General features: G+C 68.9%; 90 protein-coding genes, 5 pseudogenes and 1 riboswitch. Of the genes and pseudogenes, 45 read left to right on the top strand and 50 right to left on the bottom strand.

Translation table 11 applies throughout. The features are described from left to right. Positions 1–557: 557 nt before the first annotated feature. Together IEZ17_RS27905 and IEZ17_RS27910 are read left to right on the top strand one after the other, a co-directional pair. Positions 558–1,403: a class I SAM-dependent methyltransferase gene (locus IEZ17_RS27905; RefSeq protein WP_229852716.1), complete on the top strand. Its 846-nt coding sequence runs from the start codon at positions 558–560 to the stop codon at positions 1,401–1,403. A gap of 468 nt (positions 1,404–1,871) precedes the next feature. Continuing rightward, positions 1,872–3,164 (top strand): glycosyltransferase, encoded by a 1,293-nt coding sequence (locus IEZ17_RS27910; protein ID WP_189304839.1) that lies wholly within the window; start codon positions 1,872–1,874, stop codon positions 3,162–3,164. Positions 3,165–3,399: 235 nt separating this feature from the next. On the opposite strand, the gene IEZ17_RS27915 is transcribed toward IEZ17_RS27910, so the two are convergent. The 8 genes from IEZ17_RS27915 to IEZ17_RS27950 form a co-directional block, all read right to left on the bottom strand. Continuing rightward, entirely contained in the window at positions 3,400–3,624 is a 225-nt protein-coding gene (locus IEZ17_RS27915; RefSeq protein ID WP_189304841.1) for a helix-turn-helix domain-containing protein, read from the bottom strand. After that, a complete protein-coding gene (locus IEZ17_RS27920; RefSeq protein WP_189304843.1) occupies positions 3,624–3,881 on the bottom strand; it encodes a hypothetical protein in 258 nt (85 codons plus the stop codon). Before IEZ17_RS27920 ends, IEZ17_RS27915 begins: the two co-directional genes overlap by 1 nt. Further along, complete coding sequence (locus IEZ17_RS27925; RefSeq protein ID WP_189304845.1) at positions 3,878–4,630, bottom strand: (2Fe-2S)-binding protein; 753 nt, start codon at positions 4,628–4,630, stop codon at positions 3,878–3,880. Before IEZ17_RS27925 ends, IEZ17_RS27920 begins: the two co-directional genes overlap by 4 nt. Beyond that, complete coding sequence (locus IEZ17_RS27930; protein WP_189304847.1) at positions 4,627–5,499, bottom strand: CbtA family protein; 873 nt, start codon at positions 5,497–5,499, stop codon at positions 4,627–4,629. The genes IEZ17_RS27925 and IEZ17_RS27930 overlap by 4 nt, the downstream gene beginning before the upstream one ends. 25 nt (positions 5,500–5,524) lie before the next feature. Continuing rightward, positions 5,525–5,740, bottom strand: a complete 216-nt coding sequence (locus IEZ17_RS27935) for a CbtB domain-containing protein (RefSeq protein WP_229852717.1) — start codon at positions 5,738–5,740, stop codon at positions 5,525–5,527. Positions 5,741–5,781: 41 nt separating this feature from the next. Continuing rightward, positions 5,782–5,929, bottom strand: a riboswitch (cobalamin riboswitch). Positions 5,930–5,992: 63 nt separating this feature from the next. Beyond that, positions 5,993–6,304, bottom strand: coding sequence for a hypothetical protein (locus IEZ17_RS27940; RefSeq protein WP_189304849.1), 312 nt, complete (start codon positions 6,302–6,304; stop codon positions 5,993–5,995). Between the two features lie 362 nt (positions 6,305–6,666). After that, positions 6,667–7,710, bottom strand: coding sequence for a YncE family protein (locus IEZ17_RS27945; RefSeq protein ID WP_229852718.1), 1,044 nt, complete (start codon positions 7,708–7,710; stop codon positions 6,667–6,669). A 194-nt stretch (positions 7,711–7,904) separates the two neighbouring features. After that, positions 7,905–8,909, bottom strand: coding sequence for a DUF1259 domain-containing protein (locus IEZ17_RS27950; RefSeq protein WP_189304851.1), 1,005 nt, complete (start codon positions 8,907–8,909; stop codon positions 7,905–7,907). 181 nt (positions 8,910–9,090) lie between these two features. On the opposite strand from IEZ17_RS27950, the gene IEZ17_RS27955 reads away from it, so the two are divergent. Both IEZ17_RS27955 and IEZ17_RS44245 read left to right on the top strand, forming a co-directional pair. Beyond that, complete coding sequence (locus IEZ17_RS27955; protein ID WP_189304853.1) at positions 9,091–9,789, top strand: response regulator transcription factor; 699 nt, start codon at positions 9,091–9,093, stop codon at positions 9,787–9,789. Next, positions 9,786–10,898 carry a sensor histidine kinase gene (locus IEZ17_RS44245; protein WP_189304855.1) on the top strand — a complete coding sequence of 371 codons (1,113 nt, stop codon included), beginning with the start codon at positions 9,786–9,788 and terminating at the stop codon, positions 10,896–10,898. The genes IEZ17_RS27955 and IEZ17_RS44245 overlap by 4 nt, the downstream gene beginning before the upstream one ends. Positions 10,899–11,201: 303 nt before the next feature. Here the strand turns inward: IEZ17_RS44245 and IEZ17_RS27965 are convergent, their stop codons facing one another. Further along, on the bottom strand, positions 11,202–12,539 hold the full coding sequence (locus IEZ17_RS27965) for an FAD-dependent oxidoreductase (protein WP_189304857.1): 1,338 nt from the start codon (positions 12,537–12,539) through the stop codon (positions 11,202–11,204). 323 nt (positions 12,540–12,862) lie between these two features. On the opposite strand from IEZ17_RS27965, the gene IEZ17_RS27970 reads away from it, so the two are divergent. The 5 genes from IEZ17_RS27970 (at position 12,863) to IEZ17_RS27990 (ending at position 19,300) form a co-directional block, all read left to right on the top strand. Further along, the gene (locus IEZ17_RS27970) at positions 12,863–13,519 is read left to right on the top strand and encodes a class I SAM-dependent methyltransferase (protein WP_189304859.1); all 657 of its coding nucleotides are present in this window, start codon (positions 12,863–12,865) and stop codon (positions 13,517–13,519) included. A gap of 535 nt (positions 13,520–14,054) precedes the next feature. Beyond that, positions 14,055–14,660 carry a GNAT family N-acetyltransferase gene (locus tag IEZ17_RS27975; RefSeq protein ID WP_229852719.1) on the top strand — a complete coding sequence of 202 codons (606 nt, stop codon included), beginning with the start codon at positions 14,055–14,057 and terminating at the stop codon, positions 14,658–14,660. 881 nt (positions 14,661–15,541) lie between these two features. Further along, on the top strand, positions 15,542–15,850 hold the full coding sequence (ureA, locus tag IEZ17_RS27980) for an urease subunit gamma (RefSeq protein WP_189304861.1): 309 nt from the start codon (positions 15,542–15,544) through the stop codon (positions 15,848–15,850). Positions 15,851–16,543: 693 nt separating this feature from the next. After that, a complete protein-coding gene (locus tag IEZ17_RS27985) occupies positions 16,544–17,914 on the top strand; it encodes an ammonium transporter (RefSeq protein WP_189304863.1) in 1,371 nt (456 codons plus the stop codon). 39 nt (positions 17,915–17,953) lie between these two features. Further along, positions 17,954–19,300, top strand: coding sequence for an ammonium transporter (locus tag IEZ17_RS27990; RefSeq protein WP_189304864.1), 1,347 nt, complete (start codon positions 17,954–17,956; stop codon positions 19,298–19,300). Positions 19,301–19,603: 303 nt separating this feature from the next. On the opposite strand, the gene IEZ17_RS27995 is transcribed toward IEZ17_RS27990, so the two are convergent. Both IEZ17_RS27995 and IEZ17_RS28000 read right to left on the bottom strand, forming a co-directional pair. Then, the gene (locus IEZ17_RS27995) at positions 19,604–20,293 is read right to left on the bottom strand and encodes an SDR family oxidoreductase (protein ID WP_189304866.1); all 690 of its coding nucleotides are present in this window, start codon (positions 20,291–20,293) and stop codon (positions 19,604–19,606) included. Then, the gene (locus tag IEZ17_RS28000) at positions 20,290–21,186 is read right to left on the bottom strand and encodes an NAD(P)H-binding protein (RefSeq protein WP_189304868.1); all 897 of its coding nucleotides are present in this window, start codon (positions 21,184–21,186) and stop codon (positions 20,290–20,292) included. Before IEZ17_RS28000 ends, IEZ17_RS27995 begins: the two co-directional genes overlap by 4 nt. Positions 21,187–21,253: 67 nt before the next feature. Here IEZ17_RS28000 and IEZ17_RS28005 point away from each other — a divergent pair, with 67 nt between their 5' ends. The 3 genes from IEZ17_RS28005 (at position 21,254) to IEZ17_RS28015 (ending at position 23,969) form a co-directional block, all read left to right on the top strand. After that, positions 21,254–22,063, top strand: a complete 810-nt coding sequence (locus IEZ17_RS28005) for a LysR family transcriptional regulator (RefSeq protein ID WP_189304870.1) — start codon at positions 21,254–21,256, stop codon at positions 22,061–22,063. Positions 22,064–22,220: 157 nt separating this feature from the next. Beyond that, positions 22,221–23,396: an NAD(P)/FAD-dependent oxidoreductase gene (locus IEZ17_RS28010; protein ID WP_189304872.1), complete on the top strand. Its 1,176-nt coding sequence runs from the start codon at positions 22,221–22,223 to the stop codon at positions 23,394–23,396. A gap of 99 nt (positions 23,397–23,495) precedes the next feature. After that, on the top strand, positions 23,496–23,969 hold the full coding sequence (locus IEZ17_RS28015) for a flavodoxin family protein (RefSeq protein WP_189304874.1): 474 nt from the start codon (positions 23,496–23,498) through the stop codon (positions 23,967–23,969). A 147-nt stretch (positions 23,970–24,116) separates the two neighbouring features. Here IEZ17_RS28015 and IEZ17_RS28020 read toward each other — a convergent pair whose 3' ends face one another. Then, complete coding sequence (locus IEZ17_RS28020; RefSeq protein ID WP_189304875.1) at positions 24,117–24,521, bottom strand: nuclear transport factor 2 family protein; 405 nt, start codon at positions 24,519–24,521, stop codon at positions 24,117–24,119. Positions 24,522–24,659: 138 nt separating this feature from the next. On the opposite strand from IEZ17_RS28020, the gene IEZ17_RS28025 reads away from it, so the two are divergent. From IEZ17_RS28025 to IEZ17_RS28040, 3 genes are all read left to right on the top strand, one after another. Next, the gene (locus IEZ17_RS28025; RefSeq protein ID WP_189304877.1) at positions 24,660–25,523 is read left to right on the top strand and encodes a MerR family transcriptional regulator; all 864 of its coding nucleotides are present in this window, start codon (positions 24,660–24,662) and stop codon (positions 25,521–25,523) included. A 357-nt stretch (positions 25,524–25,880) separates the two neighbouring features. Further along, positions 25,881–27,029: a L,D-transpeptidase gene (locus IEZ17_RS28030; RefSeq protein WP_373299960.1), complete on the top strand. Its 1,149-nt coding sequence runs from the start codon at positions 25,881–25,883 to the stop codon at positions 27,027–27,029. 776 nt (positions 27,030–27,805) lie between these two features. Then, positions 27,806–29,503, top strand: a complete 1,698-nt coding sequence (locus IEZ17_RS28040) for an IS1182 family transposase (protein WP_229852720.1) — start codon at positions 27,806–27,808, stop codon at positions 29,501–29,503. A 156-nt stretch (positions 29,504–29,659) separates the two neighbouring features. Here IEZ17_RS28040 and IEZ17_RS28045 read toward each other — a convergent pair whose 3' ends face one another. Further along, positions 29,660–30,190: a GNAT family N-acetyltransferase gene (locus tag IEZ17_RS28045; protein ID WP_189304883.1), complete on the bottom strand. Its 531-nt coding sequence runs from the start codon at positions 30,188–30,190 to the stop codon at positions 29,660–29,662. Between the two features lie 817 nt (positions 30,191–31,007). Between IEZ17_RS28045 and IEZ17_RS28050 the strand changes: the two genes are divergently transcribed. After that, positions 31,008–32,210 (top strand): polysaccharide deacetylase family protein, encoded by a 1,203-nt coding sequence (locus tag IEZ17_RS28050; protein ID WP_189304885.1) that lies wholly within the window; start codon positions 31,008–31,010, stop codon positions 32,208–32,210. Between the two features lie 437 nt (positions 32,211–32,647). On the opposite strand, the gene IEZ17_RS28055 is transcribed toward IEZ17_RS28050, so the two are convergent. After that, complete coding sequence (locus tag IEZ17_RS28055) at positions 32,648–33,868, bottom strand: metal-dependent hydrolase family protein (RefSeq protein ID WP_189304887.1); 1,221 nt, start codon at positions 33,866–33,868, stop codon at positions 32,648–32,650. Between the two features lie 68 nt (positions 33,869–33,936). On the opposite strand from IEZ17_RS28055, the gene IEZ17_RS28060 reads away from it, so the two are divergent. The 5 genes from IEZ17_RS28060 to IEZ17_RS28080 all read left to right on the top strand — a co-directional run bounded on the left by IEZ17_RS28060 (position 33,937) and on the right by IEZ17_RS28080 (position 38,161). Continuing rightward, positions 33,937–34,557 (top strand): TetR/AcrR family transcriptional regulator, encoded by a 621-nt coding sequence (locus IEZ17_RS28060; RefSeq protein ID WP_189304889.1) that lies wholly within the window; start codon positions 33,937–33,939, stop codon positions 34,555–34,557. A gap of 220 nt (positions 34,558–34,777) precedes the next feature. Then, complete coding sequence (locus IEZ17_RS42945) at positions 34,778–35,128, top strand: hypothetical protein (protein ID WP_229852722.1); 351 nt, start codon at positions 34,778–34,780, stop codon at positions 35,126–35,128. Positions 35,129–35,629: 501 nt separating this feature from the next. After that, positions 35,630–35,935, top strand: coding sequence for a DUF6204 family protein (locus IEZ17_RS28070; protein WP_189304891.1), 306 nt, complete (start codon positions 35,630–35,632; stop codon positions 35,933–35,935). Positions 35,936–36,358: 423 nt separating this feature from the next. Beyond that, the gene (locus IEZ17_RS28075; protein WP_189304892.1) at positions 36,359–36,634 is read left to right on the top strand and encodes a hypothetical protein; all 276 of its coding nucleotides are present in this window, start codon (positions 36,359–36,361) and stop codon (positions 36,632–36,634) included. A gap of 381 nt (positions 36,635–37,015) precedes the next feature. Further along, positions 37,016–38,161, top strand: coding sequence for a DUF4185 domain-containing protein (locus tag IEZ17_RS28080; protein ID WP_189304894.1), 1,146 nt, complete (start codon positions 37,016–37,018; stop codon positions 38,159–38,161). A gap of 551 nt (positions 38,162–38,712) precedes the next feature. Here the strand turns inward: IEZ17_RS28080 and IEZ17_RS28085 are convergent. From IEZ17_RS28085 to IEZ17_RS28105, 5 genes and pseudogenes are all read right to left on the bottom strand, one after another. Next, positions 38,713–40,032, bottom strand: a complete 1,320-nt coding sequence (locus IEZ17_RS28085) for a C2 family cysteine protease (protein ID WP_189304896.1) — start codon at positions 40,030–40,032, stop codon at positions 38,713–38,715. 339 nt (positions 40,033–40,371) lie between these two features. Further along, complete coding sequence (locus IEZ17_RS28090) at positions 40,372–40,878, bottom strand: DUF3995 domain-containing protein (protein WP_229852723.1); 507 nt, start codon at positions 40,876–40,878, stop codon at positions 40,372–40,374. Between the two features lie 149 nt (positions 40,879–41,027). Continuing rightward, positions 41,028–41,323: pseudogene (locus tag IEZ17_RS42950) on the bottom strand (transposase); the annotation flags it as partial. A 450-nt stretch (positions 41,324–41,773) separates the two neighbouring features. Beyond that, positions 41,774–42,076, bottom strand: a complete 303-nt coding sequence (locus IEZ17_RS28100; protein WP_189304897.1) for a hypothetical protein — start codon at positions 42,074–42,076, stop codon at positions 41,774–41,776. Positions 42,077–42,576: 500 nt separating this feature from the next. Further along, positions 42,577–43,008: a hypothetical protein gene (locus IEZ17_RS28105; protein ID WP_189304900.1), complete on the bottom strand. Its 432-nt coding sequence runs from the start codon at positions 43,006–43,008 to the stop codon at positions 42,577–42,579. Positions 43,009–43,087: 79 nt separating this feature from the next. On the opposite strand from IEZ17_RS28105, the gene IEZ17_RS44250 reads away from it, so the two are divergent. Continuing rightward, on the top strand, positions 43,088–43,981 hold the full coding sequence (locus IEZ17_RS44250; protein ID WP_308427718.1) for an FAD-dependent monooxygenase: 894 nt from the start codon (positions 43,088–43,090) through the stop codon (positions 43,979–43,981). 553 nt (positions 43,982–44,534) lie between these two features. Here the strand turns inward: IEZ17_RS44250 and IEZ17_RS28115 are convergent. Then, on the bottom strand, positions 44,535–45,098 hold the full coding sequence (locus IEZ17_RS28115) for a rhomboid family intramembrane serine protease (RefSeq protein WP_189304902.1): 564 nt from the start codon (positions 45,096–45,098) through the stop codon (positions 44,535–44,537). Positions 45,099–45,632: 534 nt separating this feature from the next. On the opposite strand from IEZ17_RS28115, the gene IEZ17_RS28120 reads away from it, so the two are divergent. Continuing rightward, the gene (locus IEZ17_RS28120) at positions 45,633–45,848 is read left to right on the top strand and encodes a hypothetical protein (protein WP_189304905.1); all 216 of its coding nucleotides are present in this window, start codon (positions 45,633–45,635) and stop codon (positions 45,846–45,848) included. Between the two features lie 78 nt (positions 45,849–45,926). On the opposite strand, the gene IEZ17_RS28125 is transcribed toward IEZ17_RS28120, so the two are convergent. Further along, entirely contained in the window at positions 45,927–46,676 is a 750-nt protein-coding gene (locus IEZ17_RS28125; RefSeq protein ID WP_189304907.1) for a PIG-L deacetylase family protein, read from the bottom strand. Positions 46,677–47,270: 594 nt separating this feature from the next. Here IEZ17_RS28125 and IEZ17_RS28130 point away from each other — a divergent pair. Next, positions 47,271–47,975 (top strand): CatB-related O-acetyltransferase, encoded by a 705-nt coding sequence (locus IEZ17_RS28130; protein ID WP_373299963.1) that lies wholly within the window; start codon positions 47,271–47,273, stop codon positions 47,973–47,975. 367 nt (positions 47,976–48,342) lie between these two features. Beyond that, positions 48,343–49,905 carry a carboxylesterase/lipase family protein gene (locus IEZ17_RS28135; protein WP_229852725.1) on the top strand — a complete coding sequence of 521 codons (1,563 nt, stop codon included), beginning with the start codon at positions 48,343–48,345 and terminating at the stop codon, positions 49,903–49,905. Between the two features lie 141 nt (positions 49,906–50,046). Here IEZ17_RS28135 and IEZ17_RS28140 read toward each other — a convergent pair whose 3' ends face one another. The 6 genes and pseudogenes from IEZ17_RS28140 to IEZ17_RS28165 form a co-directional block, all read right to left on the bottom strand. Next, positions 50,047–52,611 carry an ABC transporter permease gene (locus IEZ17_RS28140; protein WP_189304909.1) on the bottom strand — a complete coding sequence of 855 codons (2,565 nt, stop codon included), beginning with the start codon at positions 52,609–52,611 and terminating at the stop codon, positions 50,047–50,049. Between the two features lie 119 nt (positions 52,612–52,730). Then, entirely contained in the window at positions 52,731–53,507 is a 777-nt protein-coding gene (locus IEZ17_RS28145) for an ABC transporter ATP-binding protein (protein WP_189304911.1), read from the bottom strand. Positions 53,508–53,890: 383 nt separating this feature from the next. Further along, complete coding sequence (locus tag IEZ17_RS28150) at positions 53,891–54,559, bottom strand: response regulator (RefSeq protein WP_189304913.1); 669 nt, start codon at positions 54,557–54,559, stop codon at positions 53,891–53,893. Then, positions 54,556–56,217 (bottom strand): sensor histidine kinase, encoded by a 1,662-nt coding sequence (locus IEZ17_RS28155; protein WP_189304984.1) that lies wholly within the window; start codon positions 56,215–56,217, stop codon positions 54,556–54,558. Before IEZ17_RS28155 ends, IEZ17_RS28150 begins: the two co-directional genes overlap by 4 nt. A gap of 476 nt (positions 56,218–56,693) precedes the next feature. Beyond that, positions 56,694–57,068 (bottom strand): annotated as a pseudogene (locus IEZ17_RS28160) (SDR family oxidoreductase); the annotation flags it as partial. Further along, positions 57,026–57,592, bottom strand: coding sequence for a histidine phosphatase family protein (locus IEZ17_RS28165; protein ID WP_229852727.1), 567 nt, complete (start codon positions 57,590–57,592; stop codon positions 57,026–57,028). The pseudogene IEZ17_RS28160 and the gene IEZ17_RS28165, both read right to left, overlap by 43 nt. A gap of 134 nt (positions 57,593–57,726) precedes the next feature. Between IEZ17_RS28165 and IEZ17_RS28170 the strand changes: the two genes are divergently transcribed. After that, a complete protein-coding gene (locus IEZ17_RS28170; RefSeq protein WP_229852729.1) occupies positions 57,727–58,107 on the top strand; it encodes a hypothetical protein in 381 nt (126 codons plus the stop codon). A 208-nt stretch (positions 58,108–58,315) separates the two neighbouring features. On the opposite strand, the gene IEZ17_RS28175 is transcribed toward IEZ17_RS28170, so the two are convergent. From IEZ17_RS28175 to IEZ17_RS28185, 3 genes are all read right to left on the bottom strand, one after another. Continuing rightward, a complete protein-coding gene (locus IEZ17_RS28175) occupies positions 58,316–58,564 on the bottom strand; it encodes a hypothetical protein (RefSeq protein ID WP_189304916.1) in 249 nt (82 codons plus the stop codon). A gap of 421 nt (positions 58,565–58,985) precedes the next feature. Then, the gene (locus tag IEZ17_RS28180) at positions 58,986–60,374 is read right to left on the bottom strand and encodes a (2,3-dihydroxybenzoyl)adenylate synthase (protein ID WP_229852730.1); all 1,389 of its coding nucleotides are present in this window, start codon (positions 60,372–60,374) and stop codon (positions 58,986–58,988) included. A gap of 364 nt (positions 60,375–60,738) precedes the next feature. Then, positions 60,739–61,335: a GNAT family N-acetyltransferase gene (locus tag IEZ17_RS28185; RefSeq protein WP_189304918.1), complete on the bottom strand. Its 597-nt coding sequence runs from the start codon at positions 61,333–61,335 to the stop codon at positions 60,739–60,741. 117 nt (positions 61,336–61,452) lie between these two features. Between IEZ17_RS28185 and IEZ17_RS28190 the strand changes: the two genes are divergently transcribed. Together IEZ17_RS28190 and IEZ17_RS28195 are read left to right on the top strand one after the other, a co-directional pair. Further along, on the top strand, positions 61,453–62,091 hold the full coding sequence (locus IEZ17_RS28190) for a helix-turn-helix transcriptional regulator (protein ID WP_189304920.1): 639 nt from the start codon (positions 61,453–61,455) through the stop codon (positions 62,089–62,091). 32 nt (positions 62,092–62,123) lie between these two features. Further along, on the top strand, positions 62,124–62,594 hold the full coding sequence (locus IEZ17_RS28195; protein WP_189304922.1) for a DUF3291 domain-containing protein: 471 nt from the start codon (positions 62,124–62,126) through the stop codon (positions 62,592–62,594). Between the two features lie 300 nt (positions 62,595–62,894). Here IEZ17_RS28195 and IEZ17_RS45240 read toward each other — a convergent pair whose 3' ends face one another. The 4 genes and pseudogenes from IEZ17_RS45240 to IEZ17_RS44255 all read right to left on the bottom strand — a co-directional run bounded on the left by IEZ17_RS45240 (position 62,895) and on the right by IEZ17_RS44255 (position 65,166). After that, positions 62,895–63,203 (bottom strand): Clp protease N-terminal domain-containing protein, encoded by a 309-nt coding sequence (locus IEZ17_RS45240; RefSeq protein WP_229852738.1) that lies wholly within the window; start codon positions 63,201–63,203, stop codon positions 62,895–62,897. Positions 63,204–63,296: 93 nt separating this feature from the next. Continuing rightward, positions 63,297–63,440, bottom strand: a pseudogene (locus IEZ17_RS45245) (Clp protease N-terminal domain-containing protein); the annotation flags it as partial. 2 nt (positions 63,441–63,442) lie between these two features. Continuing rightward, complete coding sequence (locus tag IEZ17_RS28205) at positions 63,443–63,685, bottom strand: hypothetical protein (protein ID WP_189304925.1); 243 nt, start codon at positions 63,683–63,685, stop codon at positions 63,443–63,445. A 1,088-nt stretch (positions 63,686–64,773) separates the two neighbouring features. Continuing rightward, on the bottom strand, positions 64,774–65,166 hold the full coding sequence (locus IEZ17_RS44255) for a hypothetical protein (RefSeq protein WP_308427715.1): 393 nt from the start codon (positions 65,164–65,166) through the stop codon (positions 64,774–64,776). 79 nt (positions 65,167–65,245) lie between these two features. Between IEZ17_RS44255 and IEZ17_RS44260 the strand changes: the two genes are divergently transcribed. Beyond that, on the top strand, positions 65,246–65,605 hold the full coding sequence (locus tag IEZ17_RS44260; RefSeq protein ID WP_308427716.1) for a CAP domain-containing protein: 360 nt from the start codon (positions 65,246–65,248) through the stop codon (positions 65,603–65,605). Between the two features lie 411 nt (positions 65,606–66,016). Here the strand turns inward: IEZ17_RS44260 and IEZ17_RS28215 are convergent, their stop codons facing one another. From IEZ17_RS28215 to IEZ17_RS28225, 3 genes are all read right to left on the bottom strand, one after another. Beyond that, positions 66,017–67,615, bottom strand: coding sequence for a phosphodiester glycosidase family protein (locus IEZ17_RS28215; RefSeq protein ID WP_229852731.1), 1,599 nt, complete (start codon positions 67,613–67,615; stop codon positions 66,017–66,019). 601 nt (positions 67,616–68,216) lie between these two features. Further along, a complete protein-coding gene (locus IEZ17_RS28220) occupies positions 68,217–69,083 on the bottom strand; it encodes a hypothetical protein (protein WP_189304928.1) in 867 nt (288 codons plus the stop codon). Beyond that, positions 69,080–69,400: a PadR family transcriptional regulator gene (locus tag IEZ17_RS28225; RefSeq protein WP_189304930.1), complete on the bottom strand. Its 321-nt coding sequence runs from the start codon at positions 69,398–69,400 to the stop codon at positions 69,080–69,082. Before IEZ17_RS28225 ends, IEZ17_RS28220 begins: the two co-directional genes overlap by 4 nt. A 124-nt stretch (positions 69,401–69,524) precedes the next feature. Between IEZ17_RS28225 and IEZ17_RS28230 the strand changes: the two genes are divergently transcribed. Next, complete coding sequence (locus tag IEZ17_RS28230; RefSeq protein ID WP_189304932.1) at positions 69,525–69,683, top strand: hypothetical protein; 159 nt, start codon at positions 69,525–69,527, stop codon at positions 69,681–69,683. A gap of 17 nt (positions 69,684–69,700) precedes the next feature. Here the strand turns inward: IEZ17_RS28230 and IEZ17_RS28235 are convergent, their stop codons facing one another. Next, the gene (locus IEZ17_RS28235) at positions 69,701–70,408 is read right to left on the bottom strand and encodes a helix-turn-helix transcriptional regulator (protein WP_189304934.1); all 708 of its coding nucleotides are present in this window, start codon (positions 70,406–70,408) and stop codon (positions 69,701–69,703) included. 10 nt (positions 70,409–70,418) lie between these two features. Then, entirely contained in the window at positions 70,419–71,357 is a 939-nt protein-coding gene (locus IEZ17_RS28240; RefSeq protein WP_189304936.1) for an alpha/beta hydrolase, read from the bottom strand. Positions 71,358–71,544: 187 nt separating this feature from the next. Between IEZ17_RS28240 and IEZ17_RS28245 the strand changes: the two genes are divergently transcribed. The 5 genes from IEZ17_RS28245 (at position 71,545) to IEZ17_RS28270 (ending at position 75,749) form a co-directional block, all read left to right on the top strand. Next, positions 71,545–72,315 (top strand): MBL fold metallo-hydrolase, encoded by a 771-nt coding sequence (locus IEZ17_RS28245; RefSeq protein ID WP_189304938.1) that lies wholly within the window; start codon positions 71,545–71,547, stop codon positions 72,313–72,315. A 458-nt stretch (positions 72,316–72,773) separates the two neighbouring features. After that, positions 72,774–73,016 (top strand): hypothetical protein, encoded by a 243-nt coding sequence (locus tag IEZ17_RS28255; RefSeq protein WP_189304996.1) that lies wholly within the window; start codon positions 72,774–72,776, stop codon positions 73,014–73,016. Positions 73,017–73,165: 149 nt separating this feature from the next. Next, on the top strand, positions 73,166–73,453 hold the full coding sequence (locus IEZ17_RS28260; protein WP_229852739.1) for an L-tyrosine/L-tryptophan isonitrile synthase family protein: 288 nt from the start codon (positions 73,166–73,168) through the stop codon (positions 73,451–73,453). Between the two features lie 261 nt (positions 73,454–73,714). Next, entirely contained in the window at positions 73,715–74,140 is a 426-nt protein-coding gene (locus IEZ17_RS28265; RefSeq protein ID WP_189304942.1) for a cupin domain-containing protein, read from the top strand. Positions 74,141–74,834: 694 nt separating this feature from the next. Then, a complete protein-coding gene (locus IEZ17_RS28270) occupies positions 74,835–75,749 on the top strand; it encodes a ferritin-like domain-containing protein (RefSeq protein ID WP_268249855.1) in 915 nt (304 codons plus the stop codon). A gap of 316 nt (positions 75,750–76,065) precedes the next feature. Here IEZ17_RS28270 and IEZ17_RS28275 read toward each other — a convergent pair whose 3' ends face one another. Both IEZ17_RS28275 and IEZ17_RS28280 read right to left on the bottom strand, forming a co-directional pair. Beyond that, complete coding sequence (locus IEZ17_RS28275; RefSeq protein WP_189304944.1) at positions 76,066–76,938, bottom strand: IS3 family transposase; 873 nt, start codon at positions 76,936–76,938, stop codon at positions 76,066–76,068. Further along, entirely contained in the window at positions 76,935–77,243 is a 309-nt protein-coding gene (locus IEZ17_RS28280; RefSeq protein WP_189304946.1) for a transposase, read from the bottom strand. The genes IEZ17_RS28275 and IEZ17_RS28280 overlap by 4 nt, the downstream gene beginning before the upstream one ends. Positions 77,244–77,749: 506 nt before the next feature. Between IEZ17_RS28280 and IEZ17_RS28285 the strand changes: the two genes are divergently transcribed. Both IEZ17_RS28285 and IEZ17_RS28290 read left to right on the top strand, forming a co-directional pair. Beyond that, a complete protein-coding gene (locus tag IEZ17_RS28285) occupies positions 77,750–77,947 on the top strand; it encodes a hypothetical protein (protein ID WP_189304948.1) in 198 nt (65 codons plus the stop codon). Between the two features lie 11 nt (positions 77,948–77,958). After that, the gene (locus IEZ17_RS28290) at positions 77,959–78,102 is read left to right on the top strand and encodes a hypothetical protein (protein WP_189304950.1); all 144 of its coding nucleotides are present in this window, start codon (positions 77,959–77,961) and stop codon (positions 78,100–78,102) included. 143 nt (positions 78,103–78,245) lie between these two features. Here IEZ17_RS28290 and IEZ17_RS42975 read toward each other — a convergent pair whose 3' ends face one another. Then, a complete protein-coding gene (locus IEZ17_RS42975) occupies positions 78,246–78,497 on the bottom strand; it encodes a DoxX family protein (RefSeq protein WP_229852732.1) in 252 nt (83 codons plus the stop codon). A 205-nt stretch (positions 78,498–78,702) separates the two neighbouring features. On the opposite strand from IEZ17_RS42975, the gene IEZ17_RS28300 reads away from it, so the two are divergent. The 3 genes from IEZ17_RS28300 to IEZ17_RS42980 all read left to right on the top strand — a co-directional run bounded on the left by IEZ17_RS28300 (position 78,703) and on the right by IEZ17_RS42980 (position 81,736). Further along, the gene (locus tag IEZ17_RS28300) at positions 78,703–79,341 is read left to right on the top strand and encodes a hypothetical protein (RefSeq protein ID WP_189304952.1); all 639 of its coding nucleotides are present in this window, start codon (positions 78,703–78,705) and stop codon (positions 79,339–79,341) included. A 113-nt stretch (positions 79,342–79,454) separates the two neighbouring features. Continuing rightward, positions 79,455–80,198, top strand: coding sequence for a YcnI family copper-binding membrane protein (locus tag IEZ17_RS28305; protein WP_189304954.1), 744 nt, complete (start codon positions 79,455–79,457; stop codon positions 80,196–80,198). Positions 80,199–81,013: 815 nt separating this feature from the next. After that, positions 81,014–81,736, top strand: coding sequence for a hypothetical protein (locus IEZ17_RS42980; RefSeq protein ID WP_229852733.1), 723 nt, complete (start codon positions 81,014–81,016; stop codon positions 81,734–81,736). A 248-nt stretch (positions 81,737–81,984) separates the two neighbouring features. Here IEZ17_RS42980 and IEZ17_RS28315 read toward each other — a convergent pair whose 3' ends face one another. The 3 genes from IEZ17_RS28315 to IEZ17_RS28325 are packed head-to-tail and all read right to left on the bottom strand — an operon-like array spanning position 81,985 to position 82,807. Next, positions 81,985–82,359, bottom strand: a complete 375-nt coding sequence (locus IEZ17_RS28315) for a hypothetical protein (RefSeq protein WP_189304956.1) — start codon at positions 82,357–82,359, stop codon at positions 81,985–81,987. Continuing rightward, a complete protein-coding gene (locus IEZ17_RS28320) occupies positions 82,356–82,619 on the bottom strand; it encodes an NUDIX domain-containing protein (RefSeq protein WP_308427717.1) in 264 nt (87 codons plus the stop codon). The genes IEZ17_RS28315 and IEZ17_RS28320 overlap by 4 nt, the downstream gene beginning before the upstream one ends. Then, a complete protein-coding gene (locus IEZ17_RS28325) occupies positions 82,574–82,807 on the bottom strand; it encodes a hypothetical protein (RefSeq protein ID WP_189304998.1) in 234 nt (77 codons plus the stop codon). Before IEZ17_RS28325 ends, IEZ17_RS28320 begins: the two co-directional genes overlap by 46 nt. Before the next feature lie 788 nt (positions 82,808–83,595). Between IEZ17_RS28325 and IEZ17_RS28330 the strand changes: the two genes are divergently transcribed. After that, positions 83,596–84,102 carry a DUF1269 domain-containing protein gene (locus IEZ17_RS28330; protein WP_189304958.1) on the top strand — a complete coding sequence of 169 codons (507 nt, stop codon included), beginning with the start codon at positions 83,596–83,598 and terminating at the stop codon, positions 84,100–84,102. A gap of 267 nt (positions 84,103–84,369) precedes the next feature. Continuing rightward, positions 84,370–84,570, top strand: coding sequence for a hypothetical protein (locus tag IEZ17_RS42985; protein WP_229852734.1), 201 nt, complete (start codon positions 84,370–84,372; stop codon positions 84,568–84,570). Positions 84,571–84,805: 235 nt separating this feature from the next. Here IEZ17_RS42985 and IEZ17_RS28340 read toward each other — a convergent pair whose 3' ends face one another. Together IEZ17_RS28340 and IEZ17_RS28345 are read right to left on the bottom strand one after the other, a co-directional pair. Continuing rightward, positions 84,806–85,618 (bottom strand): SGNH/GDSL hydrolase family protein, encoded by an 813-nt coding sequence (locus IEZ17_RS28340; RefSeq protein WP_189304962.1) that lies wholly within the window; start codon positions 85,616–85,618, stop codon positions 84,806–84,808. Then, the gene (locus IEZ17_RS28345) at positions 85,605–86,174 is read right to left on the bottom strand and encodes a PadR family transcriptional regulator (RefSeq protein WP_189304964.1); all 570 of its coding nucleotides are present in this window, start codon (positions 86,172–86,174) and stop codon (positions 85,605–85,607) included. The genes IEZ17_RS28340 and IEZ17_RS28345 overlap by 14 nt, the downstream gene beginning before the upstream one ends. A gap of 104 nt (positions 86,175–86,278) precedes the next feature. On the opposite strand from IEZ17_RS28345, the gene IEZ17_RS28350 reads away from it, so the two are divergent. Further along, the gene (locus IEZ17_RS28350; RefSeq protein ID WP_189304966.1) at positions 86,279–86,713 is read left to right on the top strand and encodes a nuclear transport factor 2 family protein; all 435 of its coding nucleotides are present in this window, start codon (positions 86,279–86,281) and stop codon (positions 86,711–86,713) included. A 505-nt stretch (positions 86,714–87,218) separates the two neighbouring features. On the opposite strand, the gene IEZ17_RS28355 is transcribed toward IEZ17_RS28350, so the two are convergent. Beyond that, positions 87,219–88,466 (bottom strand): sensor histidine kinase, encoded by a 1,248-nt coding sequence (locus tag IEZ17_RS28355; RefSeq protein ID WP_189304968.1) that lies wholly within the window; start codon positions 88,464–88,466, stop codon positions 87,219–87,221. Between the two features lie 224 nt (positions 88,467–88,690). On the opposite strand from IEZ17_RS28355, the pseudogene IEZ17_RS42990 reads away from it, so the two are divergent. Then, positions 88,691–88,901 (top strand): annotated as a pseudogene (locus tag IEZ17_RS42990) (IS5/IS1182 family transposase); the annotation flags it as partial. A gap of 104 nt (positions 88,902–89,005) precedes the next feature. Next, positions 89,006–89,233, top strand: coding sequence for a hypothetical protein (locus IEZ17_RS28360; RefSeq protein ID WP_189304970.1), 228 nt, complete (start codon positions 89,006–89,008; stop codon positions 89,231–89,233). A 266-nt stretch (positions 89,234–89,499) separates the two neighbouring features. On the opposite strand, the gene IEZ17_RS28365 is transcribed toward IEZ17_RS28360, so the two are convergent. Both IEZ17_RS28365 and IEZ17_RS28370 read right to left on the bottom strand, forming a co-directional pair. Further along, complete coding sequence (locus tag IEZ17_RS28365; RefSeq protein WP_189304972.1) at positions 89,500–90,327, bottom strand: urease accessory protein UreD; 828 nt, start codon at positions 90,325–90,327, stop codon at positions 89,500–89,502. Beyond that, a pseudogene (locus tag IEZ17_RS28370) lies at positions 90,324–90,463 on the bottom strand (urease accessory protein UreG); the annotation flags it as partial. The gene IEZ17_RS28365 and the pseudogene IEZ17_RS28370, both read right to left, overlap by 4 nt.

Below are 90,463 nucleotides of genomic sequence, written 5' to 3' on the forward strand. Positions count from 1 at the left end.
AGCAGCAGAAAAAGAAGTCACACAACAACTAACGATCAACTACTGGCGCAGGACACTAGCGGACCCTGTTCTCGTCAAGCGACGGCGAACGGGCACGGAGTGCTGAGGTGCAGATCTCGACCAAGCGTTTGAGGCAGCCCATCCCTCCGGTCGGAACCAGCTCCCGCAGTGGGAGTTGGCGACGCACCCCCTCGGTGTCGCCGGCCGGACGGGCATGGAGATCACGGCGTTACGGCGGAGCGGTGAAGCACTCGACTGCCCATCCGTCCGCAGCGGCCTCCTCAACTCGCCCTCCCCCGCAACCACCGGCAGCCCGGCAAGTGGACCTCGGCACCGGCGTGGATACGCCCTTCGTCCACGCCCTTCGTCATCGGCTACGTCGCCTCGCGGACCGCGCAGGCGTGTTCTTCACGTTCCGTAGGTCTGATGAGACATACGTTAAGGGCCCTGGCGTGTGCTGAACACCGGCGAGTCGCCCACGCGACTTCGAGGGACGACCCGCCCCGAACCGCTCCATCCATTACGGGGAGCTGTCGAGCCGACGGAGGACTGACTAGATGGACCGCGGCAACGGTGCCATGCACACCGTCACCCTGAGCGGTGTCCCCGAAATGCTGATGTGGAATCTGTATCAGCGGGCATGGGAGGCACGCCGACCCCGGCCGGTGCTCCACGACCCCAAAGCCACGGAACTGGTCGACACACTCGACTACCCCTTCGAAAAGCACTTCGGGCGCCCCATCGGTCTCGTCGCCCAAGGCCACGCCCTGCGCGTCCGTACCTTCGACACCGCAGTACGGGACTTCCTCACCACCCACCCCGACGGCACCATCGTTCACCTGGCCGAGGGGTTGGAAACCCAATTCTGGCGCTGCGACAACGGCCGAGCCCGATGGCTCGGCGTCGAACTGCCCGAAACCGCCGCGCTGCGCCGGTCCTTGCTGCCGGATGGCGACCGCCGGCGCACCCTCGCGTGTTCGGCACTCGACCTGTCCTGGCGCGACGAGGTCGACAGCTCGCGTGGTGTGCTCATCACTGCGCAGGGTCTGCTGATGTACCTGCGCCCCCACCAGGTACGTGACCTGATCGCCGGCTGCGCCGAAGCCTTTCCCGGCGGCTCCCTCGTCTTCGACACCGTGCCACGCTGGTTCAGCGCCCGTTCGCTGACCGGCGCCGTGCGTACCTCACGAGGATTTCCGTCACCGCCCATGCCATGGGGACTCAACCGCAGCGAACTGCCACGCGTCCGCACCGCCCATCCGGCCATTACGTCGGTCCGTCAACTCCTGCCGCCCTCAGGGCGAGGCCTGTACCACGGCACGGTGGCTCCCCTCCTCACGCATATCGGTGTCCGTAACGCGCTGGTACTGGTCACGGCAGTAGCGCAATTCGCCCATCAATAGCCAGCGGCACATTCACACCGCTCGCCCCCCGAACCTGCACCCAGGCGCTCGGGAAATTTTCGCGACGAACGTCAGGCACCTTGGTCGGCCCATGTGGCATTCGCGAGAGTGCCCCCCCACAGCGTCAATGTGCAATTCACTGACGGCGTCGGCAGTGAAGCCGACGGCTGCGGCCCCGCCCGGAAGAGGAAAGGCCGTGTCGAGGTCCTGTGGATCGACCACGTTGATGGGGCCCAACAGGCCCACGGAAGAGGATACGGCCTGCTCCAAAGCGAGCAACGGGAGCGTCACATATTGAACGGGACGTCGTTGACCGATTGACACCCAGTCTCGGCTCGAAAGAGCTCGTACGGTCTTGCACAGCTCGTCGTGGTGCGGCGGTCGCGATGTCTCTTGCCGTCGAGTTGTAGGCGGTTGAACCGGTGGAGCTCATCGGCCGAGCGACCGGCTTCTGGAAGGAATGCTGTAGTGAACGTCTTGCTGGTGACCCATGGCTCGCGGGGTGATGTCCAGCCGTATCTGGCGCTGGCGTGCGGTGTGAAGGCAGCCGGGCACGAAGTGACACTGATCGGGCCGTCAGTCTTCGCGGAGTTGGCCGGCTCGGCTGGGGTGCCCTACGTTCCGATCGTCGATGGGCCCCTGGAGCTCCTGGCCGATCCTGTGGTTCGGAGAGCCAATGAGGATCGTCGCGGGCTACGAGGCATGGTGCGGGGAGTGCGGTGGTTCCATCGGAGCAGGCCGCACTACGTGAAGGTCCTCGAAGATCTGATTGCCAAGGTCAAAGGGCTGCCTCGCCCCGATGTCGTGGTGTTCGTGCCCTGGGTGCCGGCGCATCACCTTGCCGAGTGGCTGAAGGTGCCTGCTGTGCCGGTGTGCTTTCAGCCGGGTTGGGTGCCCACCCCCGACTTCGTCAATCCGTTGGTACCCAGGCGGCTGCCCACTTCACTGAGCCGGGCCTCCTATGCCTACGCCGAGTGGCCGGTTCGCCGTCTGTACGGCTCGGCAGTGGCGCGTCTGCGGCGCGAATCGCTGGGGCTGTCGGGGCGCGGGAGCAAGCTCAGTGTTCTGTCCCGGCCCGACGGAAAGCCGGCCACCGTGTTGCAGGCATTCGATCCCGGTGTGCTGCCCGGAACACCTCGGTATCCCCCCACCACGCACACCACGGGCTTTTGGCATCTGCCGGCGACCGGCGAGTGGCGCATGCCTGCGGACCTTCGCTCGTTTCTCGATGCGGGGAAACGGCCCGTGTACATCGGATTCGGCAGTATGGCCGGGAGCCGTTCTGCCGAGAAGAGCAGAGCCGTTCTCGCGGCCGTCCGTCAGGCCGGGGTGCGTGCTGTGATCGCCACCGGATGGGGTGGAGTGATGGCTCCCGACGACAAGCAGGGCCGAGGCGTCGACGACGTCTTCTTCGTGAACGAGATGCCGCATGAGCAGGTTTTTCCCCTCATGGCCGCGATCGTTCATCACGGTGGCGCCGGAACCACCGCATCGGCCCTGCGATCGGGCCGTCCGCAGGTCGTGTGCCCTTTCACTTTCGACCAGCCGTTCTGGGCTCGGCGGATGCACGCCCTCGGTCTGGCGCCGGCACCTCTGCCGCAGTACGACCTCACTGCGGGGCGTCTGGCCGAAGCACTGTCCCGCGTCGTGAGAGATCGCGAACTGGCCCAAGGCGCGGAGCAGTTCGGACTCCGCGCTGCCGCCCAGGACGGGGTGGGCAAGGCCGTCGAGGTGCTCGAAACCGTGGTGGAGTCCTATTAGTGCCGCATCAGACGACCGTTGACGTGCCGGGAACGTGATACGCCGCTCGGATGCTGGTCCGGGGACTCGTACCAACGGTTCGCTCACCCGGCGTCCCTCCGGTTCCCGAGCCGTGCGCGAGCGTCAGGAGGGGTCTTCGCCTTCCGGGCGTCGATCTTCGGTGGTTGTTCAGGTGCAGGCACGTCGAGGATCGGGCTGCTCACGGCGGCAGCACGGCTGCGGCTGTCACACCGCTTCAGTGGGGGCCGAACGTGAGGATGTCTCCGGGCTGGCAGTGGAGTTCGCGGCAGATCGCGCTCAGGGTGCTGAAGCGGATTGCCTTGGCACGGTCGTTCTTCAGGATCGACAGGTTCGCCACCGTCACGCCGACGCGTTCGGCGAGCTCGGCCAGGGTCATCTGGTGATCGGCCAGCAGCCGGTCGAGGTGGCAGTGGATCTCGTGTGGCTCCTCCGGCGGCATCAGACCAGGCCTTCCGTGTCCGCGCGCAGTCGTGCACCCTGGCGGAACGCTGCGGCGGCGGCTGCGCTCAGCACGGCCCCGAAGACTGCCGCGTTGTCGATGGCATAGGGCGTGTGGACGGCCTGCGCCACGGGCGTGCCATCGACCAGGAGGTTCGTCGTCAGGACGTCCAGGGCCGGAGGGAGCGTGCCGATCAGGAGGATGACCACGGCGATGACGAGCAGACGGCGCGCGTTCTTCAGTGCTTGGCCCGTCAACAACTCCTCGGTCCGAGCACGCAGTCACCGCACAGTGCTCCTGCCGCATCGGGTGCGGCGCGGTAGATCAAGCAACAACTGCGGCGCCGGAACGGTCCGTCGCCAGCCGTCCGGGTGTGGGTGTCACGGAGCGACTGGTGCTTGAGGAGCACTTCGGCGACCTCGTGTGCTCGTGGTCCCCAGGAGGGGGCGGAGGTGGTGATGGCCGTTGCTGCTCCGTTGATCGCGGAGGCGACGTTGCCCCACAGGATGCGGGGGGACACAGACAGCGGCTCAACTGCCCTGACAAGCTCCCGTATTGGTCCTTCGAGCAGATCGCCCGCCATCTGGCTGGTCGCTTCCAGGACCGTTCGACTGCCGGGTGTCAGTGCGTCTTGCGGAATCGACAGGGGGAACGCTCCGCCGAGCGAGGGCTGCCAGCGCACGCGAACAAGAGGGAGAGATGGCGGCAAGCTGTGCAGAGTTGCAGCCATGACTGGAGAGATGAGGCGCGCGACCAGTCCCAGGTGGGTCACGGAGGCTGCGACCCGTAGCTCGACCGCCTCGGGTGGCCGTCCACTGCCCGCGGCCAGGAACGCGCGGACGGACGTCACGCGGTCCAGCAGGACCTCGCGATCCTGCACCAGTTCGCTCATGGGCCGCCAGGGATCGGTGGCCGCCGATCCTTCGTCGTGGGTCTCGAAGGCGAAGAACGGGCCGAGGGCCGCGATCTGTTCCCGGATCGCGGCCCTCGGTTCTGTGTCTGTCATGCCACGCCGGCTGGTCGGGGCTGCGCGGACGCCGGATTCTTCGACGTCTGCCTGGCCGGGTTGAGCAGGCGCTCGGCCATGGGTCCGAAGACCAGGGCCAGGGTCGCCCACAGCAGGACCTGGGTGGCGACGGAGTAGAAGCGGAAGGAGAACAGCACGTCGGCCGGGAAGCCCGGGTAGACGATGGTGCCCTTGGGGTCGGTCAGGGGCAGTGGTGTCTCGGTGGCGTGGTGGCCGTACTCCTGCACGTTGACCGAGAGTTCGCCGAGTGAGGGCAGCAGGGCCATCACGATGCCGATCGCCACGACGTAGGCGGCACCGGCCAGCAGCGTGGCGTTCCAGTTCCCGAAGCGGGGCTGGAGCCGTTTGCCGAGCCAGACCGCCGCGATCAGGAAGACCACCGAGCAGACCACCATGGCCAGATACAGGTTGCCGCGGTCCTTGATGGTGTCGGGGTGGCCGATGGAGGGCGGGTTGGCCGGGTACTTCACGAACGGCACGAAGTAGATGCCGAGGAAGCCGCCGAGTGCCACCAGCAGGGCCAGGTTGCGGGCGCGCAGCTTGCCGACCCGGCCGAGGCAGACGGCGTAGGCGACGGCGAACAGGGCGCCCATGGCGATGCCGAAGAGGATCATGCCCACGCCGATGCCGACGTTGGCCTGGATGGTGCGGCTGAAGATGTCGGGGCCGGCCGCCTCGGGCGTTGTTCCGGCGGCCTTGTCCAGGGCTTCCTGGGCGGCGTCGCGCCCGCTTTCGTAGGTGATCGCCGCTGCGATCTGGGGCTCGGCGAAGATCCTCGCGAAGAGGAAGGCGAGCAGACCGGCGACTGCGCCGGCGATGCCGCCGCGCAGGATGAGTTTCTTCTCCATGTTCAGGTGTCCGGGCTCGCGACCATCAGTGGCAGGGGAAGCCGAGGAAGTGCCGGGCGTCGTGCACGAACTCGTGGACGTGCATGTCGTTGCCGAACACGGAGTAGGCGCCCTGGTCGACGCCGATGAAGTAGTAGACGGCCAGCGCGATCAACGCGGTGCCGACCAGCCAGAGCGCGGCCTTCGCGGCAGGCAGAACGACCGGGGTGGACAGGGAAGCGGGTGCGGACATGCTGCTCATGGGTGTGAGCCTCCTTCGGGGATCGTGCGTCCCTCAGCCAATGGGGCGTGTCATGACGGCCAAGTGTCTGACTTCAGGCCCCTGGAGAGGGGACTGTTCACAGTGGCGCGACCGTGCTGGACTCTCACCAGCTTCCTTATGCCGTCACTACACCAGGAGCGTACGGACACCCAACGTGGTCCGTCAATCACACAATTGCTCGATGTGGGCCAGCCCTCACCCCACCCCGACGTCGCCTGGCCGGCGAGTCCGTCAGGGGACGGGCCGTGTGTCGTCACGGATGGCGGCCAGCAGGCGACAGCCACGGCATGTGACGTCGGTGTGCGACACCGCCTGGTCCGCCTCGGGGCACGAATGCACCTCTGCCGAGGCCAGGACCAGCGCGGCATCGGCGAGGAGCACGTCCCGGCGGTCCAGTCGCTGACGCATCGCCCGCAGTCGTTTGTGCTGGGCGCCGACCTGCCTGCGGCTGGCTTCGAGCCGGTCGTACTCGTGCCGGGTGAGAACGACAACCTGCTCCCCGCCGGGGTCGATCCGCTGGAGCCGGCGGCTGTGGGACGACACCTGGTCCGGTCTTCCTCTGGCGCCCACCGGGAGAAGTCGGGTCGTCGCATGCGCACATCCGGCGGGGATGACAGACGGCTTACAGACTCTCTGTGGCGGCTCGTCCCCATGTCAACGCGCTTTCACGACAGTCGCAGTGGGGGGATCGGCTGCCGTGCTGCTCGTATCGGCGGCTCGATCCGGTACCCACGCCGCGTCCCCGCACTCCGAACAGAGACACGGCTGGAGACTGACGGAAACGCCGGCGGGCTGCGCGCCGGCAGTGACACATGGCGCCGCGGCCTCCGCCAGATCTGAGTCGCCCTGGGTCACTCGGTAGACATTTCGATCCCGCTCCACTGCGATGAGTGGCTTCGGAGGTGTCACGGTCCTGGCCGGTACGCGAGGAGTGCAGGGTGTCCGCCGGGGCCGTGCGGGACGGGGTAGTAGCTGAGGTGGGTGGTGGGGTCGACGGCGACCACATGAGCGTCGGCGGCGAGGTGGGCGCGGCCGGTGATGGTGAGGTGCCGGTCGTGGTTGTCGGCGGTGGTGACCCACCCGGACTCGGAGGCCACGAAGAGGTGCCCGGCGGCGGGGTCGTAGGCGAGTACGTCGGGATCGTCACCGACCTGGTCGGTTCCGGTGATGTGCCAGGTGGTCAGGTCGACGGTGAGCAGGCGGGCGTTGCCGTCGCAGGCGATGAAGGCCATCCGGTCGGTCGGGGCGAGGATCAGTCCGTGGTCGTGGTCGCAGCCGGGCAGGGGGAGGCGGCGGGTGATGCGGAGGGTGGTCGGGTCGATGACGGCGAGCTCGTTGCGGGTCTGGACGTCGACGAGCATCTGCCGGGTGGTGGGGTCGTAGGCGACGTTGCCGGCTTCGCCGCCCAGGGGGACGGTGCCGCGGGCCGCTCCGGTGGCGGCGTCGACGACGGTCTCCGAGCCGCCGGATTCGTTGGTGGTCCACACCGTGCCGTGCACGGGGTCGTAGGCCAGCCCGTCGGGGTAGTCGCCGGTGGGGCTGCGGTGCAGGACGGTGCCCGTGGCCTCGTCGATGGCGACCACCTGGTTGGCGTCGGTGGCGGTGGCGTACACCCGGTGCAGAGCGGGGACGACCAGCACGCCGTGGACGCCGGACAGGCCGTCGATGGTCCGTACGACGCGGCCCGCGTGCACGTCCACCTCGATGACCCGGCTCGCGCCGAGGTGGGCGATGAACAGCAGCCCGCGGTCGGGGTCGAGGCTCGCGTAGTCGAAGCGGGAGCTGTCCCCCGGCAGGGAGATCTCCTTCGCCGCATGGAGCGGCAGCGCCACCCTGGGCGGCCGGCTGCCGCCGCGGGTGAGCAGTACGCCGGCCACGACGGCAACGGCGGCGAGGACCAGGCCCACGATCAGGGCCAGCGGAGCGCGGAGGCTGAGACGACGGATCATGTGCGGGCTTTCCCGGGGGGGGAGGAGGAGAGGCGAGGGTGGCTTGCCGCTGCGTGTGGGGGCGGGCGGCGGGACGGCCGGGTCGTCGAGTACCGCGACGACGAGGGATACGGCGAGGGATACGCGGCCAGCAACGCCGACAGCGTCGCACCGCACGGCGACCGATCCGGCCTGTGCCGATCAGGGCGCGCCGGTCATGACGCGGGCGCCGGAGCGGTCGCGTCCAGGGCCGGGCGCAGTGCCTTGGCCAGGGTGACTCCGTCGGCGGTGGCCCAGAAGTGCAGGTAGAACAGGTGTGGGTGCTCGTCCAGGGAGTGGTTGTGGAGCTCGACGATGTCGATGTTGCCCTTGCGGAGCGCCTGGATGACCTTCTGTACCTCGGGGGCGGTCATGACGAAGTCGCCGTTGATGGCGGCCTTGTTGCCGCCGAGGGGCTGGAAGTTGATGCCGGTGGTCAGGCCGAGGGCGGGCGGGAGCACGTGCTCCCCGTCGTCGATGGTGTTCTTGCGGGCGACGGTGAACTTGTAGATGCCGCCGTCGGCAGTGCCCTTGCGGCCGAGTGCCTTGTCGATGCCGGCGGTGTCCAGGGCAATGGGCGGCTGGGTCGACGGGGGCGGCGAGGCGGGCGGGAGGGAGGTCGCGGCGAGGGCGGACTTGAGGCCCCTGGCGAGCTTCACCGGATCGCCCATGGCGTGGACGTGCGTCCACCAGATCGCCGGGGACTGCTGGAGCAGGTGCTTGTGCAGGGCGGTCTGCTCGATGCCGGCGGCCTGCAACGCATCGGTGGCCTTGGGCAGTTCGTCCTCGGTGACGACCAGATCGCCCATGAGCATGGTCGTGTGCCGGTACTTGGCGAACGTCGCGTAACCGCCCAGGGACAGGCCCGGCTTGACGGTGACGCCCTCGGTGGTGACCTTGAGGTCCTTGCGGGGCAGCGGGACGCGGTAGACGGTGCCCTTCATCAGCGTTCCGGTGCGGCCGAGGGCGTCGGCGACCGGCTTCCAGTCCGCCTCCTTGGTCTGCACTGGCTGCTGAGGGTGGGGGTTCCGGGAGGCGGCCTGCGCCGCGACCACGCTCGTACCGCCGGCGGCGTCGCTTCTCGTCTGGGTGCCGCAGCCGGTCAGCAGGCCGGCACCCGTCACCAGGAGGAGCGCGGCCGTGGTCCCTGCGGCCGGCTTGGTGAACGAACGGGGTGACATGACCGCTCCTCGTCGAGATCGTCGTCGAAGCCGAAGGTGTCTGTGTGGCCAGAGAAGCCGCCCCGGATGAAGCTGGCATGAAGATCGACCCGCTCGGGTGACGTCATGCCACCTTCATCAGCGGCGGGGATCCTGAAAGGCGCGACGATGTGCGCGGCAGCGGCGGACAAGGGATGGTGCGATGCGGATCCTGGTGGTCGAGGACGAGCCCAAGATGCGGGACCTGCTGCGCCGGGCCCTGACCGAGGAGGGCTATGCCGTCGATGTGGCCGCCGACGGCTCGCAGGCCCTCGCCCTCACCGATGTGGCCGGCTACGACGCGATGGTGCTGGACGTGATGCTGCCGGGCCTGGACGGCTTCGAGGTCTGCGCGACCCTCCGGCGACGCGGTATCTGGCTGCCCGTGCTGATGCTCACGGCGAAGGACGCGGTCGCCGACCGGGTGCACGGTCTGGACGGCGGTGCCGACGACTACCTCACCAAACCGTTCAGCCTGGACGAACTGATGGCCCGGCTGCGGGCCCTGATCCGCCGCGGCCCCGTCGAACGCCCCACCGTGCTGACGGCCGGCGACCTGTCACTGGACCCGGCCACCCGGACGGTGCGGCGCGGCAACGAGGAGATTCCGCTGACCGGCAAGGAGTACGCCCTCCTGGAGGCACTGATGCACCGGCCCGGCACGGTGCTGACCCGTGCCATGCTCGTCGAGCGCTGCTGGGACCTGGGCACCTGCCCCGGCTCCAACGTGGTCGACGCCCACATCAAGGCCCTGCGCGACAAGATCGACCGCCCCTACGGCACCCGGGCCGTCGAGACCGTACGCGGCGCCGGATACCGGATCCGCCGCGACGGCGGACGCACCCCCACCCGCACGTCATGAACCGCATCCCGCTCCGCATCCGCCTCACCGCGATCTTCGCCGCCGTGATGGCCCTGGTCCTGGCCGGCGCCGGCTACCTCACCCTCAGCCGCTTCCGCGAGTCCCAGAGCGAATACGGCCCTGTCACCGGCATCGCCCGCCAGGCCCAGCAGGAAGCCCTCGACGACCTGGTGCGCGAACTGCTCACCGCCCTGCCCCTCGTCTTCGTGCTCGCCACCATCGGCGCCTACCTGCTGGCCGCCGCGGCCCTCCGCCCCGTGGAACGCATGCGCACCCAAGCCGCCGCCGTCACCGAGGACACCCCCGGCTACCGCCTCGACGTACCGCCCAGCCGCGACGAGATCGCCCGCCTCGCCACCACCCTCAACGACATGCTCACCCGCCTCCAGACCGCCCTCGACCACGAACGGCTCTTCGTCGCCGACGCCAGCCACGAACTGCGCACCCCGCTCAGCCTGCTGCGCACCGAGATCGAACTCGCCCTACGCCACCCCCGCGACGCCGCCGAGCTGCGCGCCGCCCTCGTCTCCGCCCATGAGGAGACCGAACGGCTCGTCCAGCTCTCCGAGGACCTGCTGCTCCTGGCCCGCACCGATCGCTGCGACACCACGCCCGCCGGGTCGGCGGTGCCCGACCTGGCCCGGCTCCTGCACCGCGTGGCCGCCCGCCTGCGCAACGGCTCCCCCGCCACGGCCGTCACCGTCGGCTGCCCCGCCGAACTGACCGCCGCCGTCCCGCACGATCGCCTGGAACGAGCGGTGACGAACCTGATCCACAACGCGCAGCAGCACGGCCGCGGCCCCGTGGAAGTCACCGCTCGCCCCTACGAGAAGCCGGCCCACGAAATGGCGGCCCATGAGGGACAGGTCCGCGTCGAGGTCCGCGACCACGGCCCCGGCTTCCCGCCCGACTTCCTCCCGCACGCTTTCGACCGCTTCACCCAGGCCGACCGCTCCCGCGCCACCACCGGCACCGGCCTCGGACTGGCCATCACCGCCGCCATCGCCCGCGCCGCAGGCGGCGACTACGGCGCCTACAACCACCCCGACGGCGGCGCCGTCGTATGGATCACCCTCCCCGCCCTCCCTCATCCGCCCCGTGCCGCTTGATGCACCCCGCACTGGACGCAACCCTGGTTGCCTCCAGTGCGGGGTGACTGTGGGGAGGGCCGACACCCATCTGCCGTCGGTGTTCGACCTCGGCGGCCACTCCCTGTTCCGGACAAAGGCTCAGCAGACGACGGCAGCGACCATGTTCGCGTACCGGAGCAGCGATCGCCGCCCTCACCGCAGTCTCTCGTGGCGCACAGCCAGGTGGTCGGCCAGGCCGCCTGGCTGGCGCCTCGGGCCGGAGGTCGAGTGCGTTTGTTGCGCCACAACTCGTTCTCGCCTGCGCAGCCGGAATGCGGAAGGTTACGTCCGACGACGGCTGGCGCGTAGCGCGATCCGCGGCTTCAGCAGCGTTTCGGGACGGCGGTTGAGCGATAGCACGGCGAAAAACGCTTCGGATACCACTGGGTCGGTATTGGCCGCGGAGAGCACACGGGACATGTAGTCCTGCTGCATCTTGCCGAGCCGGCCCGGTTTCGGCCCGTCCGTGCCCGGATACCGCGAGTCCTCTCCCGTGGCGATCATCCAGGCGGCCTGTGGGCACTTCGCCACGGCTTTCTGCATCTCCCGCGCCCGAGCCGCGATTTCCACCGGCTCACGTGCCGAGATCTGGTCGGCGATCACCTGAGCTTGCAGCGACGCGACCGTCATGCCATGCCCATAGACCGGGTTGAACCGGCACAGCGCATCCCCGACCACGAGAAACCCGCGCGGCCACCGTTTCGCGCGCTCGAAGTGCGTCCACTCGTTCGCCGTCGCCCGGAAGGCGACCGCGTCCGACAGCGGCTCCGCGTCCGTGAGCGCCTCCGAGAGCTCGTCGGAACGCAAGGATGAGGCGAAGGCCAGCCAGTCCTTCTCCTCGATCGGCGGCTGATGTTCGCCTTGTCCAATGAGCGTGACCAACCATCGCCCGCCCTCGATCGGAACGATCACCCCGCCGCGCGGCAGGTCCGGGTTGCCCTGCACGTACATCGCCTTCCAGCCGCCCTCGGCGGCCGGGCGTCGGTAGTAGCGGGAGGAGTAGCCGAGATGCGCATCGAACCGGTCCGTGGTCGGCGTGGCATATCCGAGCCGGTGCAGCCAGTCCGCGGTGCGGGAACTGCGACCGGCGGCGACGACCACCAGCCCTGCATGCAGCGTGAACTCCTCTTCGTCCGTGCCTCGCTCACGCAGCCGTACGCCGGCCACCGCCCCCGCGTCCCGCGCCGGTACGAGTCCGGTCACCTCATGGCGGGCCATGATGGTGATCGTGGACCGGTCGGCGATCCTGCGTCGCAGAGTCGACTCCAGCAGCTCGCGTGAGGCGGACAGGTAGTGCGATCCCGGCACGCCGGTGAACCACTGCGCAGGAGAGAGCCAGCGCATCTGTTCAGGGGCCTCGATGACGACGGCACCGGCCGCTTCGAGGTCTGTGACGACACCTGGCAGCAGCGCATTCAGCGCCGCCACGCCGCGCGACCACAGCACGTGCACATGCCTCGACTGCGGTACCCCGGCCCGGAATGCGGCCTCCCCGTCGGTGAACTCGTCCCGCTCGATCACCGTTACGCGGTCGAAGCGCCTCGCCAGCGCATGAGCGGCGAGCAATCCGGAAACCCCGGCTCCCACCACCACCGCATTGCCCATTGCATCGGCCGTCAATGCACACCCCTCCTCTGTTGATCGCGTTCCGCATCCTCCCGCACACCGTGAGTGAGCGCCAGGGCGCACTCGCCAGCGCTCAATGCGCCTCGCCGCGCGTGGGATCCACGACGTCCCGCACTGACAGAACGCGACCGTTGCGAGCCGCATCACGGATCTCCACGTTCAGCGCGCATTCTCCGCTGACGCTGCGCAGGGAGTGGTGGAACTACCACGGCATCCGGGGCCGATCCGCCTCACTGCGTTGGCCGTTGCTGCCCAGCGGACCCAGTCGTCCGGCCCTTGAGGTGACGCAGGCACCAGGATCTTGATGGAGTGACGGCATGACGACCCTGCCGCACCGCGTCCTCCGGGCTCTCGACCGGTTCAATGCCGCGCACCCTTGGGACCACAACGCCCACTACCATCCCTGGCTCCTGCGACAGCTCCCCCGACGCTTCGACAGTGCCCTGGACGTCGGCTCCGGCAGTGGCGACCTGGCCAGGCTCCTGGCCGAGCGCGCCGGCACGGTGCACGGCATCGACTCCGACCCGAGGATCACCGCCCAGGCACAAGAACTGACCCCTCCGGCAACTCCCGTCACCTTCACGACCGCAGACGCGCTGACCGAGATCCCCTCGGACTCCTACGACGTCATCACGTGCGTCGCTGCGATCCATCATCTGCCGTTCACCGATGCGCTCAACGTCTTCCGCAAGCACCTGGCGCCCGGCGGAACCCTCGTGATTCTCGGGCTGTCGCGCCCGACGACGCCAGGCGACCATCTGCTTGGAGCCATGGCCAGTCCACTCAACGCCACCTTGGGCTGGCTCAAGAACAGGGGCCGCGCAGCACCCCGTCCGCTGTCGATGACGGCCATGACCCGACCAGCGGACATGGCCTTCCCCGACATCGTCCGAGAGACCCAGGCAGTCCTGCCCGGCGCACGACTGCGCCGTCGGCTGTTCTGGCGCTACACACTGGTATGGCATCGCCGTTGAGCGGCCTCTCCGTCTCACGTCATCCCGGCTTCACGGGCTCGTGCGCACGGGCACGGTTCTCACCACGTGCCGCCAACTCCGCCATTTCATGGGTATGGAGAGGGCGTTCGCGGGATCCGCCAGGGCTTGTTCCACTAGGGCGGTCACGACCGGGGCCGGCCACGGGTCGTGATGTCGTCTTTCAGTTGGAGTTGGCCGCCTCAGTCCTTGGTCGGCCCGCGGCTTCGCTCCCGTGGTCACGGCCTACGGACGGAGCTTGGTCGGGTGACGAGGCGCTCATGGCGCTCCCTGGAAAACGGCCAGCCGGCACTCGCTCGGGGCCCCCGAACCCGCTCGTCCTGATTCCGCACGCGGTGGTCAGCTCCGGCATCCCGCGTGAGGCGATGTCGGTGAGGCGGATGAGCGGGGAGCGGGCCCAGCGGCCCGGAAGGCCGCAGCGGATGACGCCCTCGCGCACCGCGCGGGCCATGAAGGCGTCGAGGCGGGTTTCTGAGCCGGGTCAGGGCTGAGCGCCGGGTAAATCCCTTGCGCCTGTGTGGTGGGCGAAGAGAATCGGCGCGTGCAGATCCTTTCGTTTCCTGAAGAAGCCACTCCGTCCGAGCTGCGTGTGCAGGTGCGGGAGATCCAGGAGCAGGCGTGGCCGTCCCCGCCTGGGTCGGTTGTTCCGCCCGACGCTCCGGCCCACGATCCTGTGCTGCGACCGCTGTCGATGCTGCTCGTCGACGACGGGACGGTGCTGGCTGCCCTGGACATCCTGACCAAGGAGATCGTCCACGCAGGTGGACGCTTTGCCGTCGGCGGGCTGAGCACGGTGGTGACGCGGCGGGAGACCCGTGGCCGCGGGCATGGCCGGCGCCTGGTGGCAGCGGCCCGGGAGACGATGATCGCGCGGAAGCTGGACCTGGGGTTGTACACCTGCGACGGCCCGCTCCAGGCGTTCTACGAGAGTGCGGGCTGGCGGCTTCTTCCCGGGGCCGTCCTGGTCGGCGGGACGCCGCAAAATCCGTTCCCCAGCGACCAGCCCGGCTTCGACAAGGTCACGATGGCCGACTTCTTCTCGTCCGTTGCCCGGCAGGCCGAGGCATCGTTCCGCGACAGCCGCATCGAGCTGTATCCCGGGGAGATCGACAAGTTGTGGTGAGCCGCCGGTTGTCCGGAATCCGAGACCCGGGCCCTGACCATGCCGTGGCCATACCCGCACTCCCCCGCCGGCCGCGCTGAACCCGCCGTCGACCGTCCGTTTCTTCCAGGAAACCGAGTAAGTAGCCAGCGAGGGAAGACAGTTACGTTCCGAGTGCGTGAACGCGTTGAAAATGCGTTCCGCGGCGCGGCACCGTTCCACGCAGAAGGGTCCGAGCCCAGCGACACCCGCCGAGGTCACGCCATCCGAGCACGTCTGCCAGACCATGAACTGCTCCGCCCGACCCGGCAGGAGCCGTCAGAAGAACGCTCCAGTGTGAGGCACCCGCCCCACGTCCATCCACGGGCCAGCAGCCGCAACGGATCCTCCTGGTGACGGTGCGGTTCATCTCGCCGTCGCCCTCAGGCTTGTTGGAGGTCTCGTCCGGGAGGCAACCGTTCATTTTCGGGTAGATCGGCTGTATGTCACGACGACGTCCGAACGGTGCGACAGGGCTCGACAACGTCAACGCCGTTGCCGTGCTCCGAAAACAGCGCGGGCGCTCGGGTTCCGGCAAGAGGTCCGGGGCGGGCGAATGCCCCCGGGGGCGGCATGCCCTCGCCGCCCCCGGCCCACGCAGGTAAACGACAAACCGACTCCGACCGTCACACACCATGCGGTAGTCACCGATTTCCCTTGATCGGTCGCTCGCCAGCTCACTTTCGCTCGCGGCCACAGATAAAGAAAAGCCCAAGCCCGTCGGCCATGCGTTGACGAACCCTCTGGGCACCCTTACGTTGCATCTCAAACGGAACTGGATTTCCACATTACGGAAAAAGTCCTCACGGGTGCCACGCGCCCCACCGCGCGGACGTCCCCGCACCCGCAGAAGGAGCGCCTCCATGAATCTCGCTCCACTGGAGATCGACAGGCTCTGCGACCACGTGGTCGCCGATCCGGCCCACCGGCGCCGTGCTCGCGGCGTGACGCGGAACTACAGCGAGGCCGTCGCACCGATCAGCGAAGGAATCCTCGAAGCGGTCAGGGACGGCAGGACCATCGCCGCCGAGTACAGGGAGCTCGGGAAGAAGATCGTCGCCGCTGAGGACGTCATGCCCGGCACCTGCGACAAGCGCCCGCCGCTCCAGATCGAGGCCGCCTTCATGGACGGCACCAAGCTCATCCTCTGTCATGTTCCGATCGGTGCCTGAGAGATGAGACCGGCTCCGCGATCCGGCCCGGGGCATCCAGAGCCCGCCGCTCTCGTCCTGTTCGAAGGGAACGAGAGTGCCAGGGCCCGCAGGCCGAGGCCACTGACCAGCGATGGGCCCGCGTTCCGCACCGTCGCCGTGGGCCGGGATCTCACGCACGCGGTCACCGACGCGCCCATGCTGTCGGATCTGCCGGTCTGCGCAGTGCCCATCCCCCTACCGCCGGGCCGGGGGCCACGAATTGCCGCCACCGCAGCACGGGCACTGCGCCGGCTGACCGGGCTGTCCGCTCAGAGCCGGATCGCCCTGGCCGAGTCCTTCGGTAACACGGGCCACCGCCGAGGACAGCCACGTCGAGTACCTCCCCGAGGCGACCATCCCCTACCGCGCAACTCACGGTGCTCCCGGCGCACCGCGGTCGACGCCGCTCCCTCGGTCAACGTCCTGTCCGGGGAGACCGTGCTGTCCCAGGACTCCGGGACCTGGTCCCGTGTCCTGGCACCGACTCCCCCACGGTTACCCCGGCCGTCCACCGGCGCCTGATGCCGTACGCCGGCGCCTGATGCCGTACGCCGGCTCCTGATCGACGTAACGGCCCTGGTGATGCGCACGTCCTGACCCGCACGCCCATCCCCCCTTGCCCGACCGCCACCGTGCCGATCAAGCACGGCGACCCTACCCGGAAAGACTCGGATGCCTACCACTCTCGATACGGGCAACACCGCATGGCTCATGGCGAGTACCGCCATGGTGCTGCTGATGACGCCCGGCCTTGCCTTCTTCTACGGCGGCATGGTCAAGACCAAGCATGTGCTGGTCATGCTCAAGATGAGCTTCGTCTGTCTGGCCCTGGTCACCCTGCTGTGGCTGGCCATCGGTTACAGCCTGGCCTTCGGCAAGGACGTCGGCGGCTGGGGCCTGATCGGCTCCCCTGCGCACTGGATGATGCACGACATCGGGATGACCAGCCTGAACGGCTCCATCCCCACCGTCATCTTCTCCGCCTTCCAGATGGCCTTCGCCATCATCACCGTGGCCCTGATCAGCGGCTCCATCGCCGGTCGCGCGACCATGCGCGGCTGGCTGTGGTTCGTCGTGGCGTGGACCCTCTTCGTCTATGTGCCGATGGCGCACTGGGTGTTCGCGCCCGACGGCTGGGTCACCGCCCACCTCGGCGCTCTGGACTTCGCCGGTGGTATGCCGGTGGAGATCAACTCCGGTGCGGCCGGCCTCGCGGTGGCGATCGTGGTCCGCAAGCGCAAGGACTTCGAACGCGAGACCATCCGGCCGCACAACCTGCCGCTGGTCGTGGTCGGTCTCGCACTGCTGTGGTTCGGCTGGTTCGGCTTCAACGCCGGCTCCGCGCTGCAATCCGGTGGCAGTGCGCCGATGGCCTTCCTCAACACCCAGCTCGCAGCGTGCGGCGCGATGGTCGGCTGGCCGCTGATCGAGAAGTGGCGGCTCGGACACGTCGAGATGCTCGGTGTGGCTTCGGCGGCCGTGGCGGGCATGGTCGCCATCACCCCGGCCTGTGGTGAGGTCTCCCCGATCGGTGCCCTGGTGATCGGGTTTGTCGCGGGCGTGGTCTGCGCCTTCGCGATCAACCTCAAGTACAAGCTGCGCTACGACGACACCCTGGACGTGGTGGGCGTGCACGGCTGGGGCGGCATCGTCGGTGTCCTGGGTATCGGCCTGTTCGCCACCTTCCAGATGAGCGGCAAGAAGGGCCTGTTCTACGGCGGCGGCATCGACCTGCTGTGGCGCCAGGCCGTCGGCGTGGTGGTGTGCGCGGCCTTCTCCTTCGGCGTGACCTGGCTCATCGCCCAGGCCGTCGAGAGAACGGTGGGCTTCCGGGCTGCCGAGGACTACGAGCATGTCCCCGGCGCGGAGGAGGAGCAGGCGTACGACGACGAGACCATCGCCGAGATCCGCCGGCGGCTGGTGCAGGCACGGGTCCCCGTCGCCGTGGGCACGGGTGGCGCGAAGGCCGGTTCCGGCAGCGCCGACACCGAGCTGCTGGCCGAGCTCCGGGAGGTCCTCCAGCGACGGGAGCAGGAGAAGTGACGACTGCTCACCCCCAGTCCGTCGAATCGAGGAACTGACATGTCCCACATCTTCGACACGGGCAACGCCTCCTGGCTGATCATGGCCGCGGCCATGGTGCTGCTGATGGCCCCGGGACTGGCCTTCTTCTACGGCGGCATGGTGAAGACCGGTCAGGTCATCACCATGCTCAAGATGTGCTTCGGCTGTGTGGTGCTGGTCAGCATCGTCTGGTTCGCGCTCGGCTACACCCTCGCCTTCGGCAAGGACGCGGGCGGGCTCGGGCTGATCGGCGGGCTCGACCATGTCTTCATGTCCGGCATGGGCTTGGAAAGCCGTACCGGCGACATACCCACCGTGACCTTCTCGGTCTTCCACATGTCCTTCGCCATCGTGACGGTCGCGCTGATCAGCGGCTCGGTGGCGGGACGGGCCAAGATGAACGGCTGGCTGGTCTTCGTCTGCGCCTGGACCCTGCTCGTCTACGTCCCGATGGCGCACTGGGTTTTCGCGCCGGACGGATGGGTGTCCAGGCAGCTCGGCGCCGTCGACTTCTCCGGCGGTACGGTGGTCGAACTCGCCTCCGGCGCGGCCGGCCTGGCACTGGCCGCGGTCGCCGGGCGGCGTGCGGACTTCGAGCGCCAGCCGATCCGCCCGCACAACCTTCCGCTGGTGGTCATCGGCCTGTCCCTGCTGTGGTTCGGCTGGTTCGGGTTCAACACCGGCTCCTCCCTCGGCGTGCCGGGCGCGGCGGCGATGGGCTTCGTCAACACCCAGTTCGCCGCCGGTGCCGCCATGGCGGGCTGGGCGGTGACCAGCTACTGGCGCACCCGACAGGTCGGTCTGCTCGACATCAGCATGGGTGCCGTCACCGGCATGGTCGCGATGACCCCGGCTGCCGGCGACGTCACCCCGTTCTGGGCTGTCGCGATCGGTTTCCTGGCCGGTCTGACCTGTGCCTTCGCGATCAGCTGGAAGTACCGCTTCGGAGTCGACGACACCTTGGACGTGGTCGGCATCCACGGCTGGGGCGGGCTGTTCGGCATGGTGATGGTCGGCCTCGCGGCGACCGGAACGATGACCGGCAAGAAGGGCCTGTTCTACGGCGGCGGCTGGGACCTGCTCGGCAAGCAGCTGGTAGCCGTGCTGGTCATCGGGCTGTTCTCGTTCGCCATGACCGCCCTGATCGGGAAGGTGGTTGACCTCACCATCGGCCTCCGCCAGTCGCACGGGGCCGAGGAACACGAGCAGGTCTACCAGAACGACTGGGACGTCCAGTTCAAGGAGATCGCCGACGCCCTCCGCGGCAGCGGTGTCGACGAGGGCGCGTCCGAGCCGGATGCGAGCGCACTGCTCGACCAGGTCCGCCGCATCCTGGCGGCCGACCCGGAGCAGCTGCGGGACTGATCGCCTGAAGGTCAGCCCCCACCATGGGCTGCCGCCTGAGCCACGGCTCTTGCGGCAGCCCATTGCTGTTGCGCCTGATCGTTCGTGCGGCCTCTCGTCCGGTGCGATCGTCGGTGCCGCTACAGCATGAGAGGGTTTCCGGCTCGGAGTGACGGCGCTCTGTGTGGTGAGTGTGTTCCTGTTCCCGCGTATCCGGATGGGGGCGGTCTGACGGCGAAGTAGTCGGCTTGGAGGTAGCAAGTACGGTTCACGGATGTCGAGTTACTGGTCGTCACCTGGCCGGGGAGGTCACTCCGACGACTCCTACCAGGGCACGGGCTGATCCTGGTAGTTCAGGAATTTCAGGCCCGGTTCGCCGCCGTGGCGGTCGATCGTGTCCGCCACGCCGGGGATGGACTGCTCGATGGTCAACGGCGCGTCGGGTCCGCCGAGTTCGGTGCGGACATGGCCGGGGCACATGAGCAGCAGCGTGTGTGCGGCGTCGGCGTACCGGGCGGCGTAGCTGCGCATCAGCTGGTTCAGGGCGGACTTGCTGGCGCGGTAGACGTCCTGACCGCCGTTGGTGTTCAGGCTGAGGCTGCCTTGGCGCGAGGACATGACGCCGATGGTCCCGGTCGGCGCGACCAGCGAACGGAAGGACTCGATCACGCGCATCGGGCTGAGCGCATTGGTGACCATGACCTCGATGAACATCTCCGTCGGGACCTCGCCGACGGGGATGTCGCCCCGTGTGATGGCGGCGTTGACGAACAGCAGGTCGAGGGTGCGCTCCGCCAGGCGTTCGCGTAACGCATCGATCTCCTCCGGCTTCGTCATGTCCAGCGACTCGACGGTGACTCGACCACCGGATGCCTCGGCCAGGTCGTGGAGGCCGGTGTGCCGATCGCCCCGGACGGTCCCGATGACGTCCCAACCTCGGCGCGCGTACTCGGCGGCCAGGCCGAGCCCGAGGGCCCGGGACGCCCCGACGATGAGAGCGGTCCCGGCGCTCATGCCTGGACCGCCGGCTTGAGGACCTGCTCACACCACTCGCGGAAGGTCGTCGGGCTCGCGGTCTGCGGGGTGCGCCGCACCCCGTCATCGAGGCCGTCGTCCTTGGCGCGCATCATGTCGAGGTAACCCTGCACGAGCGCGTCCCCGATGCCGTGTCCGGCGAATGCGGTGCGGAATTCGTCGAGCGTCTGCCGTTCGTAGCGGATCGGGCGGCCGAGTGCGTCGGACATGATGCGCGCCAGGTCGTTCGGCGAAAGGTCCTCCGGGCCCAGCACCGGGACCTCGCCCGTCCCCGTCCACGAGCGGTCGAGCAGCAGGCCGGCCGCGGCCACGGCGATGTCCCGGGTGGCGGCTGTCGGTGCCTTGCGGTCGGCGGCGACGGTGCCGGTGAACACGCCATCGTCGCGGATCGAAGCCACCTGCCACAGCAGGTTGTCGATGAATGTCGGGTTGGCGAGCGCGCGGTAGGCCACGCCCGTACCCGCGATGAGGTCGTCCATGGCCAGCGACGCGGTCACGTGCCCGGCGCGGCCGGCGACGGGGGTTCCGCGGCCGAGCGCCGAGACGCCGACGACGTGTCCGACCCCATGGGTCGTGAACGCCTTCGCGGCGGCGCGAGTGAACCCGGAGTACATGGCGTCCAGGCTCGGCGCCTGTGGGTTTGACGGAACCAGCCAGAAGACGGCGTCCGCGCCGGCGAAGGCCCGGTCGACGACCTCGGCGTCGCCGTGCGATCCGGTGACGACGTCGACATGGGCGCGGACCGCGTCGGGGAGTTTCCCGGGGTCACGCACGATGACGCGCAGCTCTTCGCCGCGCGTGCGGGTCTCGTCGAGGAGGATCTCCAGGAGCCGGCTGCCGATCTGGCCGGTGGGAGTGGTAATGACGATCATGCGTCGAGTCTCGGGGCGGCCGTCCGCGGCGTCCAATACCCTTCCCGACAATTGATACCTTCAGGGCATGGATCTCGATCTGCGCAAGCTTCGCTACTTCGCCACGGTGGCCGAGCACCGGCACTTCGGCCGGGCGGCGGAGCAGCTCTATATCGCCCAGCCGGTGCTCAGCCGTCAGATCAGGTCCTTCGAGGAGGAGTTGGGGTGCACGCTGCTCGTGCGGACCACCCGCAGCGTGGAGCTGACCGCCGCCGGAAAACAGCTCTACGACGAAGCGCAGCAGATCCTCCCGTCGGTCGCCGCGGCGGTCCAGCGCGTCCGCGACGTCGACCAGGGCGCCCAACGGCTCGTGGTCGCCTTCTCCCCCGGGCTGCACGTGTCGGATGCGATCCGGGCGTTCACGTCGCGCCACCCGGGCGTCGAGACCGACGTCGTCCCGGCACGCTGGTGGGAGCCGGACCGGCCGCTTCGCGACGGTCGCGCCCAAGTCGGTTACCTGCGGCGGTCGTTCGACGAGTCGGGCTTGCGCATCGTTCCCATCGGCCACGAGCCCAAGGTCGCCTGCATGCCCGCGGCACACCCCCTGGCGTGCCGTCAGGAGCTCACCTCCGCAGACCTCGACGGCGAGCGGATGCTCGACGTACCGAAGCGGCGGACGTCGTCGCTTGAAGAGAAGTTCGAGCTCATCGCCTCCGGACACGGCATCGCGCTCGTCCCGCTGAGCGTCGCGCGGTCCTACTCCCGCCCCGACCTCGCCCACCTCCCCGTCACAGACGCCCCAGGGATCGAGACCTGCCTGGCCGTTGCCGCGGACCGGCGCGAGAAGCTACTGCGCGACTTCGTGGACATCGCCACCGCGACACTGCGGAACACCTGAGCGGTTACGGCAGACCTTCCTGACCCGGGGGTTCATTCGCAGCCTCGGCCAGCTACCGCTCGAAGTCACCGCCCCGCTCCACCGCAACCCCCCTTGTGACCGTCGCCACACTCCTCCGATGTCACAATCGTCGCGCCTCCGGTGTCCTGAAGGTGTGATGTCGATCGGATCGGAGGTGGTTGTGTTGGCGCGGGTGGTAGTGGTCGGCGCAGGCTACGCAGGTGTGATGGCCGCGAATCGGCTGGCGGCCGTAAACCGGTCGGACGTGAGGGTGACGGTGGTCAATCCTCGGCCGGAGTTCGTGGAACGTGTCCGGTTGCACGAGCACGCAGCGGGTGTGGCGAACGCGGTGCGACCCCTGAGCGGTCTGCTGCACCGGGATGTGCGACTGCGGGTGGCGACGGTGGATGCGATTGCGGAGCGATCGGTGCTCCTCGATGACGGTGGCGCACTCGACTTCGACCATCTGCTGTACGCGGTGGGCAGCACGGCTGCCAGCGGCCTGGCCGGGTCCGAGAACGCGTGGAGTATCGCCGACCTCGATGGCGCCGCGTCATTGCGCACACGACTGCGGCAACTGCCCGCCAGGGCGCATGTCGTGGTGATCGGTGGTGGTCTGACAGGGATCGAGAGTGCGGCTGAAATCGCGTACCGGTACCCCTCTTTGAGGGTCGAGTTGGTCTCGCAGTCGGTCGCCTCAGGGCTCCCCGAGTCGAGCCGGACGATCATTGAACGCAAGCTCGCGAACGCTGGGGTTGTCCTGCGCACCGGACTGCGGGTCACCGCAGTCCGCGCGGATGGCGTCGAGACCGACGCCGGCCGGCTGCCCAGCGATTGCACGGTCTGGGCAGGCTCGTTCGACGTGCCGGACCTGGCACTGCGCAGTGGTCTGCCGGTGGCTCCCGACGGCCGCCTGCGCACCGACGATGCCTTGGTGTGCGCGGGACATCCGCGGATCGTCGGTGCCGGTGACGCTGTCGCACCGCCCGGGCATGTCGGGGATCAGCTGCGGATGAGTTGTCAGGCAGCGATTCCCATGGGTGCCCACGGCGCCGACACGGTGCTCGCGTTGATACGGGGTGAACGACCGGCACCGGTGTCGATCGGCATGACCGGACAGGCCATGAGCCTCGGTCGGCGTGACGGGTTCATCCAGGCCACACACCGCGATGACACCCCTCGAGAGTTCGTACTGTCCGGACGGGTGGCGGCCGTGGTCAAAGAACGCGTCTGCCGCTACACCATCACCTTGATGCGGTTCCCGCGCGCCTACCGGTGGCTTCCCGGCCCGACCCCGACGGCGCCCGCGCCGCCCCCGGTCGCAGCCCGATGAGCGAGGTGCGTTTCGATGGGAAGGCGAGCCCGTCGCCCGAACCGACCAGCACCACACCGAAATCGTGGAAGTGAAAGTGGAAGGGAGAGGAGCAACATCATGAAGGCCATCATCGTGTGCACCTCCGTGTCGCACGGCAACACGCAGCGGATCGCCGACGTCATGGGCCAGGTCCTGGAGGCCCCTGTCGTCGCCCCTGAACAGGTCGATACCGCAGAGCTCTCCACGTACGACCTCGTGGGTTTCGGCTCGGGGATCTACCTCCAGAACTTCCACCCACGACTGCGCCGGTTCGTCCGGTCACTCCCGAAGGGGGAACGGCGCAGGGCGTTCGTGTTCGCCACCAGTGGCCTGCCCGCACCGCGGATCCGGCCCTTCACCCGCCCCGTTGTGCGGACTCTCGAACAGAAGGGCTTCGAGGTGGCCGACACCTTCTCGTGCCGCGGGTTCGACACCTGGCTTGCGTTCAAGCTCGTCGGCGGCATCAACAAGGAACGGCCGAACGCCACCGATCTGGAGGCGGCCCGCGCGTATGCCGAAAACCTACGGCCTCGGATCGGTTCGGTGTCCTGACCGGTCTGGCAGTACACCGCGTGATCGAGGGGCGTCGTACGCCTGGACGCTGCCTTGCCGTTTCGGTTGCGGTGCGGACGGTCGCACCGTGCCAGGCGATGCGCCGGATCAGGCCGGGCTGATCCGGCGCATCGCCTGGAACAGTCCCTACGCCTCGGGCAGCGGCTGGACGGTCAGGTGGTAGTCCTGGAGGATCCGGCCGTCGTCGTCCAGCACGAGGAAGACCCGGGCGGCCCAGGCCAACTCGTCGGCGTGCGGGCCGTTGGCGTACGTCAGTTGGATGGTGAACACGACGACGTCGTCATGAACGGTGACGTGGTTGTCGCCCGTGATGTGGTACTCGCCGGAGGCGACGAACAGCCCGTACGCCTCCGCGACCCGGTCCGCCAGCCCGTCGTGGCCGCGGAACCGGGTGCCTTCGACGAACTCGACGCCGTCCGGGGCCCACAGCTCGGCGACGGCACGCCTGCGTTCGGTGGTGTCCGGCTCGCTCCAGACGGCGACATAGCGCTGCACGATCTGGTCGACATCCGTGACGATGGTCTGCGGCATGGTTGGTCAACTCCCTTGCTCGATAGGTGATCTGCCGGGTTCCGGCCGTGCCCATCAGGCTCCGGGCGGCCGTCGCGGGAGGGTCAAGGGGGACGGCGCCGTCGGACTCTCCCCCTGGGGGAGGGGCACAATCGACGGGTGACCAGCTATCTGTCGATCGGCGACTTCTCGCGCGCCACCCACATGACCATCAAGACCCTGCGCCACTACCACGAGATCGGCCTGCTGGAACCGGTCGAGGTCGATCCGCAGACCGGCTACCGGCGCTACACAGCCGAGCAGATCCCCACAGCCCAGGTGGTGCGCCGCTTCCGGGACCTCGGGATGCCCCTGGAGGAGATCAGGACCGTCCTGGCCGCGGCGGATGTGGAGACCCGCAACCGGCACATCGGCGCGCACCTGCGCCGTCTGGAGGAAGAACTGGGCCGCACCCAGCGCGCGGTCGCGGCGTTGCACGATCTGCTGACGCCACCGGCATCCGGGGACGCGCCCAGGATCGAACTGCGCAGCGTCGGCGCGGTAGAGGCCGCGGCGGTCACGGCGACGGTCGAGGCCCAGGACGTCGCGGCCTGGTTCCAGGGCGCCCTCGGCGAACTGTACGCAACCGTGGCGAGCCAGGGGCTGCGGGAGACCGGCCATGCCGGTGGGGTGTACGCGGACGAGTTGTTCACCCTGCACCGGGGACAGGCCACCGTCTTCGTGCCCTGCAACGGCCCCATCCGGCCGCTCGGCCGGGTCGAACCGCTACACGTGCCGCCGGCGGAGCTCGCCGTGATCGAACACAGCGGCCCGCCTTCCGAGGTCGATCGCGCCTACGGCGCACTGGCCGCGTACGTCTCGCGCCACGCGCTCGCCGTCGACGGCCCGATCCGCGAGTACTACCTGGTCGGCCGGCGCCAGACCCCGGATAGCGAGCTCTGGCGGACCGAAGTCTGCTGGCCGGTCTTCCGCACCGGCGTCACCGACCACGGCACCGCAGCCCAGTCGTCCGCAACGGTGTAGGGCACATCACGCCTGTTGCCACACCAGTGCTGCCCACTCTCGCAGGAACACTGAGCCTTTCCACCCTTTGCTGAGCTGTCTTCCATCGCAACGGAGGACGTAGCCAGGCACTGGACGAGGAGCCATAAGAGACGGGTTTAGAAGTGGTCCCTACCGTCGGTCACCGACGTCGCATAGCCCTGGCCGACCACACCGCCCCGTATGGAGCTGCTCGTGAGAACGTCCGATACCCCCGTGCCTGCTCGGTTGCGCACGCTGCGCCCTCGGCTGCGTCTGCCCATGGAGCGGCCGTCGCCTGGTACGCCACGCCGCCCCCGGCAGAGGCGAGGCGTGCTCGCCGCCTCGGCGCTGATCGCAATGAGTGCGATGGCCCTGTCCGCGTGTGGCGGGGGCGGCGCGGCAGGCAGCGACGAAGGGGCCAAGGGCGCGTCCGGCATCAGGATCAAGGTCTCGGCACAGGACGGCGCCACCGATGCCGGCCTCAGCACCGGTGTCAGGGTCAGTGGGGGCAAGCTGACCGAAGTGCGGCTGATCCGGGTGGACAACGGCGCCTCGGTCAAGGGCGCGATAGCCGCCGACGGCTCCTCCTGGAAACCCTCGGTCCAGCTGGAGCGCGGCACCACATACAAGCTGGTCGCCAACGCCAAGGCCGACAACGGCCGGACGGCCACCGAGAACGCCACTTTCACCACGGTCTCCTCGAAGAACAGCTTCCTCGCCTCCTACACCCCTGACGGCGGCAAGACCGTCGGCGTCGGCATGCCGGTGTCCTTCACCTTCGACAAGTCGATCGCCAACAAGAAGGACGTCCAGTCCCACATCACGGTGACCTCCAGCAGCGGCCAGCAGGTCGTCGGCCACTGGTTCGGCTCCCAGCGCCTGGACTTCCGGCCGCAGGAGTACTGGAAGGCCGGCTCCAAGGTCACGTTGAAAATCGACCTGGACGGCGTGAAGGGCGGAGGCGGCATCACCGGCGTGCAGTCCAAGACGCTGGCCTTCACCATCGGCCGGTCCCAGGTCTCCACCGTCGACATGAACACCCAGACCATGACGGTGGTCCGGGACGGCAAGACCATCAAGTCCGTGCCGATCTCCGGCGGCAGCCCGAAGAACCCGACCTACAACGGCCAGATGGTGATCTCGGAAAAGCTGGTGCAGACCCGGATGGACGGCTCGACCGTCGGCTTCAGCAACCCCACGGAGACCTACGACATTCCTGACGTGCCGCACGCGATGCGGCTGTCGGCCTCGGGCACCTTCGTCCACGGCAACTACTGGGGCAGTCCATCGGTCTTCGGCCGCAGCGGCACCAGCCACGGTTGCATCGGCCTACAGGACAACAAGGGCGGCGGAGGCGAAACCCCGGGCAAGTGGTTCTTCGACCAGTCACTCCTCGGCGACGTCGTGGTCGTCAAGAACTCGCACGAGCAGACCGTCAAACCGGACAACGGCCTCAACGGCTGGAACCTGTCCTGGTCCGACTGGCAGGCGGGCAGCGCGCTGTGACCGGCCTCCACCCTCTTCGGGACGTCGGCGGTGCAGCCCCGCCCAAGGCCGAACCGACGACAACCGGCCCTCCGCCCCGAGGGTTTGAGGCTCGCTGCGCGTACGGCAGCGAAGCGCGTTCTCCGCACAGGGGTGGACAACGGGTTGGGCAACCCGGGGTTCGCCGTGCCGTACCCCGGTGAGGCGCGAAGGTTCCCTGGTCGTACGGGTGACTCCTCCACCCCGTAGACGAGGTGGCTTCCCGCCAAGCCGGTTGGGCTTCGCGACGGACCAGCCCGACCTGTAGAACGTTCAGGGCGCCCACCGTGTCCGCGTGCGCCTGGTGGCCACGGCCAACGCAGTGGAAGGTCTCCTGTGTGGGCCGGTTCTCCTTGGCGGTGTGCCCGCATGCGGGCACACCGCCGGGAGGTGTTGCGGGGGTCCACCGCCATCACCTCCCGTCCGGCACCTTCCGCCCTGGCGGCCAGGATCGCGAGGAACGCCCCCCGTCCGGCATCAGCTATCGAGCGGTTCAGACCGGGCTCCACCAGCGGGAAGTCCATGTCACCCTCCGGGAGGGAGAGCTCCCCGCCCTGCTCGCCGCGCTCCGCTCCCGGAGGTTGCACCTCGCCCTGGTCTTCTCCAGCCTGCTGACCGCCTCGACCTGGAGGAGGACTTCATCGTCCCCCCTGCTAGCTTGACTCTGTCGGGGATCTTGGAGTTTCCCGGTCCGCCAGCTTGATCAACAGGCATGCTCGGGGCTGTTTCGAAGACCGATGCAGTTGTCGAGGTGCCTGTTGTCGCTCCGTCCCCGTTCCGGTGAGCAAGTCCCGTCTCTGACCGCGCAGATCGCATGGGCGAGCAACCCGGGCGGTACGACGGCGATGTGGGTGAGAGACCGGCTGGACGGGCTGTGGTGCGACGAGGACTTCGCGGGCTGGTACCCGCGCGACGGACGCCCCGGCATCTCGCCCGCCCAATTGGCCACCGTCTGCGTGCTGCAGTTCCTGCTCGGCCTGTCGGACCGGCAGGCAGCGGAAGCGGTCCGCTGCCGCATCGATTTCAAGTACGCCATGGCCCTGGAGCTGGACGATCCCGGCTTCCACCACAGCGTGCTGGCAGACTTCCGCGAGCGCCTCGCCCAGGACGACCGCGCAGACCGTCTTCTCGATCTGGCGCTCGCGCGCCTGAAGGAGGCCGGACTCGTGCGCGAGCGCACCACGCAGCGCACCGACTCCACCCACGTCCTGGCCGCGGTGCGCGACTTGACCCGGCTGGAACTTGTCACGGAGGCGGTCCGTGCCGTGCTGGAAGAAGTGGCCCGCACGGCCGGGCATCTGCTGGTCGGCCTGGTCGACGAGGACTGGGGGCGCCGCTACGGCCGTCCGGTCCGTCTGGGCAAGAACCCCACCCGGCCCAAGACCAGGATCCTCGCCGCCGGCGAGGACGCCTGCCGGCTGTTGGAACGCCTCCACCGGCAGGGGGCGTGTTACCGGCCCGGTCCGCAGGCCGAGGCGTTGCGGCAGATCGTCGTGCAGAACTACTACCGCGACGAGGCGGGCCGCCTGCGCTGGCGCACCGCCGACGACGGCGGCCTGCCGCCCTCCTCCTCGGCAATCGTCTCGCCCTACGACACCACGGCGCGTTACGTCCGTCATGGGCACATCATCAGCTGGAAGGGGTTCGCCGCGCATGTCACCGAGACGTGCGCCTCCGGCAGCGTCAACGTGATCACGGATGTGGCTACCACCTCGGCCGCTACGAACGACGGCCAGGCCCTGCCCGGCATCCACACCCGCCTGGCGCGTCGCGGGCTACTGCCCGCAGAGCACCTGGTCGACGGCGGCTACACCTCCCTGGTCCACCTGGAACGAGCCGAGCGCGAACATCAGGTCACCGTCAGCGGGCCGCTGCCGGGCAACCCCACCCGCCAGCACCGCCAGAACGAAGGCTTCGACCGGGACGACTTCCACATCGACTTCGACCGCCGACAAGTCACCTGTCCCCAGGGCCAGGTCAGCAAGGGCTGGCACGGTCCCTACCCGACCTCCTCGCCCACCGCGGCACCCCTGATCGTGGCGCGGTTCACCAAGAGCCAGTGCCAGCCGTGTCCAGACCGCCCCCGGCGCACCAACTCCCGCGAGAGCGCCCGGAATGTGGGCTTCCCTCCACGAGAACTCCGCGACCTGCAAGTCCGTGTCCGCAGCGAGCAGCAGACACCCGACTGGAAGGCCCGCTACGCGGTCCGCTCCGGAGTGGAGGGCACCATCAACGAGTTCGCCCACGGACACGGCATGCGCCACTGCCGCTACCGAGGACAGCCGAAAGCCCACCTGCAACACGTACTCACGGCCATCGCCGTGAACATCGAACGCCTCAGCAGCCGGTCAGTGACCGAGGAAACCTCTTCACCGAGACCGCCGACCGCCTTCCAGACCTTCCTGGACCAGCGGGAGATTCCCCGGCCGAAGTCCTGGCGAACCCTCGGCAGCTGAGCCCGACCATCCAAGATCCCCGACAGAGTCAAGCTAGCCCCGATCCCTGGCCCTGGCCCTGGCCCTGGCCCTGGCCCTGGCCCTGGCCCTGGCCCTGGCCCTGGCCCTGGCCCTGGCCCGCCGGATGATCCCACGGCAGGCGCCCTACCCGTGCCGTCAGCCGACCCGGCGAGCCAGCACCTGCCCGGGCCAAGTCCCGGACAGGAAACGGTCGGTGGGAGTGAAACCGTTGCGCTCGTAGAACGCAACCAGCTCGCCCCCGCCACCCGCCCAACAGTCGACCCGCAGCAGCGCCACGCCGGCCCGTCGGGTCTCCTCGACGGCATGGGCCAGCAGCGACGCCCCGATGCCCAGACCGGCGTGGCGTCGGTCGGATACCAGCAGTCGGACGTACCGCTCGGGCTCCCCGGCCGACGCAATCGGCATCTGCGGGCTGGGCCCGGAATCCAACACCAGGGCACCAACAGGCGTTCCGTTCAACTCGGCAATGTACGGGGCGTTCTCGGTCGTGTACCGCTCGACCCGCGCCACCCCGCCAGGCTTCTGCGAATACGGTGTCGTGCCCCACTGCTCGGTGTTGCCACGCTCGTTCATCCAGGCCACCGCGGAGTCGAGCATGTCCAAAATGGCCGGTGCGTCGGCCGGGCTGCCTGGTCTGATGCGTATGCCATAACTGGTGTCGTTCACGGCAGCAGCGTAGACACTGTCGGGCGGATCACGGGCGCGAAGCCAGTATCTGAGCGCAACCGGCAGCATCGGCGGACTCCGCATGGGGCGGAGCCAGAGGGACCGCCCCAGGACGTTCCCGCCGTGACCAACGGCGGGCGTCTGAGCCGTCCGGGACGGTGACGCGGGCCTGGGGGGACGTCTCGCCCGGGACGGAGTGGGGTCGGCGGGGCCGGCGCTAACGTCCGGCCCGGCTCTCGCCGGCATCTCAGCGGGCTGCCATTAGTGAGGCGTTACCGGTGCGCTAGCGATCTCCATCAGAGTCGTACCCGTCCAGGGCGTTGATGGAGGCCGTTGCGGCCCTCAGCTACCTGCCCACTCATCGAACGGGGGAGCACGACATGCAGAACATGGACAACAATGGCTGCGCCGAGAAGGCCGCGAAGAAGGGGCAGGGGCGGGGGCTGCAGGGTCCGCTCCTGAAGGGTGGGGTGCCGCGCGCCGTCATGCCGTAGCCGTCCTCGACGTCGGGCTCGGCCGCAGGCAGGCATGGCAGACCATGCCGCGGCATGCTCTCGACGTCTGCGGTTCGGAGCACTCGGTGATCTTGACAAAGGACACGCTCAGCCGCGCTGGGGAGGCGCGAGGGTCTGCCAAGAGCTCCCGGAGACCATTTCAAGGGGCTTCAGAGCGCAATCCTCCATCGACCCTCCGCTGAGGATCCTCCTTCGCGGGAACGCAGCGGCAACTCAGCACCCGCCTCCCCATCCTTCCGGGCGTCCCACTTCTCCGGGTGCCCCACACACCAGAACTACGAACGAATGCGATGGGGACCGCTATGCGTGAATACAGCCGCCGGGGCGTACTCGGACTCGGGATAGGAGCGGCGGCCTCACTCTCCGTGGCAGGCTGCTCATCCTCCGGGTCGACGGCCTCCGACAGGGTCGGAACCCAGCCCGGGAACGCGGCGCAGGGCAAGCCGATAGGCGACGGCTCAACCGCGTACACCGGAAGGCAGCCCAACCAACCGCCCGCACCGGAGAAGCTGGAGCCTGGCCAGAAGCCGCCGCAGTTCGTCGTCTTCTCCTGGGACGGGGCGGGCGAGGTGGGCAACGGCCTCTTCCCGCGGTTCCGCAAGCTCGCCCGCGACCACAACGCCTCGATGACCTTCTTCCTCTCCGGGCTGTATCTGCTGCCCGAGTCGAAGAAGCGCATGTACCGGCCGCCGAACAACCGCGTCGGCGCATCCGACATCGGATACCTCAGCGATGACCACATCAAGGATACGCTGAAGAACGTGCGCGCCGCCTGGCTGGAGGGCCACGAGATAGGCACGCACTTCAACGGCCACTTCTGCGGCACCAGTTCGGGGTCGGTCGCGCACTGGACCCCCGCCCAGTGGGACGACGAGATCAAGCAGGCCATGGACTTCGTCACCAAGTGGCGGACCAACACCGGCTTCACCGACCTCGAACCGCTGCCCTTCGACTACAGCAAGGAACTGGTCGGCGGCCGTACACCATGCCTGCTCGGCCAGGACAACCTGCTTCCCACGGCACGCAAGCGCGGCTGGCGATACGACGCCAGCTCACCAGGCGGCCTCCAGGTCTGGCCCGTCAAGAAGCAGGGCGTGTGGAACTTCCCGCTCCAGCAGATGCCGTTCCCAGGCCACTCCTTCGAGGTTCTCTCGATGGACTACAACATCCTCGCCAACCAGTCGAAGAACTCCACCAAGGCCCCGCCGGCCAACTACCCCGGCTGGCGCAAGCAGGCCACGGAGGCGTACATCGCCGGTTTCCAGCGGGCCTACGAGACCAACCGTGCGCCGTTCTTCATCGGCAACCACTTCGAGCAGTGGAACGGCGGCATCTACATGGACGCCGTCGAAGAGGCCTTCAAGCACATCGCCGACGACAAGCGCAAGGACGTCCGGCTGGTCTCCTTCCGCCAGCTCTGCGACTGGCTGGACGCCCAAGACCCGCAGGTCCTCGCCGGCCTACACCGGCTCGGAGTGGGTCAGCAGCTCACCGGACGCGGCTGACGGCCCCGGGAGGGGACGCCACCGCGACCGTCACCCTCGCCAACGTCCATGCGGCCCCGCTCCCACGGTTGCCAGGCTGTCCCCATCCGCTGCGACCCGTAGAGTCAACGTAGGCGGACTGCGAGCGGTCGTCAACGGCTTCGGCGGCGAGATGTGCGGCAGTCGACCACGCCTCACCGCGGCGAGTTCACCACCGGTGGTTGCCGGCAGGTCCGGCGCATTGCCGAACCTGTGCGCAAGGCAATCGCACGGCGACGCACGGGAGTTGGATGTGACGGGCGTGGACACGCAAGACTGTGACAACGGGGCCCCTGGCGCTCGGGGGCGTCGTCACCCCGAGCCACCGAGGGGCCCTGCCTTCATGCGCCGACGCCATCGCTGATCAGCCGATCCAGAACCGACCGATCAGGCCCACTGGGAGGTGAGCGGAAGTCTTCTCAGAGGACGGCACCGGCTTTGACCACGTGCCGCAGGTGCCGCTCGGGGCGGGTGAGGACAGCCAGGTCCGCCAGCGGGTCGCCGTCCACGACGAGCAGGTCGGCGTGCGCGCCCGGCGCGAGGGTGCCGATCTCGCCCTCCATCCGCAGCAGGCGGGCCGCCGTGCTCGTGGCGGAACGGATCACATCCGCAGCGGGCTGGACCTCGGCGCGCAGGGTGAACTCCTCCAACTGGGCTGGGTGCAGCGGCCCGAGCAGGTCACTGCCGTAGACGAGGTTGACGCCCGCGCGATGGGCCTTCTCCAGAGCGGCAAGCCCATGGTCGCGGACCTCGGTGAGCTTGCGGTAGGACGACTCCGGAAGGCCGGACTGCCGGCTGAGCTTCGCTGTCTGCTCGTAGGCAATCAGGGTGGGTACCAGGAAGGCGTCCCGCTCCAGCAGCAGGTTGATGGTCGTGTCGTCGATCAGGTTGCCGTGTTCGACGCAGCGTACGCCGGCCCGCAGGGCCCGATCGATGGCGCGCGGGTGGTAGGCGTGCGCGGTGACGTACCGGTTGTGGTTCTCCGCCTCCTGCACGGCGGCGCGTATCTCGTCCTCGCTGTACTGGACGGCCGCGATCTCGTCGTGCGGCGAGGCCACCCCGCCGGAGAGCAGCACCTTCAGATGGGCGGCGCCCTTGCGGAACTCGTCCCGGGCCGCCGCGCGGACGGCGTCGACGCCGTCCGCGATCCGGGCGAAGTGGGGACGGCTCTCGCAGCAGGGCACCGAGTCGTCCCCGAGCGGGCGCAGGTCGCCGTGGCCGCCGGTCTGGGAGAGTGCCTTGCCGCCGTGGATGAGCCGCGGGCCGAGTGCCAGCCCTTCGGCCAGGGCCCGGGCCATGCCGTGGTCGGCGCCGCCGACGTCGCGGACGGTGGTGAAGCCGCGGCGCAGCATCCGTTCGGCCTCCGCGAGAGCCCGGACGGTCAGGTATCCGGGGGTCCAGGAGGCGACGGCGGACAGGTCGAGGGAGGTGACCAGCAGGTGGACGTGGGCGTCGATCAGGCCGGGCAGCACGGTGGCGCCGGCCGCGTTGAGCACCCGCACGTCCTGCCCGGCGCCGGGCGGGCGGCCGGTGCCGGTGGCGGCGATCCGGCCGTCGGCGACCTCGATCCAGGCCGGGTCGGTACGGGTGCCTGTCTCGGGGTGGAGCAGGCGGGCGTCGGTGATCAGCAGTCGGCTCATGGCGGTGGTCCTCTCGCAAACTCGTTTCAATACGACCCGTATTGAATACACCATGTATCGTGATTGCCGTGAATCCCTCCCCGGCCGAACCCCTCACGCCCCGGCCCCCGCGGCGCCGCGTCCACACCAGAGCCCGCATCCTGTCGGCGGCGGGCGAGCTGTTCCTGTCCGCGGGATACGCGCGCACGAGCATCGAGGACATCTGCGCCGCCGCCGGCTACACCCGCGGGGCCTTCTACTCGAACTTCGCCACCAAGGAGGACCTGCTGCTGGCGCTTTTCGACGAACAGGCAGCGGAACGGATGACCGAGCTGGAGCACCTCGCCGCCGCGGCCGAACAGTTGGGGCCCGAGGAACGGGCGCAGCGGCTGGTCGAGGCGCTGTTGCGGGTCGAAGCCGCCGAAACCGGGTGGATTCTGCTCTTCCTGGAGTTCCGCCTACTGGCTGCCCGTACACCCGAACTCGCCGAGCGGGTCGCCGTGCACGACCGCGCGGTGACGGCGGCGCTGGCCGCCGTGCTGGAGCGGGTCCTGCCGGAGCTGGTACCCCCCGGGGCCTCCGCCGAGCAGACCGCCGAGGTGATCCTGGCTGCACGCGAGGGCCTGCTCGCCCGCACCGCCGCGGGCGGCCCGACCGCCGAGCCGCTGCTGAACGCGACGACGGCAGTGCTGGCCGGGCTGCTGGGCTGACACAGCGAAAGGGGGCGCTGCCGTCCATCCAGGCGGACCTCGGCTTCTGCCCATCGGGCCTGGCCTGAGTGGTCAATGCCCATCCGGTCCCTTTCGGTGGCCTACCGCTGCTCTCCGGACAGTTCGGTGACCTGATCGGGGGGGCAAGCGTGTCTTCGACACCGGCCTGATCGTCTTCACCGCCGCCTCCCTCCTGTGCGGCGTATCCCAGAACCCGGAGATGCTCCTCGCCTCCCGGTTCGTCCAGGACGTCGGCGGCGCGGTGACCTCCGCTGTCACTCCCGGCATGGCCGAGACCATCAACTACGGCTGGGCTTCCTCACACACGCCGGGCTTCGGCACCGGAGCGCTCGTTCCGCTCCTCGCCTTCGTCGTCCGCCAGGCGAAGGCGGCCAACCCGCTCCTGCCACTACGCGTGTTCCGCTCGCGCAATGCCTCAGGGGCGACGGGTGTCCAGGCCCTCATGACGGCCGGGACGTTCAGCTTCCCATCCCTGTGCGTGCTCCACTGGCAAAAGGTGCTCGGCTTCGGCGAGTTCCACACGCCCGGGTCTGGCCCCAGGCCCGGATGACGGTTGAGGACCTGCCGGCGACGCAAGCGCGGCGGAGTAGAAATTTGAAATGGACTGAAAGTTTGCCATGCAGTTAGACTTTCGCTCATGACGCAGCCCCGGCCAGTCCACCGCCCAGGCCCGGACGGCACACCTGCGCGACGAAGTCCGCAGCCGCAACCGCCGACTCGGCCTGACCGAAGGGTCCGGCTCCGCCCACGCCATGACGCGAACCGCCCCCACGTTGACTGCACGACGAACTCGGCCGGTTGATGCCCGAAGTCCTCGAAGCCGCGCTGATCGAGGAAACCGGCGCCGAGCCGGACGCCCCACTGCCCCGCGCGCTCGCAGCCCAACTCAGCTCCGTCCAGGCCCTGGTCTTCACAGAGATGGCAGGCGCAAGCGCACCACGGCGGGCCAGAGCGCGGGAACGATCGCCAGGGCGAACCTCGACCTGCTCGACACCGCTGAACGACTGCCCGGCGATCGCCTCCTCACCTACGCCACACGAGAGGACCAACCATGTTCAGGGTGACCATCCGCGGAACGTTCGACGCACTGAGCGACACCGACCGCGCGGGCCTCCTCGCCGAAGTCGACGCCTTTCGGACCGCCTTCACCGAAACTGGCACCTTCACCTACGACCACAGCCTGTCCGCGTTCACCTTCCGCTGCCAGCTTCCCGCCGCCCCTGACGACGGCGAACCCGAAGCCACCCAGCGCGCCATCGCGGCACTGCGGGCACACGGATACCCGCACCGGATCCTCCGCATCGCGGTGACCGACATGCGCGACATCAAGATCCGCCGCAAACGCCGCCGACCGTAACGCAGCGCAGCCAGAACCGGGTGGGGTGGCCTCGGGCTCCCCCCATGCAACGGAACCTGCACCAAGCGACGTGATCGAGGGCTGCACGTTCGACCGCGACACGTTCGATCGGCGAGCACGGCGGAGAGCAAGCGGTGGCACCGCAGTGCCGCCGCTCCACGCATGGGGATCGGCCCGTCCAGCGCGGAGACGGAGGTGACTGCCGCGGTCGCAGAACGACCGAGACGTCCGCCGGGCAAGGCACGGTCGTCCCGGCCGTTGCCGCCTGGCCGGCCAGCCGACCCGTCGGCCAGGTCAACGTGGTGTCATCGCCATTTCATCGGCCGCCGATAGCGTCGACGTTGTCCGATGCAGGCACGCTGCCCAGCGTCGATCGCCTTGTACCGAAGGTCTCACGCACGGCAGACGCAAGGAAGGTGACGTATGCGAAAGATCAATTACCTGCTTGCCACAGGCGCCGCAGTGCTCGCTCTCACGTTGACGGGCGGAGTGGCCGCGGCTGCCGAGAACACCGCCGGGCAGGTGACCGCTCCGGCGACGACCGCCGGGGGCCCGCCAGGCTGGGGATACATCGCCAGCTACCCGTCCCCCCAGGACTGCCAGAACGCCGGCGACTCGGGGAAGGCGGCCGGGCAATGGCCCGACTTCGTCTGTGTGCAGTCGGACAGTCTCACCCAGTGGGAACTCTGGGTGCCGTAACTCTTCCGTCTGCCGGGCCGCACTGGGTGCGGCAGGTCAACTACCCGTCATACGCACCGGTGTTCACTCGGCTCGCAGGCGAACATCGGTCGTGGTCCTGAGGTTTCTGCGCGGAGGTCTACCAGACCTGGCTGCCGGCCCGGTGCACCGCGGTGGACCTCCGCGCGCAACGCGTCCGGAGTGACGGCGGAGAGCGGCATGCCCACACCGTCGGCATCGACGGCGACCACGACCAGCAGCGTGCCGGGCGGCAGGGCGCACGGTGTCTCGGCTGCACACCCGTTCACGTAGGAGTTGTTCCTGTCCCACGGCCCTCGCCGAGGACAGCGGCACCAAGGCACCTCATGCACTACCGAGTCGACTCTGAAAGGCATCAGCAGAATGACACGTCCATCGGACGAGCAGGACCCGTCGACCGGCGGGTACTCCCGCCGTAAGCTCCTCAAGATCGGCGTGGGCCTGGGCATCGCCGTGGGAACGGGGGTCGTCGCTTCGGGTAGTGAGGTGGCGATGGCCGGCGGGCCGAACGACCCGCCCAGCCCGACGCTCGCGACCAAGATCAAGAACCTGAGCGGCCCGGCGGAGACCGGCTCGTTCGCCTCGCCGTGGACCGATCTCGGCATCCCCGTGCTGTGCCCCAACGGCACCATGCTGTTCGTCGGCGGCGATACCTTCAACGGCGACCACGTGCCGCAGCCGGGCGAGGCCCCCGATGACTGGCGCGCACCGGTCGGCCTGCGCTCCAGCAGTGCGGACCTGAACAACCTGCGTATCGACGGCAGCGTCGGCGGCGACCACGCCATCAGCCTGGTCGGCGAGCCGCACAACCCGGTCGGCGACAAGGCCACGACGGCGATCCCGTCCGACGTGTTCGTCGTCGACGGCGTCATGTACATGCATCTCATGCGCGGCGTCATCTACGACACCCATCACACGGACTTCTGGCGCTCGACCGACAACGGTGAGACCTGGGAGTACCTGTGCCAGTGGCCGGGTGACTTGCACGGCGGCCAGTTCCAGCAGAAGACCTACGCGGTGGCCGAGGGTGACTACTGCTACGTCCTGTCCACGGTCTTCAACCGTGACGTGGAATCGGGGATGCTGCTGCACCGGGTGCGCAAGGACAGCCTCGGCAATGCGGACGCCTACGAGCCGTGGGGCTACGCCGACGGTGACTGGCGCTGGAACGCGCCCGCCCCGACGACGGTCTTCGGTACCCGCAAGTGGGGCGAGATCTGCTTCCGTACCATGGACGGCAAGTACGTCCTCACGTGGCTGAACATGGATCCGCTGTCGATCCGAGCGATGGTCTTCCCGCTGCCGACCTCGGATCTGACCAAGACGCTGGAGCAGGCGATGATCCTGCCCTGCAACCCGGGCCAGGAGGTGGCCAACCTGGTCGCCAGCCCGTATGGCGGGTTCGTCGTCCCCGGCTCGACGTTCGGCAACTTCCACATCGTCGTCAGCCAGTGGTTCGACTCAAGGAACTACCGGTTCATGCAGTACAAGATCAACATGCTGTCCTGAGGCCCCGCTACGTGCCGAGCACGTACAACACGCCGAACGCACCGAGAACGCAGAAGAGTTGAGGTTTCCGGTCCGCGCCGGGCTCTTCAGGCCGAGTCCTCCGCCGCCGCATGACGGGCCGTCGTAGCGGCGAGCGGGCGACTCGTAAGGGCAGCGCTGCACCGGGCCGCCCCGTGCCGTCCCACAGCGTACGCGCCCGGCACCTCATGACGCATCACGCCCACGTCCCCTCTCCCCCACCCGCCGCCTCCCGACCGCCGTCGCGGCGAAGAACGACCTGTCCACGAGCACCCCGAGCCCGCTGGTCGAAGAAATCGACCGCGATACCGGCCGCCATGACAACCCCTCCCGACGAGCCGGCGGTCCCCTTCTCCCGAATCAAGGTCCGCGCCGGGGCCCTCGTCTTCTGCGGCGACGATGTCGCCCTCATCCGCCGCGACCGTGCCGACTCCACCCACTACACCCCGCCCGGCGGCAACGTCGAGGACGGCGAGGACTTCCGCCAGGCGCGCGCTCGGTCCGGGAGTGACCGTGACGGTGACGTCCGGGCGTCACCAGGTGTCGACGGCGTCGATCTGCACCAGGTGGTGACCCACCTCTTGCAGCGTCAGCCAGCACTCCCACAGTTTGCGGGTCGCGATGTCGCCCCACGGGTTGCCCAGGCAGATCCGACCGCCGGCCGGGTCCACGTCCTTGACGAAGTAGGCGTGGTTCTGGACCAGCCGGCCGCCCGCGATCTCCGCGGGATCGCCCGGGTCGGCGTTGGGCGCGGCGACGGTGGTGGCGACGAGTGCCTGGCCGCGCGACTTCCGGTCGGCGATCTCCTGGATGATCCATGGCGAGTTGAGGTCGAGCTTCTGCCCCACGCGGCCGGTGATCAGGGTGAGCGCGTCGCTCGGGGGACCACCATGGACGATGTCGTGGTAGGTGCCGTGGAACCGGGCGGCAGCCTTCTCGAAGAAGCCCGGCCAGGTCTCCGCGTAACGGGCGTCCTCGCTGTGGCCCTTGGCACCCCAGAGCTTGCCATGGCCGTACGGCAGGTCGGGCACCAGGGTGAGGGCGACCGGGCTGCCCTCGTCGTAAAGGGTGACGGTGACGGTGCCGTTGGCCTCCTGCCGGAAGTGTCGCGGGGCGTGCTGCGGATTGGCCTGGAGCACGGCCTGCATGCTGGTCAGCAGCCAGCAGTCCCCGAAACTGCCCTGTTCCATGTCCTGCCAGGACATCGCCTCGGTCGAGCCCGGGACCCACTGCCAGTTCTCGGTGACGTACGCCCCGTCCACCTGGGCAAACGGCCCCTCGGGCAGTACCCAGCCGTGGTCGCCGCATTGGCACCCGCTGCATGCGGCGTCGTAGTCGGGCTGACTGCACGACATCCCGGTACCGATCAGCATCGCCCCGTACGGGCTGACCGTGCGCAGCAGCCAGCCGAAGAGCTCCTGCTGCCGCCGCCAGTCGTACGCAGGCTCACCGTGCTCGTCCTCGACGTGGGTGAGGGATTCCCAGCGCTCCAGGCCCTGTGTCCCGAACCGGCGGACCACCATGTCGAGTTCGGTGGGTGGCAGCGGCGTCAGCAGGTTGCCGACCTGGTCGAGCAGCGACCGCGCGCCGTACTGCCGCTCGTCGGCGAACAGCACATCCCATGTCTGGCGGACGACCGCTTCGACCCGCTGCGGGTCCGGTGGCGGACCGGGCGGCTGCCAGGGCAGTTCGACCACCGGGTGACCGCCCTGCACGTACTGGAGCCGGCCGAGGCCGACGCTGTCGCTGATCCCCTGCACCACGTTCACGGCGTCCACCAGCATGTCGCCGCCGGGAATGAACGGCGCGGCCTTGTTGACGACCTGACGCCAGTTATTGCGGTGGTAAGCCACGTATTGTCCCCCGTCCGTCTCCCACCTCGGCCAACGAGGGTACGCGGGTGGCTCGGCGCCCCGGTCGCCGCCCTTGCCCAGGGCTCAGCTCGACTCAAACCGATCCGGTCGGCAGTGGGCGGCTCGGTGACCCCTATCGAGCCCAGCCGGGGAAGCCGAGCGGCGAGTGAGCGATCGCGTGGGTGACCGGCTCGGCGTCGGTGAGATTCGGGGGCCTGCCCACCCGCCGGTTGTCTCCCATTCGTCATCGATCTGCACGCACCGTACGGTCAGCAGGGTGTCCAGTGCGTCGTTCACGCCACGCTCTCGAACGTCCTGTTGATGTTCCCCGATACATCGTCAGATCACGCCGCTGCCCGGGCGCTCCGCTCTGCCGAAATCCCGTGCAGCCAGGCCGAAGACGAGACCGCCGACCAGGAACCAGGGATTCCACAGCACCAGCGTCCACAGCCGCTGTGCCGCGCTTACGTTTATCTCCTGGCCCGCCGCGCCGGTCAGCAGCAGCACCTCGACGGCGATACCGCGCACCAGCAGCACTGCGCAGGCACACCAGCCCAGGGACACGACCACCCGTCCTCCTGCGCCACGAGGCCACCGCTGGGCGAGAAGCCATCCCAGCACACCGCCGACAAGGCACAGCGTCCCCACGCCCCACAATCCCACCACCACGAACCACCCGGGGCGTTCCTCGGCCAGGGGCCCCGCCGAGACGCTCAGCCCCCAGCTGCCACCCAGCGCCCAGTAGAAATGCAGCACGGCGAAGGCGACTGCCCAAGTAGCCGCAATACGCCCCCACAACCCCGGCGTTGCCTTGTCCTGCGAATCTTCCTGCATGGCGAGGAGCATGCCACGGTCGTGGCACGCAGCCGCCGGCAATGCCGAGAACCCAGCGCGCCTGCCATGGAGTCGGCGACCACAGCGACCACGGCGACCGACGTTCCGCCAGGCATCACCAGGCCGTCCGCAGGCCCCGTCGGGTACTGCCTGGTGCCGCATCAGGCAACGTTCGGCCCGTTGACCACCTCGCGCAGGCGCTCGTCCTGTGCGTGCTTTTCCGCCAGATGTAGCGGCGCATCATGCTGCCGTGGTCCTTGTGGTCGGCGTGGTCGGTGCCGTCGACGGGGAAGTAGCGCAAGGCCGTGAACCGGGCCTCGATGCGGTTCGGCCAGGGGGAGTTGGTCGAGGTGGAGGCGATCTCGACGTTATCGGCCTCGGCCCGGTCCGCCGCCCTGTGGCATCGCCGGGTGGTCAGGTGCGGGGAGTAGTTGTCGTACACCATCGCGATGCGTATGGGCTCCACCGACCCAGTGCCCCGGCGGATGATCCGCAGGAGCCGTCTGCCCTCATCGTCGTCGATCTCCCGCACCCACACGGGTTCCGCCGTCCCGTCCGTGTGGCGGCCGATCGGGGCAGATCACCCCAGACCGGCCGACTCACGGTCCGGCGGAACGATCACACCCTCAGCTCCACAAGCCGGGCAGGAGCGGAGCCGAAACCCACTCTCCGGTACAGCCGGGCCGAGTTCCTGTTCGCGTTGAGTTGAGCCCGATCCGCCAACCAGCGTCGGCCCCACGGGTACTCGCCCCATGACAGTTCCCGTCCAAAGTCTCGGACCATCGCCCGCATGAGCACGTGCCTGGCGAGGTGGGGAACCACGGGGAGTCACTTTGTGCCTGCCGTCGGCCGCAGCATCCCGGCCCCCGCACGAGACGGGCGCCGGGAGGGAACAGCAGCGAGAGCCTCACAGGCCGCCGACACCGACGCCTTCGTCGCCGTTGCGGCCGAGGCCGCCGACACCGACGGTGGCGCAGGCATCGACGCCGCCGACACCGACGCCGACGTCAGGCGCGCCGACGCCGCCGACACCGACGCCGCCGCCGTGACCGTGGCCGCAGCCGTGGCCGCCGCCGTGGCCGCCGCCTCGCGCTTGCTGGGTGACGGCCGCAGGGGCCTTGGCCTGGACGGGCGCGGCACTGGCTATGCCGGCGCCCAGGAGGCCGGTGAGGGCGGTACCGGCCAGTACCGTGGTAATCGAGCGGAACATGATCAGATCCTTTCGCTTCCCCCCGTCCTGTCCCGCTCATCCTCACCGCGGTCGGACGGTTCCGCCGGTCGGCGCGGGCCATCACGGTGACGTCGCCCGGTGTCGGTTCCCGCCCGAAGCCCCTCCGCACTGCCCTGCGTGGGGCACGCTCAGCCAACGCACCTGGCCATATGTCGTCGTGCCGGACCCTCACGGAAGTGCGACTGCGACCGTACGTGGCCCGGACCGCCGCGACAGCCTGCCGGACGGCAGGCACACCAGTGAGGCAGGGTGGAAGACGGCCCTGACGACGCCCCGATCCCCGGCCGGGCGCGACTCGTCCGCAGCAGTACGCGCGACCCTGTCGTCGCGCGCGAGAGACGCACCAGGCTCCTGACGCGCAACAGCTACAGCATCGACAGCCTCAGCTGCGCGCACTCTGATGGTGTCGATCGATACATCAACCTGTCGATCTACGTGGCACCCGGAGTCCGAGAAGGCGAACGTTGCCTGAAGGGGCACTAATAGTCGCGCCCGTTGAGGCCGCGATAGACGAAGCGGGTGAGGGCTTCGGTGGCTTCCTCGTCGGTGAACGGGCTGGGCTGCCGCTGCCAGGTCTGCAAGAACGTGTGGACCAGGGCGAACGCCATGCGCAGCGAGGTCTCCGGCGAGGCGGGTAGTTGCCGCCCGGCATCGGACACGGAGGTGACGTGGTCCAAGATGTCGGCCATCTCGCCGGCCGCGAACCCGTCCAGCGTGGCGGCGAAGGTCTCGCTGACCAGTGCCGCCTCCTGGGCGGCGCGCATCGTCGTGGCGTGCTCCCGGTAGAGGCGGACGTAGACCGCGACGTGCTCGCGTACTGCCTCCGGATCGGTGAAGTCCGACAGATGCCCGGGAGTGGCGGCCAACGTATCGCTCTCGGCAAGCTCGACGCACTCGGTGCGGACGTCCAACTGACCCGACTGGCCTGGTCGACCGGTCTGGCGGCCCAACATCCGCCTCGCCGAGCGCTTCCGCACAGGCCGGGTCTTCATCGCCGGCGACGCCGCCCACGTCCATCCACCTACCGGCGGGCAAGGACTCAACACCGGCGTGCAGGACGCCTACAACCTCGGTTGGAAACTGGCCGACGGCTCACCCGAACTGCTCGACAGCTACGAATCCGAACGTCGCACCACAGCCGACCGGGTCCTCGGCACCAGCTCCCAACTCCTGCGAAAGTACCGGGAAGGAGCCGAGGACACCCACGAACGAGGGGCCAACACCCGCCAGCTGGACGTGACCTACCGGACGACCGAGGGCCGCATAGTGGCAGGCGACCGCGCACCGGACGCCCCCGTCACCGACGCCAACGGCAAAACAGTCCGACTCTTCGACCTCTACCGCGGCCCCCACGCCACCCACCTGACGTTCGGCGCCCTTGCCCCCGACCGACCGCACGCCTACGCGGTCCTGCGCCCCGCCCACACCTCGCCCGGCCCCCACGTCATCGACACACAAGGCCACGCCTACGGCGCATACGACGCCTCGGACGGCACTTCCCTCCTCATCCGCCCCGACCGCTACATCGGCCGCCGACACTCACACCTGTCCCCCACTCTTCGGCACCAACGGATCAGCCGGCACACCGCCGTCCCCGACACCGCCGACACCACCACCGCAATCCGTCGGCGATGGCCAGGGTCGACGACCGGGCAACAGGCGGCCACCCGAACTCCGCTGAACGCGGCGGCTGAACGCGATCAAGTTCGCTCGCGCAGACGCGTCTTGCCGCGGCCCCGGCTCGTCCGGCGGTCCGGTTCGGGTCGGGCGCCGACGCATCTGCGCACCGCAGCAACGTTCGCGTCAGAGGGCGTCGAGGGCTTCCTGGTCCCTGATGAGGCAGGCGAAGCCCTGGGCGCGACAACGCAGTTTCAAGCGAGTTGACGCAGTCGTCCGTCCGGTCGTGGCTGAGGTCGATCTCGTCCCCAGCCATGTCCGCGGGTCCGACGGAGTGCCTGGCCGGCGCGCGCCGTTTCTGCCGGCGTCGTGGGTGAGCCGGCTGAAGGCTCCTCGCCGGCCTCCACTCCATTCCCGAAAACCGGCGACATCTACCCTGGAGAGATTGCCGTCGCTACGTGCGCTTCGTGCCCGGCGGGCACCGTACGCCCCCTGGACAGGAGCCGCACCGATCGGGCACGTCCGCCGGGCCGGCCAGGTGGCCGACCTTCCCCACGATCCCGTTACGCGTCATGCGGCCGTCAGGCACGGTCGCCCCACCAGGATCGCGGCTGAAGCCGACTGAGCAACGACTGAGCAACTCCCTTTCGGCAATCCAGCAGTTCAACGGCCGCGCATCAGCCGGGGCGGTCGACGCACCGCGAAAGATCACCGCTGATGGCAGACCCCGTTCCACATCTGACGAATGATCAGGTCGGTGTGCGAGTCGTCGGAGTCGGTGTTGCGCGGAACCGGCGGCATGCACCCGGGCAGTTGCACGTCACGCTGCGGCGGGCTGCGGGAGCCTGGTCCTCATACGGGCGGTGATGGCCAGGCCGAGCAGGCAGCCCGCCAGCAGGCCGGCACCGTGGTTGTTGTGCACGAGGCACAGGAACAGACCGGCTGCGGGGACGATCAGCGCGTACCAGCTGTCCTTGAAGGTCAGGCCAAGGGCGTTCCCGCGCAACAGGCAGGTGACGGCCAGGGCACCGAGCAGACCGCAGATGGCCACGGAGTCGCCGCCGCCTCGCGGCGACCAATCCGCCAGGCTGACCACGTGGGCGAGGACACCGCTGGTGAGGAAGACGGCCAGGGTCCGCCACCGGCCGAGCGCCGACTCGGCGACGGCGCCGACCACGAGCAGGGCCGGTAGGTTCAACGCGATCTGCGTGATTCCCGAGGACTGCACCAGCAGTGCGGTTCCGGCACGCCACCACTGCCCGTTGGACAGCGCACCTGGCTGGCGCATCAGGTCGTTGACAGCGGCGGGCACCGCGTACTGGACCACGGCCATCACCGCCATCACGGCGAACAGCGTGATGGTGCCCCAGGGCCGCCGTGCCAAGGCGGCACGGACAACCGCGAGCACCTCACCCGGCCCGGCACCACCACCCGCCGAACCTCCGCCTCCGGAACCGGTCGTAGGGCTGACCAGAACCAACGTCCGCATTCCCACGCCGACCACCACGGCAGCGCTCGCGTACAACCCGATCTCATGCGGCGACATCGCCGACCCCCGTTCGAACAACCTCGGGCGGCCCTGCCCGCCCACGTGACCATCATCCCGATCGGGCAAGACCCCACGCCAGAGCGGATGATCACGGATTGGGTACGACAATTGTCACTGCCGGCAGCCGCATCCCGGCCCTGACGAGGAGCTCTGGCCTCCCCCATCGGCACTCAGCCCGTTTTTCCGCCCCTGTTCTTGCTCCCTTGCTCCCTTGCTCCCTTGCTCCCTTGCTCCCTTGCTCCCTTGCTCCCTTGCTCCCGACCGAGCATCCGCTTCCGGCGGCAGCGTTGGGTCATCGCCCCTTGGCCTGGGGTGTGGTGAGGGCGTCGAGCAGACCGGGGCACCTCGTCCATCGCGGTGCGGCGGTGTATGTTCCCTGCGCTCCACGCAGCCGCCGACGGGGCACTGTGCTTGTGGGGCACCCAGAGCGGAGCGCCCACCCCCTATCCCGGATTCGACCTGAGCATCCCCGCACTGAACATGCGGACGTACACGATGCTCGAAATCGCCAAGGACGCGCAGCGACTCCCCCCGGCGGCGGCCTTCGTCCAGTTCGGCAAGATCGTCGTCACCGTGGAGCATTGACCGCGGCAGGGACACGACCGCCTTCCGCATACGGAAGCCTTCGAGGCCGGCAGGACGGGCCCGCCTCCGTACGCGGCTTCAGCGGGTGAAAAGCTCGAAGGACACGGCGGGGCGTCCGCCGAACCGGGCGGACGCGGCCTTCATGCTGCCTTTCAGAAACGACCGGCAGTACTGTTCGGGGTCCTGGTCGGTGAGCGCATCGATGTAGGTGCGGTGTGCCAGCAGCGATCGGACGGCTCGCTCGTATCCGGCGGTTGCGTCGACGGCGTGCGTGGGCTGCGGCGAGCCGGCCACGGCCACGTATCGCACTCCGTTCCACGATGCGAGGCCGTCCTCGACGAGCTCTGGGAAGATCCAGCGGTTGCCGGCGTCGGCGACGGCATCGAGGACGGCACGGCCGACGGCCCGGTGGTCAGGCGTGTTCCAGGTGACACCGCCCCAGGTGTCGTGGTGATTGAGGGTCAGCACCAGCTCGGGGCGGTGGCGCCGGATAGCGGTCGCGAAGTCGCGGCGCAGCGCGGTGCCGTACTCGATGACGCCGTCGCGATGGCGGAGGAACTCGACCGTGGACACGCCCACGGCGGCAGCGCCGGCCCGCTGCTCCTGCTCGCGCAGGGGGCCGGCCGTGGCGGGTTCGATGCCGTCGATGCCGGCTTCGCCAAGGGTGGCGAGCACGTAGACGACGTCACGGCCCTCGTCGGTCCAGGTGGCGACGGCAGCCGACGCCCCGTACTCGAGGTCGTCGGGGTGAGCGACGATCGCGAGGGCACGCTGCCAGTCGGTGGGCATCTCGGCCAGTTGCGCGGGTGCGCCGGCGGTCTCGGCCATCTCGGTCTCCTTCGTCCGCGATACGGGGGCAGCGTAGGACCTGTCCGGCAGATCTTCGTGGATCGGGCCGCAGCGTTCGGCGATGCTCGCCGGCGCCCGCGCTGTCTCCGCCCGCGGCCTCGCAGGGATCGGCCGCCCCGAAGGTCCGCGAGCTCATCATCCGCCGCGCGCAGGACGCGGCCTGACCTTGTCCGTCCTCGTCCGCCGCCTCACTCCCGGCAGATGGATCTCCCCGCTCGCACAACGGGCCGCCACCACGGCAGTGACCGCGGTCCACCGGTCCCTCGACGAGTTCCTCGACACGCGGGAACAGCCCGACGTCCTCGGAGGACCTGCTCAGCCCACTGCCCAAGTGGTCCGGCGCCGCCGTCAGCTGAGGGCGTACTGCGGCTGGAGACCCCACCGGGCCTGCCGCCGGACGGAGCGGGTATGCACAGCCGGCAATCGTGAGGGGACGCTGTACCCGCTCTGGGACACTGACCAGTACGGACGTGGATCTGTCGCCCGCCCTCGTCCCGGGGCGCTCACCTGGCCATGCAGGCGACTCCGACGTCCGCCGCCAGGGCTGGACCTCCATACGTACCGCCAGAAAGGATGCAATTCGTGATCTCACCTGTTCCCGCCGACCCGACCGTGGTGCACCCGATGCCCGAGCAGCCGCGGGTGGTGCTGCTGAAACCGCTGATCACCTCGCCGCTGATCGAGGTCGGAGAGTTCTCCTACTACGACGATCCCGATGACCCGACCGCCTTCGCGACTCGCAACGTGCTGTACCACTACGGGCCGGAGAAGCTGGTCATCGGGAAGTTCTGCGCGCTGGGCGAGGGTGTGCGGTTCATCATGAACGGCGCCAACCACCGTATGGACGGCCCCTCGACGTTCCCCTTCCCCATCATGGGCGGTTCCTGGTCCGAGCACTTCGACCTCATCACCGGCCTGGCCGGACGGGGCGACACCGTGGTGGGCCATGACGTCTGGTTCGGATACCGGTCCATGGTGATGCCCGGCGTCCGCATCGGCCACGGAGCGATCATCGCTTCCGGATCCGTGGTCGTCGACGACGTCCCCGACTACGGCATAGTCGGCGGCAACCCCGCCCGCCTCATCCGCCGCCGCTACAGCGACGCCGACATCGACCGCCTCCTCGAACTGGCCTGGTGGGACTGGCCGCTCCCACACATCACCGAACACATCCGCACGATCATGTCCGGCAGCATCGACGACCTGGAGAACGCGGCGCCCAGGCACACGGGAAAGTCACCTCAAGACCCACCGCCCAGCAGCGCGACGGACCGTTGAACGACCCCGGCACGCGACGACCGGCTCTGCGGCGGCCGACCGGCGACCGGCGAAGATTCACGCCGGTCGCAGACTCCCCCTCCAGCCGCACCCGACTCGCCTCGGTCCCCGACCGCATCCGGATCCCAAGTGCCTACCTTCACACTCCCGTCTTCGAGGCGTTCGACGCCGTCCTCCACACCGCGACCTCCACCGTCGCCGGCAACCTGGAAATCACCTGAGACAGGTCAATGGCCAGGGCGGTGAGGCAGAGCAAACAGAGCTTCGGCCTGCCACTGATTGACATCGCAAGTCTGTCAATCGGTCAGACTCCGGTGTTGGTGCTGGACTCTGCCTCCCTGGCAGGCTGGGAGCCGTATTCGATGGGATGCTCGATGCGTTGATGTTGCTCCGGGCAGCCGACTACGTCTTGTGGTGGAGGAAGCCCGTGGATGTCCGCACAACGAAAGACGGATTGGTTCGGGGCCGTCGGCCGGCCCCCGATATCGTGGCGTTCCTCGGTATTCCCTATGCTGCCGCGCCCTTTGGGATCAACCGCTTCAGAGAGCCGCGTCCGGTTCAGGCGTGGGAGGGTGTCCGTGAGTGCCAGGACTTCGGTCCGGTAGCCCCGCAGTCGGCGCGGCTTCCAGGGGCGCCGTCCTGGTCGCCGGGCGACGAGGACATCCTCACGCTCAACGTCTGGGCTCCGGCATCCGACAGTGACCCGGTGCCTGTTCTGGTCTGGATCCACGGTGGTGCCTACACCTTCGGTTCTTCCGCACAGCCTGACTTCGACGGCACCGCGCTGGCCGGTGCAGGGCTGGTGGTGGTGACCTTCAACTACCGACTCGGCTTTGAAGGCTTCGGTCACATTCCGCCCGGTGCCGAGCCGCCGTACCCGGAGAACCGGGGCTTGCTCGACCAGATCGCCGCGTTGCGGTGGGTACGCGAGAACATCGCCGCCTTCGGTGGCGATCCGGCCAATGTCACGGTAGCGGGGCAGTCCTCCGGGGCGGCCTCGGCTGCCTGCCTGATGGTGATGGACCGGGCACGCGGGCTGTTCCGCCGCGTCATCGCCCACAGCGTCGTCGGCCCTTGCTACTCCATGGAACTCGCAGTCGAGACCACCCGGAGGGTTGCCGCGGCGGCCGGTATCCCCGCGACCTCCACGCACCTGACGTCCGCGCCCCCGCACGCACTGGTCGCAGCCTCCGATCGTGTCGTCGGCAGCTACCGGCGAGATCCGGGTTCCGGGCGCCGCCACTACAACCCTGTGATCTACGGTCCGGTCGTCGACGGAGACATCCTGCCCAGCGACCCGCTGTCCGCGACGGCAGCCGGAGCCTCGGAGGCGGTGGACCTTCTGGTGTCCCACACCACTGAGGAGTACTGGCTGATGGACGCCGTCGGCAGCGGTGCGAAAGTCACCACGGACAAGCAACTGGCCACATTCGCCCAGGACTTCCACCTCCCCGTTGATCTGGTGCCGGGCTACCGGAAGCTGATGCCCGATGCCCCTGTCCGCGACATCCACCTTGCGATCTTCGGTGACCTGCTGTTCAGCGAGTACACCAACCGACTGGCAGAGCGGCACGCTCAGGCCGGTGGCCGAGCGTTCACGTCCTGCTTCGCCCGCCACCGCAAGGGCCTTGAGGGAGTGGTACGCGCCTGGCACTGCGCCGACATCCCCTTTGCCTTCGGCAACCTCACTCTCGAAAGTGTCGAGTTCCTCATCGGAGGTCCACCCCATACCGCGGACCATGAGCTGTCCCAGCGCATGAGGGGAGCGTGGGTCAGCTTCGCCACCACTGGTGACCCCGGTTGGTCCCCCCTCAACGGCCCGACGACAACGCCCCATGTCTGGGACACCGGAGACAGCCCTGCTGGGGCACAGAACACCGCGGCCCGTGCCCTGTGGCGGCACGCAGACTTCTCACCCCTGCGGCCCTGAACCGGAAATCGGGGCCGCAGGCGCCGAGGCCCCCGGCAGAGTGATGCCGGGGCCCTTGTCCTGCTGGGCCGAGTCGGCGTCGTGTGTCGGAGAGGTCGACGGTGCGGCCCGGCGGTGGCGCGAGTGGGCGGGGGCCGTGCGTTACGTGTCTGCGACGGCCGCCAGCGGGCTCAGGGCGGCTGCCCGGCGGGCGGGGACGGCTGCCGCGACCACGCTGATCGCGAGGGACACCAGGCACACGAGCAGCAGCGTCCCCCAGGGAAGCACCAGGGCGTACTGCTCCATCGCGCCGTTGGCCAGCGCGCCGACCGCCCAGGCGCCGAACAGCCCGCCCGCCAGGCCCAGCAGTGTGCCGAAGGCTGCGACGGTCACCGACTCCAGGCGGATCATCCGCCGGATGCCGGAGCGGTCCATGCCGATGGCGCGCAACACCCCGATCTCGCGGGTGCGTTCCGAGACCGACATGGCCAGGGTGTTCACGATGCCGAGCGCGGCGATCACGGCGCCGATGGCGAGCAGTCCGTGCATCAGGGTGAGCAGGTTGCTCATGGTGCCCGCGGCCTCGTGGACGAGTTCCGCCCGGTCCTGCACCTTCAGCAGCGGGTTGTTGCCCACCGCCGTGCGCAGCCGGGTCTCGGTGGTCCGGGAGGCGGTGCCGTTGTCGGTGCGGACGAGGATCCGTTGGACGGAGTGGGGTGTGGTGCTGTTCCTCTGTACTTCGGTTCGGGTGCCCAGCGCGTCGTGGGCGACGGGGTTGTCCTTGTAGATGCCGACGACGGTGTACTGCTTGACGTCCTGGCTACTGCCCATGCCGGCGTTGAGGTGGCTGCCCGTGCTGAGGCCGTGTTGCCGGGCGATGGTGGTGGAGACGGCGATGCGGCCCGGTCCGAGGTCCTTTGCGGAGCCGCTGACGAAGTCGAGCTTCATGACGGCGTTGACGGTGTCGGGGTCGATGCCGGAGATCTGCCGGACCTGGCCGCCGGTGAACAGGGTGGAGTCGGCTACGGCGGTCGCGATCCGCACTCCGGAGGCGTCGGCCACCCGCTGTACGGCGGCGGGGTCGATGCGGGTGGTGGGGGTGCGGGTGCTGATGACGTGGTCGGCGCCGAGGCCGGCGGCGGCCTGGTGGTCGAGGGCCTGCCCGGTGGAGTTGCCGATGACGGCGAGTCCGGCGACCAGTGCCGTGCTGACCATCAGGGCGGAGGCGGTGGCCGCGGTGCGCCGCGGGTCGCGCAGCGCGTTCTCGCGGGCGAGATGGCCGGTGATTCCGAGGCGGCCGGTCAGCCTGCCGGTCAGCCTGATGATGGGGGCGGCGAGCAGCGGCGCCAGCACGATCATGGCGATGGCCAGGAGGGCGCAACCGAACATCGCGCTCTGGAGGTTCTCCACCGAGGCGTCCTTGACTCCCGTGAGCGAGATCAGCAGCCCGGCGCCGAGGGCGAGCAGGACCAGGCCCACCACGCCGCGGATCCGGGATCGGGTGGTGGAGGGTGGCTGTTCGGCCGAGCGCATCGCTTCGATGGGCGCGACCTTCGCTGCCCGGCGGGAGGGCAGCCACGCGGCGAGCACGGTGACGCCCACGCCGACGCCGAGCGCTGCCACGACGGGGCGCGGGCCGATCACCAGAGGTCCGTGGGGCAGGGTGTCCTGTGCGGTGCTCAGGATGTCGGGCAGTACGGAGGCGATGGCCAGGCCGAGCAGGAATCCGGTCGCCGATGCGGCGAGGCCGAGCAGGACGGCCTCCCAGAGCACGCTGCGGACCACCTGGCGGCGCGTTGCGCCGATCGCCCGCAGCAGCGCGATCTCACGGGTGCGCCGGGATACGAGCATGGTGAAGGTGTTGATGATGAGGAACGAGCCGATGAACAGCGAGACCCCGGCGAAGACCAGTGGCAGCTTCTCGTAGCCGCGGGTGAGGGTGTCGACGTAGGTGGCTTGCCGGGTGGCCTGGGCGGCGCCACTGGTGGCCTGGGCCCGGCCGGCGGGGAGCACGGCGGTGACCCGGTCGGCGAGGGTGAACTGGTCGGTGCCGGGTGCGGCGGACAGGTCGATGCCGGTGTAGTTGCCCGGGGACGCGAACAGCCGCTGGGCGGTTGCCTTGTCGAACAGGGCGAGGGTGCCGCCGGCGGTGACGCGGGTGTCTTTGGTGGTGACGATGCCGACGAGCCGTTTGGTCATGACCGGGCCGTCGGTGGCCAGCGTGACCTCGTCGCCGATGCCGAAGTGGCCGGCGGCGGCGGTTGCGCTGTCCACGGCGAGCTCGTCGCCGTTGCGGGGGGCGTGGCCCTTGGCCAGCGGGTAGCGGCTGTCCCTGCCGTCCTTGCCCGGTACGTAGGCGCCGGCCAGATTCGCCCACGCTCTGCCGGCCCGGAGGGGAGTGCCATCGGCGGCGTTCAGGGTGGCCGAGCCGTCGGCCGACGGCCGGACGAGGGCAACTCCGGGGACGTCGGTGAGTTTTCGCGCGAGAGCATCGTCGAGCACGTCGGTGCCCTGGTTCGCGGTGGCCCCGGGCGGGGGGTCCTTCGGGGTCACGGTGACCGCGATGTCCGCGAAGTTCTTCGACGCGGCGGCGCGGTAGGCCGCGGCGGAGGAGTCCGCGAAGACGAGGGTGCCGCAGACGAACGCGACACCAAGGCTGACCGCCAGGACGGTCATGGCGAGACGGGCCTTGTGTGCCAGGACGTTGCGCAGGGCTGTTCTCAGCATGGAGGAGCTTTCGGGAGTCCGGAGGGTACGGGAGTGGTGCGGCGCCTGAGCGTCGGGAGGATCCGCGGGGGTTTCGGGCAGGGCGAGGAGCGCCGGGTGCGGTCCGGGACGGGGAGGGGTCAGCGCGTGTGGTCCTGGGCCTCGAACCGGTGCATCCGGTCGGGGACGCGGTCGGCGGTCGGTTCGTGCAGTTCGTCGACGACGCGGCCGTCGGCGAGGAAGACCACCCGGTCCGCGTATGCGGCGGCCACCGGGTCGTGCGTGACCATCACCACCGTCTGTCCCAGCTCCCGTACCGAGTCGCGCAGGAAGCCGAGGATCTCGGCGCCGGACCGTGAGTCGAGGTTGCCGGTCGGCTCGTCGGCGAAGATGATCTCGGGCCGGGAGATGAGGGCGCGTGCCACGGCGACCCGTTGTTGCTGGCCGCCGGACAGTTCCGCGGGCCGGTGACCGAGCCGGCCGGCCAGCCCGACGGTGGCGATGACGGTCTCCAGCCAAGCGGTGTCGGGCTGCTGTCCGGCGAGTCGCAGCGGCAGCGTGATGTTCTCCAGCGCCGTGAGTGTCGGCAGCAGGTTGAAGCCCTGGAAGACGAACCCGACCTTGTCCCGGCGCAGTTGGGTCAGCTCGCGCTCCTTGAGCAACGACAGTTCGATGCCGCCGATGCGGGCCGAACCGGAGGTCACCGGGACCAACCCGGCCAAGCAGTGCATCAGGGTGGACTTGCCGGAGCCGGACGGGCCCATGACGGCGGTGAACCGGCTCCGCGCGAATTCGACGAACACCTCGTCCAGGGCGGTGACTTGGGTCGATCCGTTGCCGTACGCCTTGGTCAGGCCCGTGGCGCGGGCGGCTGGTTCGGTGGCGGGAAGGCCGGGGGAAGGGAACGTCTGCGACATGGGTACTCCACCTGGGGTGCGACGGCCCGCAAGGAGGTGCGGCGGGCCTGGGGTCACACCCATCCTCACGGCGCTCATCTGCGGAAACATCGCTCCGCGGGCTGGACTTGGTGTCTGTCCGAGGTAAGTGCCCGCCGGGGGCTTCTCCGTCTTGGGGCAGAGCCGCGGCCGGTGGTGCTCTGCCTTTGGGGAGAGGCACGCTCTGGAGAGAGGCGAGCCGGACCAGGGAAACGGCGAGGGACCGTTGTGCACAGCCGCCGCTATCGCCGGCCGGGGAACGGATCGACTCCGACCGCGGCCTCCGACTGCTCACGCGCAAGGAGCTGGCCGGGCAGGGACCCGGGCCGGCGCCCATGGCGGTGCCCGTCACCTGCCGGTTCCTGTCAGGAGGTCAGGCCCGCCTGATGGGCGAGGAGCGCCGCCTGGACCCGGCTCGCCGAACCGGTCTTGTCGAGGATCGCACCGACATGGCTCTTCACCGTGCCGATCCCGATGCCGAGCCGACCGGCGATGTCCTGGTTGGACAGCCCCTCGCCGAGCATCGCGAGAACCTCTCGCTCCCGGGCGGTGAGCCGGACCATGCGGTCCTCTCCGACTGCGGTATCGGCTTCGCTGCCGCGGAGCATCCGGGCGATCACCGTCCCGGTCACACCCGGGGAGAGCACGGCGTCGCCGGCCGCAGCCGCCCTGACCGCGCTGATCAGCTCCTGCGGCCCTTCATCCTTCAAAAGGAAGCCCGTAGCGCCTTCCCGTAGCGCGCGGACGACGTTGTCCTCCTCGCCGAACGTGGTCAGCATCACGATCCGCGGCGCGGGATCGAGGGCGAGCAGCGGTGCGATCGCGGCCAGGCCGTCGCACACCGGCATCCGGATGTCCACCAGCGCCACGTCAGGGCGGTGGGCGGCGGCCATGTCGGCGGCCTGCCGCCCGTCCGATGCCTCGGCGACGACGTCGATGCCGTCGGCGTGCCGGAGGATCAGGCGGACACCGTGCCGGACCATCGTTTCGTCGTCGGCGAGCAGGACGCGGATCGGCTGGGTGGGCTCGGTCACGGGGTCTCCCAGGGTACGGCGTCCCGGACCGACGGGACGGTGAAACGGTCGATGGCGATCAGACGCTGCGAGGCGTCGAAGCAGTAGCGGGCCACCGTCAGGCCGCCGGGGCGGCTCTCGGTGGCGCCGTTGAAGGGATAGATGCAACCGGCTGAGCCGAGGGGGCGGGGCGGCTCGTGGCCGGTGGCCGCGGCCCGGACCGCCGCGTTGTCCAGTACGCCCGTGCCCGCTACTTCCTGGTAGGTCATACCGACGCGGGGCAGCGGCGGCGGCCCGTTCTTGTGGGGATGAGCGGCGTACACGAAGCCGACCTCGAGGACCATCAGCACGCACAGCGCCACCAGCCCGAAGGCGAGCGTCAGCGCCTCGATGGTCCGACGACCGGCCGGTAGTGGGCCTTCACCGTCCCTGCTGCCCGCCGTCCCTGACGGGGCATCGCCTTCCGCCGTCCCGGACACCGCAGGCAGCGGGCCGGACCGCTCCATGACGACGGCGTCACCGGGATCGGCCGGCACGAGTGCATCCACCTGAAACCCACCGGAGGGCAGCGGGGCGGCATGGAACGTCCCACCGAGCAGTTCCACCCGCTCCCGCAGACCCGTCAGACCGCGACCGGTGCCCCTGCCCTCGGCGGCGACCGGCGGCCTCGGCGGAGCACCGTTGCGGACGGTGACCCGCACGTCCTCGTCACCGTGCACGACCGTCACGGCGACGTGCGCCGCGCTCGCGTACCGGTGCACGTTGGTCAGGGCCTCCCGCACCACCCGCTGCACCGCGCGCCGTACCCGCGCCGGGCGGGCATCGAGATCCGGCCCCGTCCAGTCGAGCCGTACGGCGATCCCTCCGTCGCGGGACTGCGCCACCAGTGTCTCGATGTCGGCGCGTGAGCCGGTCGCATCCGTGAGCACATCCGGCCCGGTGTCCCGGCCGAGCGGCCCGAGCACCCCGAGCGCCTGCCGCAGTTCACGCATCGCGTCCCGGGTGGCCTGCCGCACCAGCACCGCCTCCTCGCGCAGTTCAGGAGCGGCTCGGGCCAAGGCCAGTTCCAGTCCGCCGGTGTGCAGCGAGACGAGACTGAGCCGGTGGCCCACCAGATCGTGCATCTCGGCGGCGATACGGGACCGCTCGTGCATGCGCGCCTCGCTGTCCGCAAGCCGGCGGGCCCGTTCCGCCGCGTCGCCGCGCTCCCGCAGCGCCCGCAGCAGACGGCCTTGCTGCCCGTACGCGGTACCGACCAGGCCCGGGACGATCACAGCGGTCGGCGTGAGCACCAAGCCGAGCGCCAGCCCGTAGAGCATCGGGCCTAGACCCAGCCAGGGCGCGGCCACCGTCGCGGATGCCACGACAAGGGCACCGGCCGCGCCCAGCAGCCCGCTCAGCCGCCGGGCCGGGACCGTCCGGCGGGCGACCGCGTACGCCGTCGCCGCCGTGATCGGTCCCAGACACGGAGCGGGGCCGATCAGCACCGCGAGCGTCAGGAGCACGGGACCGGGAAAGCGGCGGCGCAGCGGGAAGAGTGCGGCACCGAGCGCGATCGCCGGCAACTGGAACCCGGGGTGCGGCAGGTACTCAAACCGCGTGACCGCCCCATACACGGCCAGGGATGCCAGGACCACGCCGACCGTCTCCGCCCCCGCCCGCCCGGCCCTTCCCCGCATCGCTCCCGCAGGGAGGCGATATCGGGCGAGATGGCTGAAGAGGCTGGCGAGAGGCACAGTGACCAGTATCGATGTCCAGAAGCTACGGAGGCGTGCGCCTCACGGGGGATCCACCGCTCTACCGAAAGGCAGACGGCCAGGCGCACGCGCCGGCTCACGGTGCCACGCGGCTGCGGTGACATTTCGTCGTTGTGGAGGTGGCATTCGGCGTCGTTCAGCTCTTGCCCGTGGTGCGGGCTCGCACCACATCACCGGCGACCCCGCCGGCCGGCCGCCGGACCTCTGCTCGGCGCCGAGGCTCGGCGATGCCGGGATCGGTACGGAGGCCGCACGCGAGCCGACCCCGTCATCACCCTTCGTCACACTCAACATGAGGTGGGAAAACGCTCACCCGGTTCGGACTTGAGCCGGAGTATCACGCCAACCAGCGGGACGTTGCGAGCACGTGAAGCCGACTTCCGGTGGCCGGTCGCCTGTCACAAGGAACGGAGCGCGCCTCCGTCGATGTGGATCATGCTGCCGGCCGTGTAAGAGGCCCCGGGCGACAGGACGACGGCTGCCAAGCGCCCGAATTCCTCGGGCGTGCCATACCGGCGAAGTGGTGTGTCGGCCGTCCGCTGGATGCGCGTTTGCCGGGGATCGCCCGTTGCCTGTTCGAGCTGGGTCAGGCGGTCGGTGGCGATGGAGCCGACCGCGAAGCCGTTGACCCTGATGCCGCGTGGGCCCAGTCCGTCGGCCAACGTCTTGGCGGCCATGGCGAGTCCTGGACGGAGCCCGTTGGACACGCTCATGTTCGGCCACGGGGACTTCACGGACAGGGATAGGACGAAGCCGATAGAGCCTCCGGCCGGCCTGGCGTATAGCGGATGACGGTCAGGGCAGCGTTGCCGTGGTTGAGGCCGAGCCAGCGCCACTTCGGGGCGTCCGTGGCGTGCCGGACCAGCCAGCCGATCAGGAAGCTGTGGGTGACGACCAACTCGTGGCGTTCCCCGTTGTCTGCCACCGGGCCAGTGAACTGCTCCAGGGCCTGACGTGCCAACACTGGACCGCGTTCGTGGTCCTCGGCCGTCGACCAGGAGAGGAAGCGCAAGAGGAAGTCGGCGCAGTCGGACGGCAGTTCATCTCGGTCCGGGAAGTATGGGACACAGTCACCGGCACTCTCCGAGGCTGTGACCGCAGCACCGTCCAGGCGCTCGCCGATCAGGCGCGCCGTCTCCGCGGCCCGGGACAGCGGCCCGTGATGCACCACCGAGATGGGGCGGTTCCCCAACCGACGGCCGAGCAGGACAGCCTGCCGACGGCCGTTGTCGGACAGTCCGCTCTCGTCCGGCAGCGCCTCGCCATGGCGCGCCAGGTACAGGTAGCGGGTGGCCAAAGGCGGCGCCCCGGGCTTCGGCGATCGGAGCCCCAGCCGGCGGCGACCGTTTTCCCCATCGCCCATTCGAGTCGAGCCACCAGTCTCCCTCTGATGCACCTCACAGTGCCGTCACCGCGACGGAGTAACGGAGCGTGACCATTTTGTTACTGGCCCGTTATCGCGGTGATCCCGGCACAACGCCGGGATCAGGACAGAAAGGAAGTTCCGCCATGGGCAAGGCAATGCGTGTGGTCGCGGGCGCCCTTGGGGCCGGTGCGCTGCTTCTGTCAGCGGCAGGCACGGCCAGCGCCGGAGGGGGCGACGAGGTCTTCGATCAGCACGTTCGGTGTTCGCCGTCGTTCAGCCTCCTGTTCCCCTCCACGGAGGGCTGCCGCACGAACATCTTTATCGACAACCAAAAGACGATCTTCAACCTCAGGCAGACCGCCGGGGGCGACATCAGCGGCATCGTCGTGAGCGGCGAGAGAGGCCTCGGCCGGGGAGTCCTCAACGGGAGAGGCCTCGGCCGCTGACACAAGCGCCGCACCCCGGGAGTGCGATCTTCCGGCGGTCCGGCGTCGCGCCTCATTTACCTGCCCGCCGGATCCACCGGCGGGCAGTGCGCGCTCTCGTGGGTGACATCCGGAAGGATCTCTGCCGACGAACACGCCGAACGACAAGGACGCCGACTTCCTCAGACCACAGCCGTCCTGACCGTCCTTGGGAACCACACCGGTGGTCTTACGACTCTCCTGTTCCCCCGACGTCCCGCCGGCTCGACACCGCAGCACGCGCGATCGGCGACAAGCTCAGTGCCCGCTCCTCTTCGACGACCAGCCAGCCCTTCTCGAGGAGTGACTGCAAGAGCGGGCGGACCTCTTCTCCCAGTTCGTCCGCCATGTCGTCATCTGTGGGAAAGTGGCCGGCCCGGACGAAAGCGGCGACGCGGAGGACAAGAGCTTCCTCCTCCGCCGTGATGTTGAAGTCCATGCCGTTGAAGGTATCCGCACCACTGTGCTGCGGCACCCTTACGTCAGGGCCAGAGGCGGCGGGCCGACTCAGATCTTGACCTTGTCGAGGCATCGGCGCACAGCGGCGATGCTCGTGTCGGTACCGTGTTCATCAGCGCTGTCATCAGCATCAGCACTTCCCGCCTCAGCGCAGGCATGAAGCTGGTCCGGATCGCCTTCGCGTTTGTGGCACCGTTCCTCGGAAGCGTGCTCTGGTTCTCCATCGGACGCCCAGACGCCCGACGCATACCCGCCACCCATTGATGCCCGGCCCCGCGCTTGGGCGCAGTCCGACGGGTCATGGCCGGGCTCGCACCGTACAGGCCATGACCCGCTCGAACCGGATGCAGTCATGGACGTTCCCAACGGTGATCCTGAAGGCCGGCGGTCGAACCGGCCCATCACAGGCTGGACGGATCTTCGCCGTCGCCCCGCCGCGGGGCGTCCTTGAGGCGGCCGGTCACCACCAAGTTGCCCTCCGGGGTGCGTCGCGCGAGGTAACCGGTGCGGAAGTAGCCGTCGGTGGTGAAGGAGCGTGCGTCCCGGTCAGGCGCCCGATAGTAGCCCCGCACGGTATACGGACCGCGGGCGAGGAGTACCCCGGGCTCCCGGTCGGGCACGTCCTTGCCGTCGACGTCGACAATGCGGATCTCATCGTCGGGCGAGAGCGGGCGGCCCTGCGTGGTGAGCACGGTCTCGTCCGGATCAGCGAGCCGGGTGAGCGTGACCAACCCCTCGGCCATGCCGAAGACCCGTTGTAGACGACAGCCCAATTCGGGGCGTATCCGTTCGGCGGTCGCCCGGTGCAAGGGCGCGCCACCGATCTGCACGAGACGCAAACTGCTCAAGTCGGTCTGGACCGTGGGAAGTGCGTCGAGCCAGAGTTGGGCGGCGGCGGGCGCCACGGACGTGATGGTGATCCGCTCTCGTCCGATGACCGGAAGGCATTCGGCGGGATCCGGGTTCTCGACCAGGACGACGGTACCGCCGACGGAGAGGGTGCCGACGATGCCGGGGCAGCCGAAGGTGAAGTTGAACTCAGCGGGCAGCGCGGCGAGATACACGTCGTTCTCGCTGAGCGACACCAGCTCGGCGGCGGCCCGCGCCTGGTAGGCGTAGTCGTTGTGGGTGCGCGGAATGATCTCGGGCGCCGCGGTGGTACCACCGGAGAGCAGGAAGAACGCCACCTGGTCGGCGCTCTGCGCAGGCGCCCGCGTGGACGGGGCGTCGATGGAGGCCAGCGGGAAGTAGTGGCACCCCGACCGGTCGGTCGAAAGGCCGCCGTACGGGGACGAGGTCCCCGGTGCCTGGTGGGTGAACACCCGCCGCAGAAAGGGCCCTTGGGCCGCGATGTCCGCGGCCATCGCCGTGTGGTCGAAGCCCTGGTACGTCGAGGGACCGACGTAGCCGGTCGCCTCGGTGACCCGCACGAGGTGGGACACCTCGGGCGCACGGTGCGGGACTGGGCAGAACACGGGGACCGCGCCGACGCGCATCAGCGCGAAGACGGTGATGACGAACTCGGGAACGTTCGGTAGCTGGACGACGACCCGTTGCCCGGGCCGCAGGCCGCGCAGCCGGAATCCGGCGGCCATGCGGTCCGCGCGCCGGTTCAGGTTCGCGTACGTGATGCGGGTGCCGCCGTGCACGAGCGCGGTCCGCGGTCCGTATTGCAAGGCCCAGCCGCGCAGCAGGTTGTCCAGCGTAGTGCCATGCCAGTGCCCGGCCGCCCAGTAGCGGTCGACGAACTCCTCGGGCCAGGGAGTGCAACCGTCGAGCATGGATGTCATTCGCTTTCTTCTGTACGGGTTGTCAACCGGAAGCCGTGCGGGTCGTGTGTCGTTGTGACCGGGCGCGGCAGCGGTGATCTCGACGGCGCGGCCCCGGCCTCCCTCCCCATCGCCCTCCTCTCAACGCCTGGGGGGCAACCCCTCCACCTTGACCTTGACAACCCAAGCTCTCAACACCCCTATACGCAATGGGCTTTCCCGACCATGGACCCGGAGATCCCTCAGCAGAAAGTCCAATGAGCGCAGCTGACCAGGAGGCGTCCTCGGAGTTCGATCACCGCCCACGACGCATCGACTCGGAGCGCCTCCGCCCGGCCGGGGCCCGCTGACCAGGCCGCGGCCACCCAACGACGGCCGGCTGAGCTCATTCACCAAGCCACTTGTCGCCCCGTATGCGGGCATGCAGATGTTCGTCGTGCCAGCCGTCCGCGTGCAGCAGGGCACTACGCATAGTGCCCTCCAGGGCGAAGCCGGCCTTCGTCGCAACCCGACAGGATGCCGGGTTGGCTACAGAATGGGTCAAGCGCAGCCGGTGCAGGCCCAGGTCATCGATCGCCCACCGGCTGAGGCGCACCGCGGCGTCGGCCATCAGGCCACCGCCACGACCAGCCGGCAGCAGCCAATAAAGGATCTCCGCGCTCCCGCCCTTGAGGTCCATGTCCGCCCAACCGATCAAACCCATGGGGCGCTCACCGAGCCGCGCGATGGCCCAGATCGCTGCCTGCTCGGATGTCCAGCGCTCATGCCAGCTCGCGATCTTCGCTCGGGCGTCCTCCAGGGAGACGTCACTCCCTGGACGGTTCCACTGCTGAACGTCCGGGTCGAGACTGGCATCCACGAGGGTCTGGGCATCATCTTGTCGCCACGGACGCAGTTCCACGTCCCCCGTGAGCCGGAACACGGGTTGTTCGATCCGGCTCATCCGGCCCGCAGGCACTACGGCAGGTGTCGAAGGGATCATCGCTGCATCATGCCACTCGGGCGCTGTCGCTCAACGGCCAACTCCAGGGTCAGCAGCAGGTACTGGCGCCGCACTCGGCGCTGTTTTGAATACTCCCATTGGTCATAGAATCGGCATGTGACTACTGAAGATTCCGCATACGCGGTACTGGGTGCGTTGGCTGATCCCGTGCGCCGTCGGCTCTATCGGCACGTCGCCGCCGCCCCGGGTGAGGTAGGGCGCGATGCGGCCGCGGAAGCGGTCGGGGTTTCCCGATCACTGGCCGCCTTCCACCTGGACAAGCTGGTCGAGGCAGGACTGCTGGCCGTGTCCTTCCGACGACTGTCCGGGCGCACCGGCCCCGGGGCGGGGCGGCCGGCGAAGGTGTACCGGCGTGCCGAGGGTGAGCACGCCGCGTCCGTCCCGCCCCGGTCCTACGACGCCGCCAGTCGGCTGCTCGCCGAGGTGGTGGAGAAGGCCGGCTTGGACCGGGAGCTTCAGGCCGCGGCGAAGGCGGCGGGTGCGGCACATCCGGATGCGGCTGCCGGTGACATGGTCGAGGTGCTGCGGGCCCGCGGCTACCAGCCCTTCTGGGATGGGGAGACGCTGCGGCTGCACAACTGCCCCTTCCACGCGCTGGCCGAGGAGTTCCCCGCCTTGGTCTGCGGGATGAATCTGGCGCTGCTCGAGGGCCTGGCACCCGAGCAGTGGTCGCCGACGATGGATCCGTGTCGCGGCGGGTGTTGCGTGGCACTTTCTAAAAACCAGAGTCATTGACTATAGAAGCAAGGCCGGGCCATGCTGGGCCCATGACTAGCTTTCACCTTGCGCAGGTCAACATCGGCCGCACCGTCGCCCCGCTGGACGGCCCCGAGTTGGCCGACTTCGTCGCCCAACTGCCCGAGATCAACGCGCTTGCCGAGCGCAGCCCCGGGTTCGTGTGGCGCATGGTCGACGACGAGGGCGAGGACGCGACCGGATTCCGCCCCGACGAGAACGACGACATGCTCCTGATCAACTGCTCGGTCTGGGAGTCGGTTGAAGCCCTGCGGAACTTCACCTACCACACTGATCACCTGCGCGTACTGAGCCGCCGCCGCGAGTGGTTCCACCGCATGGTCGAGGCACACCAGGCCCTGTGGTGGATCCCAGCCGGCCACCGCCCGAGCATCGCTGAGGCGATGGAGCGGGTCGCGATGGTACGCGAACACGGCCCCGGACCACTCGCGTTCACCTTCCGTGACCCCTACCCGGCACCAGCCACGGCCGCGCAGGTCTAGGGTCTGTCGCGAGGGTCGATCAAGGTCGTAGACGATCGGATCTCCTCTGGGTGACCGTGACCGCGGTGCACTCCTTGCTTCTTCGGTACCGGAGTTTCGCCGACGCCGACAAGTCCGGAGTGCGCACGGTCGGATGCGGCGGCGCCCCGATCGCTCCCCCGCTCGTGCGATCGCTGAAGGCTGCGTTCCCGCAGGCAAGGCCGACGAACAGCCACCGCACGACCTCGGACGGGGCGCAGAGCGGGACGCAATGCCGCCCGGCCTCCCTGCCGTGCGGCATTGCGTGTGCCCCGGTCGACGTTACGAGGCCTCGCCGGCCACCCTGGCGAGTACTGCCTCACGCAGGCCGGCGGGGTCCACCTCCAGAGCCGCAAGCACCTCAAGGCCGCGCCCCTGCCCCGCTGCCAGCAGGCCGAGCAGGACGTGCTCGGTGCCGAACTTCTCGTGGCCCAGTGCGCGTGCCTCGCGCAGGGTTTGCTCCAGGGCCTTCTTGGCGTGCGGGGTGTATGCGGGCCTCGGGTACTGGAACGCACCGGGGCCGAAGGCCTGGTCGGCCCGGCGCTGGATCTCCGCGACGTCGATGCCGATGGAGGACAGGGCGTCCTTCACGGGCTGTCCCCCGGCGGCGGCGATCCCGGCGGCCTCCAGGATCCGAACGGTCTCCTCCCTGGCGCGCGTCAACTCGACGCCCTGCTCGCGCAGTACGTCGCCGGCCGTGCTCCGGTCGGTGCCGACCAGGCCGAGCAGGATGTGCTCCGTACCGATGAAGTCATGTCCGAGGGCGATCGCCTCGTCCTGGGACAGCACCACGGCGCGCCTTGCGCGGTCGGTGAAAAACTCGAACACCTCTACTCCTCTTTGCCGGTGGCTTTGCGCCTGCTCGCGTGCTTTTCATGCACCGACTGCCTGCTGACGTTCAGCGACGTGGCGATGCTCTGCCACGACCAGCCCTGGTCGCGGGCGTTGTCGACGTGGACCCGCTCAAGCTCCTCCAGGAGACGGCGCAGTGCGACGACGGCCTGCAGTCCCACAGCGGGGTCCTTGTTGGTGACCTGTCCGGCCAGTGAGGCCGGTGTGTCCTCAGCTCCCATACATGTCAGGTTGCCCTGACGGATTGCGAGTGTCAAGGAATCCTGACGGCGGGTGGCTGGATCGCTTCACCCGTTGCCTCGCACCAACGGTGAAGGCCCCTGATACCGGCCAACCTCAGCGTCAGCTACGACCAATGGCCGCCTACCCCCGTACGCGGCAGTCCTCGTCAGGTTGATCTCTCAAGCCGGCCATCACCAGCCCGCCTCCCACCCCCCTTGAGTGGCACCCCCTCCTATGCCCGAGTGGACCGACCGGGCCGCGTCGACCGGGTCGCCGCCCCGCACCTGCGGTCGCGGGCCGCCTGACGACGAGTCCGGCGCACCGGCGAACCGGGCCAGACCCGCGGCTTACGCCGACCCCGCGGCCGGCAGTTCACCACCACAGCCGACCTGTCAGCCGGTGCGCGAGCACACGAACCGCCCCATCGCTCCCGCCCACGACCGGAGTTCATGCCCGGCCATCAGAAACCCGGCAATCACATTCGGAAAGCGGGCGACTTCCGAGACAAGCCACCCATACCGGGAGAACAGGCACGCCAAAGCGGGAAACAATCTCATCTAAACCCACACCAACCCCTACAAAGCAAGTCCCGTAAACACTTCTGCGCGACGAACCACGCTTCCCCGAGACGGGACTCCGGGGCGTCCGGCACGTCGGACCGGCCGGGGCTCAGCGGCAGATGCCCGGGATTGACGGAGGGCGCGACCAGCCTCCCCACAAAGGCCGTGTCCACCTCGGTTTCACAGAGACCGGATGCATGACATACGTCACGCTGGCGCACACTCACAACTACGCGACTTAGTAGATCTTCCGGAGGGGACATATGAGACTTTGTCGGCCTTGAACCGGCAATGACGCCCGCGATACGGGTCGATTGTTGATTTCCCTGATCCTTTTGCCCGCCCACAGCCGCTGCACTCAATCCTGACGGTGGGCCAGGTGCGTACGGCATTCGCAGTGAGCGAGCAGCACGACCACCCGCCCATCGCAAGAGGCCCAGTGCCTACTAGGGCGGCTAGTAGCAATGCGCGTTGCCTCGACCATGCGGCACTTCTCAGAATGGCGGCCAGCGAGGCACCTGCCCTGCTCAGGCGTGGGGATGGAGCAGAAGCGACTGTCCGATGGCGATCCGCAATGAGCGAGTGAGGTCACGCATGAGAAAGCACCGCAGGAAGAGGAACCGCAGGCGCATCACCCTCGCCGCCCTCGCCGTAGCCGCCGTGGGCGTCCCCTCCGTGGCCATGGCCTGCTGGGGCGGGCATTCCGACGGCGCGGGCCACTCCCGCCACCAGTCGGAGAGCGCAGCGGCGCTTGAGCAACAGCCGACGACGGGCGCGTGGAGCGCGGAACCCACCGCGACCCCCACAACGGCATCAGCCACACCGCGGCGCTCGGAGGCGCCGGAGACGGCGAAGGCATCAGCGGCGCCGAAGAAGACGACGGCGCCGGAGGCACCGAAGGCGTCCAGGACACCTGCCATGGCGAAGGTCTTTACGGCGCCCGTCGCGTCTCCGAGTCCTTTCGTATCCGCGCCCACGGCTTCCGGCACCGCGGCCCGCGTGGTGGAACTCGTCAACGAGGAGCGCGCCAAGGTCGGCTGTTCCCCGCTCACTCTCAACGCAAAGCTGGCAAAGGCCGCTCAAGCCCACAGTCAGGACATGGCAGACCACCGCAATATGTCGCATACCGGATCAGACGGGTCGGACCCGGGCGCCCGGATCAACAGCGCCGGCTACGCCTGGAGCAGTTACGGGGAGAACGTCGCCTACGGGTACGACACCTCGGAGAGCGTGATGGCGGGCTGGATGTCCAGCCCCGGGCACAAGCGCAACATTCTCGACTGCTCGTTCAAGGAGATCGGTGTCGGCCTCGCACAGCCCGGCAGCTACTGGACGCAGGACTTCGGCAGCGCCCAATAGCCGCACAACGAAAAGGGCGGGCACTGCCGATTCGCGCATGCTGCGGATAGCGGGTCGCCAGGTCCCCGCGCCCGGCGCGGGGACCGCGGGACACTGCGTGTGCGGTGGGCGTTTCCCCTGACGGTGGTGGCCTCCGCCACTCGGTTGCGTTCGCTGACCAGGCGGAGCGGGGGGAGCGGGGGGAGCGCGCGTACCGGGGTTGCGTCGTATCACCCTGCGCGCAAGCCGCTGCGCCGATCTCCTGGGGGTGTCCAGGTCCTTGCGCCGCCGAGGGTTCGGGGGAAGCCGGCCGCCTGAACGACTTCGTGCGGTACTGAGGCCGCCGCGGCGTGCTGAAAGGAGACGGCGTTCAGCACGCAGTGCGGCGCTTCCGTCCCGTCGGCCGGAGCCTCCCCTGTGCGTGGCGGACGGTCAGTGTTTCTGCGGGGGCAGCACCTGGATGGTGTCGCCGACCGCGCGTTCCCCGGTGGCGTCCGAGGGGTTGTTGACGAGTCGTCCGTTGACGGCCATGGCCGTCGAACCGCCGCCGTCCAGGTTGAGTGCCTGCACGGCGCCGAGCGAGCGCATGAACGCTGCGCCTTCGGCGAGGGTGAAGCCTTCGCTGCCGCCCTTCTGCCGGCCGTCCACGGTGACCAGGAGGAGTCGCCCTCGGGCGTCGATCCCGGCCATGGTGCGTGGCTGGCGGACGTTCGCCCAGGCGTAGCCGAAGGACAGGTCAGCGGGGTCGACGACGCCCTCGGTGGCCGCGTCGATGCTGATCCGGCCGCCCTTCACCAGGGTCGGAGCGGCGCTGACGATGCTGTCGTGCGGGCCGAGCGCGATCCGTCGGCCGGTGGTGTCGCGGACGTCCTTTGTGATGCCGATCGGGTGTCCCGGCTTGGCGTGGGTCGTCAGCCAGTCCCCTGCCGTACCGATGCCTTGCAGGACCGTGCCGTGCGCCGGGATGCTGCCGCCGCGCGGGCCGACCGATATCACCTGGCCTGCGGCACCGATGACTGCCTGGGTACCGGTGCCGGTCGGCAGCGCGGCGCCGAACTCGGGCGTGAACAGGACCAAGTCATCGGACTCGTGACAAGTGACGTCCTGCCAGGGAAGGTTGCTGGGAGACGCGCCGGGGCGCCCGCAGTCCCGGACCGTGCCGGGCACGCGGTCGACACCCTGCACCTGGTACGTGGCCCTACCCGAGCGGGCAGTGACGGTCGTGCTGACGTTGGCCACCCGGTTGTGCCGTCCGCCGTCTTGGAGGATGAGTGCGGCCCGTGCACCGGCGGACAGCGATTCCAGCCTGCCGCTGTAGGCGCCCAGCCCGGACTGCGTTCCCGGCACGCCATCGGCGTCGGCGGTGACGAAGAACCCACCGTTGATCCCGGCCAGGGACCCCAGTTTCGCGGCGACCGACGAGGTCGTCTCGCGCTGCGTGACCTTGCCGTCGTGGGTCGCCTGGACGCTGCCGGTGAAGGAACGCGGGTCGATGAGGGCGACGTGCGCGACCTCGCCGTCGGCCGGCTTGTCGGCGTCGTAGCCGGTCCATGTGACGGTGGTGTGGAATCCGGCCGAGGCGATCGCTCCGGCTGCGTGCTGCGCCGCCGCCTGGGTGGGATACGAGCCCACCCGCACCCGCAGGCCCATCACGCCGTGCGGGGTGTCGCTGTAGTCCGGCCAACGGACGGAATCGACGCGGGGCGGGTGACCGTACGCGGTCAGCCGCCGGGCGGTGGTGTCGGCCCAGGACTTCGACCCCACCTCGGCCCAGGCCGCGGCGCCGGTCAGCCGGCTGGTGACCGGCGCCTGGACGGTGACCGTCCAGTACGGTGCGGCGGCCGAGTCCTGGAGAGTCATGGTGCGAACCCGCACACCCGGGGCCAGCTGCTGCGTCGACGTGGTCGACCACTTCGTACCGGTCGGTGTGCCGGCCTGAGCCGTCCCGTTCGCCCCGGAGACGGCGACCGCGGCCACCACGACCGCGGCGCTCACGCCTGCCCAGGCACGCCTGGCCTTCTTGCTGTCCAAGGGGATCCACACTCCTGCGGGCGAAAGTGTCCAACCGGTAGGGCTTTCGTACCGGGTTTGCGAGTTGATCGAAACGTGTGGACGGGATATTTCCGGTTCCGTGGCACGACGGCCCGGCAACGCAGAAGTGAACGCTCGGCCAGACCGCCGGCCTGCCCGATACCCATGGCGAGGACCCGGGCCTTCACCGATACCCACACGCGGCGGGCGAAGCTCGTGCGCAGGCCCGGAGCGCCGAGCCGGTCGCGATCCGGCGGTGGGCGGTGCGTGAACTGGCTGACCGGGCCGAGGCCGAGCCGGTGCCGTCCGGCGGGTTCGATCCAGCGCCGGCGGAGGTCGGTCGGACGGCGGGTCGGCTGCCCCGGGTCCGGGCGGCGGCCGGGCGGGTGCTGCGGCGGGCGGTGACGGTGCGGGTAGGGATCGGCGCCGATGCACAGGGCACACTGCGCTACCCCTGGGAGGCGCCGCGGCGCGCCCAGAGGGCGCTGCGGCTGGCCTGCCACCGGCGTGTGGACGTCATCGCTCCCCGCCCCCGTGCCGCCGGGCCGAGGGGCATCCGGTTCGCCGATGCAACTCAGCTGCCCAGTAAGCCGAAAGGTCCTCAAACGTCGCCAACGAGATCCACCGGACGTTCCCTTCGGAGGGCAGCCCTGGCTCCCTTGCCGGAGCTGACCAGGGCTGCTAAAGAGGCGGCGGCGGTTAAGGCGGCGATAACGGAGGGCGTGTTCAGCCCGTCGGACGCGTCACCGGAATCCATGATCAACGCTGTGGCGGCGGCGACACTGGCAACGCCTGTCGCGGTCACGGCGAACGCCATCGCAACCCCGAGCGGGGCAAGTAGTCGCAAGATCTTGGCGGACGGTCGGCACCGGGTGACGACGGCGGGGGGCGCCACCGCCACGGCAATGAGGAACACTGCCAGACCGAGCCACCCCAAGTCCCAGAGCCGCGAGGAGGGCTCGTCGAACAGGTAGCGGAGTGCCAGGGCGCACATCCCGAGCGTCCCCACGGGCAGCAGCGCAGCGGCAGCCGCCAGGGGGCGCCACACGGCCCAGTTGCCGGATCTGGAGGTTTCCGCGACGAGCAGGAGGGCGCCGAGCAGCGGGATGAGCCCACTGCTGTACACGGCGTACTGCGCAACGTAGAGCAGAGGCCGCACCCAGTTCGCCGAAGCCGGCCTCAGATGATCGGTCAAGACAATGTGCAGCAACGGCAGGGCATAGAGGGCGGCGCACCAACTGGCCCAGGTGGTGGCAACACTTGCCTGCATGCGGCGCCGGCGCTGTTCGGCGGACTCATCAGGCATCACCGGGCGAAGCCACGCCCGAAGCGCGCTGAAGAGGAGGTCTGCGACGACGCGTGGGCCGGCGCCGGTGTCCTCGACCAGTGCTTCGAGTTCAGGGCCGTAGCGCTCCCGGAACGAGGGAGGATACGCCCGCAAGGCCAACCTGCCAGGCATGTTGGTCATGCGCCTGCCACCCCCAGCCGGCTCAGCCCGACACGTGCGAAGCGAGCCATCGCCCGGAGTCTGTCGTCGAGCACGGTCTCCCCTTCTGTTGTGAGGCGGTAGGGCCGGCGGCGCTCGTCCCCCTCCAACGCCGCGACCAGACCGCTTTCCTCCAGCCGCGAGATGGCGGCGTACAACGTGCCCGGCCCCAGCCTGATGGATGTGTCTTCCTCGACGTCCTTGATGATCGCGTAACCGTGCTTGGGGCCATCGGCCAAGCTGGCCAGGATCAGGAGCGCGGGTTCAGCCCATCCGACGCGGTCGCGTTGGCGCGGCATCGGGCACCTCCTTCGATCACCTGCGACTAGTACGTTACACGATATAGCGTCGTACGAAGTAGTCATCAGGTGCGGCAGACCCCCGATCCGCGATGGCGCTCGTGCGTGGAGCCATGCAGCCACCGTGCGCCACGCAACGCCGCCGCCGACCAGGGGCGCCGCCCACCGGCCGCACCTTGTCACCGTCGTCGAGCGGGCGGAGCAGCAGCTGCTCGACCGGCCGGGGCACACACCTGCGCGAGGACCACCGATCAGGCCCCTGTTCGACCGCCAACTGCGCTGACAGGCAAGGGAATGGCTTCAGAGTGAAGCCAGCGTGGTGGGCTGCACGGCGCGGGCTGCGGCCGAGCCGCGCAGCAGGTCGGTCAGGTCATGTGGCTGAGCCTGCTCAGTGGTTGGCGCCGCTGCTGTGATGCGGTCCAGCCGGAAGCCCCGGCCGGCCTGTCGCATGCGGCACCAGGCGATGAGGTACCACCGGCCGTCGGCGGTGAGCAGTCCGGCCGGTTCCACCGCGCGGTCGCTTTGACGACCTGCCGCGTCGATGTAGGACAGCCGCAGGACCGTGTTTGCGGTGAGTGCCTGTTCCACCGCGGCGCGGACCGTGGAGTCGGTCGGCGAGGGCAGCGCGACGATCCGTGCGGCGAGTTTCTGTGCCGCCGCCGAGGCGGGGCCGGTCATCGAGGCCGCGATCTTCTGGGCTGCCGTGCGGGCCGCACCGGCGTACGGAGTTGAGGTGTCGGCCGCGGCGAGCGCGGCGGCCAGTGCCGAGGCCTCATCGGCGGTGAAGTGGATCGGGGGCAGGGTCATCTGCGGGTCGATCGACCAACCCCCGCCTCGCCCGGGTGTGGTGCGTACCGGGACACCGGTCTCCATCAGTGCCTGGAGGTCGCGCTGCACCGTACGCGCGCTCACCTCGAATCGCGCGGCGAGCGCCGCGACCGTCACCGGTCGCGGCGCCGCCGCGCGCAGCTCTTCCACCAGTCCATAGAGCCGGGCAGTGCGGTTCATGCCGGCGACGCTACCGTCCCGTAGTGGACAGGAACTCCTGCGCGCGCCGCTGTTCCCGCTCGGTGACGGCCAGTGGGAACAGCGTGAAACCGTGCATGGCGCCGGCGACGACACCGAGCTGCACAGGCGCGCCTGCCGCTTGCCACCGTTGGGCCAGGAACAGCGAGTCGTCCAGCAGCGGGTCCTCGGTGCCGACGACGATCCGGGCCGGCGGCAAGCCGGCAAGGTCGGCGAACAGCGGTGAGACCTCGGGGTCACGGCGCTGCTCCACCCCCATGCCCGGCGTGAACAGCTCATAGGTCCGCCGCAGTGTGTCGGTATTGCTCAGCAGCCGCTTGGAGCCGAACGATCGCTGGCTTGGTGTCATCGACAGGTCGTAGGGGCCGAAGAGCAGGTTGGCCGCCCGGAACGCGCCGGTGATGCCGTGCCGGTCGCGAAGCCGCAGCAGGGTCACGACGCTGAGGTGGGCACCGGCCGATTCACCCCCGATCAGCAGCCGTTCGGTACCGAACTCGGCGGCGGCGTGCTTCACCAGCCATCGGGCAGCCGTTTCACAGTCGTCGGGCCCGGCAGGGAAGGGGTGTTCCGGCGCAAGCCGGTACTCCACGCTGACCACGGCCAGCCGTGCCCGCTCGGCGAGCCGCCACAGCCTCTCGTCCTGCCCATCCGCGGAACCGAACGTCCAGCCGCCTCCGTGGATGTGCAGGTACACGCCGTCGAAGCGGTCCGGCACGAAGACCCGTACCTTCACCCCGCCCTCTACGACGCGGTCTTGGCCGTGCGGCAGTCTTACCGGTGGCGTGTCGCCACCGAGGCGGTTACGCCGCAGGGTGGCCAACAGGGCTGCGTCCGGGGCCTCTTCGCGCACCGGTCGGCTCACGGCAGCGGCCTCGAACTTCTCGTTGAACGCCAGGGTCTCGGCGAGGCAGTCGTCATCTGTGATCGTCATGCCGCCAACATTCGCAGCGCTCCGCGACAACATCCTGTCACCGTTTCCTGGAGAGCTACGTCACATTCCTGACGTCTCGCGCCCGCTTCGCTGCATCCGGCCGGCCAGTCCTTCGCTCACTGACCGCCTACCAGCACCACCCTCAGATCCCTCAGATCCCTCAGAATGGATCATCTAGGATCCCGGGATGAGCAACGAGCCCCTGCGCCTGACGGTCCTCGGGTGCGCGACGCCGTACCCGAGCGTGGACAACCCGTGCTCCGGCTATCTGGTGTCGCACGGCGACACCCGTATCTGGGTGGATGCGGGTAGTGGGACGCTCGGCCCACTCCAGCGCCATGTGCGGTTGGACGAGCTCGACGCGATCTGGATCTCACACATGCACGCCGATCACAGCGCGGACTTGCTCACCGCCTATTACGGCGTCCTCTTCGCGGACATCCGTCTGGCAGCGCCGATTCCCCTCTACGGCCCGGAGGGAATCGCCGACCGGTTGGCCGGCTTCCTCACCAACGGACCGGCTCGTAGTCCGATCGAATCCGCCTTCGCCATCACCGAGTTGCACGACGGGCACGCGGCCAGCGTCGGCTCGCTCCGACTGACCAGCCGGGCAGTGGCGCACGGCATGCCGGCCTTCGCCGTGCGTATCGAGGCGGCCGGAACGTCGCTGGTGTATTCCGGGGACACGGCGCCGTGCCCGAGCCTCACAGAGCTGGCCGAGGAATGCGACGTGCTGCTGTGCGAGGCCGAGAGCGCGCAGCCATCAGTCGAGAGCGAACAGGTACACCACACCCCCGAGGACACCGGCGACACGGCCCGTGCGGCCCGGGCAGGCCGGTTGCTCGTCACGCACGTGGGCCGCTTTCTCACACCGGAGCGAGCGGTGGCACGTGCCTCGGCCCGGTTCGACGGTCCCGTCGAGTACGCCGCTCCCGGGGCCACCTTCTCGATCGGGTAGGGGCACCCCGGCGACCGTGTCGGGTGAACGGGGAGCGCTGCTGGGTGCGGTGGACGATCACGGGGTCCCGGGGCGGAGCCGTGCAGAACTGGCGTATGGGCTCCGGCGCGGAGCGGCGCTCGCCCGGAGCGCATCGTGTGCGCTGGGCGCGTCCCTGGCGACGCTGGTCACCGCAGGATCGAGCGGCGCGGCCCTGGACACCGCAAGGCCACGCGGCGTACTGGCTGCCGCCAGCTGGGCTTCGCCCTCGGCCGGGCTCTGGCCACCGCCATCTGTGGACTGGCGGGCCAGACCCACGCCGTACGAGCCGGACTCGCGTTCGCCGTGGCAGCCGCCGGCCTGGCCGTCCCCTTGCTCGCCCTGCGACACCAGCGGTTCGCGACAACCGGCTGAACCGCCGCTTCTCCCACGAAGGACACTTCCATGACCTCGCACCAGCCCATACGCCCGCGCGTGCGGTGGAAGCCGATACCGAGCCGCTGCCCGACCCCGTCCCACTGACCGGATACCCCTACAAACGCGACCCGTGCCCGCTCTACGAGCGGATGACCCGCTTCCCCTTCCAGGTGCTCGCCGAGAGCATAGGCCTGCCGCCGCAACTCGCCCGCCGCTTCGACCGCGACTGTGGCAAGGTCGTCCAGCCCTTCCAGCTCGTGGTCGCCGGGCAGGAGCCGGTCACCGACCAATCACCACTGCCCTGATCACCCTGCTGCACCACCCTCAGCAGCGAGCGGCTGCGCGACGAATCCGCAGCAGCGAGCCCGACGCCCCCGGGCACGCCGGCGCCTTCCCCCACCAACTACACCGGATCGCCTACTACATCGGCCGCAGAGAACCCATCGCTCTCACGCTGCCCGGATTCCCCGGCAAGTCCCCCGACCTCGCCAAGGTCCTCGACCAGCTCCCCGACCAGGGCGAGCGCCTGGCCCTGACCTTCCTCGACGATCTGTGCGACCGGTTCGCGCAGGTATACACCCCGGGGGCGCACATCGTCATCCGCGCCGACGGACACGACTTCGGCGACCTCATCCACGTCCCGGACCACCACATCGACGCATACTCCGACGAGTTGCAAGTCGTGATCCGCCGCGAATGCCTCGGCCAGCTCGATGCCTTCGGCTTACGCGACGTCATCTGACCGGCTGCCATATCCTCTTCCCCCGTTGCCGTGCGTTGATCGCACACACGAGTCCGGTGGAGGCCGAGGCAGCGAGCCGCTGAGCTGAGGAGGTTCACACGCCTTCCGAACAACGCGCCGGAAAACCTGGACGCATTGCCGGACCGAGACGCCCGTTGCGCCGCGGAGTTCCGGCTCCCAGCCCCGCCTGGGGGTTGTTGCGACAGTGCCAATGGCTGGTCCTGTAAGTGCTGGTGCGGCTGGCTGCTACCTTCAGGAGCCATGACTGGCAGCGTGTATGTGGGCAATGCGGGCAGGGACGCGGCACTGGACCGGGGGTGGATCCTGGGGCATTTCAAGGACGCCTCCGATCCTCGACACAGCGAGGCCGTGGAGATCAAATGGGGCGTCCACCCGCAGGGCGATGAGCGGGCTCAGTGGGTAACCGGCGAAGAGCGCACCGCCCTACTGGTTCTCATCAGCGGGCGCTTCCGGGTGGAATTGCCCGGGCGCAGTGTTCTCCTGGCCCGGCAGGGGGACTACATCGTGTGGGGCCGAGGCGTCGACCACTCCTGGTTCGCGGAGGAAGAGTCCGTGGTACTGACGGTCCGCTGGCCCTCCGTCCCCGGCTACAAGGTCGATGAGGACGCTTCCGCTGCTGGTCACAGCCATTCGCTCAGGACCGCGACCAGCACGGTGGGCTCCTAGCGGACGGCCGCCTTGTCATGGCGAGTAGCCACCGCACGGTGGCGCCCGTGACGATTGATCTCGCGCGGCTTCTGTGACGCGTGCACGTTGAGTGGCAGGCGAGTTGTCGAGCGTTCGAGAAGCAGGTCATGCACGATGGAGCCGCGACACCCCGCGGTAAGTTCCCGCGACATCCGCTCCTGGCAGCTCTCTTCCGACGTCGGCGACGCCGGTGCTCCCACGACCCCCGGCAACGGCTCCGGTCGGGCCCGAAGGTTCCTCACCCCCGCCGGTCGCCACGGCGGCGGGCGGACGGGGCCTACGCCGACTCGACCGACAGGGTGGTGGATGCGGCGGCTGAAGCCGCGCACCCCAGGAATGACGGTCGCGGCTGCTAACTTCGCGAACTGTCCGAGGGGCTCTGGGAACTGCCGTCGCGGCGGAGCCATGGTGGTGAGTGGAGGCAACGGTGACTGACGCGAGGGAAGTTCCGGACGCACTGCCCAGCACCCACTTCAGACGCCGCAGCTTCCTGGCATCGGCTGCCTTTGCAGCCGCCACACCTGTCTCGGCCGCCGGTACCGCACAGGCAACCGAACTGCCGGCGGAGGGACCTCCTCCCATCACGCCCGACCGCGGCTCCGTGGGACGCCTCCTGGCCGTTCCGGAGGACGCGCGCGGAGTGGACTGGATCAGGTCGGCCCTCCAAGTGGCCGTGGCACTAGAACTCGCCACCATCCCGGCGTACTTGTGCGGCTGGTGGTCCATCAAGGACCGCGGAAGCGAGGCCGCCCGGCTGATCCGGCGCATCATCGGCGATGAGATGTACCACTTGGGTGTGGTGTCCAACTTGCTTGTTGCGGTGGGCGGGCGTCCGAGAATCAGAGACGCGGCACCTACCTTCCCCGGCCCACTACCCGGGGGCGTGCGCGCCGGAGTGACCGTATATCTGTCAGGTCTCACCAAGTCGCTCGTGCACGACGTGATGATGGCGATCGAAGCACCCGACACCCCGCTCGCCCAGGGTCTGGACAACTCACTCAGCATCGGCGTCTTCTACGGCGAACTACAGAAGGCGTTCCGGACCACGGCACCCGCACTGTCCACTCAAGGACAACTGTCCAAGTACATCGGCTCGGACGTACTGAAGCCGATCGAGAATCTCGACGACGTCGAGCACTCCATGGAGATCGTCAAGGAGCAGGGCGAGGGCACCGCCAGTTCCCCGTCCGACATCTTCGACGATGACTATCCGGCCCATTACTACGCTTTCGGCGAGATCTACCACGAGCGACGGCTGGCCAAGGTGAACGGCAGATGGGAGTTCACCGGCGCGCCCGTGCCCTTCCCGGACGTCCGCCCCATGGCCCGGGTTCCGGCCGGTGGCTGGCCCCACCCGCCGTCGGACGTTGAGCGGCTGCTGCAACGTTTCGACGACACTTACCACGACGTGCTCGACTCCCTTGACCGAGCCTGGGACGGGGGCGGCGACCGTGCCTTGAGCGCGGCGGTCCACGCCATGTGGGGGCTGGAGGCTCCTGCCGTGGATCTGATGGAGATCGCGATCCCCGACGCCCCGGGCACCTATGGTCCCCTGTTCCGTCCGTTCCCGCCGCCTCGGGCCACCTGACGGGCATGCCCCGCCAGCCCTGCCTCCCGGACGTGGGTGAGACGGCATACCCTGTGCCGTCCCACCCAGGCCCGGGTAGGTGGCCCTGGCCCTGTGAATTGCCTTGCGGGAGTCGGGTATCCGGGCGATTGGTTCGACTGCCCGGGCCATGTCCAGTCAGGTTCGGGCGGGCCGATGGGTCATCTCATAAGGGTGCGGATCGCGTCGTCCGGCTGGCCCGGCTCGGCGCATGTGCTGCCGTCGGCCGGCAGCGACCCGAAGGGTGAACACCGCCCTTGAGCTTGTTCCGCTTTGACGGACACCGTCGGTGTGGTGGTCAGGCCGCGAGGACGGTTTCGTACTCGGCGGGACTGCGGTAGCCGAGGCTGCTGTGCAGCCTCCGCAAGTTGTACCAGCTCTCGATCCACTCAAAGGTCGCGGTATGGGCGGCTGCCCGGCTGGGCCACGGCCGATCACTGAGCGCCTCCCGCTTCAGTGTGGCGAAGAAGGATTCGGCGAGCGCGTTGTCCCAGCACCGGCCGGTGCGGCCGACCGACAGCCGGACGCCGAACTCACGGGCCACGTCGGCGAATTCGCGGCTGGTGTACTGGCAGCCGCGATCGGAGTGGAACACCACCGAACCGGCCGGGCGGCGGTTGCAGCAGGCGGCCCGCAGCGCGTCGGCGACCAGCTCGGTCCGCAGGTGGTCGGCGGTGGCCCAGCCGACCACGCGGCGGGAGGCGATGTCGATGACTGTGGCCAGATAGAGCCAGCCCTCCTCGGTCGGGACGTAGGTGATGTCACCGCACCAGCGCCTGTCGACTGCGGCCGGGTCGGGCTGGAAGTCCCGCAGGACCAGGTCAGGCCGCGCGACGGCCTGCGGGTCCGGGATCGTGGTGCGGTGGCGACGTCTGCGGTGCCGGCCGACCAGCCCGGCCTGACGCATCAACCGCGCGACACGACGCCGGACGCACCGGTCACCATCACCTTGGAGTACGGCGTGAATACGCGGGGCCCCGTAACTACCGCGCGAGGTCTCGTGGACCTCGGTGATCTTCTCGGTGAGCTCCGCGTCGCGCAGTGCGCGCGGGCCGGGGACAGCGGTGCGGCGAGCGTAGAAGGCGGCACGGGAGACCTTCAGCAGCTCACACGCCCGTTTGACGCTGTGGCCGCCCCTCTTCTCCGCCTCGATGAACGGGTGCACGCTCACCGGGTCTCCGTCGCGAAGAAAGCCGTCGCACGCTTGAGGACCTCCACGTCCTCCCGCAGCCGGCGGTTCTCCCGCCGCAGCGCGGCCAGCTCCTCACGCTCCCTACTGGTCAGGCCCTCCCGCTCGCCCGCGTCAACCTCGTCCTGCTTCAACCAGGCCCGCACCGCCGTCTCGGTCAGCTCGAAGTCCCTGGCGACCTGACCGATCGAGCGGTCACCACGGCGACACAGCCCGACGATCTCGGCCTTGAACTCCGGTGTGAACGAGCGGCGAGGACGCGACTTCTTCTTCCCCAGGCTCTCCATGATGGACATCATCCTTCCGAGGCCGAAGCCCCTGATCTCTGGTGTCCGTCAAAGCGGATCAAGCCCACCTTCAGATTCCGTTCGACTGAGCCGAATTAGCCCTCGCTTGCTGACGGGGCAACTTTGTAGGCACCGATCCCGGCTGCCTTCGTACGGCGACAGGCCATGGCTGCCAGCACGATGGCTTCTGATGGTGAGCACTGAACTCACGCGACCGACGGCTTCGGTAAGGATTTCATCCAGTGGATCGCGGGTCCGCCCGGAAATCTCGTGGGCCTCGATCCGAAACCTGCCTACACAGCGGGTAGCAGCGAGATCACGAACTCTGCCGAAGTCGCACTCCGCAGCCAAGTCACCACACTCATGGCCGGCTTGGAGGACACCGCGTCCACGGTAACGACTACTTCGCGTTCCTCGAGAACACGACGTGGACCGACCGATCCTATGACTTCCACCGCGCCGACTTCTTCCACCGGAACGAGGGCACGGTCAAAGGAATCGCCTATGTGAGCGCGCAGGCAGCGGCCCATGACGACCGCGACACGCTGTTTCTGCTCTCCCACATCCGCAACGAGGCGACCGGCAACGGCGAGGCCGCGCACTGCCACGAGTTGTTGAGGGAGAACGCCCACAACCTCTACGCCGGACCGAGTTCGGCCTGCCGCCGCTGCTCGTACGGGCGGCGCGCAACAGCGACCTGGTAACCCCCGAGACGGTGGCCTACCGCGAGCGCACTCTGGTGCTGCTGAGCAGCAACTACCACCGCATGCTGGGCGTGGCGATGGCCCTGGACCCGCACGCCGACAAGATGCAGGGCGCTCCGCGCCAACCCTCCGACGCCTGGCGTGGAATGGCGTGATCCGCCGCCGGTGCGAGTACCGCGTCTGCAGAGGTGAAGTCCCTCCCGAGTGTCATGGCTGATCACGCCAGCGGTTCTCCGCATGGGCCGCGGTAGGCCAGGTTCACGGCCGGGGCTGCCACCGCAAAGCGCAAGAACACGGTTCACGGGCCCAACTGGCGGGTGTGGACCCGCAGGTGGGCACAGAACGCATCGAGGAAGTACAGCACGAGACCGGCGGCGGCGAGCGTGCCCGGCACCGGCGCGGCGAGCCCCGCCAGCAGCCGCAGCGCGCCAGCCGCAAGGCTGAGCCCTTTGAACAGCAGTGCCGGGGGCCACAGCGGCGCGCCGTTGTCCGATGGCCGGCCCCTGGGCAGCTTCTGATCCAGAGTGGTTCTCCACTGGGTATCGACCACTCCGCACGACGGAGAAGCCGGCACCGACCTCACGGCCGGCCCGGAACCGAGGCGGTTACCGTGACCTCGGCGTGGCCACAAGCCCTCGGTGTGGCGCACGGACTCGAAGCGGAGCGCGGGTGAACAGCATTGCGCTCTGGCGTTGCTGTGACGTGGGCCCCATTCTGGGACGGCTGCGCCCGATCGGTGGAAGGGACCTCGTCGCATGAGTGCATCCCTGGTGCTGCGGAGCCTGCGGGCTGCCGTGTTCGCCGCGGTGTGCGTCACTCTGGGCGCGGCCGGGCACAGCCTCGCGTGTCATCGGACGCCCTCCCTGTGGGCCGAAGGCGCCGGATGTGCGGTCGCTTTCGGTCTGGGGTGCATGCTGGGTGGCCGGGAGCGGTCACTGGCGGGCATCTGCGGTGTCATGGCTGTGATGCAAGTCGGTCTGCACATGCTCTTCGATACCGCACCGATGGACGTGGGAGCCGAGCCGTCGGGATCCCATCTGCCGGGAATGGCGATGGTCGGCATGCACGCCGTGCACCATCCGGTGATGGGGATGGCGGCGCAGCACGGCGAGAGCGGTCGGGCGGTGGCCGCACACGCCGTGGCCTCACTGGTGGCGTCATGGTGGCTGCGGCGAGGCGAGGCGGCCGTGTGGTCGCTGCTGCGTCAAGTGGCGTCGCTGGTCCCGGGGTTCGTGGCATGGTGGCGCGCCGTCGTGGCACCGGCGCCCCCGTCGCCCGGGCGGGCACGACGGAGTGATGCGGAGGTGCGGTGGACGCGGCAGCTTCTTCTGCGGCATGCGGTGGTTCGGCGGGGACCGCCGGCGGTGGGGACCGCTTCGGCCCTGTCCGAGTGAGCCGTCTTCGCACGCTTCCGTACGCCGCCCGCTGATCTGCTGGGCGGCGGTCCCCCTCACCGCTTCGCCGGCAGGCTGTCACGGCCGCCGGTCGACCTGTACGGAGTCATCGCATGGCCGCGACATCCCTACCCTCTTCCTTCCTGCGTCCTTCCTCCCGGCGTGGGCTGCGCCGCGCCGCCGTCGTCGGCGCACTGGCCACCGCCGGTGTGCTGGCCGGCGCCGGTGCCGCGTTCGCCCATGTCACCGTCCACCCCGACAGCTATCCGCAGGGCGCCTCGGACGGCACCTTGACCTTCCGGGTGCCGGACGAGGAGGACACCGCGAGCACCACCAAGGTGGACATCACGCTTCCCACGGACCATCCGATCCCGTCCGTCCTGGTCACGCCCGTCGGGGGCTGGACGGCGCAGGTGAAGACCACCAAGCTCAAGACCCCGATCAAGACCGACGACGGAAACATCACCGAGGCCGTCTCGGAGATCATCTGGACCGGCGGCAAGATCGATCCCGGCAACTACCAGGACTTCACCATCGCCTTCGGGCAACTGCCCAACGGAGCCGACCAGTTGGTCTTCAAGGCCCTCCAGACCTACTCCGACGGCAAGATCACCCGCTGGATCGAGGCGAAGCGACCAGGCCAGCCAGAGCCGGAGAACCCCGCCCCGACCCTGAAGCTGACCGCCGCGGCCTCCTCCGACACACCGAGCACGGCACCGAAGGCCTCCCCGACCGCATCGGCAAAGACCAATGACCCAACCGCCCGCAGCCTCGGCATCGCGGGCTTGGTAGCCGGCGTTCTCGGCCTGGTCGCGGGCGGCCTCGGCCTGGCCCGCAGCCGCTCCGGCAAGCGCTAGTCGCCGGGCACTGCCCCCGCACTGCCCCGGTGAGCGCCCGGCGGATCCGGACGCCCGCCGGGGAGTCGGTCACCCCGAGCTTCCCACGGGATGGAGGACAACACGCCATTGAGGGATCAGCGCAGTGCCTCCAGCCTGTGGGCCGTGGTGGCCGGCACATGTCTCCCGAAGGCCCTGACCGGCTGCGTCACGCGAAGCGCCGCGCCCCGTTTCGCCTGCGGTGAGTGCTTCTCCGTACGGGCTCGACGAGGGCCTGGTCCTGGCCGCCAGACCGCCATCGGCTACCGGCGCGGGCATCGTTCCCCATGGATGGCAGTCCGCGAGCGTGAGCCTCTTCGTACAACCCAATGCCCCAAGATCCGCCCCGATCGACGCTGCGCAGGGGTAGCCCTGACGCTGACGATGTGAGCGAGGCGGATGAGCCGGCGATCACGGGAAGGGTCACTGTGCGACGGACAATCCAGCCAACGGGGTGGCCTCCGTACTCCGTGGCATGGGGCAGTCGCCATGCGGCCTTTCCTCGCGGTCGTCGACGCGCCCGCCCCGTGGCCCGTCCGACATGGTCCGGATCCCGTGGGGGGAAGAAGGCCGGTCGGACGGCGCCGTCCTCACGCGCTCAGAGAGAGCCGTAGCACTCAACGTATACAGCCACCACAGAAGCTGATTCCGAAAGCTGATTCCGAGCCCTCAAAACGGCCGGAGTTGCTCTTCTCCCCCAGATATTCCGAGTTTTGACGGTCTGAGGAGGAATGGGAATCAAGAGCAATGCCGCAGGGGCATCGGCTGCCTGCTGATCACTGTGCTACTCAGGGGCAATGACCGCTCTCAGCGCATCCGACAGGCCGTCTGACGCGGTGTTGTGCGACCTCGACAACGTGATCCACTTCTATGACTTGACCCACTTGGCCAGGCTGGAACGGTTGGCTGGACTGGCCGAGGGGGCAACCGCGCGGGTGGCCTATGCACCAGAGGTGGACCTGCCACTGCTGCTGGGCAAGATCAGCAAGGAAGAGTGGGTTGACTCCACCGTGCGGAGACTCGCAGGTGAGGTCTCGCAGTTGCAGACCCGTGAGCTTGGAACAGCACTCGCCGAGGCACCCTTCTGGGCCGACGAGGTGGTCGTCACCATGCTTCGCCGGGCCCGGAACACATGTGTACACCAAGAATTTCCGGGGCCCGGCCGCAGCATCGTCACCTCGCGCAGGAAGATCGAGAACGTCGACGATCCCGTCCCGCCAAACGTGCCCTCACTCGAATCATCCACGGCGCGCCACGCGCTGGGTGCACGCACATGCGCTAACTCATGTCGCATGGACCCCACCACAGCCCCGGCAGCGAACACCTACGACATCAACCGCAAGCGCCCCGTTTCGGGAGGTTCCATGTGCAGCCGCCGCGTTCTTCGGCTCGTCACCATTCCTCTGATGGCTGCCCTGTTCTCGCTGGGAGCAGCTTCGGCCGCCTCAGCGGATGGCGGAGCCGACCAAGGCACGGGCTACGAAACAAACCTCGGCGCCCTCGTCGGACTCGGCATCTGAAGTAGTGCCCTCAACATGGCAGACAGCATTGCCACATTCCTCGAAGCCCGCCGCACCCGGTCGGGGGTCGACCTCTCCCGAGTCTGGACGGGCGAAAGCGCGACGCCCGATCGGCCCGCCCATCGTTGGTGAGCCCCTCCCGGAAATTGGACCCGGCGGCTACTACGGGCCTGCCCACCACCGTTCCTCCGGCTTCAGTTGGTGCGCCGCCGGCCGCTCGGATCCGTCTGTGTTCGGACTCGTTGATGTCAGCCGTGGATGTCACCCCGATCGGCCTGGGCGGCCACCCAATCCAGAAGCGCGTCCGCCAGATCGGAAAGGGATCTTCCCGCGCCGAGCAGGACGAAGCGGCAGTCGAGATGGTCTCCCGGATTGTGCGGGTTCAGGGTGCCACAGCGCAGACCTGTACGGTCGATCTGTCCGCCCAGGCAGGTACCCACGAGTCCCGTCCACACCAGAAGGCCGTCTGTCCATAGGACGTCGACGGGGAAGTCCACACAAAAGTCTTCAGGTCCTGGCGCTCCACTGGGCCAGCTCGTGACGCGGGCCGCCAACCGTTCGACCACTGGCCGCCAGTCTTCGCCGAACTCCCAGTCCGCGAGATAGTCATCGAACGTGCTCATCTGGCCAGTGAATCACCCCGGTGCATCACCGCTTGAGGAGGGTGGGGCCCCTTCGTGTGTATCCCCGTCCCCTCCCGCGTCTCCCGAACCGCCGCCCGGCCCACAATCTCGCCGGCCTCTATCGTGCCCGCCGGGGGCTGCCAGCGCAGATCGCCTTCTTCGACTGCTCGGCGCACCAGCAGCACAGGGCCATCCCGCACGATCACTGCCGACGCTACTGGCCTCTCCCCCGTGTCTCCTCCCGCCACCTTGGGAACCACACCAGCCAGTCCGACAGCGGCTTGCCGTCGCTGCTGTAGTGCAGCGACGCGTACGTGTAGCCCAGCAAGTCGACCGACCGCGCCGAATCGGGACCCTTCAAAACGGTCGGTTCAAGTTCGGGACGCTGTTCGGTGCCGGACACCGCAGGACGCGTTCCGGGGTCGGCACCGTATTCCTGATCGGGCATGTGGGACTACGTGAAGTCCGAATACGCAAGGTGGGTCGCGCAGACCCAGCACCGGAAACACATCGCTCACGACCAGTGACCGTAACAGTCACTGCCGAGATGACATTGATCGGGGCGTCATTGTCTGAGTCATACTTCAACGATCAAGCTGAGACGGTCATCCCGCAGGTGTTGGCGACTACAGGCGCACTGGAAGGTAGTGGGTCGATTCAGCATCAAGGTGTCACCCACAGCGCCCACGGCGGGCCCCGCACTCAGCGACAAAGCCGCAGGTAAGGCGTCTATGCGGTCCTTTCGAGGATTGCCATGCACCCCACACGGTGCGCCATGGGAACGACGTGGAAAAGTGGCGCCGGCCGTGATAGAGAGACCGGGATCGGACTCCCCTCTTCCATGGAATTCCGGACCGCTCGAACCTTCACTGACAGTCGCCGCTCTGGTGACATCGCCTCGACTCGATATCGGAATTTTTGAGCGGGAATCGACATCTCCTCCGGCACGCGCACGGTTGCTCTGGCCTGCGGACAGCGCGCGAAAGAAAAACCCGTGTGGCGACAGCGCCGCATATTCAGGGAATCGGTGTTCCACGGAATAGGCACGCGACCAGGCTGACACGGATGGTTCTCGGCGGTCTACGCCGCGCACATGTAGTGCACACGGTGGTACGCGGGGTCTAGCTTGAAGAGGGAGGAGGCGATCACACCCGACCGTAGGCGCCAGGCGCCGACACCGCATGACGTGTCCGGTCATTCGTGAGCCCGTCGCCTTCCGAGGCGAGGGAGGCAGCCATGTCAGACTTGATCATCATCGGGTACGACAACGCGCAGAAGGCCAGGCAGGCAGAAAGGCTCATCCAGGACCTCGAACGCAAGCACGTCGTCGCCCTCACCGGCTTGGCGGTGGTCGCCGCCGACGCCAACGGACACACATACGTCGACACGCACGACGACATCCCGCGTCGAACCGTCGCCACCTCGGCTACTGCGGGAGCGCTGTGGGGACTCGTCATCGGCATGCTGTTCCTCATGCCGGCCCTCGGGCTGCTGGGCGCCGCTCTGGGCGGACTGGCAGGCAAGCTCAGCCAGTCCGGTCTGGACAAGCGGTTCCGCGACCGTGCCCACGAGTTGCTCGAACCGGGCAAGGCCGCCGTCGTCGTCATGACCACACAACTCAGCGAGGACCGGTTCGCCGCCGCCCTGGAACCCTTGGGCGGAACGGTACTGAAGACGTCACTGTCGCAATCCGACGAACACGAACTGGCGCAGCAACTCGTAGGGACCCCGCAGGCGGCCTGACAGGCGCTCCGCTCTCCGAGCAGGGAGCAGGATCCCCACGGCCGCACGCGGCTCGCCCCGGTCGCCTCTGCGATCGACGCCCGCCTCGAACCAGTCGGGGATGACATCGTCCGGCCGGGGGCGCCGCGACACGCGGAGCCGCCGAGCCGGCTACGGCATGAAGGCAGGGGCCTACTCGGCGCCCCTGACGGGCGGGCTGGTCCAACGCCAGGACGTGGGCTCTCTGTAGCTGCATGGGGTGCCTTGTCCGCCGCGACGATGTCCGGCTTGGTCGGCCTCCTCCGGTGCGGCCAGGACGGCCGTGCTCACCCGCATGCCCACCGCGTCGTGGTGGGCACGGGCCACCACGGAAACGACACCGACCAGGGACAGCTCTGCCTGTCCGCGGCGGGCAGCCTGGGCGGCGACCACCCCTCCCTCGTGGTGTGGAAAACATCGGCACCGCACCACTGGGCGAAGCAGTCGTAGACCGTGTACCAGGCTCCGATTTCGGGTGCCATCTCCCGCCATTGGCTGCCGGTGCGAAACCGCCAGATCACCCCCCTCGAACTGCTCACCCAGCTGCTCTGGGCAGGAACCGCAGCGCCTGTTAGGCAGAAACGGCTCAATCAACTCCCTCTTGTCATCGTTGAGTTCACGTCGCGCGACATGAGTGTTGTACCAACCCGAAGCCCACCATGGGCCCAGAACGCGACAGCGTTGGTCACGACTCCGAACAGGCCCCAGGAGGAGTCGGTACGGCGAGGAGGTGTGGGCGTTTTGCCGTGTGGCCGTCGCCGCTTGAACGGCCGCGCAGGCGTCTTCCCAGCCAGGGTCCCAGGAAGGCCGCGGCCCAGCGCAGTTCGGCGACGGTGGCGTTCCATCCGGTGGGTGAGGGTGTTGCCGGTGAGGGCAGGGGGTGTGTCCAGGTGTCGTCGCTGCCGGGCAGCGCGAGAGCGTGGGCGACGGCGGCGGCGATCCGCTGGTGGCCGAGTGGGCTGGCGTGGAGGCGGTCCGGGCTCCACAGGCGGGGGTCGGTGACCACCGGATGGTGGCTGGTCTCGGCGACGGTGACCCCGTGACGTCGAGCTGCCTGGCGGATGCGGTCGTTGAGGGCGGTGACGCGGGGGCTGAGCGGCCGGGCGAGCGGGGTGATGCGTGCGATGTCGGGGAAGGTGAGGGTGGCGACGCGAGCGCCCTGGGCGGTGAGCGCGGCGAACATCGCCTCCAGGTGGCCGGCGACTTCGTCGGCGTCGAACCGCGGTCGCAGCAGGTCGTTGACCCCGGCGACCACGGTGGCCAGGTCGGGGCGCAGAGCGAGGGCGGCGGCGAGTTGTTCGGTGCGGACGTGGCGGGCCAGGCGTCCTCGCACGGCCAGGTTGGCGTACTCCAGACCGGGGTTGTGCTGTGCGAGGTGTTCGGCGAGCCGGTCGGCCCAGCCACGCAGCCCCGTGGTGTCGTCGCCGTCGCCGAGTCCCTCGGTCTGGCTGTCGCCGAGAGCAACGTAACGCACGTATCGCGGATCAGCGCCGGGCACGGGCCGCCTGCCTTTCCAGCAGGATCGTGATGGTGCGTTCGCACCAGTCGCGGTTGCCCTGTTCGAAGGCGAGCCCACGCAGGCAGGTCAGGTAGGGGCCGATGCGCTCGCTGTGGCGCAGGAACTCCTCCTCGGTGCGGTCGCCGCGCATGGTGTGCAGCAGCTTGCCGAACAGCTCGATCTTGGCCTGGGCGAAGGCCACGCGCTCGGTGAGCCGCGCCATCAGGATCCCGATGTCGACGTGGTCGGCGGCCTGGACCTTGACGAGCAGGTCGTCGCGGATGAAGGAGGGCTTTGTGGTGGTGGCGGTGAAGTGTTCCAGTTCGGCCAGGCCGGCGTCGGTGACCTGGAACAGGCGCTTGTTGGGCCGGGTGTCCTGGACCACTTCCCGACCCGCGACGAGCCCGTCCTTCTCCAGCCGGGTCAGCTCGGCGTACAGCTGCTGCGGCTGAGCGTGCCAGAAGTTCGCGACCCCGAGGTCGAACGCCTTGGCCAGCTGGTATCCGCTCAGTTCCTCGTCGAGCAGCGCCGCCAGCACGGCATGACGCAATGCCATCGGATCCCCTCCCCTCCTTCGTCCTGCTTGGCCCTGTCCATGGGCCCATCCTGCATGATACTCATGAATCTGATTACTCTTATTCGTGAGCATGAGGGGAAGTCATGAACGCAGCAGAGCGCTTCCGCGCCGCCGTCGACCGCCGCGACCTCGCAGCCCTGGACGACCTGTTCACCGACGACGTCCGCCTGTACAGCCCCGTGAAGTTCCAGCCCTTCGAGGGCAAGCCCATGGTGCTGGGCCTCTTCGGGGTCCTGCTCCGTACCTTCGAGAACTTCCGCTACATCGGCCAGTACGCCGGCACCGCCGAGACGAGCACCGACGGCACCACCTCTCCCTCGGAGGTCCTGCTCTTCCGCACCACCGTGGGCGGCAAGCAGATCCACGGCATCGACCTGCTGCACTTCGACGACGACGGCCGGATCAAGGAGTTCACAGTCATGGTCCGACCACAGTCCGCCGTCCACACCCTGGGCGAGGCGGTCCTCGCCGGGCTGATCGCCGACGGTCTGGTACCGGCGCCCGCCGATCAGTCGTGAGGGCGGCGCCCTGGTTCGCCAGCCGACGCCCCGATGTGGTCCTCGCGGGCCACAGATACGACCACGACACGTACGCGCGACCGGTTCGCGCAGTCGGCACCCGGCCACTGTTCGCCCGCCGCAACGCCGAACACGGCTCTGGTCTGGGCACGCAGAGGTGGGTTCTCGCGCATGCCCTCCCGCTCCTGCACCACCTCCGCCGTCCGCGGATCCGCCAGGAGATCCGCTACGACACGCTCGAAGCTCTCCTCAGCGTCGGATGCGCGCTCATCTGCTGGAAGCAGCCGGCGTCACCGCGTCACTCCTTGCCGCCAATGGGGTCTTCATCAGCGAATCGGTCCGCACGGGGGCCTGCATCCGAACGAGGGCCTGGGGCCTCTGAATCGGCGAACTCCCAACGTCAAAGAGAAGGAGTCCGGAGTGCACGACGAGAGCAGGTTGACCATTCCTGGAACCGTCACCGGCGGATTCACGAAGAAGGCACGGAAGGCGCGGGCTTTCGAGACTACTGCGGTAGCGAAACCCTGATGACGAGTCCGCCGCCTTCGCGTGGCTCGGCGGTGATGGTGCCGTCGTGGGCGCGCACCACGGACCGCACGATGGACAGGCCGAGGCCGACGCCCTTGTCGCTGCCGGTGCGCTCGGCGCGCAGCCGTCGGAAGGGTTCGAAGAGGTTCTCGATCTCGTAGGCGGGGACCACGGGGCCGGTGTTGGCGACCACCAGGACCGCATGGCCAGGCTGGTGCTCGGTGGTGACATCGACCCAGCCTTCCTCGGGGACGTTGTAACGCACCGCGTTCTGAACGAGATTGAGCCCGATCCGCTCCAGGAGTACGCCGTTGCCCAGGGCGAAGACCTGCTGGCGGGCCCCACGGAACTCCACGCCGTTGCTGCGCGCCTCCCCGCGGGTCTGCTCGACGGCCTGCGAGGCGACCTCGGACAGATCGACCGGCTTCTTGTCGACGACCTTGTTCTCGCTGCGGGCGAGCAGCAGCAGGCCCTCCACCAGCTGCTCGCTGCGCTCGTTGGTCGCCAGCAGCGTCTTGCCCAGCTGGGTCAGCTCGGGTGACGCGTCCGGGTCGGCGAGCTGGACCTCCAACAGCGTGCGGTTGATCGCCAGAGGGGTACGCAACTCGTGGGAGGCATTGGAGACGAAGCGCCGCTGCGACTCGAAGGCCCGGTCCAGGCGGTCCAGCATCTCGTCGAACGTGTCGGCCAGCTCCTTGAGTTCATCATCCGGACCGCGCAGCTCGATCCGGCGATGCAGGTCGGAGCCTGCCACCCGCTGCGCGGTACGCGTGATCCGCCCCAGCGGCGACAGCACCCGCCCTGCCATTGTGTAGCCGAAGGCGAAGGCAACAACGGTCAGGCCCATCAACGCCACCAGGGAACGATTCCAGAGGGTTTGCAGAGCAGCAGCGCGCTGCTGCTCGAAGCAGCCGTTCAGGGCGACGTTGATCTCGTGGAGGGAAGCAGACGACGACAGCGGTGAGCATCTGCCGACGTCCACCGTGATGCCTCTGCCCGAGACGCTGAGAGACGGAATACTGTCGTCGAAGGCGCTCGCAGCCGACAGGTAGATGATCAATAGCAGCACGATGCCGGCCATCAGGAACATGCCGCCGTAGAGCACCGTAAGCCGGATCCGGATGGTCGGGCGCAGCCAGAGGGCGGCCTGGTTCGACGGTTTGTGGTTCGACGGAGGTTTCGCAGGCACAGCCAGCGGTGCCGAAGGTTCGGAGGATGCAGCCATCGCCGGTCAGCCTCGGCCATCCGAATCGGGCGTATCGACCAAATCCGGGATGATGACTGAACGCACTGTTGATCCTCTCTCATACATCGTGCAGCAGGATGGAGTGTTTGCCCTCCATCCTGGCCAGATCAGCCGTAAACCGACGGTAAGAAGTGGTGTCGCAAGACACCGTTCAGCAATGCGCGGTCATGGATGTCCGACAGGCGTCCGGAGCTGCTCGCGGCGAACAGAGGGGCAGCCACCGGTACTTCACCGGCCACCAGGTCGTCATTGACGCCGGTTTCCCAGCTCGTCGTTGCCGTGGGCCGGTCCCTGCCAGGCAATCACAACGACTGCACGGCGTGGGAGCTGCCTGGCGTGAAGGACCCCGTCGGCAGCGCCACGGCCATCGCGGACGGAGGCTACCGGGGCACCAATGGCTCGGCGGTGCACCGTGCCGGGCGGATGGGAGTGCTGTCCGCGTCCGCTGCCTCTCCACTTTCAGCCGTCGCCGAGACAATCCAACTGCCCACCGACAGAGGGGGCGTGAGGGAGGCTGTTTGGAAGGCTACGGACTGGAGGCCAGCGGCCTGCCCGCCGCTGTCGTGGTGAGCGGCCGACGGCTACAGACCCAGAACGCCTCCGTCTACACCGGCCTGACACACAACCCGGTGTCCGTACCGCCGTCGATCTACTTCGCGGTCACCTACGGCGCGTCGTTGCACGACCACGAGAAGGTGCTCGGAACACCCGGCCTTCCGGCGGCGTTCCCACTGGACCACAACTGACAGTGGCCGTTCGACGCCACGCAACTGGCGCTGGACAACCACTCGTCGATCAGCATGGTGGACCGCGCCGGCCGGCTGTCGCACCCACGCGGCTCCGACCTGAACTACCTCCGATAACAGCGTGATGCGGAGGAGCGGTCGGAAGACCCTTCGGCCTTCCGACCGCTCCCGCCGTGACGGCGTTGGCCCGTCTCACGCCACGGTGAACTGAACTGCCCCACAGGCGCCACAGGGCTGCGAATTCGCTCTCCAGAAGCCGCGGTTGGTCACGCTCTCCGGCCCCGTAGGCCGGACGCAGCACCGTATGCCCTGTCGAGGAGGCGCCGTAGGCGGAGGCCGTCCTGTGCCACGGCAGTGATGAGGACTGCGGGGCCGGCGAGCGGGGCCAGCACGGCCTGGCCCGATTCCGACGGGTCGGCCAGGAGTAGAGATACGGCTGGGTTGTTGACGAAAGTGGGGTCGACGACGAGGAGTTGGCCGGTGGCTCGGTAGTGGGAAAGGACGGCCGGGCCGTCCCAGCCGGCCGCTCCCGGTCCGTACTCGGCCTGCTGGTTCAGCAGTGTGCGCCCCCCGCGGCGGACGGTGAGGCGGGTGGTCAGGCGGCCCGGCGGTTCTCCGGCGCGTCCCAGGGCCTGTTCCTCGCGTAGTACGAGCCGGGCAGTGGAGGCAAGGTCGACGGTGAGGGTCTGCCGCAGGTCGCTACCGGCGGCACTGATCAATGGCTCGGGGGACCAGTGCAGTTGGGCCCCCTCTCCGGCGGTCAGGGCCACGTCATAGGTGGCCGGTTCGGTTGTGGCGCCCTTGAGGGCGAGGGTCGCGGTGGCGGAGGAGATGTGCAGTGCCGCGCCATGGCCCGCGGTGGCCTCGATCCGAAGCCGGTCGCCGCCAAGGGGTGCACTCATGGCGCCGACGATGATTACCCGGGCCTCGCCTCCTCGGGGGCGCAGTCGGCGGAGTTCGAAGGGGCCATCGCCATCGAGCGTGGTCAGCCTGGTGGCCCCGTCTCTTGCGGTGGCCGCGATGCGGGCGGTGGCGCGTACGCCCACGGTGTCCGGCTCGGGCAGAGGCGCGGCTTCGTGGATGGTGAGAGTCATACGGCGCTCGCGGTCCAGTCGGCGAGGCGGTCGCGAACCCATTCGGCGACCGGCTTGACGCCGTCGGGTTGCTTCAGGGCGGTGAAGGCGACGGGCAGTTCGCCGCGCTGTGCCTTGGCGTCGCGGGCCATGCCGT

The organism is Streptomyces albospinus (genome assembly GCF_014648695.1).
Taxonomy (GTDB): domain Bacteria; phylum Actinomycetota; class Actinomycetes; order Streptomycetales; family Streptomycetaceae; genus Streptomyces; species Streptomyces albospinus.

What these genes read in the sequence shown, in the direction of transcription:
- IEZ17_RS27935 (WP_229852717.1), bottom strand. Translation starts at nt 5,740, where the DNA reads ATGAGCAGCATGTCCGCACCCGCTTCCCTGTCCACCCCGGTCGTTCTG.
- IEZ17_RS28125 (WP_189304907.1), bottom strand. Translation starts at nt 46,676, where the DNA reads ATGGCCGAGACCGCCGGCGCACCCGCGCAACTGGCCGAGATGCCCACC.
- IEZ17_RS28015 (WP_189304874.1), top strand. Translation starts at nt 23,496, where the DNA reads ATGAAGGCCATCATCGTGTGCACCTCCGTGTCGCACGGCAACACGCAG.
- IEZ17_RS28220 (WP_189304928.1), bottom strand. Translation starts at nt 69,083, where the DNA reads ATGACCAACATGCCTGGCAGGTTGGCCTTGCGGGCGTATCCTCCCTCG.
- IEZ17_RS27930 (WP_189304847.1), bottom strand. Translation starts at nt 5,499, where the DNA reads ATGGAGAAGAAACTCATCCTGCGCGGCGGCATCGCCGGCGCAGTCGCC.
- IEZ17_RS44245 (WP_189304855.1), top strand. Translation starts at nt 9,786, where the DNA reads ATGAACCGCATCCCGCTCCGCATCCGCCTCACCGCGATCTTCGCCGCC.
- IEZ17_RS28350 (WP_189304966.1), top strand. Translation starts at nt 86,279, where the DNA reads ATGAACGCAGCAGAGCGCTTCCGCGCCGCCGTCGACCGCCGCGACCTC.
- IEZ17_RS28355 (WP_189304968.1), bottom strand. Translation starts at nt 88,466, where the DNA reads ATGGCTGCATCCTCCGAACCTTCGGCACCGCTGGCTGTGCCTGCGAAA.
- IEZ17_RS28030 (WP_373299960.1), top strand. Translation starts at nt 25,881, where the DNA reads ATGAGTGCGATGGCCCTGTCCGCGTGTGGCGGGGGCGGCGCGGCAGGC.
- IEZ17_RS28300 (WP_189304952.1), top strand. Translation starts at nt 78,703, where the DNA reads ATGAGTGCATCCCTGGTGCTGCGGAGCCTGCGGGCTGCCGTGTTCGCC.
- IEZ17_RS28075 (WP_189304892.1), top strand. Translation starts at nt 36,359, where the DNA reads ATGCGAAAGATCAATTACCTGCTTGCCACAGGCGCCGCAGTGCTCGCT.
- IEZ17_RS27985 (WP_189304863.1), top strand. Translation starts at nt 16,544, where the DNA reads ATGCCTACCACTCTCGATACGGGCAACACCGCATGGCTCATGGCGAGT.
- IEZ17_RS27950 (WP_189304851.1), bottom strand. Translation starts at nt 8,909, where the DNA reads ATGTCACCCCGTTCGTTCACCAAGCCGGCCGCAGGGACCACGGCCGCG.
- IEZ17_RS28240 (WP_189304936.1), bottom strand. Translation starts at nt 71,357, where the DNA reads ATGACGATCACAGATGACGACTGCCTCGCCGAGACCCTGGCGTTCAAC.
- IEZ17_RS27990 (WP_189304864.1), top strand. Translation starts at nt 17,954, where the DNA reads ATGTCCCACATCTTCGACACGGGCAACGCCTCCTGGCTGATCATGGCC.
- IEZ17_RS27925 (WP_189304845.1), bottom strand. Translation starts at nt 4,630, where the DNA reads ATGACAGACACAGAACCGAGGGCCGCGATCCGGGAACAGATCGCGGCC.
- IEZ17_RS28235 (WP_189304934.1), bottom strand. Translation starts at nt 70,408, where the DNA reads ATGAACCGCACTGCCCGGCTCTATGGACTGGTGGAAGAGCTGCGCGCG.
- IEZ17_RS28120 (WP_189304905.1), top strand. Translation starts at nt 45,633, where the DNA reads ATGTTCCCTGCGCTCCACGCAGCCGCCGACGGGGCACTGTGCTTGTGG.
- IEZ17_RS28315 (WP_189304956.1), bottom strand. Translation starts at nt 82,359, where the DNA reads ATGAGCACGTTCGATGACTATCTCGCGGACTGGGAGTTCGGCGAAGAC.
- IEZ17_RS42980 (WP_229852733.1), top strand. Translation starts at nt 81,014, where the DNA reads ATGACCGCTCTCAGCGCATCCGACAGGCCGTCTGACGCGGTGTTGTGC.
- IEZ17_RS28305 (WP_189304954.1), top strand. Translation starts at nt 79,455, where the DNA reads ATGGCCGCGACATCCCTACCCTCTTCCTTCCTGCGTCCTTCCTCCCGG.
- IEZ17_RS44255 (WP_308427715.1), bottom strand. Translation starts at nt 65,166, where the DNA reads ATGGCAGGTGTCCTGGACGCCTTCGGTGCCTCCGGCGCCGTCGTCTTC.
- IEZ17_RS28020 (WP_189304875.1), bottom strand. Translation starts at nt 24,521, where the DNA reads ATGCCGCAGACCATCGTCACGGATGTCGACCAGATCGTGCAGCGCTAT.
- IEZ17_RS28130 (WP_373299963.1), top strand. Translation starts at nt 47,271, where the DNA reads ATGCAATTCGTGATCTCACCTGTTCCCGCCGACCCGACCGTGGTGCAC.
- IEZ17_RS28005 (WP_189304870.1), top strand. Translation starts at nt 21,254, where the DNA reads ATGGATCTCGATCTGCGCAAGCTTCGCTACTTCGCCACGGTGGCCGAG.
- IEZ17_RS28100 (WP_189304897.1), bottom strand. Translation starts at nt 42,076, where the DNA reads ATGTTCCGCTCGATTACCACGGTACTGGCCGGTACCGCCCTCACCGGC.
- IEZ17_RS27945 (WP_229852718.1), bottom strand. Translation starts at nt 7,710, where the DNA reads ATGATCCGTCGTCTCAGCCTCCGCGCTCCGCTGGCCCTGATCGTGGGC.
- IEZ17_RS28050 (WP_189304885.1), top strand. Translation starts at nt 31,008, where the DNA reads ATGCGTGAATACAGCCGCCGGGGCGTACTCGGACTCGGGATAGGAGCG.
- IEZ17_RS28070 (WP_189304891.1), top strand. Translation starts at nt 35,630, where the DNA reads ATGTTCAGGGTGACCATCCGCGGAACGTTCGACGCACTGAGCGACACC.
- IEZ17_RS28155 (WP_189304984.1), bottom strand. Translation starts at nt 56,217, where the DNA reads ATGCGGGGAAGGGCCGGGCGGGCGGGGGCGGAGACGGTCGGCGTGGTC.
- IEZ17_RS28145 (WP_189304911.1), bottom strand. Translation starts at nt 53,507, where the DNA reads ATGTCGCAGACGTTCCCTTCCCCCGGCCTTCCCGCCACCGAACCAGCC.
- IEZ17_RS42945 (WP_229852722.1), top strand. Translation starts at nt 34,778, where the DNA reads ATGCTCCTCGCCTCCCGGTTCGTCCAGGACGTCGGCGGCGCGGTGACC.
- IEZ17_RS28055 (WP_189304887.1), bottom strand. Translation starts at nt 33,868, where the DNA reads ATGAGCCGACTGCTGATCACCGACGCCCGCCTGCTCCACCCCGAGACA.
- IEZ17_RS27995 (WP_189304866.1), bottom strand. Translation starts at nt 20,293, where the DNA reads ATGAGCGCCGGGACCGCTCTCATCGTCGGGGCGTCCCGGGCCCTCGGG.
- IEZ17_RS28265 (WP_189304942.1), top strand. Translation starts at nt 73,715, where the DNA reads ATGACTGGCAGCGTGTATGTGGGCAATGCGGGCAGGGACGCGGCACTG.
- IEZ17_RS28000 (WP_189304868.1), bottom strand. Translation starts at nt 21,186, where the DNA reads ATGATCGTCATTACCACTCCCACCGGCCAGATCGGCAGCCGGCTCCTG.
- IEZ17_RS28245 (WP_189304938.1), top strand. Translation starts at nt 71,545, where the DNA reads ATGAGCAACGAGCCCCTGCGCCTGACGGTCCTCGGGTGCGCGACGCCG.
- IEZ17_RS28010 (WP_189304872.1), top strand. Translation starts at nt 22,221, where the DNA reads ATGTCGATCGGATCGGAGGTGGTTGTGTTGGCGCGGGTGGTAGTGGTC.
- IEZ17_RS28205 (WP_189304925.1), bottom strand. Translation starts at nt 63,685, where the DNA reads ATGGGAGCTGAGGACACACCGGCCTCACTGGCCGGACAGGTCACCAAC.
- IEZ17_RS27955 (WP_189304853.1), top strand. Translation starts at nt 9,091, where the DNA reads ATGCGGATCCTGGTGGTCGAGGACGAGCCCAAGATGCGGGACCTGCTG.
- IEZ17_RS28345 (WP_189304964.1), bottom strand. Translation starts at nt 86,174, where the DNA reads ATGGCATTGCGTCATGCCGTGCTGGCGGCGCTGCTCGACGAGGAACTG.
- IEZ17_RS28175 (WP_189304916.1), bottom strand. Translation starts at nt 58,564, where the DNA reads ATGGACTTCAACATCACGGCGGAGGAGGAAGCTCTTGTCCTCCGCGTC.
- IEZ17_RS28325 (WP_189304998.1), bottom strand. Translation starts at nt 82,807, where the DNA reads ATGCCCGATCAGGAATACGGTGCCGACCCCGGAACGCGTCCTGCGGTG.
- IEZ17_RS28180 (WP_229852730.1), bottom strand. Translation starts at nt 60,374, where the DNA reads ATGACATCCATGCTCGACGGTTGCACTCCCTGGCCCGAGGAGTTCGTC.
- IEZ17_RS28195 (WP_189304922.1), top strand. Translation starts at nt 62,124, where the DNA reads ATGACTAGCTTTCACCTTGCGCAGGTCAACATCGGCCGCACCGTCGCC.
- IEZ17_RS28225 (WP_189304930.1), bottom strand. Translation starts at nt 69,400, where the DNA reads ATGCCGCGCCAACGCGACCGCGTCGGATGGGCTGAACCCGCGCTCCTG.
- IEZ17_RS28330 (WP_189304958.1), top strand. Translation starts at nt 83,596, where the DNA reads ATGTCAGACTTGATCATCATCGGGTACGACAACGCGCAGAAGGCCAGG.
- IEZ17_RS28280 (WP_189304946.1), bottom strand. Translation starts at nt 77,243, where the DNA reads ATGGAGAGCCTGGGGAAGAAGAAGTCGCGTCCTCGCCGCTCGTTCACA.
- IEZ17_RS28090 (WP_229852723.1), bottom strand. Translation starts at nt 40,878, where the DNA reads ATGCTCCTCGCCATGCAGGAAGATTCGCAGGACAAGGCAACGCCGGGG.
- IEZ17_RS27970 (WP_189304859.1), top strand. Translation starts at nt 12,863, where the DNA reads ATGACGACCCTGCCGCACCGCGTCCTCCGGGCTCTCGACCGGTTCAAT.
- IEZ17_RS27905 (WP_229852716.1), top strand. Translation starts at nt 558, where the DNA reads ATGGACCGCGGCAACGGTGCCATGCACACCGTCACCCTGAGCGGTGTC.
- ureA (WP_189304861.1), top strand. Translation starts at nt 15,542, where the DNA reads ATGAATCTCGCTCCACTGGAGATCGACAGGCTCTGCGACCACGTGGTC.
- IEZ17_RS28140 (WP_189304909.1), bottom strand. Translation starts at nt 52,611, where the DNA reads ATGCTGAGAACAGCCCTGCGCAACGTCCTGGCACACAAGGCCCGTCTC.
- IEZ17_RS28185 (WP_189304918.1), bottom strand. Translation starts at nt 61,335, where the DNA reads ATGATCCCTTCGACACCTGCCGTAGTGCCTGCGGGCCGGATGAGCCGG.
- IEZ17_RS28080 (WP_189304894.1), top strand. Translation starts at nt 37,016, where the DNA reads ATGACACGTCCATCGGACGAGCAGGACCCGTCGACCGGCGGGTACTCC.
- IEZ17_RS28135 (WP_229852725.1), top strand. Translation starts at nt 48,343, where the DNA reads ATGCTCGATGCGTTGATGTTGCTCCGGGCAGCCGACTACGTCTTGTGG.
- IEZ17_RS28365 (WP_189304972.1), bottom strand. Translation starts at nt 90,327, where the DNA reads ATGACTCTCACCATCCACGAAGCCGCGCCTCTGCCCGAGCCGGACACC.
- IEZ17_RS27915 (WP_189304841.1), bottom strand. Translation starts at nt 3,624, where the DNA reads ATGCCGCCGGAGGAGCCACACGAGATCCACTGCCACCTCGACCGGCTG.